95 protein-coding genes and 1 pseudogene are annotated in these 102,734 nt (G+C 44.8%); 34 read left to right on the plus strand and 62 right to left on the minus strand.

Annotation, left to right across the window (positions count from 1 at the left end; all coding sequences use genetic code 11):
* On the minus strand, positions 1–966 hold a 966-nt coding region (locus AC55NX_RS12085), incomplete at its 3' end, for a carbohydrate porin (protein ID WP_496995973.1).
* A gap of 1,120 nt (positions 967–2,086) precedes the next feature.
* A complete protein-coding gene (locus AC55NX_RS12090) occupies positions 2,087–3,133 on the minus strand; it encodes a GMP reductase (RefSeq protein WP_496995974.1) in 1,047 nt (348 codons plus the stop codon).
* A 508-nt stretch (positions 3,134–3,641) separates the two neighbouring features.
* Here AC55NX_RS12090 and AC55NX_RS12095 point away from each other — a divergent pair.
* Complete coding sequence (locus AC55NX_RS12095) at positions 3,642–4,205, plus strand: hypothetical protein (protein ID WP_496995975.1); 564 nt, start codon at positions 3,642–3,644, stop codon at positions 4,203–4,205.
* Positions 4,206–4,286: 81 nt separating this feature from the next.
* Here AC55NX_RS12095 and AC55NX_RS12100 read toward each other — a convergent pair whose 3' ends face one another.
* From AC55NX_RS12100 to AC55NX_RS12120, 5 genes are all read right to left on the minus strand, one after another.
* Positions 4,287–5,762 carry an NAD(P)H-hydrate dehydratase gene (locus AC55NX_RS12100; RefSeq protein WP_496995976.1) on the minus strand — a complete coding sequence of 492 codons (1,476 nt, stop codon included), beginning with the start codon at positions 5,760–5,762 and terminating at the stop codon, positions 4,287–4,289.
* Between the two features lie 31 nt (positions 5,763–5,793).
* Positions 5,794–6,234: a PAS domain-containing protein gene (locus AC55NX_RS12105; RefSeq protein WP_059121964.1), complete on the minus strand. Its 441-nt coding sequence runs from the start codon at positions 6,232–6,234 to the stop codon at positions 5,794–5,796.
* Between the two features lie 2 nt (positions 6,235–6,236).
* Positions 6,237–7,241, minus strand: coding sequence for a response regulator (locus AC55NX_RS12110; RefSeq protein WP_496995977.1), 1,005 nt, complete (start codon positions 7,239–7,241; stop codon positions 6,237–6,239).
* Between the two features lie 106 nt (positions 7,242–7,347).
* Complete coding sequence (locus AC55NX_RS12115) at positions 7,348–7,599, minus strand: hypothetical protein (RefSeq protein ID WP_059121966.1); 252 nt, start codon at positions 7,597–7,599, stop codon at positions 7,348–7,350.
* A gap of 183 nt (positions 7,600–7,782) precedes the next feature.
* Positions 7,783–7,935 carry an alternative ribosome-rescue factor A gene (locus AC55NX_RS12120; RefSeq protein WP_496996053.1) on the minus strand — a complete coding sequence of 51 codons (153 nt, stop codon included), beginning with the start codon at positions 7,933–7,935 and terminating at the stop codon, positions 7,783–7,785.
* Positions 7,936–8,359: 424 nt separating this feature from the next.
* Between AC55NX_RS12120 and AC55NX_RS12125 the strand changes: the two genes are divergently transcribed.
* Complete coding sequence (locus AC55NX_RS12125) at positions 8,360–8,569, plus strand: cold-shock protein (protein WP_027694422.1); 210 nt, start codon at positions 8,360–8,362, stop codon at positions 8,567–8,569.
* A gap of 236 nt (positions 8,570–8,805) precedes the next feature.
* Positions 8,806–10,404 carry a nitric oxide reductase transcriptional regulator NorR gene (gene norR / locus AC55NX_RS12130; protein WP_496995978.1) on the plus strand — a complete coding sequence of 533 codons (1,599 nt, stop codon included), beginning with the start codon at positions 8,806–8,808 and terminating at the stop codon, positions 10,402–10,404.
* A 2-nt stretch (positions 10,405–10,406) separates the two neighbouring features.
* Here the strand turns inward: norR and AC55NX_RS12135 are convergent, their stop codons facing one another.
* On the minus strand, positions 10,407–11,285 hold the full coding sequence (locus AC55NX_RS12135; protein ID WP_496995979.1) for a mechanosensitive ion channel family protein: 879 nt from the start codon (positions 11,283–11,285) through the stop codon (positions 10,407–10,409).
* Between the two features lie 289 nt (positions 11,286–11,574).
* Positions 11,575–12,807, minus strand: a complete 1,233-nt coding sequence (pepT, locus tag AC55NX_RS12140; protein ID WP_496995980.1) for a peptidase T — start codon at positions 12,805–12,807, stop codon at positions 11,575–11,577.
* Positions 12,808–13,386: 579 nt separating this feature from the next.
* On the opposite strand from pepT, the gene AC55NX_RS12145 reads away from it, so the two are divergent.
* Entirely contained in the window at positions 13,387–14,049 is a 663-nt protein-coding gene (locus tag AC55NX_RS12145; RefSeq protein WP_496995981.1) for a DsbA family oxidoreductase, read from the plus strand.
* Between the two features lie 29 nt (positions 14,050–14,078).
* On the opposite strand, the gene AC55NX_RS12150 is transcribed toward AC55NX_RS12145, so the two are convergent.
* The 3 genes from AC55NX_RS12150 to AC55NX_RS12160 all read right to left on the minus strand — a co-directional run bounded on the left by AC55NX_RS12150 (position 14,079) and on the right by AC55NX_RS12160 (position 17,768).
* Positions 14,079–15,290, minus strand: a complete 1,212-nt coding sequence (locus AC55NX_RS12150) for an amino acid aminotransferase (protein WP_496995982.1) — start codon at positions 15,288–15,290, stop codon at positions 14,079–14,081.
* Positions 15,291–15,427: 137 nt separating this feature from the next.
* Positions 15,428–15,628 (minus strand): hypothetical protein, encoded by a 201-nt coding sequence (locus tag AC55NX_RS12155; protein WP_059121972.1) that lies wholly within the window; start codon positions 15,626–15,628, stop codon positions 15,428–15,430.
* A gap of 226 nt (positions 15,629–15,854) precedes the next feature.
* Positions 15,855–17,768 (minus strand): methyl-accepting chemotaxis protein, encoded by a 1,914-nt coding sequence (locus tag AC55NX_RS12160; RefSeq protein WP_496995983.1) that lies wholly within the window; start codon positions 17,766–17,768, stop codon positions 15,855–15,857.
* A 431-nt stretch (positions 17,769–18,199) separates the two neighbouring features.
* Between AC55NX_RS12160 and AC55NX_RS12165 the strand changes: the two genes are divergently transcribed.
* From AC55NX_RS12165 to AC55NX_RS12195, 7 genes are all read left to right on the plus strand, one after another.
* On the plus strand, positions 18,200–19,159 hold the full coding sequence (locus AC55NX_RS12165; protein WP_496995984.1) for an AAA family ATPase: 960 nt from the start codon (positions 18,200–18,202) through the stop codon (positions 19,157–19,159).
* Between the two features lie 39 nt (positions 19,160–19,198).
* Positions 19,199–20,146, plus strand: coding sequence for a DUF58 domain-containing protein (locus AC55NX_RS12170; protein ID WP_496995985.1), 948 nt, complete (start codon positions 19,199–19,201; stop codon positions 20,144–20,146).
* Positions 20,147–20,623, plus strand: coding sequence for a DUF4381 domain-containing protein (locus AC55NX_RS12175; protein ID WP_496995986.1), 477 nt, complete (start codon positions 20,147–20,149; stop codon positions 20,621–20,623).
* Positions 20,624–20,626: 3 nt separating this feature from the next.
* Complete coding sequence (locus AC55NX_RS12180) at positions 20,627–21,595, plus strand: vWA domain-containing protein (protein WP_496995987.1); 969 nt, start codon at positions 20,627–20,629, stop codon at positions 21,593–21,595.
* Complete coding sequence (locus tag AC55NX_RS12185) at positions 21,588–23,471, plus strand: vWA domain-containing protein (RefSeq protein WP_496995988.1); 1,884 nt, start codon at positions 21,588–21,590, stop codon at positions 23,469–23,471. Before AC55NX_RS12180 ends, AC55NX_RS12185 begins: the two co-directional genes overlap by 8 nt.
* A complete protein-coding gene (locus AC55NX_RS12190; protein WP_496995989.1) occupies positions 23,465–25,114 on the plus strand; it encodes a BatD family protein in 1,650 nt (549 codons plus the stop codon). Before AC55NX_RS12185 ends, AC55NX_RS12190 begins: the two co-directional genes overlap by 7 nt.
* 251 nt (positions 25,115–25,365) lie before the next feature.
* A complete protein-coding gene (locus AC55NX_RS12195) occupies positions 25,366–25,857 on the plus strand; it encodes a L,D-transpeptidase family protein (RefSeq protein ID WP_496995990.1) in 492 nt (163 codons plus the stop codon).
* A gap of 139 nt (positions 25,858–25,996) precedes the next feature.
* On the opposite strand, the gene AC55NX_RS12200 is transcribed toward AC55NX_RS12195, so the two are convergent.
* The 3 genes from AC55NX_RS12200 to AC55NX_RS12210 all read right to left on the minus strand — a co-directional run bounded on the left by AC55NX_RS12200 (position 25,997) and on the right by AC55NX_RS12210 (position 31,383).
* The gene (locus AC55NX_RS12200) at positions 25,997–29,071 is read right to left on the minus strand and encodes a beta-galactosidase (protein ID WP_496995991.1); all 3,075 of its coding nucleotides are present in this window, start codon (positions 29,069–29,071) and stop codon (positions 25,997–25,999) included.
* A gap of 89 nt (positions 29,072–29,160) precedes the next feature.
* Positions 29,161–30,546 (minus strand): melibiose:sodium transporter MelB, encoded by a 1,386-nt coding sequence (melB, locus tag AC55NX_RS12205; protein WP_496995992.1) that lies wholly within the window; start codon positions 30,544–30,546, stop codon positions 29,161–29,163.
* A gap of 360 nt (positions 30,547–30,906) precedes the next feature.
* Positions 30,907–31,383: an Lrp/AsnC family transcriptional regulator gene (locus tag AC55NX_RS12210; RefSeq protein WP_496995993.1), complete on the minus strand. Its 477-nt coding sequence runs from the start codon at positions 31,381–31,383 to the stop codon at positions 30,907–30,909.
* A gap of 215 nt (positions 31,384–31,598) precedes the next feature.
* Here AC55NX_RS12210 and AC55NX_RS12215 point away from each other — a divergent pair, with 215 nt between their 5' ends.
* From AC55NX_RS12215 to AC55NX_RS12250, 8 genes are all read left to right on the plus strand, one after another.
* Positions 31,599–31,943 carry a Dabb family protein gene (locus AC55NX_RS12215; RefSeq protein ID WP_496995994.1) on the plus strand — a complete coding sequence of 115 codons (345 nt, stop codon included), beginning with the start codon at positions 31,599–31,601 and terminating at the stop codon, positions 31,941–31,943.
* A gap of 28 nt (positions 31,944–31,971) precedes the next feature.
* Positions 31,972–32,394, plus strand: coding sequence for a DUF2000 domain-containing protein (locus AC55NX_RS12220; protein ID WP_496995995.1), 423 nt, complete (start codon positions 31,972–31,974; stop codon positions 32,392–32,394).
* Between the two features lie 60 nt (positions 32,395–32,454).
* On the plus strand, positions 32,455–33,864 hold the full coding sequence (locus tag AC55NX_RS12225; protein WP_496995996.1) for a phenylacetate--CoA ligase family protein: 1,410 nt from the start codon (positions 32,455–32,457) through the stop codon (positions 33,862–33,864).
* A complete protein-coding gene (locus AC55NX_RS12230) occupies positions 33,864–34,838 on the plus strand; it encodes a branched-chain amino acid transaminase (RefSeq protein ID WP_496995997.1) in 975 nt (324 codons plus the stop codon). The genes AC55NX_RS12225 and AC55NX_RS12230 overlap by 1 nt, the downstream gene beginning before the upstream one ends.
* A 24-nt stretch (positions 34,839–34,862) precedes the next feature.
* The gene (locus AC55NX_RS12235) at positions 34,863–35,447 is read left to right on the plus strand and encodes a hypothetical protein (RefSeq protein ID WP_496995998.1); all 585 of its coding nucleotides are present in this window, start codon (positions 34,863–34,865) and stop codon (positions 35,445–35,447) included.
* 68 nt (positions 35,448–35,515) lie between these two features.
* Positions 35,516–36,061, plus strand: a complete 546-nt coding sequence (locus tag AC55NX_RS12240; RefSeq protein WP_059121986.1) for a carboxymuconolactone decarboxylase family protein — start codon at positions 35,516–35,518, stop codon at positions 36,059–36,061.
* 9 nt (positions 36,062–36,070) lie between these two features.
* Positions 36,071–37,009, plus strand: coding sequence for an ornithine cyclodeaminase family protein (locus AC55NX_RS12245; RefSeq protein WP_496995999.1), 939 nt, complete (start codon positions 36,071–36,073; stop codon positions 37,007–37,009).
* Between the two features lie 88 nt (positions 37,010–37,097).
* Positions 37,098–37,724, plus strand: coding sequence for a LysE family translocator (locus AC55NX_RS12250; RefSeq protein WP_496996000.1), 627 nt, complete (start codon positions 37,098–37,100; stop codon positions 37,722–37,724).
* 101 nt (positions 37,725–37,825) lie between these two features.
* Here the strand turns inward: AC55NX_RS12250 and AC55NX_RS12255 are convergent, their stop codons facing one another.
* From AC55NX_RS12255 to AC55NX_RS12295, 9 genes are all read right to left on the minus strand, one after another.
* Complete coding sequence (locus AC55NX_RS12255; protein ID WP_496996001.1) at positions 37,826–38,788, minus strand: GlxA family transcriptional regulator; 963 nt, start codon at positions 38,786–38,788, stop codon at positions 37,826–37,828.
* Between the two features lie 63 nt (positions 38,789–38,851).
* Complete coding sequence (hisP, locus tag AC55NX_RS12260) at positions 38,852–39,625, minus strand: histidine ABC transporter ATP-binding protein HisP (RefSeq protein ID WP_059121990.1); 774 nt, start codon at positions 39,623–39,625, stop codon at positions 38,852–38,854.
* Positions 39,626–39,709: 84 nt separating this feature from the next.
* Positions 39,710–40,429, minus strand: coding sequence for an ABC transporter permease (locus AC55NX_RS12265; protein WP_059121991.1), 720 nt, complete (start codon positions 40,427–40,429; stop codon positions 39,710–39,712).
* Complete coding sequence (locus tag AC55NX_RS12270; protein ID WP_496996002.1) at positions 40,426–41,112, minus strand: ABC transporter permease; 687 nt, start codon at positions 41,110–41,112, stop codon at positions 40,426–40,428. Before AC55NX_RS12270 ends, AC55NX_RS12265 begins: the two co-directional genes overlap by 4 nt.
* 73 nt (positions 41,113–41,185) lie before the next feature.
* Complete coding sequence (locus tag AC55NX_RS12275) at positions 41,186–41,965, minus strand: ABC transporter substrate-binding protein (RefSeq protein ID WP_496996003.1); 780 nt, start codon at positions 41,963–41,965, stop codon at positions 41,186–41,188.
* Between the two features lie 529 nt (positions 41,966–42,494).
* The gene (locus AC55NX_RS12280; protein WP_496996004.1) at positions 42,495–43,154 is read right to left on the minus strand and encodes a glutathione S-transferase family protein; all 660 of its coding nucleotides are present in this window, start codon (positions 43,152–43,154) and stop codon (positions 42,495–42,497) included.
* A gap of 99 nt (positions 43,155–43,253) precedes the next feature.
* Positions 43,254–44,999, minus strand: a complete 1,746-nt coding sequence (locus AC55NX_RS12285; RefSeq protein ID WP_496996005.1) for a methyl-accepting chemotaxis protein — start codon at positions 44,997–44,999, stop codon at positions 43,254–43,256.
* Between the two features lie 495 nt (positions 45,000–45,494).
* The gene (locus AC55NX_RS12290; protein ID WP_496996006.1) at positions 45,495–47,126 is read right to left on the minus strand and encodes a methyl-accepting chemotaxis protein; all 1,632 of its coding nucleotides are present in this window, start codon (positions 47,124–47,126) and stop codon (positions 45,495–45,497) included.
* A 296-nt stretch (positions 47,127–47,422) separates the two neighbouring features.
* A complete protein-coding gene (locus AC55NX_RS12295) occupies positions 47,423–47,803 on the minus strand; it encodes a SpoIIAA family protein (protein WP_496996007.1) in 381 nt (126 codons plus the stop codon).
* A 414-nt stretch (positions 47,804–48,217) separates the two neighbouring features.
* Between AC55NX_RS12295 and AC55NX_RS12300 the strand changes: the two genes are divergently transcribed.
* Entirely contained in the window at positions 48,218–48,457 is a 240-nt protein-coding gene (locus tag AC55NX_RS12300) for an AraC family ligand binding domain-containing protein (protein ID WP_496996008.1), read from the plus strand.
* Between the two features lie 44 nt (positions 48,458–48,501).
* Positions 48,502–49,041, plus strand: coding sequence for a helix-turn-helix domain-containing protein (locus AC55NX_RS12305; protein ID WP_496996054.1), 540 nt, complete (start codon positions 48,502–48,504; stop codon positions 49,039–49,041).
* Between the two features lie 25 nt (positions 49,042–49,066).
* Here the strand turns inward: AC55NX_RS12305 and AC55NX_RS12310 are convergent, their stop codons facing one another.
* The 3 genes from AC55NX_RS12310 to AC55NX_RS12320 form a co-directional block, all read right to left on the minus strand.
* Positions 49,067–49,399, minus strand: a complete 333-nt coding sequence (locus AC55NX_RS12310) for a branched-chain amino acid transporter permease (protein WP_496996009.1) — start codon at positions 49,397–49,399, stop codon at positions 49,067–49,069.
* Positions 49,392–50,093: an AzlC family ABC transporter permease gene (locus tag AC55NX_RS12315; protein ID WP_496996010.1), complete on the minus strand. Its 702-nt coding sequence runs from the start codon at positions 50,091–50,093 to the stop codon at positions 49,392–49,394. Before AC55NX_RS12315 ends, AC55NX_RS12310 begins: the two co-directional genes overlap by 8 nt.
* Positions 50,094–50,254: 161 nt before the next feature.
* A complete protein-coding gene (locus tag AC55NX_RS12320) occupies positions 50,255–50,788 on the minus strand; it encodes a 2OG-Fe dioxygenase family protein (protein WP_496996011.1) in 534 nt (177 codons plus the stop codon).
* Between the two features lie 485 nt (positions 50,789–51,273).
* Here AC55NX_RS12320 and trxC point away from each other — a divergent pair, with 485 nt between their 5' ends.
* Entirely contained in the window at positions 51,274–51,711 is a 438-nt protein-coding gene (trxC, locus tag AC55NX_RS12325) for a thioredoxin TrxC (RefSeq protein ID WP_496996012.1), read from the plus strand.
* Between the two features lie 59 nt (positions 51,712–51,770).
* Here the strand turns inward: trxC and AC55NX_RS12330 are convergent, their stop codons facing one another.
* The 4 genes from AC55NX_RS12330 to sbmA form a co-directional block, all read right to left on the minus strand.
* Positions 51,771–52,193, minus strand: a complete 423-nt coding sequence (locus AC55NX_RS12330) for an organic hydroperoxide resistance protein (protein ID WP_496996013.1) — start codon at positions 52,191–52,193, stop codon at positions 51,771–51,773.
* A 124-nt stretch (positions 52,194–52,317) separates the two neighbouring features.
* Entirely contained in the window at positions 52,318–52,764 is a 447-nt protein-coding gene (locus AC55NX_RS12335) for a MarR family winged helix-turn-helix transcriptional regulator (protein ID WP_496996014.1), read from the minus strand.
* Positions 52,765–53,006: 242 nt separating this feature from the next.
* Positions 53,007–53,174: an entericidin EcnAB gene (locus tag AC55NX_RS12340; protein ID WP_496996015.1), complete on the minus strand. Its 168-nt coding sequence runs from the start codon at positions 53,172–53,174 to the stop codon at positions 53,007–53,009.
* 327 nt (positions 53,175–53,501) lie between these two features.
* Entirely contained in the window at positions 53,502–54,776 is a 1,275-nt protein-coding gene (gene sbmA, locus AC55NX_RS12345; protein ID WP_496996016.1) for a peptide antibiotic transporter SbmA, read from the minus strand.
* 632 nt (positions 54,777–55,408) lie between these two features.
* On the opposite strand from sbmA, the gene AC55NX_RS12350 reads away from it, so the two are divergent.
* A complete protein-coding gene (locus AC55NX_RS12350; RefSeq protein WP_496996017.1) occupies positions 55,409–55,975 on the plus strand; it encodes a porin family protein in 567 nt (188 codons plus the stop codon).
* 240 nt (positions 55,976–56,215) lie between these two features.
* On the opposite strand, the gene AC55NX_RS12355 is transcribed toward AC55NX_RS12350, so the two are convergent.
* Together AC55NX_RS12355 and AC55NX_RS12360 are read right to left on the minus strand one after the other, a co-directional pair.
* Positions 56,216–56,377 (minus strand): hypothetical protein, encoded by a 162-nt coding sequence (locus AC55NX_RS12355; RefSeq protein ID WP_157371923.1) that lies wholly within the window; start codon positions 56,375–56,377, stop codon positions 56,216–56,218.
* Between the two features lie 286 nt (positions 56,378–56,663).
* Positions 56,664–57,878: a type III PLP-dependent enzyme gene (locus AC55NX_RS12360; protein WP_496996018.1), complete on the minus strand. Its 1,215-nt coding sequence runs from the start codon at positions 57,876–57,878 to the stop codon at positions 56,664–56,666.
* Positions 57,879–58,778: 900 nt separating this feature from the next.
* Between AC55NX_RS12360 and AC55NX_RS12365 the strand changes: the two genes are divergently transcribed.
* A complete protein-coding gene (locus AC55NX_RS12365; protein WP_496996019.1) occupies positions 58,779–59,855 on the plus strand; it encodes a M35 family metalloendopeptidase in 1,077 nt (358 codons plus the stop codon).
* Positions 59,856–59,988: 133 nt separating this feature from the next.
* On the opposite strand, the gene AC55NX_RS12370 is transcribed toward AC55NX_RS12365, so the two are convergent.
* Complete coding sequence (locus tag AC55NX_RS12370; protein WP_496996020.1) at positions 59,989–60,210, minus strand: DUF3820 family protein; 222 nt, start codon at positions 60,208–60,210, stop codon at positions 59,989–59,991.
* 339 nt (positions 60,211–60,549) lie between these two features.
* Between AC55NX_RS12370 and AC55NX_RS12375 the strand changes: the two genes are divergently transcribed.
* On the plus strand, positions 60,550–61,470 hold the full coding sequence (locus AC55NX_RS12375) for a LysR substrate-binding domain-containing protein (protein WP_496996021.1): 921 nt from the start codon (positions 60,550–60,552) through the stop codon (positions 61,468–61,470).
* 171 nt (positions 61,471–61,641) lie between these two features.
* On the opposite strand, the gene AC55NX_RS12380 is transcribed toward AC55NX_RS12375, so the two are convergent.
* Positions 61,642–63,765, minus strand: coding sequence for a TonB-dependent siderophore receptor (locus AC55NX_RS12380; protein WP_496996022.1), 2,124 nt, complete (start codon positions 63,763–63,765; stop codon positions 61,642–61,644).
* Positions 63,766–63,895: 130 nt separating this feature from the next.
* On the opposite strand from AC55NX_RS12380, the gene AC55NX_RS12385 reads away from it, so the two are divergent.
* Entirely contained in the window at positions 63,896–64,771 is an 876-nt protein-coding gene (locus tag AC55NX_RS12385; RefSeq protein ID WP_496996023.1) for a LysR family transcriptional regulator, read from the plus strand.
* Between the two features lie 50 nt (positions 64,772–64,821).
* Here the strand turns inward: AC55NX_RS12385 and AC55NX_RS12390 are convergent, their stop codons facing one another.
* Genes AC55NX_RS12390 through AC55NX_RS12405 form a run of 4 tightly spaced genes read right to left on the minus strand, consistent with a single transcriptional unit; the run spans position 64,822 to position 68,721 of the window.
* Positions 64,822–65,622: an ABC transporter ATP-binding protein gene (locus tag AC55NX_RS12390; protein WP_496996024.1), complete on the minus strand. Its 801-nt coding sequence runs from the start codon at positions 65,620–65,622 to the stop codon at positions 64,822–64,824.
* A complete protein-coding gene (locus tag AC55NX_RS12395; protein WP_496996025.1) occupies positions 65,619–66,659 on the minus strand; it encodes a FecCD family ABC transporter permease in 1,041 nt (346 codons plus the stop codon). The genes AC55NX_RS12390 and AC55NX_RS12395 overlap by 4 nt, the downstream gene beginning before the upstream one ends.
* Complete coding sequence (locus AC55NX_RS12400; protein ID WP_496996026.1) at positions 66,659–67,684, minus strand: FecCD family ABC transporter permease; 1,026 nt, start codon at positions 67,682–67,684, stop codon at positions 66,659–66,661. The genes AC55NX_RS12395 and AC55NX_RS12400 overlap by 1 nt, the downstream gene beginning before the upstream one ends.
* A gap of 8 nt (positions 67,685–67,692) precedes the next feature.
* Positions 67,693–68,721, minus strand: a complete 1,029-nt coding sequence (locus AC55NX_RS12405) for an iron-siderophore ABC transporter substrate-binding protein (protein ID WP_496996027.1) — start codon at positions 68,719–68,721, stop codon at positions 67,693–67,695.
* A 184-nt stretch (positions 68,722–68,905) separates the two neighbouring features.
* On the opposite strand from AC55NX_RS12405, the gene AC55NX_RS12410 reads away from it, so the two are divergent.
* The 3 genes from AC55NX_RS12410 (at position 68,906) to speG (ending at position 71,164) form a co-directional block, all read left to right on the plus strand.
* Positions 68,906–69,481, plus strand: a complete 576-nt coding sequence (locus AC55NX_RS12410) for an MSMEG_1061 family FMN-dependent PPOX-type flavoprotein (protein WP_496996028.1) — start codon at positions 68,906–68,908, stop codon at positions 69,479–69,481.
* A gap of 361 nt (positions 69,482–69,842) precedes the next feature.
* The gene (locus AC55NX_RS12415) at positions 69,843–70,328 is read left to right on the plus strand and encodes an acyl-CoA thioesterase (RefSeq protein WP_496996029.1); all 486 of its coding nucleotides are present in this window, start codon (positions 69,843–69,845) and stop codon (positions 70,326–70,328) included.
* 293 nt (positions 70,329–70,621) lie between these two features.
* Positions 70,622–71,164: a spermidine N1-acetyltransferase gene (gene speG / locus AC55NX_RS12420; RefSeq protein WP_496996030.1), complete on the plus strand. Its 543-nt coding sequence runs from the start codon at positions 70,622–70,624 to the stop codon at positions 71,162–71,164.
* Between the two features lie 137 nt (positions 71,165–71,301).
* On the opposite strand, the gene ppiC is transcribed toward speG, so the two are convergent.
* Both ppiC and AC55NX_RS12430 read right to left on the minus strand, forming a co-directional pair.
* On the minus strand, positions 71,302–71,580 hold the full coding sequence (ppiC, locus tag AC55NX_RS12425; RefSeq protein WP_496996055.1) for a peptidylprolyl isomerase PpiC: 279 nt from the start codon (positions 71,578–71,580) through the stop codon (positions 71,302–71,304).
* A gap of 103 nt (positions 71,581–71,683) precedes the next feature.
* Positions 71,684–72,997 (minus strand): methyl-accepting chemotaxis protein, encoded by a 1,314-nt coding sequence (locus tag AC55NX_RS12430; RefSeq protein ID WP_496996031.1) that lies wholly within the window; start codon positions 72,995–72,997, stop codon positions 71,684–71,686.
* A 375-nt stretch (positions 72,998–73,372) separates the two neighbouring features.
* Here AC55NX_RS12430 and AC55NX_RS12435 point away from each other — a divergent pair, with 375 nt between their 5' ends.
* Positions 73,373–74,290 (plus strand): chemotaxis protein, encoded by a 918-nt coding sequence (locus tag AC55NX_RS12435; protein ID WP_496996032.1) that lies wholly within the window; start codon positions 73,373–73,375, stop codon positions 74,288–74,290.
* A gap of 136 nt (positions 74,291–74,426) precedes the next feature.
* Here AC55NX_RS12435 and AC55NX_RS12440 read toward each other — a convergent pair whose 3' ends face one another.
* Positions 74,427–75,044 carry an aldolase/citrate lyase/malate synthase family protein gene (locus tag AC55NX_RS12440; RefSeq protein ID WP_496996056.1) on the minus strand — a complete coding sequence of 206 codons (618 nt, stop codon included), beginning with the start codon at positions 75,042–75,044 and terminating at the stop codon, positions 74,427–74,429.
* 180 nt (positions 75,045–75,224) lie between these two features.
* Between AC55NX_RS12440 and AC55NX_RS12445 the strand changes: the two genes are divergently transcribed.
* On the plus strand, positions 75,225–76,763 hold the full coding sequence (locus AC55NX_RS12445) for a DUF3612 domain-containing protein (protein ID WP_496996033.1): 1,539 nt from the start codon (positions 75,225–75,227) through the stop codon (positions 76,761–76,763).
* Between the two features lie 42 nt (positions 76,764–76,805).
* On the opposite strand, the gene AC55NX_RS12450 is transcribed toward AC55NX_RS12445, so the two are convergent.
* Positions 76,806–78,167: a diguanylate cyclase gene (locus tag AC55NX_RS12450; RefSeq protein WP_496996034.1), complete on the minus strand. Its 1,362-nt coding sequence runs from the start codon at positions 78,165–78,167 to the stop codon at positions 76,806–76,808.
* A 374-nt stretch (positions 78,168–78,541) separates the two neighbouring features.
* Between AC55NX_RS12450 and AC55NX_RS12455 the strand changes: the two are divergent.
* A pseudogene (locus tag AC55NX_RS12455) lies at positions 78,542–79,654 on the plus strand (DUF3541 domain-containing protein); the annotation flags it as partial.
* Between the two features lie 58 nt (positions 79,655–79,712).
* Here the strand turns inward: AC55NX_RS12455 and AC55NX_RS12460 are convergent.
* Positions 79,713–80,435, minus strand: coding sequence for an NUDIX hydrolase (locus tag AC55NX_RS12460; protein ID WP_496996035.1), 723 nt, complete (start codon positions 80,433–80,435; stop codon positions 79,713–79,715).
* Between the two features lie 273 nt (positions 80,436–80,708).
* Between AC55NX_RS12460 and pncB the strand changes: the two genes are divergently transcribed.
* On the plus strand, positions 80,709–82,016 hold the full coding sequence (pncB, locus tag AC55NX_RS12465; RefSeq protein WP_496996036.1) for a nicotinate phosphoribosyltransferase: 1,308 nt from the start codon (positions 80,709–80,711) through the stop codon (positions 82,014–82,016).
* Positions 82,017–82,043: 27 nt separating this feature from the next.
* Here the strand turns inward: pncB and AC55NX_RS12470 are convergent, their stop codons facing one another.
* The 11 genes from AC55NX_RS12470 to ectA all read right to left on the minus strand — a co-directional run bounded on the left by AC55NX_RS12470 (position 82,044) and on the right by ectA (position 93,623).
* On the minus strand, positions 82,044–82,304 hold the full coding sequence (locus AC55NX_RS12470; protein ID WP_496996037.1) for a transporter associated domain-containing protein: 261 nt from the start codon (positions 82,302–82,304) through the stop codon (positions 82,044–82,046).
* A gap of 281 nt (positions 82,305–82,585) precedes the next feature.
* Positions 82,586–83,686, minus strand: a complete 1,101-nt coding sequence (locus AC55NX_RS12475) for a mechanosensitive ion channel family protein (protein ID WP_496996038.1) — start codon at positions 83,684–83,686, stop codon at positions 82,586–82,588.
* Positions 83,687–83,810: 124 nt separating this feature from the next.
* Positions 83,811–84,239: a DUF2850 domain-containing protein gene (locus tag AC55NX_RS12480; RefSeq protein WP_496996039.1), complete on the minus strand. Its 429-nt coding sequence runs from the start codon at positions 84,237–84,239 to the stop codon at positions 83,811–83,813.
* 230 nt (positions 84,240–84,469) lie between these two features.
* Complete coding sequence (locus AC55NX_RS12485) at positions 84,470–85,321, minus strand: pirin family protein (RefSeq protein WP_496996040.1); 852 nt, start codon at positions 85,319–85,321, stop codon at positions 84,470–84,472.
* A 113-nt stretch (positions 85,322–85,434) separates the two neighbouring features.
* Positions 85,435–87,081 carry a methyl-accepting chemotaxis protein gene (locus AC55NX_RS12490; protein WP_496996041.1) on the minus strand — a complete coding sequence of 549 codons (1,647 nt, stop codon included), beginning with the start codon at positions 87,079–87,081 and terminating at the stop codon, positions 85,435–85,437.
* 138 nt (positions 87,082–87,219) lie between these two features.
* Positions 87,220–87,798 (minus strand): PDC sensor domain-containing protein, encoded by a 579-nt coding sequence (locus AC55NX_RS12495; protein ID WP_496996042.1) that lies wholly within the window; start codon positions 87,796–87,798, stop codon positions 87,220–87,222.
* 245 nt (positions 87,799–88,043) lie between these two features.
* A complete protein-coding gene (locus AC55NX_RS12500; RefSeq protein WP_496996043.1) occupies positions 88,044–89,084 on the minus strand; it encodes a type II asparaginase in 1,041 nt (346 codons plus the stop codon).
* 691 nt (positions 89,085–89,775) lie between these two features.
* On the minus strand, positions 89,776–91,203 hold the full coding sequence (locus AC55NX_RS12505; protein ID WP_496996044.1) for an aspartate kinase: 1,428 nt from the start codon (positions 91,201–91,203) through the stop codon (positions 89,776–89,778).
* 85 nt (positions 91,204–91,288) lie between these two features.
* Complete coding sequence (locus AC55NX_RS12510) at positions 91,289–91,672, minus strand: ectoine synthase (protein ID WP_059122025.1); 384 nt, start codon at positions 91,670–91,672, stop codon at positions 91,289–91,291.
* 12 nt (positions 91,673–91,684) lie between these two features.
* Positions 91,685–92,950: a diaminobutyrate--2-oxoglutarate transaminase gene (gene ectB, locus AC55NX_RS12515; RefSeq protein WP_496996045.1), complete on the minus strand. Its 1,266-nt coding sequence runs from the start codon at positions 92,948–92,950 to the stop codon at positions 91,685–91,687.
* Between the two features lie 121 nt (positions 92,951–93,071).
* Positions 93,072–93,623 (minus strand): diaminobutyrate acetyltransferase, encoded by a 552-nt coding sequence (gene ectA / locus AC55NX_RS12520; RefSeq protein ID WP_496996046.1) that lies wholly within the window; start codon positions 93,621–93,623, stop codon positions 93,072–93,074.
* A 697-nt stretch (positions 93,624–94,320) separates the two neighbouring features.
* On the opposite strand from ectA, the gene AC55NX_RS12525 reads away from it, so the two are divergent.
* Positions 94,321–95,847: an AMP-binding protein gene (locus tag AC55NX_RS12525; RefSeq protein ID WP_496996047.1), complete on the plus strand. Its 1,527-nt coding sequence runs from the start codon at positions 94,321–94,323 to the stop codon at positions 95,845–95,847.
* 303 nt (positions 95,848–96,150) lie between these two features.
* On the opposite strand, the gene AC55NX_RS12530 is transcribed toward AC55NX_RS12525, so the two are convergent.
* The 7 genes from AC55NX_RS12530 to AC55NX_RS12560 form a co-directional block, all read right to left on the minus strand.
* A complete protein-coding gene (locus AC55NX_RS12530) occupies positions 96,151–96,957 on the minus strand; it encodes an SDR family oxidoreductase (protein ID WP_496996048.1) in 807 nt (268 codons plus the stop codon).
* Between the two features lie 60 nt (positions 96,958–97,017).
* Positions 97,018–98,442 carry a sensor histidine kinase gene (locus tag AC55NX_RS12535; protein ID WP_496996049.1) on the minus strand — a complete coding sequence of 475 codons (1,425 nt, stop codon included), beginning with the start codon at positions 98,440–98,442 and terminating at the stop codon, positions 97,018–97,020.
* Positions 98,432–99,088 (minus strand): response regulator, encoded by a 657-nt coding sequence (locus AC55NX_RS12540; protein ID WP_059122031.1) that lies wholly within the window; start codon positions 99,086–99,088, stop codon positions 98,432–98,434. The genes AC55NX_RS12535 and AC55NX_RS12540 overlap by 11 nt, the downstream gene beginning before the upstream one ends.
* Complete coding sequence (locus tag AC55NX_RS12545; RefSeq protein WP_496996050.1) at positions 99,085–99,732, minus strand: tetratricopeptide repeat protein; 648 nt, start codon at positions 99,730–99,732, stop codon at positions 99,085–99,087. The genes AC55NX_RS12540 and AC55NX_RS12545 overlap by 4 nt, the downstream gene beginning before the upstream one ends.
* Positions 99,733–99,766: 34 nt before the next feature.
* Positions 99,767–100,429: an iron-containing redox enzyme family protein gene (locus tag AC55NX_RS12550; RefSeq protein WP_496996051.1), complete on the minus strand. Its 663-nt coding sequence runs from the start codon at positions 100,427–100,429 to the stop codon at positions 99,767–99,769.
* Between the two features lie 66 nt (positions 100,430–100,495).
* Positions 100,496–102,007, minus strand: coding sequence for an AMP-binding protein (locus AC55NX_RS12555; RefSeq protein ID WP_496996052.1), 1,512 nt, complete (start codon positions 102,005–102,007; stop codon positions 100,496–100,498).
* 10 nt (positions 102,008–102,017) lie between these two features.
* Positions 102,018–102,623 carry a thermostable hemolysin gene (locus AC55NX_RS12560; protein WP_496996057.1) on the minus strand — a complete coding sequence of 202 codons (606 nt, stop codon included), beginning with the start codon at positions 102,621–102,623 and terminating at the stop codon, positions 102,018–102,020.
* Positions 102,624–102,734: the final 111 nt, after the last annotated feature.

Below are 102,734 nucleotides of genomic sequence, written 5' to 3' on the forward strand. Positions count from 1 at the left end.
GATATCTTTACCGTAGGATGCAACAAACGCGTGAGCGATGATCACATTGTTATCAAACAGGTATTTCTCTCCTTGAGAAACAAAGCGCACGGCGTAACCATTAGTATGGTTACCTGCATAATTATTCATGCCAGTGGAGAAATCGGGGTTACCACTACTAATAGATGCCAGACTACTAGCAATTGAATTCGTGGTGTATTGAAGGGTATATTCGTTAAAACCATTGTTGTCTAAATTCTGATTTAGAATAGTTGAAAAACTCAACCCATCTTTAACATCAGAATATTGATTGGAGTTTTCTGCATTTTTTGCATCTGAACTTAAGTTCGGCAGTTGATATTTCACCGCTAAGCCAAGTTGCAAATCATCACTAAGTTGATAGCCCTGATAGCGAACATCTAATATATTACTGTTAATATCGATACCATTGTCATTACCGCTGCTATCGAGATAATTAAAATCTTCTCTCATCAGGGTCAGATTTAAGCTACCTTGCGGTAGGACGATATTTTCTAAACCAACACCAGCACCTGAGCTGGTACGGGTTGTTTTCCAATCCAGCATCTGGAGTTCAGAACCAGTAATTGCGTGACGGCCAACCCATAATTCGGCTTCATGCAGTGCTGGAATAAAACCTTTCGTACGGACGTATAGATCAAGGAGATGATGATAATTCTGTTCCTGACCTTCCATTTCGAACCCTTTGTTAAGCCCTGAGTTTCCATCTAAAGTAATTACAGCTTCAACTTTCTTACCTTGCTGCTCATACACACGTTGTTTGAACGTCAGATCGTACCAACCTGTCATTTCGTTACCAAAACGTCCCAGCGAACCAATCGAATACTCTTTTGGCGCACCATGTTGCCCAGTAAACCAACCAGCACGAAAATATCCGTTAAATTGAAAATCATCTATTATCGGAACTTGATCAGTAAAAGTTGGTAAAACAGAATCCGATTTGCTCACAGCATCATTCGAATTCACATCAGAGGTGACTGATTCCGATTGCGTAGATTTAAGTTATTGCGTAGATTTAAGTTGTTGAAGTGTTTGTTGAGCCGTAGCGATTTGAGTCTGCAAAGCTTTTACCTGTTGATTTACCGAATCATCAGCCATAGAGCTCGTGGCGTATCCACAACTAAGCAGCGCAAGACTAATTGGCGTAAACCTTTTCTTAAAACTTTTATACGTTGAATATTGTTGAATAGTCATATACTTATCTCAAAGTTATTGTATTGCGAAAAATAGTCACCGAGTCAGGAGTACCCGTCGACTAGGGGTCTCACCATGGTCATTGCGTTTAATAATTAAATATGTTGCATAATGTATTGCGCTAGCCACGTTACCAGCCTCACCGACGGTCTCGATGATATCGTTCGCAAGTTGTTCATATGCCATAACAATGTCCTATATGATTAATTGGGTATTCAGTGAATTTTGGGCATAAAAAAACTCAGAGCCCCTAGATACAACAACGCATCTAGATTCCCCGAGTTATGCCCTATCAGTGGTAACAATCCCGAAAAATAACGAAAAAACTCAAAATTTAGGTATAAAAAAACCTGACACTCGCCAAACCAAAAAACTTGGGCAAGTAGCCAGGTTATGCTCGCTTTCGCGATAACAATCCATTTACAGTAACTGTACTTATATTCTTGAAATACAGCGTACCGATGGAGGGCACAATAATTTCATAACATATTCTCAGTCAACGCGATCAAATATCGATTGTGATTGAGATCTACATTTAATCTTTGAATTGCCCCCAAATAGCGACGTAAATCGCATTTATATCGTATTATAAAAAACAGAAATAATATGTTTTACTACTTCGATAACTGTGATGAATCGTATCATTAGGATGCTATGGGAGCTGTAAATCTCCCTTGACTAATGGCACTCATAATTAGAGTTTTCAGCCTGTTCGTGTTTGGTTAAATATTTCCATGACGTCAGATTACTCAGTCATCATTTATATTCAATAATCCAAGAATGCAACGTAAACTTGCGAATCAAGACAGCAAGTTTACGTTTTGACTAAACTGTCTGTGAAAACGAGGTAGAACCCAGTTGTTGATGATTCCCTTCACGACTCCTTGCCAAACACGTTATTCTCTTGTTCCCGAACGCGGATAAATGTGGTGCGCTTGGTGAGTTCTTTCAGGTTGGCGGCTCCGACGTAGGTACAGGTTGAACGGACGCCACCGAGAATATCCTGAATGGTATCTTCAACACTGCCCCGGTAAGGGAGTAACACGGTTTTGCCTTCTGCGGCGCGATACTGCGCAACGCCTCCGGCATATTTGTCCATCGCACTTTTCGAGGACATCCCGTAAAATTTTACATAACTTTCCCCGTCTTTGACGACAATGTCGCCACCGGATTCTTTGTGTCCGGCCAGCATTCCGCCGAGCATCACGAAATCAGCACCGCCACCGAATGCTTTTGACACATCTCCCGGGCAGGTACAGCCACCGTCACCGATAATCTGACCGCCTAAACCATGAGCAGCATCAGCACATTCAATAATGGCCGACAATTGTGGATAACCGACACCGGTCTTCACCCGGGTGGTGCAGACTGAACCGGGGCCGATCCCAACTTTGACGATATCTGCACCGGCAAGAATCAGTTCTTCGGTCATATCACCGGTCACAACATTGCCGGCCACAATGACTTTGTCCGGTAAGGCGCTGCGGACTCGTGCCACAAACTCCACCAAATGCTCCGAATAGCCGTTGGCAATATCGATGCAAACAAACATCAAGTCGTCACTCAAAGCGAGTGTGGCCTGCATTTTGGTAAAATCAGCATCCGATGTACCAGTGGAGACCATCACATGCTTAAGCGTCTCAGCATCCGCTGACTGCACAAATTCTTGCCATTCTTGTAGCGAGTAGTGCTTGTGGATTGCGGTAATCACATCATATTTCGCCAAAGCCTGAGCCATGCCGAAACTACCGACGGAGTCCATATTGGCAGCAATGACAGGCACACCGGACCATTGACGCCCACTATGCTTGAAGGTAAACTCGCGGGTTAAATTAACTTGGGAACGACTTTTCAGGGTAGAACGTTTCGGCCGAAACAATACATCTTTAAAGCCCAATTTTAATTCTTGTTCGATACGCATTTATCTTTTCCTTAATTGATTCACCTTGTGCCTCAATTTCGCAGTGCAATGAACCTAACGTTGGCAGACGCCAGTTTCTTTGATTATCGGACACAAAAAAACCGGAGCGTTGGCAGACGCTCCGGTTTTCAACATTATAGGCACCACTTTATTTCCTGCAAGACTGATATTGTGCTTTTTTTTATGCTATCATCCGGTAGATTACATATCTGTAAAACTGCAAAATAAATTACTGTTTTATTTTTATAATCAATTACTTACCCTCGGATTCACTGACGTTTTTCATGTGTCATTTTTATTGCTATCAAACCATTACATCATTCACATTCACTTTTGTGCGCTCTGTGTAAAAAACATGCAAAACCTCATCATCAACGCAGCATATGGCATCCGAATTTGCTACAGTTAGAAAATGCTGGCAGGTTTTCTTCCTCTTTGGCTTTCTCACAACCGCCTCCCAAAAAATAAATACCGATAAAATCACCTCAGAGATCGCATGGAGTGCAGGATGGAATCGACCATTTCTCTGATCATCGCAGTGTTACTCAGTATGATACCTGTTCAGGCGGTTGCCGGATCGGATACAAACTATTTTTATCAAAGCGCCGGAATCACGAAATCTAGAACCACAAGCTCGGAAGATGCTTGGGTCACCCAATACAGCTATAACTATAATCTGACGTCAACCATTGGCTTTGATTTAGGTTATGCCAAAAATACTGATCATCCGGACCAAATGGCGTCACTCTCTTCACAGTTTCCCCATCAACCCACGTTGTATTATCAGGAAGTTTTTGGTGGTGCCGTCATTCAGCACACCGTATTCGATGTTGCTTGGATATACGCAAAAGGCGGGTTGAGTTTCACAAGAGCTGGCAATAATCCGGGGATTATGACATCACTACCGAACATCGAATCGAAAAATATTGCGCCTTATTTTACACTCGGGGCCACAATTCCATCGGGGATCACATCCGGATTAGAACTGAATTTTGAGATTTCTTATCAGGAGCAGGAACCAGATGTAGTCACAAGTCCGGTATTCCTGCTGGGAACCCATTACCGCTTTTGACCGTGATCGTCATCGTGGCTTACTGATATGGTTAGATGGTGACGATCTTCCATTTGATGAGACTGATGAGCGGTATATGATTCAGTGGTTCACTAACTGACGCAAGTGAGGGAGTAGATCACTGGCAAGCAGCCCTCGCTCACCATACGACTGTGAGTTTTGATCCGCAGCCATACTGTGAATAAGAACCCCCAGTTGGGTCGCTTCTACTAAAGGTAGCCCCTGTGCGATAAGTGAAGTGATCACCCCCGTGAGAACGTCCCCCATACCGGCGCTTGCCATACCTGGATTTCCCGCCATACAGACCGAGATCTGCTTGCCGTCATACACCAACGTTCCCGCACCTTTCAGTACCACGACGCCACCATACTGACGATGAAGCGCCTGCACACTGGCATACCGATCCGCTTCAATCTCTTCGACCGAGACTTGTAACAGTTGAGCGGCTTCTGCCGGATGTGGCGTAATCACCCGCAATGGATCTTGATTCGGTTGCTGCATCAAAAAATATAGACCATCGGCATCAATGACTTTCGGTTTTTCAACGCTCCGGACCGCCTGATAGATAGCAAAAGCGGTCTCATCTCGTCCCAGCCCCGGCCCTGCGGCCAAGACATCACACCATTGTAGCCGTCGTTCAAGTGCCTGCGCTTTATCCCAGCAAGCACTCATCACTTCCGGGGCACTCACCAATAGCGGCGTGACATTATGTGGATGACATAAAACCGCAGTCATCCCCGTTCCGCATCTGGCTGCCGCCATCGCTGCCAAGATAATTGCACCACCCATACCGTCATTACCACCAATGAGTAATGCTTTGCCATGCGTGCCTTTATGTGATGTGGCAAAACGTTTGGGTAACATCTGACCCGGCATTTTTGTGTGAATGGCCATGACCGTCGGATGATTCTGTTGATCAAAAGCATCTTCCACACCCAGACCGGCAAAATGAAGCTCTCCGACATACTCCCGCGCTTTCCCGGTCACTAACCCCTGTTTCAGACCAATGAAACTGACGGTATGTTTTGCCATGATCGCTCCGCCAAGGACACTACCGGTATCCCCACATAAACCGGAGGGAATATCAACGGCAATCACTGGCTTCATGCTTTGATTGAGCGTCTCAATCAATGAGAGCATTCCCGGCCGAACCATACCACTGAGCCCCGTGCCGAGTAGGGCATCAATCACCACATCAACACTATCAGGAACCCGATTTTGAGGCTCTGAGACATTTCCCCCATGGTTTTGCCAATGTTTGTAGGCCATCCGAGCATCACCGGTCAGCGTCTCGGGATCACCGACTTGCCAGACCGTCACATACAATCCGATCGATTTCGCCAAACTCGCAACAATATAGCCGTCACCACCATTGTTACCACCACCACAACAGATTAACCAGTGCTCAGAACTGGGATATTGGGCCATCCCAATCGCGAAAACCGCCTGTCCGGCACGTTCCATCAGACTGTACATTTCCAGTCCTTTGGCACTCGCCGCTTTCTGTTCACCAATACGGACCTGTTGGGTCGAATAAAAAACATTCGTCATCGTCATGGGAGAATTCTTTATCGTTTGAATTGAGAATCTAACACTCACACCGCTGGGCTATCAGTGCCTCTGCGGTTGCATCCTGAATCGATAGAAAAACCGAATTCACTGCACCAGTCGGTGTTCTCATTGGATTAAGAGTCACATTCTGATACATAAATTCGCACTGTTGCGTCACAGGACGAACATTACGACATTTAAATAAATAGGGCCGTTGTTGCCAAGTGATAAAACTACGACATCCGAGATGGTAAACAGGTTTCGTTTTTAGTTTGAACCAATCGGGTGGAATTTCAGGAAAAACCTCAAACAACGTCCGACCAATCACTTCGTGTGGTTGTTTACCGCTGTGGTGGGTCATAAAACCGTTCCAGACCTGAATTTTATAGTTTTTATCAATAACGATCAGTCCGAGATCAACGTTTTGAACCATATCCACCATCCAGTGGAACTGTTCAAATTCAGCAGGCAGACTCATGACTAAAAATCCTCCATCAGGTAGGCCAGTTTGTTGTCCAAGAGCGGTAGAGACTCATCGACAAACATAAAGAGCAGATCACAACGAATGGCGGTGCCTTCAATGTTGTAACTGACCTCAAAAGTCATCGTTTTCTGGAACGAACCCGCTGTCGATCGGATCACGGATTCAATCGGAATATGTTGCCCGAGTAATACGGGGGAGCTTTGGAAAAAACGAATCTCGGCCTGTTCACCAAGCCCATTCAAAAAAGAGCCTACCAAGATGTTGGACACATCCATCAAGAGTTCGATCTCTTCAAGATCATCACTTTCCGCCGGGATGTTCATCAGTCGCTTCAGTTCAGAGACACTGGAATCACTTAAAAGCACCAATGCTTCGCCGGCGATCCCTTCCCCACTGAATCCCTGACAAACCCCTGAGACCTGATCATTATCGACTAAATCTCGCAGTGCCATGTGGAGTTCACTGACTTCAAAGATATTGACATTGGGCAGCGGCAATTCGACGAAAACATCAAAATAACGCGCGAGGGCATCGGCAGCCCGCCCAATGGACACATTGGCGACTTCCATGTAAATATCGCGCCGTTTCAGGATCGGATATTCGATCCGACTGGGGGTCACAACCGTCGGCTGGGTGGGAGGCTCAATTAACTCACTGAGCACTTTTTTCAGTGCATCCGCTGCAATCGGTTTTTGGATAAACGCTTTGGCTCCCAGACCAAGCACACGTTCTTGCGCTTTGGGCTGAATATCACCGGAAACAACGATGACCGGTGTCTGGTAACCCGCTTCCTGCATCGCTTCCAAGGTGTCGAAACCATCCAGCTCTGGCATCGTTAAATCTAAAAACATCAACTGAAACGACTGTTGTTTAAGCTGCTCCAACGCATCTAAGCCGTGAACCGCAAAATGCACCTCGGCATTCAGGAAGGCTGGTAATGATCTCGCAATCTGCTTTCTTGCCAATGCTGAGTCATCACATATTAATACTGAAAACGCCATAATCGGCCTTACCTTTTTCTTTCATCATTAAAAGTGTATACGGGAATTCAACATCTACAGACACAAAGCGATAAAGAACGAACAAATCTTTATGCGTTTTGTGACCTTACGACGCGACTTGCACTGTCGGCCATAATGTCAGAGTGACAATCCGCAGTAGTACCGCTAACACAACCAATGCCACGCCAAAACGATAATGACGATACTCTTCAATCGTCATTGGAATACGTTTAAAGAACATTGTAGCAACGCCACGCCAATCCTGACTTCTTTTACCGTAACGAATCATACTCATCACAATCAGAATGATTCCCAGGGTCAGCAGTGATTTTTCCAGCCAAAAGAGTGTAACGACCATGTTGGATCCCTTGTCGGATGTGAAAGGTAGCGAAAACGAAATACGACAGAAATAGGGGCAATGTTTTGTATCCTTCACACTGCCCTTTTTTCAACTATAGCCTATTGAAATATAGTCTATTGAAAGAATTCACCATGCAGCTGTGTACCAACAGCGATGAAGAAGCCCTATTCAAAAGCAACATTATGCAGCTTTTGAATAGGGCTCCCGTACCTGATGTTTTGCTTTACGCTGGAAGCTTCCCTTCCCTTTTTTCGGCTTTTCGACTCGCATCTTAAATACCGGGCTGGTGACGAGCGCTTTCAGTGCATTATCCGTAATCGTGCCACGTTGAATCTCGACATCGTCCGACGGATTGGCATTCTTATTTCTCTTTTCATTTGAAACACTTCTCTTATAGTGGTGAATAAAAAAGCACCGTATTGTGCGCCATTGTATTGACATGTCAATTCGTTAAAAGTAAAAAAATGTTTTTTATGACTTCATTAAAAATAATGATGTAACAATGAAAATAAAATCTCAGTAAAATCTAGAATGATCAAAAATATCAGGCACATTTACCTTTAGCCGTAATATTTTATTGACAACCCCTAAGATTACTCTACACTCACATAAGGCTAGGAAGCAGTTCTTTGTTTACCATAACGTCTTGTTGGATTTTGTAACTCCCCGGTCGTTCTGTACGCAATAGCAATCTACTTTTCCACGCTAGAATGGCCGTTATCGGCTTAGTTTTACTTTGATTTACCAGGAATATATTATGTCTAACACAGTGACTGGCACTGTAAAGTGGTTCAACGAAACTAAAGGTTTTGGTTTCATCCAACAAGAAAATGGTCCCGATGTTTTTGCTCACTTCAGCGCGATTCAAGGCGACGGTTTCCGTACCCTAGCTGAAGGTCAAACTGTTGAGTTTGTGATTTCGCAAGGACAGAAAGGCCCTCAAGCTGAAAACATCAAAGTCCTATAATTAAATATATAGGCAAGAATCTTTAAAAATAGCCAGCGTTGTATGCTGGCTAATTTTTTGTCTCAAGTATTTTAGTTTCGACAACAGTTCAGTATATCTCGCGATGAGATTGTCATTCAGTTCCGCCTCAGTCAACATCTTAACTTAACACAACCCATACTTTTACAGTTCACGGGGCTCGTACTTCTCATCCTCTCATTTAGCGATTAGAATGGATAAAAAACTGCCTTCATCTTATGCAAAATTTTTCGATCACAACTCTGTCAACACTCGCAGAAATGACCATAGATCTTGCCAGTGGTCTCAATGATGAAAATCGATTTAACCGCCTGCTGGAAACGATCCGCAAAATCATTCCCTGTGATTGTGTCGCCCTGATGTCCCGCCAAGGGGATACACTCATTCCTTTGGCGATGCAAGGCTTGACCAAAGACACGCTCGGACGGCGCTTTATTATTGAAGAACATCCTCGTTTTCAGAAAATTTGCAGTGCCCGTCAGGCAGTCCGATTTGATGCTGACTGTACACTACCCGATCCATTTGATGGATTGCTGCTGCACCACGACGGTGATGTCCCGATTCATTCCTGTATGGGGTTACCGCTGATTTTTGATGAAAAATTACTCGGTGTACTCACTTTAGACAGTTTGGAAACCGGTGTATTTACGCATATCCCGGCACGCCATCTGAAAGTGCTTTCAGCGATTGCCGCATCAACGCTGAAAATGGCACTGACCTTTTCTCAGTTAGAAACACAAGCCCGTCAGACACAACAGCGTCTGCAAGAACTCAATGAAGAAGGTTGGGAAAGAGACCGCAGTGATATCATCGGCACCAGTCGTGTGATGCAATCGATGCATGATGAGATAGACGTCGTCGCTTCATCCGATTTTAATATCCTGATTTTCGGTGAAACCGGTGTCGGCAAAGAACTGGTTGCCAGACGAATACACCATCTCTCCGCCAGAAAGCGACAACCGCTGGTTTATGTCAACTGTGCGGCAATCCCGGAAAATCTCATTGAAAGCGAATTGTTCGGCCACATTAAAGGCGCATTTACCGGCGCAGACAGAAACCGACTCGGTAAATTTGCACTGGCCCATGAAGGTACTCTTTTTCTGGATGAAATCGGAGAACTTCCGCTTGCCGCTCAAAGCAAACTACTTAGAGCACTACAAAATAATGAGATTCAGCCCGTCGGTCAGGATCGTGTTCAACATATTGATGTCCGGGTACTTGCTGCGACGAACCGCGATTTAAAACAAGAAGTTGAAGCGGGTCGCTTTCGGGCAGATTTATATCACCGTCTCAGCGTTTATCCGATTCATGTCCCACCGCTGCGGGAACGCAAGGGTGATGTCAGCCTGCTGGCGGGTTACTTTCTTGAACAAGCCAGAAGAAAGCTTGGCATGACCCATCTAAAACTGGCACAAGATGTCCTCGATTATCTGATTCAATACAACTGGCCGGGGAATGTCCGAGAAATGGAACATGTGATCAATCGGGCGGCGCTAAAAGCCAGAGCCAGTCAACCTCAGCAAGCACTGACTACGATTACATTAACTGATGTGGGCGTTTTAGAAAGCTTGCCCATCTGTACGCCAGAGACACCGGACAGTCCTGAAGCGACAACATCATCACATATCTCTATAAGTGATGGTCTGCGGCAGGCAACCGATGACTTTCAGCGACAACTGGTAAAAGAGGCATTAATTCAGTCAGATTATAACTGGGCTCAAGCCGGAAGATTACTCCAAACAGACCGGGCCAATCTGACGCGGTTAGCGAAGCGGTTAGGGATTCAGGTCAAAAAAACGCACAAACTGGAGATGTGATATCAGGTGATATCAGTCACATCATGTGGCTGTTTTCGTTCACCGCTATTGGAGAAGTGTTCATCGTAGACGGCCATAAAGTCAGCCCGAATCAACTGCTCCAGTTCGTGAGCCCGCTCTGTCGGGCAGAAAATCATTACATGAACTTTCTGTTCACCAGTTCCGGTACTGCTAATGTGAATCACCGGATCGGCACCCGGCAAATCCACCCCGGCATGTTTCTCAATCATCAGGTTATAACGACGTGCGACTTCAATAAAATGCTCAAAATGGACTTCGATTCGCTTCCGGAATTGAGGAAGTACGGTATATAGGTTCACAAAGTCACGCACTACGATTTCAAAATTATGAAAGACATAGCGCTTCATAAAGTTCAGGTTTTTCACCGGATAGGTAAAAAACATACTATTGGGGAGTGTTGCAGTTTTGCCGGTGTAGTGGTAAAGCCCCCCACTCAAGTCGATCTCTTGAATGACGGTTGCCATCATATTGTGTTCGATGACTTCACCACATAACGAACCGACTTCAATCCAGTCGCCAATACGAAAAGAGCGAGAACTCGCCCGTTGTATCGAACCGGTAAAACATAAAATGATCTCTTTTGATGCCACAACAATCGCAACCGCAATAGCAGTCACCGACAAGGCAAATTCATTGATCTCTTCTTTCCACAAGAAAAAACCGATAATCAACAGCGTGGCAAACGTACCGTTTTTGGTTTGAGACATCCACTTGCGCTGTTTTTCGGTAATAAATGCACCATCGCCCCGAATCAGCGCAAGTGCACTGCGGCGAATCAGTAAAATAAAACCGACAATAATGACGCTAAACAGTAGCTTATGGGACAACAGATAATCCAGCACGTTGTTTACATAGTCCATGCATCTCTCTCACAACCAAATATCACAAAAACAGAATTGATCTTTTTAAAGACTCTGTATGCGTATCTCCAATTATCGATAATAAACAAGGCTTTAGTTTGGAGCAATCCATACAACCGATGCGGATTGCTCAATCTTATCGATAACTTGGGTATATATAATGACTGCAAGTTTATCTGAGTTTTTTCATAATGTAGAGTAATAAACCTGAAACAACTGACACACTTCAAAAGACGAAGGCATCTCAAAGGGTCAATAAATCATAATGATACTGTACGTTGATGCCCACTTATCCGCGATAAGCCATCGCGGTTTTCTCTGCTATTTTTACAATGACTTTTACCGCCTGTTCCATCCCTTCAATGGTGACAAATTCATGGATTCCGTGAAAATTATAACCACCGGTAAATAAATTCGGACAAGGTAAACCTTTGAAAGAAAGCTGCGCACCATCCGTACCACCACGAATCGGTTTGATTTGCGGCTTAATACCCAAATCGATCATTGCGTCTTTGGCGATCTCAATAATATGAGGATTGGACGCAATAACTTGCTTCATATTGGCATAACCATCCGTAATCTCGAGTTCGACCCGGCCCCGATGTAATTGATGGTTGAGTGTCTCCACCCGATCTTTCATCTGCACTTTTCTACGCTCTAACCCTTGTTGGTCAAAGTCTCGCAGCAGATAAGTCAACTCACTACGGGCAATTCCCATATTTGCTGAGGATAAATGGTAAAAACCTTCATACCCTTCGGTATTCTCCGGTGCCTCATCGGTAGGCATCATCATCTGAAATTGAGCCGCAATGTTCATGGCATTGACCAACTTACCTTTTGCGGTACCGGTATGAACCGACACGCCATAACAGGTGACATGTGCCGTTGCCGCATTAAAGTTCTCATATTCGAGATCACCAACCGGCCCGCCATCAACCGTATAAGCCCACTGAGCCCCGAATTTTTCGACATCAAACAGGTCGGCTCCCCGGCCAATTTCTTCATCGGGAGTAAAAGCAATACAAATTTCACCATGAGGAATGTCCGGATGCTCCAGCAACACTTTCATGGCGGTAACGATCTCGGCAACGCCGGCCTTATCATCAGCACCTAAGAGCGTATTCCCATCAGTGGTGATTAAATTGTACCCATGCAATTGGTGTAATTCTTGATATTGAATCGGAGACAGCACTTCATCGCCCCGCCCCAATGCAATGTCTCCCCCCTGATAGTTTTCAACAATCTGAGGCACGACCTTTTTACCTGAAGCATCCGGAGACGTATCTAAATGCGCAATAAATCCGATCGATGGTATCTCACCGTCAACATTTGCCGGCAATTTAGCCATGACATAACCATGAGCATCCAGTGTGACATCGCTGAGCCCAAGTGTTTGCAATTCCTCATATATTGCCTGTGCCAATTTTTTCTGTCCGGACGTGCTTGGACAGCAGTTCCGGTATGGGTTGGATTGTGTATCAAATGACACATAATGCAGAAAGCGATCTATCAGACTTTCCATAACATAACTCTCACTGGTTAAAGAATGAACACCCCACAGTGTTGCCATCAAATATGGCGACTTTCATACTAGGGCGCTCCGTCCGGCAAGATGTTGTTGTAAATCAGTTTTTACGCATTCAATCTCATCAATATCGTGAATACCCGGCCTGACTCAAACTATCTATTCAATTTGGCATCATGATCTCAGCCAAACCATGATTAAAAATCATTGATGAATAACAGTAAGTTAAATGAAAAAATACAAATATCCGACAAATAAATTTGCCGGATTAGTAATCGTCAACTAGATTTAAAGTAACTCAAAGTTCCCTTCGCTTAACACATATAAACGCGCCATTTATGCCTCTCGTTGCTTATCGCCCGAGAGGTATTTTTCTTTAGCCTTCTCGCTCACATTTTCTGACAACGAAACACCATTATCTGTGCTGAAACACTTGTGAATTACATTGTGATCACTTTTTTGCATCATTTTCATATCATCTTGTTAAGTCGATAACTCGATTTGAATACAGAACCATCGGTATACTAAAGATTATTCCGGCAAGAAAGGCCATCGATAGGATTCTGGAGAGTCTCAATGAAGAAGTTACGTATCGATATTTTATCGGATCTTGTCTGTCCTTGGTGCTTCATTGGTTATACACGACTGGAGAAAGTTCTCGAACAACTCAGTGTGGATAAACATCTTCAGCCTGAGATCCACTGGCACCCTTTCGAACTTAACCCGACCCTGCCTGAGGGCGGTGAAATACTCAATCAGCATCTACAAACAAAATATCAAATGACCGCAAAACAGCGGCAACTAAGCCAGCAAAAAATTACTGAGCTTGGCAATGAGGTAGGCATTGATTTTCAGTTTACGGCAGACATGCGCATTTATAATACACGTAAAGCCCATCAGTTAATGATGTGGGCGGCTCGTAGTCACCAGCAAACTTCGTTTCAGAAAGCCCTCTTTCTGGCCTATTTTCAGGAAGGGAAAGTGATGGATGATACCGACATCCTACTCGATATCGCCGTCGCTCAGGGATTAGATCGCAGGGATTGTCGGCGGGTACTCACTGACCCGGGATGGTCCTCTGCGGTTGTGCAAACAGAAAAACAGTGGCTGGAAGCCGGTATACAGGCCGTCCCGGCCATGATTATTGAACAGCATATCTTGCTGTGTGGCGCTCAGCCGATCACTGAGCTCCACGAAACACTCGACGGATTGGTGGATACGCTCCCGTCACTCCATTAAACGCTGACCGCGCTGATGGTGAGGCTATCTTAGCTTCCGTTGTTCGCCGCTACAGCAGCAAATGCCTGTGCGACTTGCTCAAGGTTATGTTCGTTCAATCCAGCCAGACACATCCGCCCGCTATCAATCAGGTAGATACCATGCTGTTGCCGTAATGTGTGCACACTCTCGACAGAGAAACCGGTATAACTGAACATCCCTTTTTGCTGAATCAGAAAATCAAAATCCCGCTCCGGACACAATGTCAGTAAACGCTGGTGTAGCTGCTGGCGCATTGCGGCGATCCGTTCACGCATGGTGCTCACTTCTGCGTGCCACCGGGCATTTAACTCAGGATCGTTGAGCACCCGAGAGACCAGTACCGCACCATGTTTCGCCGGGCTGGAATAGTTACGTCGAACCGTTGCTTTCAATTGTCCCAGTACATTCACCGTTTCTTGCGCGTCATGACAAACAACAGACAGGCCACCGACTCGCTCACCGTACAGCGAAAAGATCTTTGAAAACGAGTTACTGACAAAAAATGAAACCGATGTCCGCTCAGCCAAAGCTCTCATGACATAAGCATCCTGATCGCTATCTTCGCCATACCCCTGATAAGCCATATCGAAAAACGGAATCAACTGACGAGATTCAAGGATATCGATCACTTGATCCCACTGTTGTGGTGTTAAATCAACGCCCGTCGGGTTATGACAACAGGGATGCAGCAGCACGATATCTTTGGCCGGCAATTGCGATAGAGCCTGAATCATACCGCTGAAATCCAGCATCCGCGTTTCAGGATCAAAATACGGGTAACTACCGACAGTAAAACCTGCTCCTTCAAAAATTGCATTATGGTTTTCCCATGTCGGATTACTCACCCACACTTTTGACTCAGGGAAATAACGATGTAAGAAGTCAGCGCCAATCATCAGTGCTCCGGAACCACCTAATGTCTGAATGGTGGCCACTCTCTTTTCATTGATAACTGGGTGTTCCGCACCAAACACCAAGGTTTGGACAGCCTGACGATAATCGGCAAGCCCTTCCATCGACAAATAGATACAAGGTTCTTTGTCGGCTGAGAACCACGCTTGTTCTGCCAGACGAACACTCGGTAACGTAGGAATCAGACCTGCTTCATCATAATAAAGGCCAATACTTAAGTTCACTTTGTCAGGACGGCTATCCGCCATGAACGCTTCCATAAGGGACAAAATCGGGTCCCCGGCATAAGGGGTAATATGATGAAACACGTAACTTCTCCTGTATTGGCAATAAAACTGACAGTCAGACTTTATTGATTATCTGTTCTGTCAGTGATTTTTAATTATGTTTGTTGACTTCATCATTGAACAGATTGAGCAATCTGTTCAATCGAAGGGCAGCCCATCTAATGAACCGGAACACCGGCATCTGCGGCATACTGACCGAAATACGCTTCTAACACTTCCGGCGTCAGCTCCCCTTTTGCTTCTAACTCTTTCAGCTTGGCCACAATCGCTTTCTGTTCATCCAAAGAAGGAAGTTTGGCTTCTTCCTGACCGCCATCCTGTTCCGCCAATGCAGCGAGCTCTTGTTCAAAATCGTTCATACATCACCTCTGTTTATTGTCTGTAACAGGCTAACTTTTGCGAGTGTACACTGCTCTCGATAAATGCTCCAGCCGCGGACCGATATGATTCACACCACGCGATGTGACGCTTTCAGTAACACACTGACTGTACGATCTCAGCAGTGACACTGCTCTCACGGTTGCTCCGGTCTCACCGAACTATCCATTTTCATGCACAACCGAAACCTGTCTGTCCCTTCAATGATCAAAGTCTGAAACCACCGACCAAATGATCCAAGCGTTCAGAAAGGGTTTTCAGTTCGCGGCTGGCTTCTGCCAATTCCTCTGCGGTCGTTGTCGTCAGTTCATTAATCGCATTAATTTCTTCAATGTTCTCATTGATACTCTGTACCGCGACAGATTGTTCTTCAGTAGCTGTCGCCACTTGCGTATTTCTATCGGTGATTTCGTAGATTCGCTCTGAAATCTGGTGTAGTTGTTCCACCGTACTTTCAGCCGCTGCAACCCCTTCTTGCGTTCTCTCTTGTCCGGCATTCATTGCCTGCACAGCATTACTCGAATCATTTTTCAACTGGGTCATCATCACTTGAATCTGCTCCGTTGAAGCAGCCGTCCGGCCCGCCAGATTACGCACCTCTTCAGCCACGACGGCAAAACCTCGTCCCTGTTCTCCTGCACGTGCAGCCTCAATCGCAGCATTCAGCGCCAGTAAGTTAGTCTGATCGGAAATCTCATGAATCACCGCCAGAATCGACCCAATTTCCTGCGTTGTTGCAGCCAGTTTTTCAACCACTTGGGTCGATTTCTGCATATCTTCAGCCAATCGGTGAATCGCATCTTTGGCCTGACCGACCACAACCTGACCCGCATCACTACTTACCGATGCATCATTGGCGGTTGAAGCGGCAACAGCGGCATTCGATGCAATTTCACTGATGGTCGCCCCCATCTCATTCATCGCGGTCACCACCTGGATAGTCTGATCACGCTGGCTCTGACTGTTATCATGTGTCAGATGAGCTTTCTCTGCGACCACTTGCGACTCATGTGACAAACTCCGGCTCGTCGATGCCACTTCCTGCATCGATTGATGAATTTTCTCGATAAAATCATTAAAGCCCAGAGAGAGCTGAGTAATCTCATCATTGCCGACAATCTCAATACGCTGAGAGAGATCACCATCGCCTTTACCAAGCGCAGAAAAACGTGCCGCAATCTGCCGAATCGGTTTGGTGATACTGTTTGCCAGTAACACACTCATAAAAATAAACAGCGCAGCAATCACCGCTGTGCCCAACATCATATTTTGCGCGGCACGATTCATTTCCGCATAAATCTCTCGCTTCGGTACAGAAGCGACAACGTACCAATGCATCGATGGAATGTATTCGCTCGCCACAAAGACGTCTTCATCTTGGTACCGTGCGTCAATCAGATGAAAACCATGATTACCGAGTAATGCCGTAGCCTTGGAACCATAAAGGTCTGATAATGTTTTAGCCGACTGAGACTTGTCCGGATGAATTTTTACGTTCCCTTGCGCATCCGTCAGAAACACAAAACCAGAGTCTTCGATTCGGAACCCGTTAAGCAGGCGCACCATGTCATCCATCGACTTTGACATCCCGGATAAAGTGCCGCTCTCGGCCGATTGATAATTGGCAAACATTTTCACATCACCGTTCGGCTCTTGAAAAATACTCACCATCGTCGGCTTTCCGGACGCAATAAACTGATAAAACCATTGATCTTGTTGATGGTTGAGTTGGCGTAAGAACCCCTTTTGGTTCCAATAATATGCCGTGTTTCGATTCGCAACGGAGGCATCATTAAGATGATATTGCTGTTTGAGATTGTTCAATTGCTGAATCAATACTTTTTCTGACTTTGGGTCAATGTTGGTTGTATCAATCGTTGCTTTGACAAATTCATTATTCGCAAGCTGCTCAGCAGCCAGCAATAACTCTGACACATCCCGGTCAATTTGATGGCGGATGCCATCCAAAAACGATGGCAATTCAATATCCACCAAACGATGTTCCAGCACTTCTCTGGACTGGTACTGAGCAATCCCGCCCACAATTACAGTCGATGCGAGTACGGCAAATGCCATACTCCATATCACTTTCTTCTTAATACTCACTGCATTGAAAAACATAGCTACTGCCTTAATTATTGTCACGGCTCCCGCTGTCACTTAGGATGCATGTGTCAAACACACTCCACAAGGTGATGCTATGATTGCAAATCGGACTGCGGGTCTATTCATCATTCAGACTTTGAGGTTGAAATTATCCGCAACATACGGTGCAATACGACCTCAAAACATATAGATTCTGGCTGAAATTTTGTGGTGCGGGGTTCGCCCCGACAAATATCAGCCGTGTAGTATACTTCATCGCCTGAGCAATAGTGAATGGCATACGTAATACTTTTATCATTTGCTTTCAGCAGGTATTTAAGAACAACGGAACTGAAGCCATCAATCGGTAAAAATGAACTTTTCTGACTTTTGTTAAACTAATCGAGAAATCGTTGAACCATCACAACAAATTTTTATCAATCCCAATCATTGGAGCAATACGGGTCATGCAATCAGCAACCGCTTTTCAACAGCTACAACACTACTTAAACAGTCAGGTTATTGGTCAGGAAGCACTGGTGAGACAGGTGTTGGTCGCTTTGCTGGCCGATGGACATATTTTGGTTGAAGGCCCGCCCGGGCTGGCAAAAACAAGAGCGATCAAATCACTGGCCGACAGTATTGAAGGGTCTTTTCATCGGGTTCAGTTCACACCGGATCTGCTGCCGGCCGACTTAACCGGAACAGATATCTTTCGCCCGGAAACGGGAGAGTTTCAGTTTCAGCCCGGTCCCGTGTTCCATTCACTGCTGTTAGCCGATGAAATTAACCGTGCTCCGGCCAAGGTGCAAGCCGCCATGCTCGAAGCGATGGCTGAACGTCAGGTGACTGCCGGGCGAAAAACCTACGCGCTCCCCAAACTTTTTTTGGTGATGGCCACCCAGAACCCGATTGAACAGGAGGGGACCTATCCGCTGCCTGAAGCGCAACTGGACCGTTTTTTACTCCACCTCCACGTCGATTATCCCGATGCAGAAAGTGAACTGGCGATTCTGCGACTCAACCGCGGTGAAGCACAAGGCGTAAAACCTCAACAACCGAACAAATTGTCTCAGGAAGATATTTTCAGTGCCCGCCAAGCGGTGCTGGACATTCATATGGCAGAAAGCATCGAGCAATATATCGTGCGGCTGGTGATGGCAACCCGCCAGCCGGAGAAATATGACGAAAAACTCAAACAGTGGCTTGAAATGGGCGTCAGCCCCCGGGCAACGATCGCACTGGATCGCTGCGCGCGCGCGAGTGCGTGGCTTGCCGGACGCGACTTCGTCAGCCCTGAAGATGTCCAAAGTATGGCTTTCCCGGTACTGCGTCACCGTCTGCTGCTGAGCTATCAGGCGCAAGCCGAAGGCATTCATCCGAATCAGATTATCAACCATATTCTGTCTCTGGTCGGCAGTGCCTGATGACACCAAAACATTATGATTCAGCAGAAACGATGAGGGATGAGGATGGAACTGCCTGCTTATAGTAATGGCGTCACTTTATGCCTGGAAGAGTTGCTGGTTTATAAACAGCACTGTGCTGCTTGGCTGCCACCGGCTAAAAGTCTGTGGTCAACCATGTCGGGACAATATCAGAGTCACCAGTTGGGCCGCGGGATGGATTTTTCTGAAGTGCGCCGCTATCAGCCCGGTGACGATATCCGCACCATTGACTGGCGGGTGACCGCCCGAACCGGAAAGACGCACACCAAACTTTTCAGTGAAGAACGAGAAAAACCGGTAATTCTCTATATTGATTTAAGCGCGACCATGCATATGGGGTCACGTTTACTCCTGAAGTCGGTTCAAGCTGCACATATGGCAGCTTTACTGGCATGGATGTCTCTCGCCCAGAAAGATCGTTGTGGTGCCTTGATTGATTTGGGACATCGATTAATCGATATTAAACCCAAAAGTCACCAACCCAGTGTACTGGCGCTCCTGCAGAAAATTATCGACAGTCACAGAGAACAATTACAGTTCAGCCAAACTCAGCCCCCACTCAACGATTCCGGTTCAGCGGTTTCTTCGATGTCAGAGAGTCTGACCGCCTTAAATCGCTTATCACCTAAAGGCAGTGAAGTGATTATGATCAGCGATTACACCCGTTATGACGATAATCTCAAACCGCAATTTAGTCAGCTGCGCCGGCATAATCAGGTACGGCTGGTCCATATTTATGATCCACTCGAACGGGGCGATACTGATTTTCGTGGCATTGAATTCGTCGCTGACCAACAACAAAGCCGGTGGCTTAATTTTTCAGCAAAGCATACTCGGGCAGGAATCAGAAAAGCCTTTGAATCTCAGAAAGATAGGCTAGAATTACTCAGTCGGTCTTTAGGGATTCCCTATACTCGGCTTTCAAGTGATTCACCTTTGCTGAAACAACTATCCGGAAGTTATTAAATGGCACAATCGATCTCAGATTTACTTGACCTTCAGCCCCTGCACCTGCCGGACGCCCCTTCATGGTGGCCGCTTGCCTGGGGTTGGCTGAGCCTCATCGGATGCGTGATCGTGATAATACTGCTGATCACTTGGCTCATTCTTTGGAGACGCAAACGGATTGCTCCGAAAAAAGTCGCGTTACGGTTACTGCAACCCTCACACGGTTCTGTAACGCCATCCGATGCAATGGAGTTGGTCAGACAAGCATGTCTGAGTTATTTCCCACGTCAGGAAATTGCCCATTTAACCGGACATGACTGGTATGCCTTTTTAGACAGGCAAATCAGTAATCCCCTGTTTATTCCCAATGAATCCCTGTGGCAAAAGGTGCTGTATCAAAAATCAAAATCAGAACCATCCCAACAACATCTGATTGATGACTGCCTGACTTGGGTACAGGAAGCCTTGCCGCCAAAGAGAAGAAGAAGGAGATAATCTTTGGCACATATTGAATTCATTTGGTGGTGGATGTTATTCCTTTTACCACTACCATTGTTGGTAACCAAATTACTGCCACCGCATCGACAGCCGGCTGCGATTCAACTCACTTATCTCCCGACAGAAGGCAGCCTGACTAAACCCAGTCATTGGTTGAGCCAATTGATGGCTGGTGCGATTTGGGTCGCGTTGATTGTTGCCTGTGCCCGCCCGGCTTGGTTTGGTGACCCGATCACCGTTCAACCGAAGCATCGGGACCTGATGCTGGTGGTCGATTTATCCTATTCGATGAGCCAGAAAGATATGCAAAACGGAGACGACTTTATTGATCGTCTCACCGCAGTGAAACAAGTTCTCGACCAATTTATTGAAAAGCGACAGGGAGATCGGCTGGGGCTGGTGCTGTTTGCTGATCACGCCTATCTGCAAACCCCGCTGACCTTTGACCGGGAAACTGTCCGCAGACAGTTAAATCAGACGGTTTTAAAACTCATCGGTACGGAAACTGCGATTGGAGAAGGTATCGGACTGGCGACAAAAACATTCGTCGACGGACAGGCACCACAAAGAGTGATGATTTTGCTCAGTGACGGCACCAATACTGCAGGAGTACTGGACCCGATTCAGGCGGCTGAAATTGCGAAAAAGTATCACGCGGTCATTTATACCGTCGGGATTGGCGCCGGAGAAATGGTGGTGAAAGATTTTGTGTTCACACGTAAAGTCAATACGGCCCGTGATTTGGACGAGAAAACCCTCAAACAGATTGCCCACATCACCGGAGGCAAATATTTCCGTGCCCGCAACAGTCAGGATCTGGAAAATATCTATGCAACCATTAATCAATTAGAGCCGGTTCAACAAGCCAGTCAGACTTGGCGTCCACAAAGTGAATGGTTCATTTATCCGCTGGCACTGGCCTTAGTCCTTTCATTTATTTTGGTGATCGTCAGGAGAAATCATGTCTGATTTTGTATTTCTCAATCCGGTCTGGTTGATCGGACTCCTTCCTGTCGCCCTGCTGCTCGCATGGCTGGCCTTGCGTAAAAAACAGCAATCCTTAATTGCGCCGCATATTGCTCAGGCGCTCGGTCTGTATCATGAAGCGACGTCGACATATAAACTGATCCTGCTGGCGCTGTGTTGGACCATAGCCATCGTGGCACTTTCCGGCCCGAGTTTCGAACGCCAGCTCCGCCCGACCTATAGCAATACCGCAGCCCGGGTACTGGTGATGGACATGTCCCGCTCGATGTATGCCACAGATAATCAGCCCAGCCGACTCATCCAAGCGCGCTATAAAGCAGTTGACCTGCTGAAACGCTGGAAAGAAGGGGTCACCGGATTGGTGGCTTATGCGGGAGATGCCTACACGATAAGTCCCATGACGACCGATACTGCAACCATCCTTAATCTGCTCCCCAACCTGACCCCTAAAATTATGCCGTATCAAGGCGCAGATGCAGCCCGCGGTGTCAAACAAGCGATTCAAATGATGAAAGATGCCGGGCTCCATCAGGGGGCGATCATTTTAATCACCGACGAATTAGACGCCAGTGAGCGCCAAGAGATTACCGACTTACTTTCCGGTACGCGCTGGCAATTGGCAATATTAGGGATGGGGTCACGCTCCGGAGCACCCATTCCGACCGAAAATGGCGCGCTGCTCAAAACAGCGCAGGGACAAACCGTCATTGCCAAAGCCAATTTCAGTGACATGAAATCATTGGCTCAATCACTACACGGCACCTTTATTTCAGTTCAGCTCAACAATCAGGACGTGGACACACTGGTTGATGCGACGCAAATCAATACCGCCGAACATCAAATCTCTGGCAAACAGCAAGTAACAGACCGGATAAATCAAGGTTACTGGCTTATTCCGCTTTTGCTAATTCCGGCTTTAATGATGTTCCGTAAAGGATTGATTTTTGGTTGGATGGCCTTGGTGATTTCAACGGGAATCGTGCCCCGGGCACAAGCTTCACCGTGGCTCAATCACGATCAGGAAGCCAAACGTCTCTTCGATGCCAAGGATTATCAACAATCAGCGCAGCAGTTTTCCGACCCGGACTGGAAAGCAGCGGCCTATTATCGTTCCGGAGATTATCGGCAAGCGATTGAAGCACTCTCATCCATCGAGTCTCCGACACCGCGTCAGCAGTATAACCTGGCAAATGCATATGCCAAACACGGCGATTTACAACAGGCTATCGACCTGTATCAGCAGGTGCTGGCGCAGGAACCTGATAATCAGGATGCACGTCATAACCTTGATGTGGTGAAAAAAGCACAACAGCAACAGCAACAGCAACAGCAACAGCAACAGCAACAGCAACAGCAACAGCAACAGCAACAGCAACAGCAACAGCAACAAAAAAATAGCAACACCGCTGCGCAAAACCAATCTTCATCCTCGCGCCAACAACAGAGCAAATCTCAGCAGGGGCAGTCGTTAAAAGAGCCGTCAAAAGGACAGTCACAGACAGCCAAATCGCAGCAAGCTCAAGATCATCAGTCACAGCAGAAGAGCCAAAGCCAAAGCCAAAGCCAAAGCCAGCAATCAGAGCAAAATCGCTCCCAGCGTCAAGACAAAGATACGCAGCCCAAGGATGAACAAACGCAAAAAAATGCGTCAGCCAAGCAATTTCAGCAGCAACAGGCATCAACCCATCAAGCGGATCAGGCGTCACCATCGCCAACACAGAACCAACCCTCTGATCCTGAGTTCCGTAAATTGGAACAGGTTGAAAATGCCAGAGATCCCAGCCGTCTGCTGCGGGCAGAGCTGATGCTTCAGGCTGAACAGAAAGAACCACCAGAGGACAATCACAAATCATGGTAAACAGACCCCGGCACTCGCTTAAAAGTATATTCTGGATCCTGTTCATCGGTCTGATGGTCAGCCTGAGCACTCAGGCCGCTACTTATGCGACTGTCAGCAAGAATAAGGTGACCCGGAATGAATTGTTTCAACTTCAGATCATCACCGATCAAAAAGCGTCCGGCGACGATGTGAACTTTGAAAAACTCACCCCCGATTTTTTCGTCAACCGGCCGAGTTTTGGCACATCCACCAACATTATCAACGGTGAACGCAGTGTCCGGAGTGAGTGGGATGTCTCGATTGCTGCAACCCGTACCGGGGTCGTCACAATTCCCAGTTTTGAAGTTAACGGTGAAAAGACCCAACCGATTGCTATTCAGGTCGTCCAAGACTCGACGTTACCGAATGATAATGATCTGATCGAAATTCATTCAACCCTTGATAAAAAGACGCTCTACCCAGATGAAAGCACGTTATTGCATGTCAAAATGATGGTGAAGGTCAATCCTCGTCGCCTTCAGGACACCAAGATCACGCCTCCGTCTGTGAAAGGCATGAATTTAGAAGCTGCCAGCGACTCAGAACAACACCGCGAGATTATCAATGGCTTGTCGGTCACCGTCGTGCAGCAGACATTCCGGGTTACCGCCCAACAGCCGGGGCGTTTCATCGTAACTGAACCTCAGTTTCGCAGTACCTTGCTCTATAGTGGTATGAATGGTGAAACCAAGGTGCTGACACTCAGTACCACCGCCAAGCAATTCCCGATTCAGGTCATGGCAAAGCCGAAAGATTATCAAGGTGTCTGGCTCCCGACCGCCAGCCTATCCCTCACGCAACGCTGGACAGATAGCCAAGGGAAGCCAATCTCCGGTAGCAGTGCCGCGCTCAAAGTGGGGGATTCAATCACTCGGACGCTGGAACTGAAGATCAAAGGCGTGAGTCAGGATAAAATCCCCGACCTGCAAATCAACTACCCGGGCAGTGTGCGCGTCTATCAGGAAAAACCGCAATATAAAACGCTGGATAACGATGAGGTGGTGATGACGCTGAAGCAAGTGTTGATCCCCAATCAATCCGGCCAAATCAAGTTACCGGGCGTGTCGCTCAACTGGTGGAATACGCAAAAACACCGACAACGTCGGGCGATACTCACTGGCTTAACACTCAATGTCGCCAAAGGTGCACCGGTCGATACGGTTATGTCTCTGCCACAATCACCCGCAGAAGTATCCGTACCGCCTCAGGAGATTCAGGTTAAGGATCCCGGCATCTGGCCTTATCTCACTGCGCTTTTCGCTTTCCTCTGGATTTTGACCGCCGGTTGCTGGCTTTATCGTATTTGGCATACCAAACGCTCGGAGCATATAGAAAAACCGGATTTACCGATAGAAACCGAGCATCTGTCTCTGCAAGAAGCATTAAAGCAGCAAGATGGAATTCGAATTCAGCATCTGGTGCAGGTACAAATCGCTGAGCTGGGATTGTCTGCGCAAGAAAGAGAGCCAATCGAAAATGAAGTGAGCAAACTACAGGCTGCGATCTACTCATCCCGGCAAGAGACCTACGATCCGAAACCCCTGCTGCGTTTGTTAGCCGAAGCGGAAAAACAGCACAAGAAAAACAGTAAAAAGCAGAAGAGAACCTTACCGGACCTTTAAACCCGTCGGTTCAATCCGTTCAGAGGCATCTCCGTGCTCAGCATAACGCGGAGATGCCCTGTCAATCTCACCCAATCGATACCCATCCGCAATCAACCTGTACGTGCCCAATCAACCTATGACCAACACGATCAATAACATGGTGTGACTTCCGCCAGATAGCTTTCCGGTGTATAACTTGCCTTATGTTACGTCACTTGGTTCAGCCGATGACTTTCCACTTCACGAACAATAAGGGACTCAGACTATCCATGCGGACAAAATTCTCCCCTCTTGTACTGATGATGTTCATCGTCTCTCTGAGTTTTTCCGTTGCTGCACAAGTTGACCTCGTGACCGTCGATAAGTCCAAACGGCGTATTTATCTGCTTGAGCAGGGACAGACGATCAGAACGTATCGCATTGCCCTCGGCAAGTTTCCGCAAGGCCCGAAACATCAGGAAGGTGATCAGCGGACACCGGAAGGTGACTATGTGCTCGATGCGATTAATCTCAATTCTAATTTCTATAAAGCGTTTCACATCAGCTATCCGTCTGCCAAAGACATTACCTATGCGCAACAACACGGCTTGAACCCCGGAGGCGACATCCATATTCATGGTTTGAAGAACGGCTATCAACGTCATCCGGAATTTATTCAAAGTTTTGACTGGACCAATGGCTGTATTGCCTTAACCAATGAAGAGATGGATGAGTTTATCCGCTTGGTGCCGGTTGGCACCCCGATTCATATTGCGTGGTAATAAGAGAAGTCGTGATCGTTCTGATTGGATTGACCTCCGACATACTTTTCCCGCAGATCAATCCCCCGACCGCTGTGGTTTCATCGGCTTTCTGAACGCCGTAGCGCCAATCAGAAAGCCGATGCATGAACCAGTATTATTAACGCGCTGATGTCAACACAACATGGTAATGGTAGTGCGGTGCATCCAACAGGAATTCCGGATGAACGCTCGGCGTCCAGGAATCATCGCCACCGATCCCCATATGGAAGCCATCCACATGCAGGTAAACCACGTCATCAGCGACCAGCTCATGGGTATGCTTGGCGGTTTCAAGCATTGCCTGTGAGTAGCGGCTGACACTGAAATGAAACGCCCCTTGTACCGTGATATCCCCTAAGGTCAGTTTGCGGGTATCACAACGCAATCCGTTATCCGTCGGGAAAATATAAGGGGTATGCATCTCGCTCACCGTCGCATCGTAACATCCGAACCGCGCGGACAGGCAACGATCAGGATAGTTTTCGTGCGGCCCGCGGCCAGACCATGTCACACGCTCAGTTAACGGCAGTGCACAAGAGAATCCGACTCGCGGCAGAGACGGTAATGCTGCGCATCGATACACATCAACATCAATCCGCATTTCGCCTTGCTGACTGACCGTGTAACACCATTGCGTCCGCAACACCTGTTCGGTTGTCGAGGTATAGTCAAATTGCGTTCTGATCGTTACTGAATGATGGCCCGGCTCAACGATCATACTGACGCACCGTCCTGCCAGACGATCAAGGCCGGCCTGTTTCCAGCGCGCCATCCAACTGTTCGGGTCAGGCCGATCCACTTCACTGGTACCGATATCATTATCGAGCGGTGCACGATAAAAATTGTCTTTCAGCGGTGCCGCTAATAACTGCTCTCCCTGTTGCTCCCAATGGGTGAGATAACCGCTGCCTCGGTGGAACGTCCACTGTTGGTCTGCGACCATGACGATCACCTGCTCATCTGATTCAGAGACACGAATGTCGGTCGATGGTGTTACCTTGTCCATGTGTAACCGGGGATATGCCGCCTTCAGTTCAAACTGCGCCTGCGCCACCGGATGACGAGCCGGAGCCCAGAACGTCTGTTCAGCCAACAACAAGTCAATATTCAGATGATAAGTTTTCTCCGACTGATACAGACACTGATCAAGTGGCAATTCTATGGCGTGCTCCGATTCAGGTGCCATCACAACCGTGTGCTCCCCTGCCGAGATTGCGACGCCGTCTTCCAGTACTGTCCAGCAACACATTAAGGCTTCTGCGGCAAACAGATGTTCACTGGTTAACGTCAACTGATGTTGGCCATCAAATTCAATCCTGTAGAACTGCTGAGCCTGCTTCGCTTCCAGTAGTGTCGGATGGACCGTGCGATCCGGCCAGATTAAGCCATTAATACAAAACTGACGATCATTGATTTCATCGCCGAAATCCCCGCCATACGCCCAGTAATGCTGCCCGTGCTCATCCCACTTTGAAAGCCCCTGATCAACCCAGTCCCAGATAAAGCCGCCCTGAAGCCGTGGATACTGGCGAAACACCTGCCAGTATTTATCAAAACTTCCGAGACTGTTCCCCATCGCATGGGCATATTCACACAGAATTAGCGGACGCTGTTCACCGGGCCGGCCAATCCAGTCTTTAATTGCATACTTTGGATTCGTACCGCCCTGATGCTGATCAACCCGGGCATACATCGGACAGATAATATCCGTGGCAGCCGTATCGGCACCGCCCCCTTCATACTGAATCGGGCGCGACGGATCGCGCAGCTTGGTCCACTGATACATAGCATGATGGTTCAGACCAATACCGGACTCATTTCCCAACGACCAGATAATTACCGACGGATGGTTTTTATCCCGTTCAACCAAACCAATCATGCGCTGCATGTAAGCATGATTCCATTGCGGATCCTCAGACAAACGACACATCGGGAACTGACCATGCGTCTCGATGTTCGCTTCATCCACCACATACAAGCCATACTGATCACAGAGTTCATACCAGCGGGGATGATTCGGATAATGCGAGGTGCGCACCGCATTAAAGTTGTGCTGCTTCATCAACAGAATATCTTTGACCATCGTTGCTTCATCGACATGATGTCCCGTTTCCGGATGATGTTCATGACGATTCACGCCGCGGATCAACAGGGCTTTGCCATTCACTTTGAGTAAACCATCTTCAATGGCAACCGTGCGGAATCCGACCGAGAACGCTTCACACTCAATCACCTGTGACTGTTCATCCAACAGCACGACGACACAACGGTACAAATAAGGGGTTTGCTCATTCCAGTGACGGGGACGAGAGATCGTCAAGTGATGTTCGACCTGATCCGCCCAGCCGCCTTTCTCATCAACCGCATTCTGGTTGGTCGCACAACATGTCTCCCCCTGCATCTCAACAGACTGTCCTGCTGCATCAAACAGCATCACCTCAACCCGGTGGTTGGCTGTCTGCTGACTGAGTTTAGTCGTCACACACAGTGCCCCGTCCTGATAGAGCGCATCCAGTTCCGGGCGTATAAAGACGTCATTTATTGCGATTGCAGGCTTGTGATAAATGTATACATCGCGAAAAATACCACTCAGCCACCACATATCCTGATCTTCCAGATAAGAACCGTCAGACCAGCGCATCACCATCACGACAAGGCGATTATGGCCGACATGGATATGATCCGTTAAGTCAAATTCTGCCGGCAACCGGCTGTCCTGCGCATAGCCAACCCATTGACCATTACACCACAGATGAAACGCCGAATTTACCCCTTCAAACAGGATGCGAGTCTGTTCATCTATGCCCGGTTTCACAACAAAATCACGAGCATAACACCCAGTCGGATTCTGTGCGGGCACCGTTGGTGCACGGTCAGGAAACGGATACTTCACATTGGTGTAGATCGGATGATCAAACCCTTGCAGCTGCCAGTTACCGGGAACCTCAATCTGTTCCCATGCCGATAAGTCACTTTCCGGCTCAATGACCGATACATCAACCATTTCAGGGGCAGAATAGAATTTGAATGCCCATTGTCCGTTCAGATAATAGCGACTACTCGCAACACTCTGACGGGCATCTTCGATTTGACGATAGCTGTGTAGCGGGACGTGAGCTGACAGAGTATGCATCCGGACAGCACCCGGATTTTGCCAGTCTCGACTGGCGATAATATCTTGAAAAGTTCGCATGAATACCTCGTTATAAGGCAGGAGGGAAATATCCATCCTGCCTGTTTTTTTCTCATCAATGCAGCTGTTTTTTGAGCCGGCGGAGCTGATTATGCGGTTGTTTCTTTAGTCATATTTAAAGAATAGGTCTCAAATTCCTCCGGCTGAAATCCTTCATGCAGACGGTAGTAACGTCGATAAATCAGTGCACTCACAACCATCAGTAAAACAGGGATGCCAATCATTAAGACCTGTAATCCGAGAATCGTCCCTTCAGATTGTTGGACATTCGGGACATATCCGACTGCCGACAAACCAACCCCGACAATAAACGCACCAGCGGCACTGGCAAATTTAACCAGCATGGTTTGGACAGAAAAAATCACGCTTTCGCTGCGTCGGCCGGTAATATACTCGCCATAATCGACCACGTCGGCCAACATCACCGTTTGCAGACCGTTGGTGATCCCGACACCGAATTTGATCGCCGCACCAGAGAGACCTATTAAATAGACATTGCCCGGATCAACCACACCCATGACCACCAATAACAGACATGACAAAATCGGGAACATGCAAGCGATGACCCACAGATGTTTACGTGGCAATAAAGCCGCCAGCCGCGGAAAGAGGAAAATCCCGGCAACTTCAGCCGCACCGGCAACCATCATATAAACCGGGAACAGTTCTTTATCGCCGACAGCGTAGGTAAAGTAGTAAATGGCGAAACCACCAACCAGCATATTGCCGATCTGGAACGCCAACACAGTCGCAATTAATACTTTCAACTGATCGTTGCCGCCAATGATGCGGATGGCATCTTTCAGGCCGAACTTCTCGACCATCTGTCCGGTAGCAACCACCTTTTCTTTAACATTCTTAAACGTAATCAGTGCACTGAAGATAAATAAAACCGCAATGATGATCGACAGTTCAAAGAACCCTTGGCCCTGATCGTCACCGCCCAGTTTTGTCACCATCCATAAACCGTAACTACCGATCACGAACCAGGCAAAGCTGGCAAATAGCCGCGGCCAGACTACGAGTTTTTCCCGTTCCCGGCGCGATCCTGAAATGGCAGGAATCATTGACCAGAACGGAATATCCATCACGGTATAGGTCAAACCCCATAAAATATAAATGACTGCGGCATAAACATAAGCAGCAGTGCCTTCAAACATGTGCGAACAAAATAGTCCAACCAGTACAAACGCATTGATCGCTGAACCAATCAGAATCCACGGGCGAAACTTGCCATAACGAGAACGCGTGTTATCGACCACAATCCCCATCATCGGATCGGTGATCGCATCGATGACCCGCGCTGCGAGAAAAACCATTCCGACATACGCGGCAGAGAGCTCAACAACGTCAGTAAAATAGAACATCAAAAATATATAGATAGGCGCACAGGCAAAATCTTTACCTAATGCGCCCAGACCGTAGGATAGTTTGGTTTTCAGCTCAATATGAGTCTCGTTATATTTTTCATTCATAGGGACGCTTTATCGTTATTTTGTTGAACATGTTGCGTACTATATTGAGCGTATTGTGATAAAACTGTGATCATCACACCCGTTTAGTGAGAACGTTTCCACTAATATAAAACTATCAGAAAGAGATCACATTATCCCTCTGGAATACCCAAGGAAAGTGGATAAAACAGTCTTAATCACAGGTTGGATAATGTGCTGTCAGCCAGACATATCGGATGATTTCATCAGAAAGAAGAGATAAAAAGCAGACGCTTACTTAGTCCCCATCGGGAATTGTGATATGGACAATCATTGAAGTAAAACGATGGACATTACACCCTGAATGTAAACGATATCATCAACAGTCAGGGATTGGATGTGCTACGCTCCGGATACCGTTCCGACTGGCAAAGATGCAAAAGGTTTGATTTCCTTTAACACAAACATACTCTGCATCTCTTTAATCCCCGGCAAACGCCGAATCACTGACATCGCAAATTCCGCATAGGAATCGAGATCATGAGAGACAACCTGAATCAAAAAGTCAGCATCACCACCGATACTGTAGCAGGCAACGACATTCTCAAGCGCTGTCACTTCTTGCTCAAACTTACGCGCTTCGGCTTCACTATGGCTATCAATCGTCACCCGAACGAAAACCATCACACCCAAGCCTATTTTTTTCCGATCCAGAACCGCACGATATCCTTGGATGATTTCATCTTCTTCCAGCTTACGGACTTTACGCCAGCAAGGCGATGATGACATGCCAATTTGGTCCGCCAGTTCCTGATTGGTCATTCGTGCATCTTGTTGCAAAAATGTTAAAATTTGAGTATCTGTCTTTGTCAGTGCCACTAAGGTTAAATCCTTTCATTTTTTTGTTATTTATCGGGTAATTTTGCCCCACAACCATTTTTCCTAATGTGATATAGGTAACAAATTTCTATCGTTCTGATGCATAATGCACAGCAACAACAACGTCAAAACATAGTTGGTAAAACAGTTGGTAAAACAATAGTTACAGTTTATTACAACTCACCAAGGACAAGATTCACCAAGGATAGAATTCAATGATTCTACATGTTGTGCTATTTACCTTTAAAAAGAACTGGAGTTGGTCTTCCACAAATGCAATCGAGGCAGAACAAGCAACACGTAATCACCCTCGCCATATTGAGGAAATAAAAGGATGGATATGTGGACGAAATATATCTCGCCGGGAAATTGCTGCTGACTTTATCGTGATTGGAATATTTAATAACACCGATGATTTGGAAAAATATATTGTCCATCCAAATCATAAAGAAGGTGTTGAAAAATGGAAAGCGATTGCTGAATGGAATATTGTCGATATCGATTTATCCACCGATTTTTCTCTAGCTACTGGATATCTGGATTTATTATCCGCCATATAAATACGATTTTAAAATGAGTGAGGAATTCATGGAATTTGATGCAAGCAAGCACAAATGCACCATTATTGTTGATCAGGATTTACATCCGGGTTTAGCAATTAATGCTGCAAGTGTGATTGGAATCAGTTTTGGTAAAACAGTCAATAATCTCGTCGGCCCTGATATGCAAAGCATGGATAACGTTAATTACCCCGGCGTCATATATGCACCGCTCCCGGTTCTACTGTCGACCGGAGAACATCTCCACAACCTGCTCGCCACCGCTGAACAAGATGATCAGATTTATACCATGCCTTTTAGTGCGTTGGCTCAGTCATGTAAAACGTATGATGAATATGGTGAAAGAATATCATCGGTAACCAGTCAACATATTGAACTCGTCGCCATTGGTATGATTGGTCCGAAAAAAACCATCAATAAATTAACGGGTAACCTGCCGTTATTTAAATAAACAATCAGACATTCAATAACCTCCAATCAAACATATAGAGCATTTATTAAGGATGATCTCATGTATGCGATTTTTAAAGATGAATTGGTAAAACAAGCAAAAGATATTTTCCAACAACATAAAAAATTTGAAAATGGTGAATATTCTCAACAACAACTGATTCGTCACCAAGAAAAAAATCTTAAAGAAATTCTAAAATATGTTATCGATGGTTCTGGTTTTTATAAAGAACACTTATCAGGCGTAACGGCATCAGATATCGATAATTTTTCTCTTGCTACGTTGAGCACTTTACCATTTACGACCAAGAACGATCTTCGTGAAAATAGAAATTGCCTTGCCTCTGCACCACTCGATAAGAGCTGGATATACTATGAGACAACTGGCACGACAGGCGCCCCCACACCATGCCCCCGGAGTGAAATTGATTCGATTTATAATAATACGCCACTGATTCTGCGCTACGGGCAAATTTTTCAACAGCATGGTGACAAACATATTGTTGGCGTTATGGGGCCGACCGAGTTGCATTCAACAGGGGATACCTTTGAAGACGTATTCCGCAGTTTAGGCCATAGTGTGGTCAAAATGTGGCCCCGCTCTCCGGTCGTCGGCATGAACCGCGCAATGGCTCTCATCAATGAGTTACAAATTACGGCGCTCGTGTGTACTCCCGCGGTGGCGATCAATCTCGCCCGATACCTCAAAAAACACCATGTGTCCCCGGCAGAAAGCAGCGTGCGGGTCATTCTGACATTAGGAGAATTAACCACACCGGCCTTGCTGCGCAATATCGGCGAAACATGGGGAGCACAAGTATACAATTGTATGTACGCCTCTCAGGAATCTTCTATTTTGGCGGTCTGTGACAGTGACCAATCACTCTACACCGTCCCAATGAATAACTACTATGAGTTAGTTGAGCCGAACAGTGGTGAAGTGATCCCAGCTTCTGCAACGGAAACCAGTGGTGAGTTGGTGATTACTCATTTGTATCAGGGACAGAAGCCACTGATTCGCTACCGCACCGGTGATATGGTCAGAGCAACTCTCATGTCTGACGGTCGGCTGAAGATTGTTCCGATTGGTCGGGTCCGGGATACATTGACTTTAGGTGGCTGCAACTACTGTGCATGGGATATCGAGGCCGCCCTGCTAGAAAAGCTGACCGGTTGTTTAGACTATGCCATTCAGATTGATGAAAAAAATGGTATCGATCACTTAAATATTATCGTTGAGTTAATCGAAGACGTCCCGCAACAAGCCGTGATGCTCGCGCAAACCAAAGCTTATATGGCAGATAAAATCAAACATGTTGAGATCGATATTCAGGTTGGTGAAACCACCAATATTACCAGCACATCTGCCATGGTCAGTTGGAAAGCAGCCAGACTGCATGATTTAAGAGCGCAAGGTGATAACGCTGATCGTGACGCCGCCATTGCACTGTTAGGACGGGGATTTCAATAATGACCAATACCATGGCCGAAATGGCTCCCCAGAAACATCACTCAGGTGTCCACCACCCTTTCATTTATCTGGATAATGAATATCGGCCTGCCGTGGAGGCTTCAATTCCAATTACAACGCAGGCATTTAATTATGGGACAGGCGTTTTTGAAGGGATCCGAGCTTATCTCACCGCAGATAAACGCACCTTAAATGTTTTTCAATTAGATGCGCATATTGAACGCTTTATCAATTCTTCCAAGCTCCTGCTGATTGATCATTTACCGTCTCATCAGGAGATGAAAGCAATTATTCTTGAGCTGCTGAGAAAAAATCAGGCCAATACGGACTGCTATATCCGGCCGATTGCTTTTAAAAAGAGCCTCCTTCCCGGGCAAGGATTCGGCGTAAAACTCTCCGGCGTCAGTTCAGGACTTGCGATTAATAGTTTAAACATGCCTTCGGTATCAGCACAGAAGAGTCTTCGCTGTACCATTTCAAACTGGAGAAGGGTTGCCGATAATTCGATTCCGGCACGCGCAAAAATCACCGGCAGCTATGTCAACTCAGCACTCGCAATGGAGTCGGCGCATCGCGCTGGATATGACGATGCCATCATGCTCAATGTTCATGGCAATATTGCAGAAGCCACCACGTCGAATGTCTTCTTAGTCAAGAAGAATAAACTCATTACACCGGCGATTAATTCTCACATTCTCGAGGGGATTACAAGAAGTACGGTGATTACTTTGGCAACAGAAGAGTTAGGCCTTGAAGTTGAAGAGAGAGATATTTCCCCCTCCGAACTCTTTGCCGCAAATGAGTGTTTTCTGACCGGGACAGGGATGGAAGTTTCCCCTGTACAGCAGATTGATCACTGCGACTTCAATAGTGCAGAGCCACACAGTATTACCTCAGAAATTCAACGTTTGTATATCGAGTCGGTTCGAGGACAACTGAGTCATTGTCAACACTGGTTAACGAGTGTGAATTGATGATTATCATCGGGAGATAGACAAATGAACACGCATTTTATGGACATGGGGCTTGTTCATGCAACATGTCACCCTGTTTATACGTTAGGTCCATCAGGGACAAGCAGTGAATCCGCTTCAAAATATTTTTGTAAGCGGATGAAAGAATTCTATTCTGACAGTTTGAATCCCATTAATCTGAACGCAACTTATGAGCAGGCGCGCGATAATACCAAACAAGACAACGGATTACTGATTGTTGCCAATGCCTATCAAAAAATTAATGATTTCTACATGGATTCTCACTTGAATCTGTTAGCAACATTTGTTTTTGATACCCCTTTATACGGGATTGCGACCAATCGTTCATTACCGCGCCGGCCACTGAGAATTGCATCTCATCCTGCACCGATACCATTAATTCATGAATTGCTTCCTCAAGGTTTGCAGATAGAAACCATTATTGAAAAGAATTCTACCAGTGAAGCAGCCAATGCCGTTACTCAACATGAGGCCGACGTTGCTTTAACGACTGAAATTGCAGCAGATCTGCACAATCTATCGTTTATATCCAATGTCCGTCCCATTCATATGTTGTGGTCTGTATTTGGGTGCAATCCGTTGAAATAAAGTGCTGCTCATTCACATGTTTCGCCATCAATAGATTCATAAAGAAGAACCAAGAAAGGAAGAGAGAAATGATAGAGATGAAATTACACACGATTGACAGTGCACCGGATGGCAGTCGCAAACTTTTGCAAAGTTCGATTGATAATTTCGGTTGGATCCCCAACCAAAGTGCATACATGGCTGAATCTCCCGATCTGCTGGCTTCTTATCAGTTTGCGCATGACCGATTTTCACAATGTTCCCTGAATGAAGCAGAGAAAGCGGTCGTCTGGCTCACAACCGGTGTGATTAACCAATGCCCTTATACGATTAAAGCCCATCGCTGGATTGCAATTCACAAAGGGGTCGCAAGTGAGATTGTTGATAAAATAATTCATCATCCGGAGCAACTCCCGACACGATTAGCTGCGCTTCAGCAATTTACACAAGCAGTGATTCTTTCGCAGGGCACCATTCAAAAAGACAAAGCAAGTCATTTTCTAGCAGCGGGCTTCACACAACAAAATATGCTTGATGTGATTTTAGGCATCTCCCAGAAAACCATGTCTACCTTACTCAATAGCTTGGCAGACACACCGGTTGAGACGCAGTTTATGGATACGGTCGAGGCATAAGGTGGTTGTATGCATTACTTTAATCGAGAACATGTTGAGCAAACCCTCTCCATCCCCCTTGCCATTGAGTTGAGTCAGATTGCGTTTGCTTTGCAAAGTCAGGGCAAAGTGGTGCAATCGGTCCGAAGTATTATTCCGGCGCCAGATGGACGATTGATGGGGACAATGCCGGCTTATATCTCCGAGGGTAAATATTCAGGCTTCGGCCTGAAATCGGTCTTGGTCGATTTTAATCCACACCAAGGTTCGGCATCTCATGAAGGATGTATTCTGCTATTTGATGAACAGGCAAACGGACATATGGTGGCAGTTGACGCGGGAGCCATCACCGCACTAAGAACTGCGGCCGCTTCCGCTTGGGCAACACATTTACTTGCACCACAACACGCAACCAAACTTGCCATTCTGGGTACGGGCCTGCAAGCACGTCAACACTTACTCACCATGCTTGCCGTCCGCCCGATTCAGAGTGTTACCGTCTGGGGCAGAAATCGGGCAAACGTAGATCAGTTTGCAACATGGTGTGCCGAGCATACCGCACTCAACATAACTGGCGCAGAAACACCGGCCGAAGCAGTCTCTGACGCAGATATTATCTGTACGGTAACGGCAGCCCGGAGCCCATTACTGCAACTTTGTGATTTACCACAAAGCTGCCATATCAATGCGATCGGTGCATCAGCGATTGGATTTCAGGAACTGGATCCGGCAATCTATGGTGCGGTTGAGCATTATGTCGATTCACGAGAGTCATGCTGGAATGCCTCCCAGTGTCTCCAGCAAGCCAAAGAAAAAGGATACTTATCAACCGATCATTGCAGTCAAGAAATTGGTGAATTAGGAGAGCATAGCCTAGAAAAGCGTCCCGAACGCACGTTGTTTAAATCTGTGGGACTGGCGGTTCAAGATCTTGTTTTTGCCAGAGAAGTGCTCTATCAGAATCAATAGCAGCCAACCACAAGGAGTCTGTTGCACCGTGACTATTTTCAAGCACGGCTCAGATAAAATCCGTTCAATATAAGTAGGATAAATAACCATGCTAGAATCAACACAAATATTAGCCTATATTGCAGCCCTAGGCATCGCAGCTGCAATTCCGGGCCCCGGAATGACCGCATTAGTGGCCCGGAGCGTGAGTGGCGGCGCAATCACCGGGTTTACAATGCTGGCCGGGTTGATTCTGGGAGACTTGGTCTACCTGTCATTTGCGGTATTCGGTCTCGCGGTGATCGCACATCACTTCAGCACCTTATTCACATTGATCAGCTGGGCATCGTCTCTTTATCTGGCTTGGCTGGCGTGGCAATTTATTACCTGTAAGCCGGAAAGTATCCAGATCGATCAAAAGGCTTCCAGACGAGAGCTGACTTCAGCATGGTTTTCCGGTTTTACTATTACTTTGGGCAACCCCAAAACGATCGCATTCTATCTGGCGATCTTACCGCTGGTCATTACCTTGGACACCGTGTCGATACAAACATGGGGATTACTGCTGGTGCCGCTCACCATTGCAGTATTAATCGCAGTCGGTTCTATCTTTATTTTGGGAGCACTGAAAGTCAGACGCTTCTTGGCCAGCCAAAATGCTCAGATGCTACTCTTTCGCAGTGCGGGCATTATGATGCTCGCCGCTGCCGGAAGTATGATTGCCAAGACATTGTAGCCAGATTTTGGGTAATAACGAGATACCACACGAAACAACGTCAGTCATGATGGCAACCGGCAGAGAGCCATCATAAAAAGCGCCGCCGTCAGCCATGACATCTATTTCGCTTGTAACATTTTCGAGCGTTCCTCGCGAGGTGTCATGTGATAATAAGCTTTATAGGCACTGGAAAAATGCGGACCGCTGGAAAAACCACACAATAGCCCAATTTGGACAATCGAGGTATGGGTCGTCAGCAACAGCTGACGCGCCCGTTTCAAACGAAGTTGCAGGTAGTAGCGAGCAGGCATAGTGTCGAGGTAACGCTTGAACAGCCGCTCGAGCTGGCGACGAGAGATATGCACTAATTCGGCAATTTCATCCGTTGACAACGGCTCTTCCAGATTGTTTTCCATCAGTTCAACCGCCATCGTTAAACGCGGTTGGATATCCCCGCCAAACTGCTTAAATGGTAATCGCTGGCGCTCTTGTGCCGGCCGAATACGATCCATACAAAGCTGATCAGAAACAGCATAGGCCAGCTCTTTACCTTCGGTCTCTTCCAGAAAATCCACCAAACAGTCGAGCGTTGCAGCTAACCCAGCCGTCGTAATAAGCCGCTCACATCGTTCATACAGATGGTCAGACAGCTCAATCGAATCATAACGCTCGCTAAAACTATCCATGAAAGACCAATGGACAGCGGCACGTTGATGATGCAGCAACCCACTGTCAGCAAGCCAGAACACACCGGCATAGCTGGCAAGGATGGTTTTCCCCTGTTGATAAAAATGTTGCAGTTTTTTCTTTTCCAGCGGTGATATCGCCTCATCCGGCAGCGACTCACAGACAACAGCCAGTAAGTCACAATCAAAGGCATCAGACCATACAATCGAATTGGGTAAACAAGCGGATTCGGAGGACTCCCCTACCGGAGTGACATACATACATCGAAATTTCTCTGCACCGAGAATATCATTGGCAACGCGAAAAGGGGCTTCTAACGATCCAATCGCATACCAAGAGTAATGACCGGGCAGATAGATCGCGACTTGGTAAATCGATGAGGCAGCATTTATCATTCAGAGTACTTATGGTGTCAATACAAATATAAAAATGCAGCATCATGATGCTGCATTTTCGCGTTATTTTAAAGCACCGGAAAGAAACTGCTGCAAACGTTCACTTTTCGGCTGACCGAAAACGGTTTCCGGATGCCCTTCTTCTTCAATTTTTCCCTGATGAAGAAAAATGACATGGTTTGAGACATGTCGGGCGAATCCCATCTCGTGCGTCACCACGATCATGGTTTTTCCTTCTTCAGCGAGTTGCTGCATAATCTTCAGCACTTCACCGACCAGCTCAGGATCCAGTGCAGATGTCGGCTCATCGAACAGCAACACTTCCGGTTCCATTGCCAAAGCCCGGGCAATCGACACACGCTGTTGCTGCCCCCCGGATAGATGGGTCGGATAGCTTTGTTGTGCCCGTTCATCGATGCCAACTTTATTGAGATAAGCAATTGCTCTTTCACGCGCTTCCTGCTTACTGATGCCCAGTACCTGAATCGGTGCCACCATCACATTTTCCAGCACCGTCATATGACTCCACAAGTTAAAATGCTGGAATACCATCGTCAGCTTGGTGCGCAGGAGCTGCAACTGTTTATGGTCACTCACTTTGAGTTGTCCGTCCGAATCACGCTTCATCTGGATTTCCTGACCATTGATATAGATTGCGCCCGTCGAAGGTTTCTCAAGAAAGTTCAAACAGCGTAAGAGTGTACTTTTCCCCGACCCGGACGATCCGATAATACTGATGACGTCACCGGCATTCGCCTGTAAAGACACGCCTTTAATGACCTCATGCTGACCGTACTTTTTATGGAGATCACTGACGGCCAGTTTTGTGTTTTGCATAATGCTTGTTCCTTAACAATCGGTTCCCTGAATCCTCAAGCCCGTCAAATGCGAGCCGCCACCGGAAACCTAAAAATCGATGTTCTAATGTTTGACTGGTATCGGATGCAAGTGACGCAACCATTTCTTTTCTGCTCGCCGGAACAGCGCCACCAGCAAAAATGAAATCACTAAATAAAGTATGGCAGCAATCCCAAAGGCATGAAATGATTTATATGTCGCCGCATTCACATCTCGGGCGATTTTAAGAATATCAGGCACCGTGGCCGTGAATGCTAAAGAGGTTGAATGAAGCATGATAATCACTTCATTACTATAGGCAGGAATCGCGCGGCGCAATGCTGAAGGAAGCACAATACACCGGTAGCGCTTCCAGCGAGAGAAACCATATGCTTTCGCTGCTTCAATTTCTCCCTGATTGGTTTCGCGGATTGCACCGGCAAAAATCTCGAGGGTATAGGCACAAGTATTGAGAAACAGCGCAAAAATCGTGCAGTTATAGCCGCTACGGAAAAACCAGTTGAGAAACTCCGTCGAGCGGACAAATCCCAGTGTGTATACACCTGTATAGAAAATCAGCAACTGAACATACAGCGGTGTGCCACGGAAAAGATATGAAAATAGCCAGACGGGTAACGACAGCCAACGATTTTTAGACACCCGAGCCAGTGACAATGGGATGGAGACAATGAATCCCAGTGATACGGAAATGACCAGTAACCAAAGCGTCACGGCAACACCGGTAAAGTGGTAACCATCCGACCATAAAAACGCTTTTCCGTAGCGTTCAAGTATTTCAATCATGACAAACGACCTCTATGGCTGTATGCGTAGCGACGCTCCAGCCAATAAAATGCCAGATTTGATAATGTGGTAAAAATCAGATAAACCGCAGCAGCAACAATCGTAAAGTAGAAAAACTGATAGGTTCCTTTGCCGGCCATTTGTGTTGCCTTGACAACATCGGCAAGGCCGATAATGGAAACCAGTGCGGTTGATTTGAGGATCACCAGCCAGTTATTGGACAAGCCCGGCAGGGCATGACGCATCATCTGAGGAAAAAGAATCACCCGAAACACTTGCCATGGTGTAAAACCATAGGAAGTCCCGGCTTCAATCTGCCCTTTGGGAACCGCCAGAAAAGCCCCGCGAAAAGTTTCCGTCAAATAGGCACCATAGATAAAACCAATGGTCAAAACACCGGCTGCGAATGGGTCAATGTTAATTTGTTGCCACCCCAGAAATTCGGTGAACTGATTGAGGCCCAACTGCAAGCCGTAAAAAATCAGCATCATCAGCACCAAATCAGGAATGCCACGAATCAGTGTGGTATAAACATGGGCGAGTGCGATCACCGGACGGCTGCCAAATAGTTTGGCACAAGCCCCGAGCAATCCCAGAATAATTGAGAAAATTACCGAAAGAACTGCCAGTTCAATCGTCATGATTGCACCATCAAAGATAATGCCACCATATCCATAAAGCATAATGCCTTCCTAAATAATGCCTTCCTAAATAAATAACGCTCCCTCGAACGAAGGAGCGGAAAGGAGTGACGGCTTATTTACCGTAAATATCAAAATCAAAGTATTGCTTAGCAATCGCATCATAGGAGCCATCTTTCAGCATGTCTCTCAGAGCCGCATTGATTTTATTTTTGAGTGCCTGATCAGTTTTACGCACCCCGATCCCGGCACCGACACCAAAGTATTTTTCATCATTGACTTCCGGACCGCTGAAGGCAAACCCTTTGCCAACCGGACGGTTCAAGAAGCCATCGCTCGCAGCAACGGCATCCTGAAATGCAGTATCAAGACGGCCGTTCACTAAGTCAGCATAGACCTGATCCTGATTCTGATAAGTCACGACATCCACACCTTTAGGGGCCCATTGCTCTTTTGCATAAGTTTCAGCCGTGGTTCCCTGAAAAACACCCACACGTTTACCACCCAATGATGCAGCTGTCGGTTGCAGAGTCACCCCTTTTGGAGCGATTAAACGAGCGGGCGTGCCATACAGCTTATCTGTAAAGTCAATTTCCTGCTGACGCTGTGGCGTGATCGACATAGAAGAGAGAATTGCATCAATTTTTTTCGCTTTCAGCGAAGGAATCAAGCCATCGAAGTCACTTTCAACCCAGACACAGTGCGCATCAATTCGCTTACAAATTTCTTTGCCTAAATCGATATCAAATCCGGTCAGAGTGCCGTCTGGTTTCTTCATCTCAAAAGGTGCATATCCAGGCTCAACACCCAGCCGAACCAGCGGCTGATCCGCGGCCTGGACAAAAGGAGCAGCGAGAGTCAGCAGAAGCAGGCTCAAATTCGTTATTCTTTTCATAGTGATATCTCATTCATATATAATAAACGTTGAAAACAGCACAATTCATGCCATAGGTGACTACTCTTTCCAACTACAGGGGGAAGAGAATATATTTAAACACCTAAAATGCATGAATACTTAAATAGATGCCTCAAAACGGGGATTCTACTGCATATAAATATAAAGTGCTTCTGATATTTTTAATTTTATCGATATTTTATATATGCACAATTGAGACACATTTATTGCACTATATTAATGCATAACAACAATTTTTTCACCATTAACACACAATTTAACAACAAATATAGAATAAAATAAAAAATGCCGCACCAGTTTCATTCATACAGAATATGATGAATACAAACAAATATGCGGCATATTGCACCGATTAGTAGTGGAATCTGTTGATCGTTTTCAATTGGCATCACAGCCCGTTAAAAGGTATGTCGATTTAGCATCGGTGCTGACTCAAAATCGACGTCCGTGAGGCGAAACAGATGCATCAAAACTGCAAATAGTTCAGTCATGATGCTCTTCTTATGGCTCACTTATTGACCGGCTCTCCAGCTTCATCTGCTGCAACAATTTCAGTTTCCTCAAGCGCTGCATCAATCCATTGCTGCAACGCCGGACACGACAAGACATGATTCACATATTTCTGCGCCGTTTCCCCAAGGCTCAACTGATACGTTTTTAAACGCATCACAACAGGCGCAAACATCGCATCAGCAATTGAATACTGACCGAACAGCCATCCCCCCTGCTCGGCAAAACGCGCCATCTGCCCGGCAAAAATTGCTTCAATCCGTTTGAGATCCTGCTGCGCTGCTTCAGACAAGTTCAGTGAACGAGTTGCGCGGATATTCATCGGTGCTTCACTACGCAGGGCCGGAAAGCCTGAATGCATTTCCGCTGCCAGTGAACGCGCATTGGCCTTATCTTTGGGATCGGCTGGCCATGCTTTTCCCGCAAGATAGGTATCATTGATATATTCACAGATCGCGAGTGAATCCCATACGGTGACGTCACCATCGATCAGGCAAGGGACTTTCAGCGTTGGTGTCACTGATGACAAAGCAGCATAAAACTGTGGCGTATCAAGCAGTAACTGAACTTCATCGAATGCAATGTTTGATTTTGCCAATAAAATCCATGGCCTGAGTGACCACGTTGAATAATTTTTATTCCCGATATATAGCTTCATGGGTGGACTCCAAGATTGACGAAATGAGGAATGGAATGCGGGTGAGAAAATCACCAGCCTGAGCGCGATGCCCAGGCTGAGTGGTTGTCATGAAATAAATTATTCAATTTTAAACTTATTTACAATCGCTAATAATTGCTGATTGATGGTAATCAAGCGGCGTGTTGTCTCTGCGGTATTGTCACTATTATCGTTGATGGTATGCATCACCTCACGAATTGCAACCATACTCCGGTTAATATCTTCGGTTACACTGCTTTGTTCTTCGGCTGACGTTGCAATCTGAATCGACAAGTCATTAATTTCATTGACCGCCGACGTCACTTTATCCAATGAAGACACCACCACGGTTGTCGATTCTTCGGTTACCCGACAACTGTTACGAGTCGATTCCATACTGGAAACCACGGTTGCTGTTCCGGCTTTCAAGCGATCTAACATCTGGACAATGTCCTCGGTACTCCGATGGGTTCGTGACGCTAGCGCCCGCACCTCATCAGCAACGACCGCAAAACCACGCCCTTGATCTCCGGCTCTCGCTGCCTCAATCGCAGCATTCAAAGCCAGTAGGTTAGTCTGTTCGGCAATACCACCGATTTCACCCAGTAATTTACCGATTTCTTCTGTATGCATGTTCATATCAGCAATGAATCGAGCCGTTTCTTCCACTTCTTCTGCCAATGCACCGACTTGTGAAACGGCTCGTTGTACCACTTCTTTAGAATGCTCAGCTTCACTATTTGTCGCTTCTGTCTGGCTTGCTGTGTTGGCCGCATTTTCTGCAACGACAGATGCTGTCGAACTCATTTCATTCACAGCGGTCACCGTCAATTCAATTTCCTGACTATGTGACTGAAGCAATTTACTATTCGAATCGGTTTGCTGTTCAAGTTGGGCGATTTCCCGGCTAATCGTATCCGTCGATTCCCTCACCTGTCGCATCATCTTCTGCAAATTCTCGATAAACTGATTGATGCCATCCGCGATCATGCCCAGTTCATCTTTTGAATCCACGGCCAGACGATGTGTCAGGTCACCAGTGCCGTTCGCCAGATCGGCAATCAAATTCTTCAACAAAAGAATCGGCTTGAACACCCAGTTAATCAGAAGAATGGCAATCGGAATCAAAATAATAGCGGCAATGATCAACGCAATGGTAATGCTGCCATTTAATGCGTCTGTATCATTTTGGATATAGTCGTTATCGATGTATCCGGTGAGCGTCCACTCTTTTCCGGCAACATTGAACTTTGCGGTCAGCGGTGTCAGATCATGCCCTTCAACTTTATTGGAAAAGATCTGGGTTTGCTTGTCATCTATCAGCTCAAGATAGCTGCCATCCGTAGACATTGAGCTCAGCAGATCACCAAGATAAGAGAGGTCGATGTAGAAAATATTTCCGGAATCTTTGTTCTCAGGCACAGTAATCGTGATCGTTGGTTTTCCATTATCCATGAAGACATTGCTCACGGTCAGCTCACCACCAGCCTGTTTAAAGATATCCATATATGGCTGAGCTTCCTGCGGATCTTTAATTGCGCCATCTCGATTGATGGTCATTCCGAAGGCAACTTTAATCGCATCTTTGAAGCCCGTTTTTTCTATTGCCTGTTTGACTTCGTAAAAACTGAACTTAGTTGACTGAGCCAGCACGATATTGTCTTTAAGCTTCCCTTCCACCACAGAACGGATCGTGTCAATCTGTGTCCGGATCACTTGGCTATCACTTTGATGTATATAGCGACTGATATAAAAATTAGCACTAACGTAGGCAGTGAATATCGTCACACAGATAATCGCAACAACAATGGCAAGCAATTTAGTCTTAAATGATACCTTTTTCATACTATATCCATGATCCTTTTTCAATTTGTAGCCAGCAATGACCACTATATTCCATAATGTGGTATACAAACAAAAAGTGTTCCATTTAGATTATAACAAAGAGACATATCGAAAAAATGTTATATCCGACACTTTTAAACATCATATAACGTATATCGACAGTTGGAACAGATTCTGTAATTGAATGGTGGCTATTCGCAAAAACTAACAATCGTACTATCAAAGAAACTGACCATCATTTATCAGATTTTAGCTCAAAACACCATTTTAAAAATTTTGATCACATTTTTGGCAATTTGTAGCTAAAAGTGAATATAAATCAATTTAAAGTCCCTGTATTTGGGATCCTCCTCATTCTTTTCAGATCGCTGTTGCTGTAAGGAAAGCTGTTGATATGCAATCAAATACAATAAATTAGGGAGAATCCAAGACCCTCCCCTAAACAAAATATCTCATATTCCATGGGTCGTATTACGGTCAATACGCCCCTGAATATTACACTTTAAACTGACTCACTAAGTCAGAAAGCCGCTGCGAAATATCGGCAACTACATTACCGGTATCGGCCACGCGCTGATGAACACTGGTGGCTTTATCAGACAGTTCTTTCAGCTCTCGAATGCCTTGATTCACATCGACAATTACCGAACTCTGTTCTTCCGTCGCCGCAGCAATCTGAATATTCATTTCTTGAACCGTGGAAATCAATTCGCGGATATCCTGAAATGCATGTCTCATCTCATCAGCCATTCCCACGGATTCAGTAACAGCATCTTCTCCGCCTTGAATGGCCGCCTGAGTTTCATTCACACCTTTAATCAGGCCGGATATCATGTCCTGAATATCTTCTGTTGAAGACTGTGTCCGTTGTGCCAACGTTCTCACTTCATCAGCCACAACCGCAAAGCCGCGCCCTTGCTCACCGGCTCGTGCCGCCTCAATTGCCGCGTTCAATGCCAGTAGATTGGTTTGGTCAGCGATACCACGGATCACATCCAAAACTGAAGTAATATTGTCAGAATCTGCGGCAAGTGATGACATCTTCTGGCTGGCTTCTTGAAAACTCACCGATAATTTATCGTTCAGCGCGACATTTTTATCCACCAACGTCATACCACTACTCGCAGCACGATTCGCTTCATCACTTTTAGAAGAAGTATGTTGGGCATTGGTGGTAATTTCTTGAATGGCAAGGTTGATTTGTTCAAACGCTTGAAATAGCAGTTCCAGACGCTGCTGCTGATTGTGACCAATCACTTCCGTTTTACTCACGACATCCTGAAGATGACTTGTATCCGCCCCCAGTTTCTCAACCCCATCAATCACATTTTTTACCAGTTGTTGGAGCTGTTCCAGCAAGTTATTCACGCTTGAAGACAAATCACCCAATTCGGTTTTTTTCTTCACGGTCAAACGGCTCACTAAATCACCATCTCCCTGAGTCAAATCATCGATTTTATCTTTTACAGAGTAAATCGCAGACGTAATCGCTTTGGGAATGAAAAATACCAATATCAGCCCTATCACCACCGAGATAAGGGAAATCATCATATTCCATAAAATTCGCTGTCCGACAACTTCACGCGATTGTGCATGGAGTTCATTCCCGAGCTTATCGACCAGTTCACCGGCTTTATCATACTCACTACGTAATATCTCAAAATGTTTCTCAGACTCAGTGAATTGTGTGTTGGCTTGTATCTTGTCACCGTTTTCTATCAGCGCAAACACCCGATCCGCCAGATCCTTCCAGTCTTTAAAAATACTATCGAAATTATTGAATTGTGCGATGATCTGAGGATAATCAGCCATATAATTCAAATAGTTTTGCATTCGATCATAGGCTTGCTGGACATTTTCCTGATAGTCATCTTTTGAAGCCTTTAGTACTTTCTCGTCATTGGTCAGGAGCCCGTCTTGCTGTCCTTTGAGCGCCTGATACAAATCTCGATCAGCATTGAGGATATCTCGTTGTGCTTTTCTTAATGGTTCAGCAAAGAGTCGGATATTATGATCGAGTAGGTTAAGGGAGCTCCGGTTCTGTAATCCGGAGAAAACAATAATGGCAGTTAAAAAGGCCAAAGACAGGCCAAGCTGCATACGGATGGTAAAATTACTAAACATCATGGCATCCTAAACAATATGCATTAGCTTCTGTGAAACTTCTTATTATATGAATTCCAAAACAGACCTAACGCAATAAAATGAATATGACCAACGTGACGTTTAATATTTCATTTGATGATGGATATACATCTAAAGTCTAGCAACAGAATCCTCAATGAGAGAGCATATGTAATAAAAAATCATTCAATGTAAAGATGACGTTAAGCAAATCAATAAAGTTCATGTAACATAAAGATAGGACAAAGCATAACTCTGACCCATATCACAGTAATCGTTTTAGCACCCCACCTTTGTAGCTAATCCTGCAACCATCGAATCGCTTCATCATGATCATCGAAATAGCGGATATCTCCCGAGATGAACCAACTCCCGACTTTTGCTGCAAGCGCTTGCCATTCCTGATGACCATAGAGCGCCACTTTATTAAAATCCGCACCATGTTGCAGACCCAGTTTGAAATCATCCCATGCGGCCCGAAGCTCCCATCCCTCCAACTCAGAGGCATCAAAGAACACATCGACTTTCGGTGTGTTCACCTTCACCAGTGCGGCATCCAGCAGGGGTGTGATCATCTCGTAGTCCTGATGAGTTAATGTTCCAACAGCTTTAATCGATACAAAAAATTCGTGATCGACCCGCTCCAGTCCAATGGTGAGGCCATGTTTTTTATACGCCATCCTAACCTCCATCAAGTATCTTGAGACATATAACTACAGCATAAAACTACAGCATAACGATCCAACCATATTATCATTTAAGCATATGCCATCCGGTAAATAGGCTCTTGGATCCATCCCACAAATTCAACATAAACGGGCAATCAAACCATCACGTGACAAAGAAGGGCTCACTTTTCTTGATAAAAGGACAGACACCGTAAAAGACGATACAAGGACAGACACCATCAAGGGGCAGAAACATCAACAAACTTTACCGAACAGAATATATCCAACACAGAACCCTGAGACCTGTAACAACATGAAAACTAATTTAAATCTTGTATAAGTATAGGTCATCATGAGAGTATGCTTGCATAAGTTAGATTTACGACATTAAAGATTGAAAGTAACGCATTTGGGGAAAGAATAACTATGAGTACCTTGAAATATTCAGATTTTAATATAAACCCTATCTTTCCTGATGTGATTACTTCTCAAGCTAAAAATCTTTCTCAAGAGTGCTCACCACACTTCCATTTAGATTATGAAATTACTTTGGTCACTTCTGGTGTACTTGGGCTGAATGTCGGAAACGTGAAGCGTTACTATAGTAAAAACCAATTATGTATTATCAATCCAGAAATGGTTCATTATGGTGGGGGGGCGAATTAATATCGACCAAAAGCATGCGTATAAAGCCAGAATTCATCTTGAAAGTGGCGAAAATGAGAAGCCCTGAGCACCCAAACGTGTTGTATTTCGATACGACTGCTGTTTTCGATCCAAGAATTACAGATTTGTTTCTAAAGTACTTTGATCTTTCTAGGAGTGAAAATAGTTCACCTCAAAGTGTGTCAGATACGGGATGGGATTTCTTTTCTACTCTACTGGACTATTCTAGTGACGCAATCCCCAGAGAATTTGGTAAACCAGTACACGGTATTAATGAAATTGACTTAATGCGCGAAAAAGTTCGTGAGAAAATCAACATTCCTGATTTGGCATCTCGAATGAATTTGTCTGAATTCTACTTTATCAAGAAGTTCAAAAAACAATATGGATTAACGCCATATAACTTCTTTATGCAGATGAAATTAGAAAGCGCATTTAATGAATTGATTAAAGGTAAGCGAATAAAAGAAGTAGCTCACGATTTTGGCTATTCCGACCAAGCACATTTAAATCGATTACTCAAAAAACACTATGGCTACACGCCGGTAGAAGTCAGAAAAATAAAGCAAGAAGTAAAAATGTAATCACCTCTTGCTGACTCGTAACGACTTATAAAAATAGAGCGTAGTTAACGATGGAGAGATGAATACCCAAACCAATTCCTATCGCAACCAGTGCATTTCTTGTAAACCAATACGCTACGAAAACCACTAAAGAAGAAACAAGTTGTGGGATACCGTAAGGGGCCGTTGAGAAGTCAATGTGCAAAAAAGTGTATGCAACCAGCAATAGCATGATTCCAACCGGCATCTTAGTCCCGATATATTCCAGATATTGATTTGATGATAGCTTATCCATGACGATAAAAGGAATGACCCGTAATAATACCGTCACTACAGAAACGGTTGAGATAATCAGAAATATTTCCAAGCTGCTACTCATGAATAGGAACCTCCATTTTAGCCTGTTTATAGTCTTTACTTATGAGCAATAAATAACAGATTATCCCTGATCCTAAAAAAGAAGACTTTAATACGTAGAACTCCATTAATACACCAAATACGCAGGATATTGCAGCATAGATTAATAAAGACGTATCTGAGTCATTACTGACAGCATCTGCTGAAAGTGCTATGAACATTGCTGTCAAGGCGAATTCAAAACCTGTAACTTCTGCCGGTAATAATGAACCTAATACGGCACCTAAAAAGGTAGCACCAACCCACCATGCATGACTAATCACTTGCAATAAACTAATGTCTTTACCGCTCAATGGTCTTCCTTTGGAAGCACAAACAATGGCATATGTCTCGTCAGTTAAGGCAAAAACACCGTAAGCCTTTTGCAAGCATGATTTCATACTTTTTAGTGGAAAGGACAAACCATAAAAAATATGCCTAAAATTCACGATCAATGCAGTCCATGCCACCGCAATTAAAGGTTGTCCAGAAAGAATAAAAGTGACAACCAAAAATTCGATTGAGCCAGCAAAAATCACTAGCGCAGAAATGGGGGCCCAATACCAATCAATACCACTCGATACCATGAAGACCCCAAGCGCTAAACCTAAAGGGACATATGCTGTCGCAACGGGTAGTGTTAATTTAAATACTCTGAGTAAACTAGATAAATCCAATGTCATTCCCTCGCATTAATAAAGCAGGATGGAAAACGAAAGCCTGAGCTTAGGCTCTCCACAGGTTCCCCTTGGTTAAATTCTTTGATCGACATTCAATGTTTCAAGTATCATGTTTAGACATTGCTTTAGAAAAACTTCTTCTCTGGCATAAGTTATTCTTACTCCATTTTTAGATCCAAACACTTCAGCCAGCATAACAAGCAATTTATTTCCCCTGGCAGTAAATTATGTTCATAAATACTGCTCTCGTCTTCGAGAGGGGAAATCAATGAAGTCGCTCCATTGACATTGTTGAGTGAAACACAATAAATCGCTAAATAATCAAAACCATCTTGGTGAAAACCTTCTGGGGCTGGGTATCCAATCACACCTTCTTCGGTCACGACTCTTATTTGGTGACAACCTATAGAGTAATTTCCTGGCGGAATCTTTTTATTATCCACAACAGTATTAATTATTCTATTTATGTGCGATTTGGATTCATCCTGTAAAGGATTAAACTCTCTTTCTTGTCCACCCATATAACTATTTAGTTCTTTTTCCTGAAAGAAATTACCTGCTTTATACCAAGTTAATCTTCTATTTTCATACTCTCCAACTCCGTATGCTCTATATCGATAAATATAATTACCTTTCAGATATTCATCTGCTTTTAAATGATTAAACGTTTCATAAAGAAATGAATTAGGCACTTGAGGAGCATTTATAATACTTAGTATTTCCCTTTATCTCATTGTTAGATGTTGTCTCATAATACAAGCTTATAAAAGCAATGGATTGAACGTTAATGTTCTATTTTTTGAATAATATTGCTATACGTATTTTCCTTGTGGATTTAGTTGTCTCGCGTATACATTGAAATATAGTATTTAGCTTAATTATTTTTGTTTTATTTGTGATTTTTATCTGATTAATCAACAAATAACTTAAATATAAAACATTCATTTCAAGCTATTTATACTTGAATTAGTGTAAATAACGTCCCTCGGAAGACTTATTTTAAATACCTAACAAGGACAGACACCACAAACAGGCAGAAGCATCAACACGCTCCTAGCAGATAACATCCCTACAGCGGTATCGATCCGCTTGTCCGTGCTTGACTCATGGTTGTTATCTACTTTCATTTGGTGATAATTATGGTTCCCCACTCACCCAGTTATCAAGTCAGGACCCTATGACCAGTATTAAAACCCGTTGCCCGTCATGCCATGCGATGAATCGCGTTCCCACCGAGCGTATTTCTGAATCGTCGGTCTGCGGCAAGTGTAAACAGTTCCTCCTTGACGGCTTACCTGTTGAGGGAACCGTCGATAATTTTCAGTCCATTTTGAATAGTGATATCCCCGTCGTTGTTGACTTCTGGGCACCGTGGTGTAACCCGTGTGTCGGATTTGCGCCAGTTTTTGAGCAAACGGCACAAGAACGCGTGCAGCGGGTTCGGTTTATCAAGGTCAATACTGAGGCTCAACAAGCATTAGCCGCGCAATTTCAGATTCGCAGTATTCCAACGCTGATGGTTTTTCATCGAGGGCAACGGCTTAATATGATCAACGGTGCACTACCTTATTCGCAGTTTAATGCATGGCTGGATGAGTCGTTGAAAGGCGTGTAAAAGGCTGGTGTTACAGGCACACGAAGCGTGCCTGTCCTCGTTAGACATCATTCAAGACGTTATACAAGCACTAACTCGACTCGAATATTGCCGCGAGTTGCATTTGAGTATGGACAGACTTGATGCGCTTTTTCGATCAGCGTTTGTGCGACGCTACGATCAAGTTCCGGTAGAGAAATATGCAACTCGACATCAATCGCAAAACCAACACCGGCCGTATTTTGACCAATGCCGACTTTTGCCGTCACACTGAGATCTTGAGATAATTTAATCTTATCTTGCATGGCGACAAACTTCAGCGCACCGATAAAACATGCTGAATAACCTGCAGCGAAAAGCTGTTCTGGGTTTGTCCCTTCACCACCGGCACCGCCCAATGCTTTTGGGGTACTCAGATTCACTTGTAATTTGTTATCGTCAGAAGCGGATTTTCCGTCACGTCCGCCAGTCGTTGTTACTTGTGCTGTATATAAAAGATCCATGAGCAACTCCTATTAGTTATTGCGATAATTATTTTGATTGAAAAAGTCCCGCAACTTTTCCTCTCTAATGATGTTATGTTATTGCAATAATAATTATCGTACAAGATATTTTTTAACAGGCAACTTACTCTGGCTGATTCTTAAGTAAGTTTTTTCTCAATGTCATGATTTTATCTTTCATCTCAATCAGCTCTTGACTGGGTATACCACAGGCCTCAATCAAGCACTGATTAATTTTCACCGCTTCAGCTTTGAGCTGCTGTCCCTTTGGTGTCAGGCGGACACTCAATGAACGTTCGTCATGTAGCTGTCGCGTACGATTCACCAGCCCCTCTTGTTCCATTCGTTTAATCACAGGCGTGAGAGCACCGGATTTCTGTCCTAATCGCTCACCAATATCTTTAAGACCGATACCATCTTGCTCCCAAAGAATCAGTAATACGAGATATTGCGGATACGTTAGCCCCAAAGGTTCAAGTAGAGGTTTATACATCTGCGTCATCGCCAGAGAGGTTGAATAAAGGGCAAAACATAGCTGGTTATCCAGCAATAAAGCGTTATTATCAGACATTCTTTCTACTTCTTTTTTCTCAGGTCTACTTCTATCAGCCGTTGACGGCATGACGACCCGTTTAAACGACTGAGGTTCGATGTTCAGTGGGTCACACTATGTTCAGTGGATCACACATTGTGAGGCGCGCTGTTGTTGAGGATCTTCATTTATCAATATTCAATCCTTTCAAAATAATGTCGATGACAACAGCGTCCGACACACAGGTCAATCAAAATCCAACGATAACGAGAAGCAAATGACTATTCAGCGGTTGCCTCATGAATCGCTTCTTTCGTTGAATGATACACTTCACTCGATTTCTCTTTGGTTGTATCCCATATTTCAGAAGAGTCTTCTTTCACACCGTTCCAAGTTGAGGAACAAGCACTCAAAAACAAAGCGAATACAGCAATCAGTCCATATTTCATTGATACTCTCCTATTTACTGAACGACTCAAGCAAAAGCATAGCACGACCTCGTACTCGTCTTCTGCCCATTTTCCTGTCTGTGCTAAGGAACCTTCTGTTACAAAGAAACCTTCTTTTACAAAAGACACGGAAAATATGATGTAATAACATAATGTCGTTTGTGTAATGCAAATGTCAAAATCATCATCAAGTGCGGAAGGAACCTCTCATAATTGAGTATAACGATAACATCATCCGATGATTTCAGGGCTCACATCCACAAGTTTTGGTGAAAAGGGACCGCGGATAAAATGAAGGCTTCCGGTCAATGGAAGCCCTAGATGGTACTAATTTTCGGCTGGGTTTTCGATAAGCGGGATGTTTTGTAAACCATCCGCTTCATCTTCAAATGCTTTGAGGCGTTTATAAATAGACAATAGCTCGACAATCGTCGTCCATGAGTTGACCAGATATTGAAAAGAACTCTCAACCTGCCCGAATGCATTGATAATTCGCTGCATCACACCCAGCGTGAAAGCACCTGCAACAATTGAAGGCGCCAATGCAATGATCGGAATAAATGTGCCGACCTGTAAGTAACCGTAACGGACGATATTAAAGTACACATAATGCTTATAAAGACGAAAGTAGTTATGCCGGACATCACTGAATAACTCTTTTAAGGTTTGCGGGGCAGCACGGCTTTCATGATCCTCACCATAAACTAATTCTTTTCTGTAAGCGGCTTCGACACGTTGATTCTTAAATTCTAATCCCGGTAATTTAACCCCGGCAGCCGCCAGTAATACAGTACCGATGATCGACCAAATAATGGCAACAAAGACCAACCCCTGAGACACTTCACCAATCAATGGTAATGTTTTCACATAACCGGAGAGTCCCCACAAAATTGGCAAAAAAGCAATCAGTGTCATTACCGCATTCAATAAGCTGACACCTAAACTTTCCATGATCGAAGCGAAACGCATCGTATCTTCCTGAATCCGCTGTGATGCCCCCTCGATATGGCGAACCTGTTGCCAGCGGGCGGTATAATAATCCGTCATTGCGGTACGCCATCGGAACACATAATGACTGACAAAAAAGTGATTACAAACCGCGACCATAATGGCAATAAGCAAAATCACGGCAACGGTTGTCAGTTCACCATAAAACTCATTGAGGGTAATGCTGTTGGGATTTGTTAATGCCTTCTGGATCAGGTTATAAAAATTACCATACCATTCATTGATCATGACACTGACTTCGACCTGAAACCAAGTAATGAATACGATCACACCGGAACCAGCGACCGACCAGCGAGCCCATTTCTGGTCACCGAATTTTAACCAGACGCCAATAAACAAGGCATAACAAACAAACATATACTGATATAACCAAGCATTAGTCGCACTCTCTAGTGCTTGTTGAAAAGCGGCCTGCACCGCAGGTGCAGCATCCACCAACAACGGCTGTGGGAACCCCATCCCGACCAGATAGCCGAGGCTAAGATCAGCACCTAACTCACGAACACCGGTGTACCAACAAATCACACAAAGCAGTGCCCAAATAACAAAACTGAGGAAAAATAATTTTGGTCTCGGAAAGAAAGAATCAAACACTATATCAATCTCTTATTAATTTTTTACTGACAGTTATCGTGCCGATGTACAACATCGTGAAGCACGGTATAAATGAATCACAGCGTTAATATTCACGATTCCGCGGTGACATGCAATCCTTCTCACTTACAGCAGATCATTGTCAGAGAGTCAGACATACATCCGATATCAAACAAACCACCGCAGCTTTTCTTCGTGTGGACAATCAGTTCTATTCAGCAATCACCATGAAGCCGATAGCACTGTTCGTTAAGACCAACAGAACGAATGAAAATTCCCTGTGCGTGACGATTGAGTGGGGAGATTCCTATTTAAAATGTGCCGCTACTGTTTAAAAACCATGAAAATAATTCAGTGATTATGAATAAATGACCGCACCGACTATGCTCTCTGAATATTCAAGTCCAACTTTAACTTACTCATGACAAAGTAATAACATGACATAATTTTTTTCGGTTAAATTAAAAGTATGTTTTAGTAAAGGCCAGAAAAATATAGCCATTATGAGCATGATATTTTAGTAAAAATTATTATGTTGGCATGGTTGCTATTATTTAAAACATGTAGTTTTCGCTAAACAACAATTGTACATCAACGATGATGACTTATTCAAAATCACTAGGAGTAAAAAGATGAAAAAGATCCTTCCAATTCTAGCGAGTACCATGGCTTTAACAACGTTCAGTACAATTTCATACGCAGCAGTTTTAGACGATGAAAGCGGGATTTACGTTGGTGGTAACTACGGTTACGTGAAGATTGATGGCCAAGACGATTTTGATGATGACAATGATGTGATGCAAGGATTAATTGGTTTTAAATTAAACCGTTACATCGGTATCGAAGGTAGTTATATCGACTTCGGCTCGTATGGTGGTAACGCTGCAAGAGCTGAGACAGACGGTTATACGGCTGCTCTAAAATTGACCGCGCCGATTGGTGATCGCGTAGAAATTTACGCTAAAGGCGGCCAGCTTTGGTACACCACAGACTATAACATCTTAGGTGTAAGTGGCGACGAAGATGACGAAGCTGTATTTGCTGGTGCCGGTGTTGGATTTAAAATTACGGACAACTTTTTAGTCAATGCAGAATATACTTGGTATGACGTTGACTTAAATGCCAATGATATTAATAACGGAGCAGATACCAACACTGATTTAAAACAAGCAACCATTGGTGCCGAATATCGCTTCTAAATAATTTGTTAGAACAGCCATCAATAAAATCAATTTTAAATGAATCTATAAAAGCACTCTTCAGGAGTGTTTTTTTTAATGTCTGGATTGAGAGTGATTATGGGATTGAGAGTGGAAACCAGAGAGCTGGTTAACAAGGAATGGAGGGGACATTCATTCGGTGGCACATCCGACATCACCGGAACAACACCACCGAATTCCAAAAAACAAAAGAGATTGGAATGGATTCTATCGTAATGATCAGAAATTAACCCAAGTTAAAGCAAGCATAAACGTTATCACAGCTGTCACACCAAACATTGCGAAAACACCGGCAAGTTCTTTAACAGTATTGACGACAGACGTACTCATTTTTGTTTTAGGAACAGTAATAGTAATTTGTGAAGAAAGCGTTGAACTCATGACTCGGCTCCTACCGTTATTTTATTTCACAACCAAGTGTTGTTTAGTTCAAATTATCATCAATTTTGTGACTCAAGTCAACATTTATAGTAATTGAATTACAAAAAAATGTAATTCTCAAGATGTATTCATAAAAAGTTGATGGATTTCAAATAAATAAATCATACCCACCACGGAGTGACGGTACTGCTATCGATAGAAGGAAATGATAAGCCACAGGCACGTAGGCTGTGGCTCTTTCGACATGAGGTTGTAGAACAAACAAAATCAAGTGGTTAAGATGACCTTAACCGATGAGGCGTTCCCGACTCACTGCGCGTTCATTAAACGCATCTTCATTCAACACAATCGTTTGAGCGCGCTTGAAGAAATTAAAATCCGTCGCGGTAGCACTGGTGTAAGCCCCCATCATACAACCGACCACGAGGTCACCATTCTCCAGACGAGGCAACATTATATCTTCAGCAATCACATCAATACTGTCACAAGTCGGTCCGGCCAAAACACTCGGCAACAGTTCACCACCTTGTTTCAAAGTCACCAACGGATACTGTGCATCATCGAACATCAGCCCACTGAAAGAGCCGTAGATGCCGTCGTCAAGGTAGTACCACATTTGGCCTTCCCTTTCAGCCTGCCCCATCACGGAAGCAACACTCATCACAGCTTGTGCGACGATAAAGCGTCCGGGTTCAGCCAAAACCTGTACGGTTTCCGGTAACTCGTCCAACGCTTTGTTAATTGGTATACAAAATTGCTCAATCGGCATCACCTGTTTTGTATAACTGACAGGGAAACCGCCGCCAATATCCAGTGTACTCAGTGCAGGCAATCCACGCGCGACAACCTCTTCCATCACGGTTTTACAAGTTTGGATCGCATCAACATATTTCTGTGGATAAATCGTTTGAGAACCGACATGAAAAGAGAGCCCTTTGATACGAATATTCCATGCCTGAGCCGTTTCAATAATGGTCAGAGCCTGTTCGGGAGAACAACCGAATTTCTTCGATAGATCCGCAAACGCTTCTGCATTACGAAAACTCAAACGTACCAGTAACTCTACCTCATCCTTGTAAGGCTTGAATTTTGCCAGTTCGTTCAGGTTATCCACCACAAAGACAGAACAGCCATATGCTAACGCATCGCGAATGTCTGCATCACGTTTGATCGGGTGAGTATGGATCGTACGTTCAGCCGGTACGCCTTCTTGGGAAGCCAGTTCAACTTCACCACTGGTCGCCAGATCAAAGCTTGCGCCTTCGTCAAGCAGAGTTCTGACCACCACCGGATGCGGCAGCGGTTTCAGCGCGAAATGAAGGGTAACATTCGGTAAAGCATTATTCAGTGCGCGATATTGCTGACGAATGCTCTCGCAATCGAGCATCAGTAGTGGTGCACCGAATTGTGATACGGATGATTCAACTAAACGAACATCATCAGCAGAAAGAGTTCGAGCAGCAAAAGATTGAAAATTTAATACTGAATGGGCGTGAGCCATCGCAAACCTCCGGGGGCAAACACTTTTCATCGGACTGTTTTATGAAAAGTGGAGCGTCAATAAAAGCGTCAATACGCTGTCAAAGTCACTCTTGGATAGTTGCTCTATCGCCTTGCCACATAGGTGTGATGTACTCGGATTGGCTATCATCAAGAAGCAGGCTGATAGTAAGTTCATGTGGGGACAGACGCAATAAAAAATAGCCCGACAAAAGTCAAAAATTTTTTATGGTTAAGATAGCGTTTATTAATAGTTTCCTCTTCATGATTGCGCTGACGCGGATCAGGATTGAATATCTGTTTGAGTCACAGAGCAGGGAAGCATTATTATTTTGACGATGTCTGTCCGGCACATGGTTACCCAGTGTGAATAGCCTGACAGCACATGCAGTCAGGTTAAAGAACGCAATTTCATATTTTTCAAATATTTATTATTCAATCTCAACTAAATCGATAATTTTGTTATTTAACCCTATTATTAATCCAATAAAATTAAATTTATAAATAAAATAATTCACTGTTAATCACCCATAAATAACATTTAAAAAAACAAACAAACCCAATTAAAAATGTTGCACAAATTTAAAATATAAAAACTTAAAAATCAAATAGTTAAAATATTATAATTAAGCATAAAAATCTAAATATATTGATAATTAAATAAATATTTAATTTACAAACCTGTCATTAATAACAAAGTTGATCACTCCTGTTTATATTTCAGACTTTACACGTTTACATAAATAAAACATAATTAAAAAAATAATAACAGATGTAATTAAAAATAATATTTGAAGTAGGAAATAGTGCTACTTCAAACATTATACGATGAATGATTGATATCCACTCAGTCGTAACAATATCGATGATTCATAAACGATGAAAAAATGGAGTTTATCAAATGAATAAGGCAACAAATTTATTATTGAGTGTCATCGTCGGAAGTATGTCATCTCTGGCTTATGCTCACTCTCTGGATGTCACCGTTACCCCTTTAAACCAGTCTTATGGTGAAGGCAGTGATGTAAAAGTCGAACTGAGCATTACGAATAATGGTCAGGAGGCTGTCGATGTGCTCGATTGGTATCTCATCAATCACAACAAACTGCAGAAGAATGCTTTCACCGTTACAGTGGATGGAGAAACCGTCACATATACGGGCCCGATGATCAAACGGCCAGCGCCAACGGCTAAAGATTATATGACTCTGCCTGCCGGCCAGACGATTACTCAAACGATCGATCTGTCTGCTTTCTATGACATGACTCGGAAAGGCACATATAGCGTTCAGTTTAATGTCACCGCAATGGATTTAATTAAATCCGAAGAAAAATCAGCACTTCAAGCCGAAGATAAAGTCCAGACCCTCAGCTCAAATGGTGTGAGTTTCTGGGTTGAGGGTGTGCACCCAAAGGTCGCAACCATCAATGAATCGGTACTCGACGTGGCTGAACTGGCAGGTGGAATCAGCTATGTCGGTAACTGCTCAAATAGTCAGAAAAGTCAGATCAGTACCGCTGTTAGCGCGGCACGAAGCATGTCCAGTTCGGCTTACAGCTACTACAGCGCAGGATCAGTAACCTCTCGCTATACGACTTGGTTCGGCTCATACTCAAGCGGTCGTTACAACACCGTCAAAGGGCATTTCCAGAAAATATCCGATGCACTGCAAAACAAGACTGTCACCGCAGATTGTTACTGTGAGGGCAGTCTGTCCAATGCATATGCTTACGTTTATCCGAATCAACCCTATCGTATCCACTTATGCAACGCCTTCTGGTCTGCACCGACTACAGGTACCGACTCAAAAGCCGGAACACTGATTCATGAAATGAGTCATTTCACGGTTAATGGCGGCACGGATGATATTGCTTACGGACAATATAATGCACGTCGTCTGGCACAATCATCACCGAATCAGGCAGTCAACAACGCAGATTCTCATGAATACTTCGCGGAGAATAATCCTCCTTTATAAGGCATAAAGCGTGTCTTGTACGAACCGAAAGCACCACGAGCCGGTGCTTTCGGTTCATTCTCAAATACTGAATACAGATCGCTCAACCATCATTTCCCGGTTTCACTGCTTCGCGAGTGGTATACAACAGGCTTCAAGATGACCTTTTTAACGGTTTGACGAGACGATCCAATCCTTCAATTTTTAATGTCAGACAGAGTTGCATCAACTCCCCGAGTTCTCCCTGAGGAAATTCCCCTTTATTCTGAAACCACAATAAGTACTCTTCCGGTAAATCAATTAACACGCGTCCGGCATAACGGCCAAACGGCATTTTTATCGTTGCCAGTTTTAGCAAACTCTCTTTTTGTAGCATAGCGAGTGTCTTTCTTGTTCCGTTGAAGTTATGTGTATTCTAATCGATTCAACGTCTCCTTTGCTCTTCATTATTCACATGAATGATTGAGAACCGAATCCTGTTCAAACATCCAACGAAACTGAATATCTTTTAATAGGTCTTTAGGACAATCAAACGGTGAGAGGTTTAACGGAATGAGCCGCCACCGATCACGACAACTTTTAATTTCTTACTCATTTTGCAATACTCTCTCGTGTGTCCTTCTTGTGTTCATTGCACCTGACAAACCCAACAACGACAAACAAAATCGTGATATTTATGAATTAATATTTCTGATACATAGGATGGTTCATACACATGGCAGATAAGCAAAATATCTTGGCAAACCTTTATACTTTCAGCGTTGCAGCAAAGTTTTTAAGTTTCACATTAGCGGCTGAAGAATTGTGCCTGACTCAGGGAGCGGTTAGCCAACGAATTAAAAAGCTTGAAGCAGATCTCGGTTTCACGCTTTTCGTCCGTCTGACAAGAAAACTTGAACTGACGGAAGACGGCCACAGAATGCTCAGAACACTAACCCAATCCCTGTCAAATATCTTCACTGAAGTTGATGACATTCGCTTCAACGAATTAAGAGGAGAATTGTATATCGGGATTGCACCGACATTTGCCCATTTGTGGTTAGTCCCTAAAATGGCTGAGTTTCAACGTTTGTATCCTTACCTAGACGTAAAGATGCGTGTCAAAGCAAGTAAACTGGACTTTCATAATCAACCGGTTGATATCGCGATTTACTATGGTAATGAGACACATCCCAATTTTTATCACATCAGGTTATTTGATGAATACTTGGTTCCTGTATGTACACCTGAATATGCACAACGCTTCAATTTATATGAAAGTGAATCACGTCTGAAAGAAGCCACTTTTCTGCATTGCACAGAATCGCTAGAATTTTTATCGCCATTGAGTGAATGGCAGCATTGGTTAAACGCGACAGGTAGAAGCACCAGTCTTTTAAAACATAAATATGTATTTAATCATGAAGAACTAACGATGGTTGCAGCCCGAAATTCAATGGGAATCGCCTTAGGTCGCTACCACACGATTCAATCGTATCTCGCAAGTGGTGCATTGATTCCCCTCTTCGAACAGGTCCCATCAGGATACGGCTACGATTTAATTTGCCCTAAAGGTCATGAAACACGACCAAAATTACAGGCATTTTTAAATTGGATAGGAAAATACATTGAGTGTTATCACACTGATAATATTTGATATTTCTAATTATACACCAAGAATATTACTCGCCCGTTGTTTATCCTCATTCCGATAATCATCATTGAATCGCTAACAGTATCGAATTCAAACGCCGTTTCAAGGTATGGTTGTATCCACAGTTAATGTGGATACAACCATAAATTGATATTTTTTAATATAAGCGACTCGTTACCAAGAATAATTTAAAGAGGCATTAACCGAACGGCTTGGGTTGTAGTAGTTCGCTGTACCTGAACCCACTACATACTGCTTATCAGTTAAGTTATGTACATGAAGTGACAATTGCGCTGATTTTGAAATGCGATAAGCGAATGCAGCATCAAACAATGTTGCAGCTTCGCTTTTAGCGGTATTCGCTGCATCAAAATAATAAGTGCCCACATAACGTGCACCCAGACCAAAATCGATCGTTTCGATTGGCAGAGTGTAGAAGCCCCATAAAGAAGCACTGTGGTTTGGTGCAGTCACAAATTCATTGCCGTCTAGAATATCACCGTTTTGAGTGCTGCCACGTACAACTTTAGACTTCATGTATGAGTATCCACCCGTGACATTAAAGTTATCTGTTATTTCGGCTTTCACTTCTAAATCAAGACCACGAACACGCGTCTCACCTATCGTTTCTTTTTGAATCTTGCCATCATCCTGAACGATAGACATCGTGACATCATTCTTTTCAAGATCGTAAATCGCAGCAGAGAACAAAGCATTCATACTCAGTGGAGCAAACTTCACGCCCACTTCTAGCTGTTCTCCTCGCTCCGGTTTTACACCAATACTTGGTGAAGCGACAGATTCAACCTGACTGATATAAGTTGACCACTCGTCACTCACTTTAAATGTAAAGGCAGCTCGCAAAGATGTTTCAGAGAAGTCATCACTAGAGTTGACACTGGTTTTTATGTCACGACTGGAGAGATCCATATAGTCATGGCGAATGCCCAACGCAAGTATGTAACGATCATCAAGCGCTAAGTTTTGCTGTAAAAATATAGATTTGGTTGTATCGTCTCGATCTGTTTGGCTATCGACTTCGCCTGTCATTGATAGGCCCGTATACACAGGGTTATTTAGATCGATAGAACTGACTGAGACCTTATCACTGCTATAAAGCGATGTTTCTTGGGTCGAAGCATCACGATATTCCAAACCGATTAATGTACTGCTATCAATACGCTCAAAACTCGCATCGTATTGCAGAATCATATTACCAATGAGTTGTTCCGACTGGGTATCGGTTCCGAAATAGTAACGAGAGATATTACTTCCCGTTCTTCCTTCATAATCATACAAATACACATAACCAAAATCGTCTTCGAGTTTGCTGTAGCGCAAGTTACCACTCAGCGAGATACCATTTTCAAAATGATGCGCAGCTTGAGCGGTAATGTTGGTGCGTTCAACATCGTGTTTGTTGTAGTCAGGTTCACCATAGAATTCGCTGCGATCGTACTCTCTATCCAATGGGTAACCGCCGCTGTTAGGCGTGGCATCTCTGCCCAGATAGTCCACAATCAACGTTGCTGTTGTTTGCACTGATGGCTGCCATGTCATCCCCCCCATTACAAACTGTGAATTATCTTTTGAATAATCGTATTCAAGATCGCTGTCTTTGATTTTGGTGGTAAAACGGTAAGCAACCGTTTCTGACTCATTGATCGTGTCACCAAAGTCCAGCCCAATCTCTTTATTATCAAATGAACCGTACGATACATAAGTATTGCCAAAACTTTTAAACTTAGGTCTTTTACTGACAAAATTAACTGAGCCCCCCGGATCAGCAGGACCGAACAGCGTTGAATTCGCACCGCGCATCACTTCAACTCGCTCATACGCATATGGATCTTCACGAACACTGCGCATCGAGCCCAGCGTCATGCCATCGCGATACGTTGTTGCCTGATAGCCCCGAATCATGAAGTAATCATTACGGTCATCCGAACCGTAATAATCCGTCACCAAACCCGGTGAATACTGCAAAATCTCTTCTGTCGTCGTTGCGTTACGCTGGTTAATTTCTTTTTCCGTAATCACCGAAACCAGAGCCGGGGTATCAAGCACACTGGTCGCAACCTTGCCGCCAACCCATAGTTCTTCAGCCACAGTGGTATCGGCATCCCCTGCGATGGGCTGCCCATAAACCGTAATGGTGTTTACACGATACGCTTGGTCTTGTTGAACACTATCTTGAACTTCTGAATAAACAGCGCCTGAATAAGAAAGCGTTGGAACAAAACAGAGAAATAAGTGCATCGCACTATAACGTTCCTTACCACTTCTAATATTTTCCATTGTTAATCATCCCATACTGCTAATTTTTATTGTTATTTCTTACTATTGATAATGCAAACGATAATGCTTATTATTTGTAATAAATGAAATTGATATATAGTTATCAACTGATGCCGAGAGAGACCCCCTCATGGAGCTACGTCACCTTAAATACTTTTTAGCGGTCGCTGAAACACAAAACATTCGCCTGGCAGCTCAAAAGGTCCACGTTACTCAACCGGCGATATCAAGAAAAATCAAAGAATTGGAAACAGAACTTGGTGTACTTTTATTCGACCGTTTACCGAAAGGTTTGCGACTAAACCGAGCAGGGAAGATCTATCAGAAACAACTGGGATCAATCATGAGGCAGATTGACGATGCTAACGAGCATGTTCGTCAATTTACTCATACCGAATATGGCTCTCTTGCTTTAGGTGCGCCAGACTTCGTCCTCTGGGAAGGGCAAATAAATCAGAGCATCAATCAGTTTCGTCACGACAACCATGACGTTGAACTGGAAGTGTATTCAGATACACCAATGGTGCTACTGAAACGATTAGAGCTAGACCAAATTGATGGTGCCTTTCTTTATCATTTCTCTGAGTTGCCTTCGGAATACTCTATACAACCTATCGCTCAAGACAAGTTGGTACTGGCTTATCCTGCCAGTTGGGGGAAAACCCTATCACCATCGACCTCAATTGAAGCGCTCAATCTATTGCCTTCTATTCGCTTACCAAGAAGCGTTGATCCTTACTACTACGACTGGCAGGAAGTCCTGTTCAACACAATAGGCTGGTTACCAGAAGTGACCCAATGGGCGCACGGAGAAAGCACCATGCTTGGTTTAGTGGCAGCGGGCAATGGCGTTGCAATTGTCAATGAGCGCCACTTTACCCGGCCATCGAATATGCTGCGCTATACACCGTTGGACGTTTTACCTCACACATCACCTTTGAGTTTTGTGTATAAAAAAACCTCTGATAATCCTGCGCTGATGGCGTTTTTGCAGTTGCTATCCTAACTAAGACTGACCGCCACAGACACGACATGGAAGTCGCGCTGATTCGGCGGTTATTTCAGCTTGTGTCGCCCAATCGGAATCATCATCGGAATGTTCGAAACCGGATCGATGATAATATGGTTGTTCAAACCAAATACCGCTTGAATAGTGTCATTCGTCAGCACTTTTTCCGGTACACCGTGGGTGTGAATCTGCCCGTTGATCATCGCCAGCAAGTAGTCTGAATAGCGGGCAGCTAAATTGAGATCATGCAAAACCATAACGATGGTAATCCCATGCTGAAGATTCAGATCCACCAGCAAATCCAACACTTCGACTTGATGGGCCACATCTAAAAACGTCGTCGGTTCATCGAGCAACAGAATATCCGTTTCCTGCGCAAGCGCCATTGCTATCCAGACGCGCTGACGCTGCCCGCCAGACAACTCATCAACGTCTCTGTCTATCAGGTCAGTGAGCTTTGTCACTGCCAACGCATTAGCGACCGCTGCGTCATCTTTGTGATTCCAGCGAGACATGAAACCGTGATGCGGGTGACGCCCACGGCTGACGAGATCACCAACCGTAATACCTTCCGGTGCAGTCGGAGATTGAGGCAACAAGCCCAATGTACGCGCCAAAGTTCGCGTTGGGCTTTGATGGACAGACTTTCCATCAAGCAACACTTGTCCGTGAGAAGGCGTCAGTAAACGAGACATTGCTCTTAACAGTGTTGATTTACCACAGGCGTTAGCACCGACAATCGAAGTAATTTTTCCCGGAGTCACCTTGAGCGAGAGATCTTTAACTATCGTTTTTTCGCCATAACCGGCAGACAACTGCTCTACCACAAGTTCATGAGCTTTTGTCACAAAGCTCCCCCTTTACGATTCACGCGAATAATTAGATAAATAAGATAAGGCGCACCTAACGCACCCGTTATAACACCGACAGGGTAACGACTTGGAAGAAGAAACTGTCCGATGTAATCCCCTGCCAACACTAATACGGCACCCACTAACGCAGCAGGAATGAGCAATGGGCCGTTCGAGCCGACCATGCGGGCAGCGATGGGGCCGGATAGAAATGCCACAAAAGCGATAGGACCTGTCACAGCGGTAGCAACCGCAATTAAACCGACCGCACACACCATAACGATGAGACGAGTCAATGTGATATTGACACCCAGAGCGGCAGCGGTGTCGTCCCCCATCCGTAACGCTTCTAATGACTTGGTTTGACTCAGCAGCAGACCGCCGAAAAAAACCAATGAAATCGACAGTGGCACACTTTGATAAATCTGTACGGAATTGACGCTGCCCGTTAACCAACGCATCGCTTCTTGCAGATCCCATGATGAGGCTTGCGAGAGGATATAGGCGATATAGCTGTCAATCATTGCGGAAACGCCAATGCCGACCAAGATCAACCGGGTTCCTGCAACACCGTTTTTATAAGAGAGACCGTAGACAGTGAGCGCAACTGCCAAGCCAGCCAGAATGGAAAAAATAGCGACAACAGAGCCACCCATATGAAGCACAATAATCGCAAACACAGCCGCAGCACTGGCTCCCGAACTGACACCGACAATATCTGGGCTGGCTAAGGGGTTACGCAACATCGTTTGGAATGCGATACCGGCTAAGCCAAAACTCATTCCGACAAGGCATGAAATTATCGCCCGGGGTAATCGCAAATGCCCGACAGTAAAACTGGCTCCGGGAATACTTTCTCCTTGTAGCACCTTCCAGACTATTGACGGAGGGGTATAAGACTGCCCCAACACCAGCGTTAAACACCAAGCAGAAAGCGCTAAAATCCCTAAGCCAATCATGATCAACGACCAGCGCCGTATCCGTTGCTGACGAGCCGTTCTTACTCGTTGTAAAAGCAGTAATTCAGCGGACATTATAATTCCCTAACTCGCTGGCGGCGCACAATCCAGATAAAAAATGGCGCGCCAATAAAGGCCGTAACCACACCTACAGATAACTCACTTGGACGAGCAAGGATTCGCCCTACGATGTCTGCCAGCAGAAGTAGACTTGCACCGCACACCGCAGAGAAAGGCAGTAACCAGCGATGATCCACACCGACTAACAGGCGGCAAAAATGTGGCACAACCAAGCCCACAAAACCGATAGGTCCGCAAATCGCGGTTGTCGCGCCACATAGCAAAATAGCCCCGAGTCCTGCAACACTGCGAGCCAGCACCACATTCTCACCCAAGCCTGTTGCGAGATCGTCTCCCAACGCTAAGCTGTTTAGTTTCCTTGCGGTTAAGGCTGTGATAACTAAACCAGCCAATAAGAATGGCAAAACGAGTATGATGGTCTCAAATGTGGCCCCGCCTACTCCGCCGATTTGCCAGGATCGGGCGCCACCCGCGATATCATTGCGTGGTAATACAACCGCAATCGTGAAACACGATAAAGCCGCGGAAGTTGCAGCGCCTGCTAATGCGAGCTTAAGCGGTGTTGCGCCGCCTCGCCCCATTGAGCCGATGGTATAAACAAATGCCGCTGTGAGTGCAGCGCCTAAAATTGCCATCCAGACATAGGTCTGGATTTGATTCATCCCAAACCAAGCCAGTCCGACGACGACAAAGAATGACGCGCCAATGTTGACACCGAGAATACCGGGATCAGCGAGCGGATTGCGAGTCACACCCTGCATGACAGCGCCGGCCAATCCTAAAGAGCCGCCTGCAATCACCGCTAATACGGTGCGAGGAATACGCATAGCTACTGCAGCTTCGCCCACTGTATTTAGGTTGCCTTGAATTGCGCTGAAAATTTCAGTCCAGGCCACTTCTCTTGTCCCTAACGCGACAGAAAACAGGCATAAAAGAAACAAAATAATCAGTAAACCGACAAGCGTCACCAAGCGAGAAACGGCAAAACCTCTGATTGAAAACGGATTACTTTTGGCCACAGAGGTACTCATTGTGTTTTGCGTGCAGCCGCTGCCAACGCCTCAAGATAATCGTCCAGCACCCATGGAATCGATAACGGGGTCGGATTCGCTGCGGTGGCTAACGGTCCACTCCCCAGCATCACAATTGAGCCATGTTTAACCGCATTCATTTTTAACATCAGCGGGTTACTTGAAAGAGGCTTCAGCAGTGCTTCACCACCGTAAGTGATGAAGATATCAACATCATTAAATGCGTCAATTTGTTCAATACTTGCTTCACCGGAAAACTGCCCGGAACTGCTGAATTTACGAATACTTTGAGGAGAGACAAGGCTCAGATCGTTGAAGAATTTTACTCGCGTATCATGAGCGGTGTAAAAGTGCACCACACTCAAATCAGTCGGGTCTAAATGGGTCATAAACATGGCAGATTTACCCTTGAGTTCCGGATACTTTGCCGCTCGCGACGCGATGTCTTGTTCAATACTCGCAATCAGTTCCTCACCTTGCTTCGCCATCCCCATACCAGCGCTGTTTATGCGGATCATACTTCTCCAGTCAGTCGACCAAGGCGCATGAGGATATGCCACCACCGGTGCAATCATACTGAGCGTTTCGTAATCAGAACGGCTCAAACCAGAATACGCTGCCAGAATGACATCCGGCTGCGTCGCGGCAACGGCTTCGAAATCGATACCATCCCCTTCATCAAACAGTGGCGGCGTTGGTGCGCCCAGCGCATCTAATCGGGCTTTCACCCAAGGCAAAACCCCATCGCCATCATCATCCCCAAATTTTGCGGCCGCAAAACCGACAGGCACGACGCCAAGCGCCAGCGGTACCTCATGGTTCGCCCAAGCGACCGTCGCAATTCGCACCGGTTTTTGCTTAATGATCGTGGTGCCAAAGGCATGCTGAATTTTGATGGGATAGGTCACGCGGTCATCCGTCATACCATCCGTCAAACGATCGTCCGTCGCATGATCATCGGCCCAACTAGACGCAGTGATGAAAGAAAAAAGAAAAACGCTAAAAACGGCTTTGAGATTCAACATACGATTGGCTTCAATTTATGGCTGCAAATTTATAAGAACGGTATCTCGTCGAGATGGCATTTGACTCTGTCCTATGAGTTAGAACATGATAATGCAAACCAATTTCAAATAATACTAAGTATCATTTACAAATAGTTTATGACTGATAACCAAAGATAAAGTATAGGTACAGAGAAAGTATAAAATGACTCAAATAACCACACTGGAACAATTAAGAGAACGCTATAGCACACCGCACCCGTTAGCTGTGGCTAAAGACATCAAACATATTGATCAGCACACCCGAACTTTTATTGAAAACAGCAGGCTGTTTTTTCTTGCTTCAACCGGTCAAGATAACTTTCTAGACGTCTCTCCACGCGGTGGAGAAGCGGGATTCGTCAAAGTACTGGATGATCAAACGCTGGCTTTCCCGGACAGCCCGGGCAATAACCGTTTGGATACCTTAACCAACCTCATCACCGACCCAAAAGTTGGCATGCTATTTATAGTTCCGGGAGTTGAAGACGTAGTAAGAGTGAAGGGAACAGCTTCCATTCATGTTAATGACGAAATTCGCGAGCTTTGCCTTGATGGAAAAACAAAGCCGAAATTGGTCATCAAGGTGACCGTAGATTCACTACTTTTCCATTGTCCTAAAGCAGTAATGAAGTCCAAAATATGGAACAATGAATCGTTTGTAGACAGAGCGTTTCTGCCTTCCCTGCTGAAGATTATTCAAGATCAACAAGTCGAAAAAGAGCAGCGCGGAGACCACTAACTCACAGTAATCGTAGTCAGACTACGTTCCGGCTAAGACGCCAACCTTAGTAAAGCGGCTCGTAGTGCTACGGTTCTTATGCCATCCAGCATTTTGCTATCGGCTAATCGCGAATCTCTGAGCCAGAAAATAAAAGACCCCGCCGTTGTGGAACGTACGGTGGCTGGTCTGAAAGCCAGAGCCTATGTTAGGCTGACTTGCCACTCCAGCGGCTTCTGTTCAAAACATAAATCGCATGGTCAACAACGTGACTGTTGAAAAAAATTACCTTTTTATGAACTTATCGTAAACTTGCATAAGTTTAGATAATGAATAGTAATATCAATTTATGGTTGTCTCCACAATTGATGAGGACGTCGATATGACAAATAAAAAAAGAGAGCTCACACTACGTTTTCTGGCTGAGCCCAGCGATGTAAATTTCGGCGGTAAAGTTCACGGTGGTGCCGTGATGAAGTGGATCGACTTAGCCGCCTATGCCTGTTCTGCAGCCTGGAGTGGAAAATACTGCATTACAGCATATGCAGGCGGTATTCGGTTTGTCGCCCCGATTTTGGTCGGTCATCTCGTTGAAGTGACCGCTAAAATCGTCTACACAGGACGCACCTCAATGCATGTCGCGATCGACGTTCAGGCGAGTGACCCTAAATTGCAAGAAAATCGGCTGACAACACACTGTATTGTGATCATGGTTGCTGTCGATGAACATGGAAAACCAAGCGCTGTACCGGAGTGGGTACCATCCGCACCGGAAGATATTGCGCTTAGAAAATCTGCCATCCGTTTAATGAATATGCGCCAAGAAATTGGTGAAGAAATGGAAGCTCATGTTCAATACCTGAAATAATGTTAAACCACTACCGACCAGAGATATTTTGGTCGGTCTCTTCGCTTGCATTGCAACAATCCCACCGGAGCACCGGATTCACCCTTCCTTGGCAGCGCCCCTTTGAATACCGATTCAGGTGTCTGTCCTTGCAACTCTCCCTTTAAGTGTCTGTCCTTGGAATGTTTTTCCGCTGCTTACAAGCTATCTGGTGCCTGTCCTTGCAACGTGCTATGTTATACGGGACATCTGATTCACATCGGCAGATTGATGCCATGAAAAACCTTAATGCAAGATTAACTTCGGATCATCCCATGAAAAGTGAACTTTACCTGCGGGCATTAGAACGTCAGGATCTACGTTTTATTCACAATCTTAATAATAATAGAAATATCATGTCGTACTGGTTTGAAGAACCATATGAATCTTTTGATGAGCTTGAGGAGTTATATAACAAACATATTCACGACAATGCAGAAAGACGCTTTGTTGTAGAAAATGAAAATAAACAGCTGATTGGTCTCGTTGAGTTAATTGAGATCAACTACATTCACAGAAGTGCCGAGTTTCAGATTATTATCACCCCTGAATATCAGGGAAGAGGCTATGCCTTAGATCTCATCAACAAAGCATTAGATTATTCATTTACGATTCTCAATCTACACAAGATTTATCTGCATGTTGCTATCGATAATGAAGTCGCGCTCTATTTATATCGTAAAGCCGGTTTTGTTGAAGAAGGGCATCTGATTGAAGAGTTCTTTATTAATGGACGCTATCAGGATGTCAAACGCATGTATATTTTGCAACATGACTATTTGAAAAAGACCAAAGCACTCTCAGATGGATCAAAATAAGAAATAACCAACCAATTCAGTGAAGACGCCATATGTTTGGAATCGTGTTCGAGTGGTACGTGCCAAGCGAAAAAATGGACGAATTTTAAAATGTATGGCGTTCAGTGACCGAGGATCAAAAGAGCGAAAACGCCCACTTATGTCCGATACAACACTTTAATCACGTGCCAACCAAACTTGGTTTTGACAATCTGAGGTTTGAGTACCTCCCCACGGAAACAAGCTTTGTCAAACGCAGGTACCATTTGCCCCTGACGAAACTCACCCAGATCACCGCCTTTCTTGCCGGAAGGACACAAAGAATATTTTCGGGCCAGCGTTTGAAATTTAGCACCCTTCTTGATCTGCTGTAGAATGTCTTCAGCCTGATTCTGATGTTTTACTAAAATATGCAACGCTGCTGCTGTTTTTGCCATTAGATCGCCTCCCCCACCTTTAAAGGCGCGAAGTTTAACGAACTTCATCAATGAAGTCATTATCAATCCTCAGCGCGACTGTCCCTATAATTTCTGACAGGCCTTACAATTTCTGATGGAACTCTTCTATCGCACTCACGACTTTTTTCGCGCCATCCTGAATATCAGCCATCACAACACCGGCATCATTTGAAAGGTTCAAACCATCGTTCGCTCTCTGCTGCCCATTTTCAATCAGCCCGACAGCGCGTTCCGTCAGTTTTTGGTTCTTCGACACCACATCCACAATTTCAGCGGTGGTTTTACTGGTCCGTAAGGCAAGTTCTCTGACTTCATCAGCGACGACGGCAAAACCACGTCCCTGATCACCTGCCCGGGCCGCCTCAATGGCTGCATTCAAGGCAAGCAAGTTCGTTTGATCGGCGATTCCACTGATGTTACCCACCAGATCACTGACCCTCTTGGAAAGCTCATCCAAATCCTTAATCCCTTGACAGGCATGAATCATCTGCTGTTCAAGCTCTTCCATGGTCCGAATCGTATCCTGAATGACATTCTGTGCTTTTGCAGCCTGTGTATCGGTCAACCGTGACGTTTCGTAGGCAATGTTGGCAGCTTCAGAGATGGCCTGTTCCCGATTCATCTGCTCTGTGATCACTGAGGCAAATTTCACCACTTTATATAAATCACCATGGTTGTTGTGAATCGGATTATAAGATGCTTCCAACCATACGGTATTCCCATGTTTATCCACACGCTTAAATCGATCCGAGATAAAATTACCTCTTCTCAGCTCACGCCAAAAACTCTCATATTCAGGAGAATTATAGAGCCCAGGTTCGCAGAACATACGGTGATGTTTACCGATAATTTGTTCTTTTTTATAACCCATCGTGCGAAGAAAGTTATCATTTGCCGTCAGGACATGCCCATTAAGATCAAACTCAATTACAGCCGTCGAACGCAGCAATGCTGCAATCATATCTTCATGTTCTCTTGAAGCACGAATAGTTTGTGTTAGTTCCGAAGCATAAAGTAAAAAATATTGCAGTTGCCTATCAATATCGTAGATTGGCTGCAAAATGGCCCGCAACCACGATTCTTCACCGTTCCCTTTCAGCAGTTGCAGCGCGCCATTCCAATGTCTGCCTTCCTTCAGTGCACTATTCAAACGTTGGTAGTGTCCGGTCGAACGCTCTTTCGGTGGCACCATCTCGGTGAGTTTATATCCTTCAATATTTTGTGACTCGTATTTCATCTCTTTACAAAAAAGCGAATTCACCGAACTAACCAATCCAGATGAATTCAGTTTTATCGTTAACATTTCTTTGCCAAGACTGTCATGCATCTGCTTGATCATGTGAAGTTCTTTTTTCAAAGCTTCATTTTCTTTGACAAGGGAACGATTAAAAAACATGAAGGACACCTCTTTCTCAGCACCAATAGACAAGACTCCTTCTATCATAGTAGACATTTTTCATATCGGCACAGTAATGTAGATGTTACAGAGTGTTAAAGTAGAAAAGGCAAAAAAGTGACGACCAATGACGATAGGTTGATCACTGTCTACTCTCACAAAGAAATCGGGTATAAAACAGCCGGAACAATCGATAAACTGGCGTTTTGCAGTATGCTTATGAGTAAGCGTATGATATTCACAATTACGTCTGAATGTAATGTGAGTTCCGAGATCAAGTCCGAAAGACAACTCAACGTACCAGTCGATTGGAACTCGCATCTTCGCGCATTTTAAGTATATTATTGGCGTAAGTATTTTTTAAGGTAACTCGTCATGGCGAAAACCGTTAGTAAAGCCAATCAATCGCAAGGGATGTTGATGTTTACACTCAATCTTAAACGTCAATTGTTTGCTATTGGCACCTTAAAGATTCGAGAAATTGTGTCCTATCAGCCAATGACACAGATCCCGTATTCTCACCGTAATGTTGTTGGCACTGTCACGATTCGTAATATGACAATTCCCGTCATTGATATGGCCGCAGCCATTGGTTTTCGGCCAATTCCGCCGGAGGAATATCAGAATTGTTATTTGATCGTCACAGACTGCCTGCGTACTGTCGTTGCATTCATGGTCCGCACGATTGAAAAAATCATTGAATGTGATTGGCGTTCAATTGAGTCGGCACCGTCAACCGCAGGACATCATATCTTTGTTACCGGTATCACCCGTTACCAAGACAGTATCGTCCAAATGCTGGATGTCGAACTACTCCTGTCGAAGATATATCCACAATACGAAGCGACCAAGATTCCGATTCTGACAGATGTGGAACGAGAAAAACTCAAATCCTTTAACATTCTGCTCGTGGATGATTCCAGTTTGGCCCGAAAACAGTTAGCCGACGCTCTGGACGGTATCAATATTCCCTACGAAATTTGCAAAAATGGGGCAGAGGGTCTGCAATTGATGCGTAAACGGGCAGAACAAGGCTCTCCGATCGATATTCTGGTCAGCGATATCGAAATGCCGGGTCTTGACGGTTATGAACTAGCATTCGAAATCCAGAATGATGATGCGCTGAACCATGCCTACATTATCCTTCATACTTCACTTTCCAGTGAAATCTGTGTTGATCGTGCCCGTCAGGTCGGGGCTCATCAGGCACTGGAAAAATTCCACGCGACGGAGCTAGTCGAAGCCATGCTGCGCGGGGCTACAAAATTGCAGGAACGGGCTTTTAGCAGCTAACAGTTTTATGCTGTTCATTCGTTGATAAAAAAGCTGTCGGTAAATACACCAACCGCGTATGGATTGCCAGGCAACCGATACGCGGTGATGGATGTGTACTGAATGAACGAATGTAAAATAGCGGAGCGAAATCGCCTCAAGCACTGAATGAGTCAAGATTGAAACTGATACCCAGCTGATAATCGGCTTCATCTTTAGACTGATATTCTTTATTCTCGCTGCAAACCTGAGGATGCCCCTGCCCATCGGCTTTCACCAAGCTGACCCAATGACGAAGGCCTAACGTTGCATGACTTTCTGAAGCGACGGAGTTCAGGTGGGTATAAGTTTCCAATTGAATATCGTCAACCAAAACCAGCTCCGGCATTCCCGTTCCTTTGCCATTCCCCAATGTCACTTCAACGTGGCATCCATCGCCATTACGAAACAGAATGGCTTCAGGGCCATTGCGATCCCCGAGATAAGCCACGAAATGTTGCGGATAACGCAGCCCGGTATGGCGTCCGTCCTGAAAATAAGCCATCAAGTGATGGTAATCGATCACATATCCAGTGACATCACTATGTGATCCTTCATGCAACGGGAAAAGCTGGTCAAGCAACTGCTTCGCCTGAAGTTGTTTCTCTTGGGTCTGTCCTGCCCCCAAAGACTCTACGGACATCACCATCTCGGTAATAAACTGACCTGACTGTTGCTCATATGACGAATCATGTGATTTTAACGAACAATCAGTCTTTAACAAACTCTGTAACATTGGCATATTCATTCATGCATCCTCTTTGCGGCAAACTATCTCCGTTTCACACTCTCTGTTTCACACAATCACGCTATGCAATATTCTTTTTTGGCTGCATCGTGATTTTGCTTACTTTTTAGACTAATCTATTTTTATACATAATTTCACAACAAAAATTTTACAGTGTGAATTTTACAAATGACCGCATCTAAAAGCTTAATTCGACAGTCTCACTTTCTTGGCACCAAAGTCAGAAATTTGAGGAAACGAAATCATCTGACCATGGAAGATTTATCATCTCGTTGTATTCGCCTGAATCCTGAATATGCCCCTTCTGTTTCTTATCTCTCGATGATTGAAAGGGGAAAACGGGTTCCTAGCCTCGAAATGCTAGCCGTGATCGCTGAAGTCTTTCAAAAAAGTCCACAATGGTTTCTCGACGATCAACCGGAACAGATCGATATTACCCCGGATAAAGGCAGTCGAGGGGGCATCAGCGGGATGGCATTAGAACCCAGTTTCCTGTTTTCACAAGATATTCTCCAGATTGCAATCCCTGAAATGTTGTCTCAAACCGGCATTACCGGCCGTCAGTTCGCCCAGCTCCTCATTCGGGCGCATCAAGAGAGCCTGCAAAATCATTTTCCGGATCTGGAGCGTGCCGCAGAAAACATCGGGCTCAAGAAGCTGAATCTGACTGTTGAGGATCTGACGGATATTGCCAGACATTTAGGGCTCGGGATTCACTGGTTTTCACAAGCCCCTCAAGAAGTTCAAGACGAGTTGGGTCTATCCGCCAAACAGTTAATCACATCTTATTTCGAACCACCGAACGGGATTTATCTTAATGAGGTGATGAAACATCATCCGACTCGCCTAAAGTATGATCTCGCGGTATACATCGGTCACAATATTCTGCACAGCAAAGATGGCTGTAAAACCGTTCTCTCAATCGGCCATACCAGCAGTTGGGAAGATGTGGCAAATCCACAAATCAGTTATGAACTCAACTCGAAAGATATCTTACAAGCCTGGCGAGATTTCGAATCGAGCTTTTTTGCCGGTGCACTGCTCTGCCCGAAAGTACCATTCCGGCAACTGCTGGATCGCAATGGCTATGAGATCAGCGTCCATCAAAAAGTCGGTGTGTCCCCATCCGTCGCCATGCGCAGAATGACGGTGGTCTCTCCTTATCCATATTGGCATTACTTTGATGCCTATGGAGAAGGCAAACTCAAAGCAGTCTACCGTGGCAACGGTATTCCACTTCCCTGGGGCAATATGAGGACAGTCAACGATCCCTGCCAACACTGGGCCGTATTTCGGCAACTGAAGCACCCGCAGTCATCCAGCTCCGCTCAAATTTCACTGCTCAATGTCGGGGATGAACCCAGAATCTACTGTTGTGAATCACTGAATCTCGTCGATCCTGCGGGTAACAAGCGGGTGTTATGTGCCGGAATTGATCTGAATCCAGCGATCAATGCTCAAGGGGGAGATGCACTGCAAATGGCGATGGAACTGAAAGAATCCTGTGTCAGAAACGGTGGGATGTCAGCCATACCGTCAGCGATTCAGAATGAACTGACGACACTTGCCAAAATACTCAATATCAAGTGGATAGAACGCGGTATCATCAACGATGCACGGTTAATCTGCCCCAGAGGGAGTGTCTGTCCCCGTAAGCCGAGCTGTTACAACACATCACCCGACAATATTATCGTGACTGACCGATGATATTGTCGGGTGTACGCAGATTGTTCCGATACTCAAAAAGGATCAGGACGCATATTTTTCATCGTACATTTCATTATCAGCATGATGAATCATTTCGTTAACACTCTGCATTTCCGGTCGGTAGCATGTATAACCGACACTGATGCCAACCGGAATTGCAAGCTCACCACAAATCACGGGGGTCACACCAACCGCATGACGCACCCGATCCATAATTTTCCGCAAGTCTTCCCCTTTTTCTCCGCCTTTTAACAAGACTAAGAACTCGTCACCGCCAATACGTGCAGCACAATCGTTGTCCCGAATCGCATTTTCAATCCGTCGGGCACACTCCACCAGCACCTGATCCCCGACATTATGGCCATAGGTATCATTGATTGTTTTGAATTTATTTACATCAATACACAATAGGGCAAAGCCGGTCGGTTGTCTGGCTCGCTTTTCTCGCTCGAAATACCGATTCAATTCATTCATAAAATAACGGCGATTCGGTAGATGAGTCAGTTCATCATAAAGAGAAAGACGATTTGATTTATCGTAAAGACGATAAATCACCAGAAAAGAAGCAATAAGGAATACCAGTAACAGATAGCCAATCACGCGCACAATATTGGTCTGAAACCAAGGGACTTGATCAAGAATATTCACGTTGTCCTGTTCTGCAATTGCAATACTCCAGGAGCCATGCGGAAAATAGATCATCTCCTTAGCAAAGGCATGTTTAAAGACATCAGGTTGTCCCCAGAACACAACGCCCTGTTCTCCCGAGCTGTCTTTCCCTCGAATCGCAATGTCATAACCGGGCAGAACTTCATCAACCGCAAGGGATTGAAGTAAACTATCGATATCAATATCGACGCTGATCACCCCCCAGTAAAACTGATTGTATGGCGGATCAAGAAAGACCGGGCAACGCGCAATAATGACCTGTTCGCCCTCTCCTCTCTCAATCGGACCGGCAATAAAAATCTCTTTCAACTCATGAGCTTGCTTAACGGTTGCCCACTGCTCAGGTATCGTCCGAAAATCCAGCCCGACGACTTTGTTATTTTCTTCCAGCGGATAGACGTACTCAATAATATCATTGGGGGCAAGACTCAATGAACGAATATATTTTCCTTGTTCTATAATGCGCTGGGAGACTTTTTCCCAACTTTCTGCAACAGTACTGGCATTCACAGTCGTCAACGTTGACAAACTTTTCGCCACATAGATATCGGCCAGAATCGTTGCTTCCAGCTTAAATCGAATAATAGAAAGTTCCTCTGTTGTCCGGCTCTGAATTTCTTGGCGCATCACCTCTTGATGACGCTGGAAAATAAATTCAACCAACACAATCAAAATACAGGCAAGTAAAACCAGAAAACCAATCACTGTCCATTTTTTGAACAGAATGTCGCGCATAATGCTCCTCTCCCGTGAGGGACTGGTGTGAATATGTCGTATTCCTCCAGCCATGAAATGGTCATTGACCCGATCAATAGACAAAAAGAGCACTCTGACATTAGAAAATTATTAAAATCAAACAGTTCATATCAGAATAGCCACTTTCAACCAATAAGAACGCCCCACTAGTGATTTAGTTATCAATAAACACAATATAAAACAAAACCAAACCTGATTTATTTTTTCACTTAAATTATCAAGAATCACGCTGTAGAAGTACCGCAACGGTCAGTCAATGGGATAATTTCACAGACTTATTGCACTGCGCTAACATAACTGACTCTACAATTGCATATGTTTTATAAATCATCCTCTGTAGACTGGGTCGACGTATGTTAAATAAATGTGGCATAGCTTCAATTTTATTCATCATATTAACCTGTCAGAGTATTGCGGCGCCCAATACGCAACTTGGGACACCGGCTGTAAATGAAGCGGCGACATTTCCCCCCAGTTATCAGGATTCCGCAGATCAAATCGCTGAGTATTATGAACAGCGCCTCTACACCCTACCGGCTTTCAAAGCCGGACATTACGCACTACGGATGTACCGACAAACCTTAGATAACAAATATGCTGCCGGCATTTGGCAGGATATGGCCAGAGTTGCCAGTACACTGAACCATTTCGCCAGTGATGTCACCACACCTGAAGCCATTTATCTCTACTCTCAACAGCGTCTGTCCTCGTATGAAGGGAGTCAAGGTGAGCGCTCTCGGCTGCGGTACTCGGTAACCAAACATCATCCGGAATACCTTTACTTAGGTGTCGATTTGCTCAGTGCAATGGCTCGGGCAGATGAATATGGACTGAAGCACAAACATGACAAACGCCTGCGTCAGGTGTTACGGAAATATGACTTCAGTTTGTACGCCACCGATCCTCAGATGATCAAGGCATGGGCAGCCCAATTAGCCAATCAAGTTTTCTGGCTCAAACAGCTGGGCGAACAGGACGTCGTGCAAGCGTTTATTGAAACATTTCGGAAAACGTATCCAGATGATCAGGACAAAGCACTGTCTAAGCAGCAGTATGAAAATAAGATTTATGGCATGACGCATATTATCATCGCGGCTTCAGGTTATTATCAGTATTCCGTCTCAGCCGCAGATTATCAATGGATTTACCACTATTTCCGGAACAATATAGAAACCATCATAGCGCGGACAAAACCAGATGTGATTGCAGAAGTCGGACTTAGTTTTTTACTTGCCGGACTCGATAAGGATCCGGTTGTCACCCAAACCAGACTAGCGATTCAAGAAGCAATTCCGCCATTAAAACAGATGATCCCGTCGGGAAAAGATGATTTCAATCTGGCACAGGGTGAACATCGTAATCTACTCGCGATCATGCTATTGGGGTGGCAGAAACCTCACGCAGCGCCGAAATATGACCAAAACCGGGCAATATTCAGCAATCTTCCATATGGGCTTGAGCCAAAACAGGCCACGCAAGATCAAAATCAGTCACTCAACACAGCCGATGACAGTTACCCCAAACTTAGCCTCTCAGACAAGTCTGAAAGTAGCTGACTTCATTATTTGCAAGCCGGTAGACAGTTGCGGGTTTTCCGCCTCGCCCACGACCTTTATTCGGGGCAGCAATTTTATTGGTACTCACGATCACTTCTGAGTTAATCAACCGCCGTTTAATTGTCATTCGATTCACTTCAACCCCGAACTTCGCATAAGCATCGATGATTTCTGCGACCAGAAACTCTTTCTCCAGAAAAAAGAGTACGACTGACGTATATTCGACGGCAGCACGTAATTTGGTCCATGCGTGTTGAATCTGAGCCGCATGGTCAAAAGCCAGCGTCATCTGTCCCTTTAAAACGAGGTTTAAATCAAACCAATCGAGACGATTACGATCCATGCCGGCAGCTTCAATTTGCCGGATATTCGACGCATTCAGCAAAGCATAATGGGAAATACTGACACTCCAGCCATCCGGGTTGCGTTTCGGATTACCGTCAACCAGCGGATCACTGATGAAATTAGGGTAGGTATGTACTTTTTGCCGACAAATCCGGCGGCGTGCTGCTTCGAAATCTTCATCGGCCGGCTCACCACCGCGAGCGGTAAAATCTTCGTCATACACCCAGCCTCCGGGAATTGCCCACATCCCAAAATCCGGACGCTCAGGATTATTCCGTTTCACCAGTAAAACTTGAATGCCGTCATCAGATAAACGAAGGCAGATCATATCGATAGTTACAATCATAAAGCAGTTTTCCCATACAACTCTCCGCTCATTCTATGAAATGACATCATCATAGGTCAAACTTAATCACAGAATGTTACGAACTTAATCGGTGATTTTAATGACAAAACAATCTGAGAATAAATAAATTTTTATATCCAAGAGGTATCATTCATAAGCTTTTCCTATCAATAATACCACAGACTAGTCATTGACAAACGCCTGCGTCTCATTTAATGTCCGACCTAGGTTAGAAACATAATGTTACTAACATAAATAGTGAGGATGGCCCCCATGAACAATCATCTTTTTTCTAAACATATCATCCAAAGTCTGTTGGATTTAGATGCATATAAAATCAATATGATGCAGGCCATTCATACTTTCTACCCTAATATCGAGGTTCGTTACGAACTAACCGTCCGCTCAGAAGAAGATATCAGCGGATTACTCCCTGAAATTCGTGGAGAAGTGGAACAACTGTCGAAGTTACGCTTTTCTCAAGCAGAAATCGACTATCTGAAAAAGAGTTCTCCTCATCTAAAACCAGCTTTCCTGCATGCGTTGCGTTATTTTCAATTTCAACCCGCACAGCAGGTTGAATTCGGCATCATCCAGCAAGGTTCACAACGTCAGCTGCGAATCGGGATTCGCGGAACATGGCGTGACACAATTCTGTATGAGACCATGATTATGGCGATCATTTCAGAAGTCAGAAGCCGATATAACTGGCAAGATGTTCCCGCTGACTTGCCTCGTCAGGTTCTGCACAATAAACTCGTGGCGCTGAAGCGTGAGCTGGCCGAGCGCGGTATTGATAACTTTAGACTCACAGAAATGGGCACGCGTCGCCGCTTCTCAGCACAAATACAAGAACAAGTCATGGCCGAGTTGAAGCAAGAGATCCCTGAGCTGTTACTCGGTACGAGCAACTATCATTTCGCCCGAAAATTTGACCTGAAACCAATTGGCACAATTGCGCACGAATGGTTTATGGGTCATCAGGCACTGGTAAATCCGGGAGATTCACAACGCGTCGCGCTGGAACAATGGCTGACAGCATTTGATGGTCAACTGTCTATCGCACCTACCGATACCCTCAATATCGATGCTTTTCTCAATGATTTTAATATGCATTTGGCGAAAGCCTACGACGGTGTCCGGCATGATTCCGGCTGTCCCTTCACTTGGGGCGAGAAGATGATTGCGCACTACAAAAAACTGGGCATCGACCCTCGGACGAAACTCTTTATTTTCTCTGATAGCCTCGACTTCAGTCAGGCGCTGGAACTGTGTGAGTATTTTGCCGGACGTGCTCAGATTTCTTTCGGGATTGGGACATTCTTAACCAACGATCTCGGTGGCTGGAAAAACCAATATGGTCAAACCTATGCACCGCTATCGATTGTGATCAAACTCGCTGAATGTCATGGCCGCCCTGTGGCGAAGATCAGTGACGAGCCAGAAAAAGCCATGTGTGAAGATGCCGTCTTTCTTGCTAATCTAAAGCAACAATTCAACATCGATTTCGATATTGATCAGCTTATCGCTACCCTCAAAGCCATGAAACATAACCAACGCAAATATATTGCAGCTGCCTGAATCACGTTTTGTGGTTCAGGTCATCATTCACTTCATCGGTAATTTTAATCCGACGAGTTGCACCCGCCACTCACGAACTCGGGCCACCACCCAAGTCAATCCCTGCCAGTGAAAGGAATCACCTTGTTGAGGTTTTTCTCCAAGATTTTGATAAACAAGCATTTCTAATGTCATATCTTCTGGGTAACCGCTAACATCCAGTCCGTAATACAAACCGATATCAGCGATCGCCACTTTCGCTTCCAGAAAAAAATCGCCCAAAAGCCGACCAACGATATCAACACGCATCTTTCCTCCTTGATTCATGTCCTGGTATGTGGACTTGATCTGATTATCCGGTTCGAATCACATCACTTTGTCATGAAGTTTTCATCTCTAACAAAATTTAATATTATGCAATCAATTTCATTTCATCAAATTCAAACAGATCATCTACCCTGTTAATGACAAAAATTGCCACCGCGATACAAGAATGAGGGCTTCATATCAACAAACAAAGTAATATATACCCTGAGCAGATGAGGATCTGCTCGGGTAATTTGCTGGGGTTACCAGAGAGATTTCAGCGCTCAACTCCGGTTTAGACACGCTTCAAGTGGTTCTGTTCCTGCACTTTCAGGCTCTAATTTGAGGGTTTGGGTCGGATAAGCAATATCAGCACCGTGATGGTGGATAATTTCCATGACTTTTAACAGTACATCCTGTTTCACTTCATGATAACGCATCCAGTTGACGGTTTTCGTGAAGGTGTAGATGAAGAAGTCTAACGATGATGCGCCAAAAGAATCAAAATTAACAATCAGCGTCTGGTTAACATCAATATCAGGATGCTCCTCTAACATCTGTCTCACATCAGTGACAACCGCAGCAACCTTCTCAGAGTCCCCATATCGTAAGCCAATGACCTCATAGATACGTCGATTGAGCATCCGAGATGGGTTTTCAACCACAATACTACTGAACACCGAATTCGGTACATAAAGCGGACGTTTATCAAACGTACGAATCACTGTCATCCGCCAACCAATCCGTTCCACCGTCCCTTCAATGGCACGATCCGGAGAGCGAATCCAGTCCCCCACTTTAAAAGGACGGTCAAAATAGATCATCATGCCACCGAAAAAGTTCGACAGCAGATCTTTCGCTGCAAAACCGACCACTAAGCCACCGACACCACCAAATGTCAGTAATCCGGACAGGCTGAGACCAAATGTTTGCATAATCGACAACAGACCGACCACAAACACCAGCAACTTAACGACCTTAGAAATGGCCTGAACGGTTGTTCTATCCTTGTCTTTCGTCTGTAATACATAACCTTCTATATTGTTGACCAACCGTATCAGCGTCCAGACAAAACAGCAGACCAACAGGACCAATTTAAGCGTTTCAAGCCAGTTTAATCGGCTATTGCTCAGATCTTCGAGCACTAAACCGAGGGAAATAGTCGCCGGCCAGAGCCAGATCAATACACTGATCGGTGAACGTAATGCATGGAGTAACAGGTCATCCCAACGAACTTTGGTTTTTTCAGTAAGTTGACTTATATGACGATAGAGGAAGCGCCATAACATCCAGGCGACGAAACTGGCAAGCGTAATCAAAAGCACACTCGTGTCTTCTCTTTGCCAGATAGGAGATGAAAGAATATCGGTAATCCATGAATTCATAGGTTGTGGTAAGTTCTCAATATCAGTGAGTTGAACGCTAGCAAAAAATATCGCATATCACCAGCCCCAATCCACATCATCGACACGATTTTGACCAAACATGATCACATCGTTTAAGAACAGGTTAATCGCTGCTGGTAAACCCTTCGGCGAAAGAACTTCTGGTGTTCACCCGACGCCAAGCGTTGTCGGGCTTTTCCAGAGTGTGTTCGTAACCTTTTTTGATCAAAATTTGAACCGGTTGACTCGGCTCAACTCGTTTTAACTGAGGAGAGGCAGCAGTACCACTAATCTGATAGATATTTTCCTGACTACCACTTTTAAACTGAACCTGCTTCCCATCAAAATCAAATTTCGTGGTAATCAGGTGATTATTTCGATAAACCCCGCGCTCACTGAATGTGATCACTTCCCGCCGGTCTTGCATGACTTGCGTTTCCAACCAAGCCCCATAAATTTTTTTCGGGCTGGTATATTCTTGGTAACTCATATAAATCAACACTGCGCTACAGCCAATTAGCAATAGTCCCAGCACTGCCAATAAAGATTTCAATGGTGTGCTCCTTCTAGCAACTTCAGGGACGACTGATCATCAAGGATAATCATAGTCAGGCTCACATCCATTGGAACAAATTATGAGCATGGACACAATCCGGAACGATGACATATCCTCTAAAAATTGACCTCTACCAAACGAATCTCGCAGTATTCATTCAACAGTCAGGCAGATAAGCGCTGCTCATTTTTACTCAAAGCCTCGGAAGCATCACCGTCTAACCTAAATTAATAGGTCTCGAACTGACCACTGTTGTAATCATTGATCGCTTGTTCAATTTCAGCATACGAGTTCATCACAAACGGACCATAATGTACCACAGGTTCGTGAATCGGTTCACCGGCAAGAATCAACATACCGCTATCGGGTGTGTCGGACTGCGCGATTAAGCAATCTCCTTGCGTCAGCAATGCAAACTCTTCGGCTTTGATAATACGAGAGCTCAGTTGAACTTCACCCCGGTAAACGTAGATCATGGCCTGATGCTGTTGCGGTATTTTGAGATGAAGCGACTGTCCTAAGTTCGCCCGCCAGTCTGCGACAAGCAATGGCACGCCCGTTTGCATTAAAGGACCACGCAATATCTGGTCTGCAACTTCAGTCTGACCAGCAAGCACTCTCAGCAGCCCCGTCTCATCATGCGTATATTCGGTGATGACTTCAGGCTGAAAATCATGATACTGCGCCGGCTGCATCTTATTTTTCGCAGGCTGGTTAATCCAAATCTGAAATCCATGTAACGAACCATCTTCCATCATTGGCATTTCACTGTGAATAACACCACGACCTGCGGCCATCCATTGTGCGCCACCGGAACGAAGTTCTCCGACATTACCCATATGATCCCGATGTTGAAAATGGCCTTGCATCATGTAAGTCAGAGTCTCGATACCACGGTGCGGATGTGGTGGAAAGCCACCGACATAATCAGCCCGTTCATCAGATTTAAGCTCATCGAGCATCAGAAACGGTGAGAACTGTTTGTGGTTGAAACCGGCGACACGACGAATTTTAACACCATCTCCATCAGAAGTCGGCTGAGCTGGGATAATTTGGTGAATCTGTCGTTCGTTTGACATAGCTACTCTCCGGTTATTATTCAAATGACAAACAGATTGTAAAAAACTCAACCGCCAATGATGAGGAGTTGCATTCGAGCCTCTTAATCAAAAAATTTGAAGCTGATTGAATTTTATACGGTGAATTTCCCGAGCACTTGAGACAGATGCTGATGAAGCTCATCGAGCTTACGGCATGCCTGATCAACCTCTGAGGATTCTTCAACACTCTCCTGAGACTGTGCTTCAATGACACTAATTTCTTCCTGAATATGTTTTGCCATCTTACTCTGTTCCACTATCACAGCAGCGATCTGGTTTGTTCTTTCGGTGACATGATCCATCGACATCATCATATCATCAATCGCACGCTGGGTTTCCTCACTGGCTTGTTTCGTCACGGATGCTCTCTCGGTCGCCTGATTCATAATCTGAACCGCATCTCGGACACTCTTTTCCAGATTAGTGATCATTTCATTAACATCTTCAGTACAGTTTTGAGTTTTGTTCGCCAATCCCCGAACTTCATCGGCAACAACAGCAAAGCCACGTCCGGATTCTCCGGCCCTTGCGGCTTCAATTGCAGCATTAAGTGCTAACAAGTTTGTCTGTTCAGCAATCCCACTAATGATGGTTAAGATTGAACTGATCTTGTTGGTGAATTCATCAATGCGAGAAATGGCTGTCACCGCCTGCTCCACACTCTCGTTCAGTAACCCAATACTCTGTTGCGTTGTCCCGACCTGATGACGCCCCTCATTGGCAGACTGACTGGCCTTTTCTGTGGAACCCGCCACCTCGGAAGTCCGCAGGGAAACATCCTGAATAGCGACACTCATTTCCTGACTGGAAGCTGACACATCTCGCATGGATGTCACCTGTGTTTCAGCAGTCTGACAAGCTTTGCGCGACATTTCCCCTAAAGATGACACATGGATATTGTTCTGCTCGGCATTGCTGATAATCTGTTTCACCAGCTCATGAAGTTCACTCATGAATTTATCGAGATAAGAGGCAAGCTCACCCAATTCATCACGACGATCTAATTTCAGCCGCTGTGTTAAATCCCCGCCCCCTTTTGCCAAAGCTTGGATTTGTCGGGTAATATTTTTCAAATCACCAGTAATTAGTAATGGGAAAAACCAGATAATCCCCAGACAAACCAGCAAAGAGAAACCGACTAACCATAGCTGACCTGTCCGGTAATTCTGATGCATGGCTTCCAATTGCTCGGTCCGCTCATCAGCATTGAAGACGACAATGTCGGTAATTAATTGCAGGTAATGTTGGGTTTTCTGAAATAAATCAAACCCCTCATTAAACGATAAACCGACGGCTGTACTACGCCCAGCCCGGGTATTCGAACTCCGTTCCTGTTCGATTCTCCTCGTGAGTTTCACCCAATCGGGATAAGTGGCCCAAAATTGCTCAACCAGCTGCTTCATCTCTGCATTCAACTGAAATGATTTGAGTTTTTCCATGTTCTGACTGGCGTTCATGATGCTATCTTCATGCATTTTCTGCATGAGCTGATACTGATCACTTTTAACCGGTAAGGTCAAAATACTCCGCTCAGCGACCCAAGCCTGATAGAGATCTCGATTCGCTGACTGCACCAAACTCAATGCTGGTATTTCATGACGGGTTACGATGGTGATCGCTTCAGCCTGTAATCCTTCTGAATATAAACTCCTGCCCGATAGGGTTAATACCAGTAGCATGACAAGAATCAATGGAATACATAACTTCCAGCGAATTCCCAAATTTTTAAAATAATTCATCAATCCCTCCCAAACAGCACACCTCACCTGTCATTTGATAACGAACAGGAGGGGTGCTACAACTGTTTCTTGTCTGATGATTATGATGATTCTTGGTAAGAGCAGATGAACTGCTTAATAAAAATATAAGATGATCATTTACTGATCTTCATACTCATCAAGATTAACCCCGATGGTGAGCGCACCTATCGTTTTTCCCTGATCATCAATCACTGGAACGGAGACCTGAACAAGATAACTCAGAACACTGTCATCGTACTCTACTTCGCCAATATAGACTTTACCTTGACCACCGTTGAACGACTGAATGAACTTCGCTTCATCTCCCTGCCAATAGTCGGATGTCTTGTTGGTCATCGCAACATTAGCGCCTTGGTTGTCCATGAGAAACAGTTCCACAAGAAACGACATACTATTTTCAAGTTCCAACAACCTTTTCGCTGCTTTATTGCTCATGAGAGAGGACATGAAATCATCAACATCCGATGTATTTCTCCATGTCTCATCCATTTTTTTTATCTCATCCAGAGAGACGGCTTGGGCATTCTGTGCTTTGACGGCTTCAATCAGAACAGGATCTTTTCCCCAACTTTCCAACTGAGGAATCAGCTCTTTCAGACTGTCCGGTGCACCTTCAGCGTGGACAGACGTCAGTGGTAATAGTGAAGTGAATGATAGCAGTACGGTAAAAATCATCGATGGCAGATGACGAATCATAGTCGGAGTCCTTATCACATTTATTACTTAGATACAGGACAATATAGCCAACGATAAAGAAATCAGACAAATTACCTGCAGAAAAAAAACCAATTCGTGAGATCCATTACTGAATGGTTAAGATGACTGTCCTGTCAAGGTGGTTTAGGTGACAGGTTAAAGTGACTGTCCCGTTAAGACAGCAGTGAGGGGCACACAATAAAAAAGGGTCCGCAGACCCTTTAGCAGATATGTATCAGTAGAGATTAGTTTTCGAAGTAATTTCTGATTGTCTCAAGATTGTCACCGTGAGCCAGTGCCAGAGACAGAAGCACTTTTGCTTTCTGAGGATTATAAACTCCGGAGCCGATCCCTTCCTGTTTTGGCGTTACGAATCCATTACCGGTACGGGTTGAGCGAACAACCGGAATACCTTTATCCATTATTTCTTGTACTGCTTCAAGCATAACATCTGATAAAGAGCCGTTGCCGGTTCCTGCAATTACAATCCCTTTTGCACCGGCTTTAACTGCCGCATGGAGCAACGCAGGATCCTGATCCTGATAGCTATACAGGATTTTCACTTTTGGTAATTGTTTGACATGACTGATATCGAAATAAGGCTTATCAACCGGTTTTGTTGGCTCATAGTAGAAATGCGGTTCACCACTTAAGAATGCACCCAAATATCCCTGCTCCGTTGCTTTAAATGTATCCAGCATCGTTGAATTGGTTTTGGTGGTATAAAATGCAGAACCGATCCGGTCATTCAGCACAACCATTGCACCACGGTGTTTCGCATCATCATCTGACGCCAGTCTGACAGCTTCCAGCAAGTTCATGCCACCATCGGCACTAATCGCAGTTGCCGGACGCATTGCACCGACAATGACCACAGGTTTGTCACTTTTCACTGTCAAATCAAGGAAAAACGCGGTTTCCTCAAGTGTGTCAGTACCATGAGTCACCACAACACCACTGGTTTTGGCATCAGCCAGTTGCAGATTGATCGCTTTGCTAAGCTTTAACAAAATATTCTGATTAATATTATTACTGTCTGTGTTTGCGATTTGCTCACCAATCACATGGGCAAAATCTTTTAACTCAGGTACAGCAGAGATCAGCAGATCAACACCGATTTTTCCGGCTTTATAATCTGTTGTATCCATATTTGATTCAGAACTTCCCGCAATGGTTCCTCCAGTTGCGTAAATTTTGACAGTAGGTTTATCCGCGTTTGCAAAAGAAGCAAAAGAGGTACAGAGCATCAACGCAGCCATCGTTTTGGATAGATATTTTTTACTCATTTCATTTACCTTTTAATTCATTTCTATAATCTTTATCGCAATTAGTTTCGTACTTAAACGAAAAGTATGTAGAATATAGATAAAGGTAATGTCCTTATTTTCATCATTGTCCGTAAATATATGCCAAACATATGCATCAGCCGATATAATCAAATACATCGGACTCTATCATGATGTCCCAAGACCAATTGCACTCAAATTGTGCAATATTTTCTGCAAAAAAAACCTGACAAACATCAAAATTAAAATATTTTTATTAATTTTATAAACTGACCTGTCAGTTTTAAATTTTATCTTACTAATACTCAATTTTGTTGGATTTTTTCTATTTTAATTCCGAGACTTTGATTAATTTTATTTGATAAAAACCGTTAAATATGGAATGAATACTATCACGGCTATAAAAAATAAATTTCACCTAACATAATCATTTCATAAACTCAATTTAAATAATTGTAATAAATTTTATCAGATTATCGATCATCAGCTTTCCCTATAAATTCATATGAAACATCAGGATGAACATATATTATTCAGCTTATGTTCACATTCCATAAAATAATAATTAATGTTTAATTCACATTTATTTTATTGTTTCTCTACAAAATATCAGAACCCACACACTATAAAAAACCGGATGACAGAGGTTGTCATCCGGTTTCGGTGTTTTTATGCACATATTGACGCTAAATTAGGCGGCATAACTACTTGCATTTCTTTTAGGGCAATTCTCTTCGATCAACATTTCATGGAGCAAACAAATCGCCTGATGATAATGTTTATCTTCTATACAAAACTGCACATTGACGTTTCTATGTGACGAATGCACGGCCATCGGCTGAATGTTGCCCTGTCCCAATGCGGCCATCCCGTTTGCCAACACTTCACATGTATCCATAGAAGCACCGATCGCCGAGATCAACGCAACCATTTTGCCCGAAACAGATGCCGCCGGATAACGCTGTTCTACGCCCGCCAGCAAACGGTTCAAACTATCACTTTGCCCATGTAAATAATAAGTCATCGAGTTGGCATTCATCTCTTTTCCGATCAGATCAACTTTCGCTTCTGCGATCATCTCTGCCATCTCATAACTCACGGTATCGACCAATCCAACCATTGATTGATCGAATAAATGCAGCGCAAAAACTTTATCGCGTCCGGCAATAATTTCGACACGATGATTATCCGGATCATGTTCACCTGAAATCCGTGTCCCGGTGTGTTCCGGTTCAAAGGTGTTTTTCACGATCAAAGGGATGTTCTGCTGACGTAGTCCAGTTGCAGCATTGGGGTGAATGGCTTCCATGCCGAGATTCGCCAGTTGGTCTGCAACATCAAAGTTCGTCTCTCCCATCGGACGCACAACATCCGCACCGACAATACCCGGATCAGCCGTACTGAGATGGTACTCTTTATGAATGATCGCCTGTTCAGCACCCGTTAAGGCAGCTATCCGACTAAACGTCATTTCGCTGTAGCCTCGATCATACGTTTTCATCAAACCTTCATTACAATACGCATAACCAGTCACAATCGGCAGTTCACATGTCACATCAACGCTCTCAAATGCCTGACGAATGACATCATCCAAACTACCGTGGTGATCTTCATTCCAGCCTGATAAATCGATAAATCGAGAGTTGATACCGGAATGCTTCAGTTTCAAGACTGTATTATAAGCACTGTGTGCTTCTCCCAATGAGGACAGAAACTCTCGAATCTGCGGCAGATAACGATTCAGTGAAAACTGGCCATGCTGGCAGGTATCCATAATATTACGGATACAATTCTTCGCTTCAGACAAACGGGAGCGGATAAATTTATCGGCTCGCAGACGAGACATTGGGTCAGCAAAAATATTCTGGTTGATGAGCATCATCCGCTGCTCTAACTCTTCCATTTTTTCCTGCCACATCTCACTTCGTTGGGCAATTAACTGATAAATACCGGGCTGACCGGTTTTTTTACATTCCAATAACGCATCAGTAATTCCTGAATAAGCAGAAACCACAAAAACACGTTGATAGGGGTTTTCCGGCCGTAGCAGGATATTTTCCATAACTGCATCAAATGCAGTCATTGATGTACCGCCGATTTTCTCTACGGTGAATGACATGTTTTCTCCTTGTTATGACCGGACAGTCTTCTGACTATCCGGATAGATACATTCCTCCAACATCACAATAAACTTTGATGATGACTTAACTCAGCGGATAAACGCCGGATGCATCATGGACTTCTTGCCCATTCAAAGGCGGGTTGAAGACACAAGCCATCACCATATTCTGTCCGGGATAAGCCCGTAGGTAGTGCTCATCATGCTGATCCAAGATGTATAGCGTTCCCGGTTCAATCGGGAAAGTCTCCCCACCGACAACTTCAATTTCGCCACTACCGGAGACGCAGTACACGGATTCAAGATGATTCTTATAATGAATGTGTGTTTCGGTATCCTGATAAATCGTCGTAATATGAAATGAGAATCCCATATTGTCATCTTTCAATAACATACGGACACTTTCCCAGTTTTCCGATACCACACGTCGCTCACTCTGAATACATTCCTTTAATGTTCTGACAATCATAACAATAATCCCTTAAGATGCTTTTTTAATGTATTGTGGTGCGATGGTCTCTGTCGCACGCTGAAAGATATCCAGCCCTTCTTTGAGCTCGTCAGAGCTGATCGTCAATGGACAGAAGAACTTCAGAACTTCACCGTCAGGACCGGCTGTTTCGATGATCATGCTCTGATTGAAACATTCCCGGGCAATTTTTTCGGCAACCTCACCGGAAATACATTCCACGCCCTGCATCAATCCACGCCCTTTGCGTCGTGAAAGTAACTCTGGATATCGACGGATCATTTTCTCGATAACGTCTGTGACCTCTTGGGCACACTCACCAATATGATGCTCAAGATCATGGTTGGTCCAATAGGTTTCAATGGCTTTGGTTGCGGTCACGAACGCATGGTTGTTACCACGGAATGTTCCGTTATGCTCACCGGACTCCCAAACATCCAGCTCTGGTTTCATCAGTACCAGTGACATCGGCAGACCGTAACCACCGATTGATTTCGATAACGTCACAATATCCGGTGTGATGCCGGCAGGTTCAAAACTAAAGAAAGTCCCGGTACGGCCACACCCGGCTTGAATATCATCGACAATCAACAAAATTTCGTGGCGTTTACAAAGTGTATTCAAACGTTGCAACCAACTCTCGGAAGCCACATTGAGTCCACCTTCACCCTGTACGGTCTCAACCAGTACGGCCGCTGGTTGATCCATTCCTGAAGAGCCATCGTTTAACATGGTTTCAAATAATTTCAAGCCATCTTGTCCCGCATATCCGTCATACGGCAAACGCTGAATGCCATGTAAATGTAGTCCTGCTGCTCCCCGGTGATGCTGATTACCGGTCGCGGCAAGCGCGCCATACGAGCAACCATGGAAACCATTGGTAAAAGCAATAACATTACTGCGGCCAGTCACTTTTCGGGCCAGCTTTAATGCAGCTTCAACCGCATTAGTCCCGGTTGGTCCGGTAAACTGAATTTTATAATCCAGCATACGTGGACGAAGAATATGGTGCTCAAATGCCTGTAAAAATTCAGCCTTAGCCTGCGAATACATATCCAGACCATGCGTGACACCATCGCGGTCAATATAATCCAGCAATGCCTGTTTCAAAATGGCATTGTTATGACCGTAATTTAATGCACCGGCACCGGATAAAAAATCAAGATAGCGGTCACCACGTTCGGAATACAGACAGCTCCCTTTTGCCGTCGCAAACACGACAGGGAAGTGATTGGCATACGATTGTACGTTTGACTCTTTCTCGTTGAAAATATTCATAATTGAATACATTTCCTTTGTTTGAATTTTCTATGTATGGATTGGGTAAATTGGGCGAACAGACGACAGTAGTCGCTGGAGTGTACTTGTCACTTCAGGGATTACTTACGTTTAGTCGTCACTACGTCTGTGGTATTGACTCAAGCGGAATACGATACAGATATTCCGTCTCATGCTGTCCATCGAAATGTCGCGTCTCATCAAGAAACGTTGAAACCTGCCCCTGTTGACCATTAGCACGGTCGAACTTCTTAAATAGATTCCAAGAGCCCTGATTATTTCTGGTAATCGTGGTCTCAATCGCTTCGATATCCTGTAAATTCTCCTGAGAAATCAGCTGCTTTAACATACCAAATGCTAAACCTTTTCCTCGAGCAGACGGATGAACGGCAACCTGCCAGATAAACAGCTCTGAAGGTTTGTCCGGTTTACGATAAGCAGAAATGAATCCCAAAATATCATCTTGCTGTTCAGCAAGAATGCAGGTTTTTTGGAAATGAATTGACTGTAAAAAATTACAATATGCAGAATTTTCATCCAATGGTGGACACAAACTCACTAATTCGTGAATCCGCTGACCATCTGAACGAACGGGGGTTCTAAAAATCCACTGCGAATGATTTCGCTCTAGTGTAGCTCTAGCCATTTCTGACCATGGTATGTTGGTGATCATGATAATGCCTAATTATTTTGAACTCTAATTAATTTCCTAAAACACTAACACATGATTTGTGCTTATTTCAAGCTCAAATTTAGGAAAAAACATTGGATTAAAAGTTAATATATTGATATTAATAAATAAAAATTGGAAGACCACAACATAACTTAAGACATCGAATATTTAGATGTATAATAAAAATATTGAATTAATATGACTTTTCTCTGTCATTAATATGACAATGGTATCACTAGCATTTTGTTTGCGTTTTGCATTTTGCATTTTCAATATGCAAAAAACAAAACGCATATGACTTGTTTTGCCTACAAAACGCACAAAATTATGGTATTTTGTAGTTGGCATGCTTCATGCATTATTTAAAGTGACCCTTCTTAAGCCGAGGGTCACCTAGCCAACTGACGTTGTTAGTGAATGAATACTTGTTCACAATAAATTACGGCCAGTCACTGATATTGTGGCTGGCCATTTTTTTTGTCTAAATTTTGTCAGACACCTCACTTTATTCGCTATTCTGCCCGTTCAATAACACTTTCTTATTTGACGTTTTCACCAAATCTTACAAGACTTTAGATATGTATCTTCAGATGATGTCTCTGGGTATGAATCCGCCCATCAGAAAGATTCCGTTGATCCAGCAATAGGAATGGTAAGTACCGCCAATTAACTCTGTATACGACAACGAGATATAGCTATGGCAAACGATGCTCAATTATGGACACCGAGTCCAGAATCTATTCGTTCATCAAACCTTTACCAATTCATTCAGCACATCAACATGCAGGGCGAAGCACTCGAAGGTTTTGAACAACTTCATCAGTGGTCGGTAACCAACAGTAAACAATTCTGGCTGGAAATATGGCAATACTGTGACGTTATCGGATTTCAGGGAGATTGTGTCTTCGGTGAAGCAATGCCTAAATGGGAGAAATTCACTGCGGCTCGAGATACGATCTGGTTTCCTCAGGCGCAGCTCAATTATGCTGAAAATTTACTCTCCTATGCATTTCAGGAGCCTGATGCCATTGCACTCTGGTTTAAAAATGAAAACGGCCAGACGAAAACGCTGACTTGGCAACAACTGTGTGATCAAGTGTCACTTGTCCAGCAATGGCTGATTCAAAACGGTGTCGAGCGGGGTGATGTGGTTGTTGCTTATCTCCCCCATATACCTGAAACCATCGTTTCTCTGCTGGCTGTCACCAGCCTGGGGGCAATCTGGTCTTCTCTCGCTCCGGAGGATACGGATATTCAAACTGCTATGGTGTGCTTTCAGCCACTGCAACCCAAAGTATTATTCTGTAGCAATGGATATAACCGAGCCGGTGCGACCATCAATACTGAAGAGAATAATCGAAAGCTGGTCGATCACCTGACAAGTTTGACAAATACATGTCAGATCGAATACCTGCAAACCCCCCAGTTTTCATCCAACTATGTTGATACATTTTCAGACTGGCAGGCAATTCTGGCCAGTTATCTTCCCAGAGGGATCAAGTATGAACGGATCGGATTTAATGATCCGCTCTTCATTCATCACCAATTGCGACCTTCAGGGAAGAACGAGCGCATCGTCCATCGTATCGGAGGGATCATTCTCAATCATTTAAAAGAGCATCAACTCCATTGTAATGTTCAGCCAGGCTCTCGCCTACTCAGTCATTACTCATGCAGTAGTACGGCCCTGATCTGGCATACGTCAGCACTTGCCAGTGGTGCAACCCTCGTATTTTACGATGGCGCCCCCTTCTTTCCCAATATGAATGCACTCTGGTCTCTGGCAGAAGAATCCAAAAGTAATATCGTACATATTTCCTCCGCCTATCTGGAGCATCTGCGGGAAACAGCATTTTCTCCGGGGCATTTCTATACCATGAAGTATTTACAAACACTGATCGTCAGTGGTTCTATCAACTATCCGCACCTGTTCGAATATATTTATTCCTATATTCAAACCGATATAAGTGTGATCCCTGCATCCCAAGAAGAAGATATCGCAGGTTCTTTTTTGATCGGCCACCCCATGGCTTACGTGGACAGGCAATACATCATGACACCGGCATTAGGGTGTCATGTCCTGATTGAGGAACAAAATCTACGATGTACAAACAGTTTCCCTAACCAACCACTCGGTTTTTGGCACGATTCAGGAGAAGATTATTACCATACCTACTGGCATCAGAATCAGGGGATGTGGTCACAGCCAGAATACGATAAATAATCCGTTAGATTTATCTGAGGTAAAATAAACAAGGGCCTGTCTCAGACAGGCCCTTGTTTGTGCTTTATTATATTTTTTTCGTTTCAGCCAGCGTTGTTAGTCACCGCGCTTGTTACTGATACTTGCAACTGACGTTATCAGCTTTAATCTTTCTCAAGCAGTTCGGCTATTAGACGTGACTTCTTACAAAAAATATGTGAATTACATCAAAAAAATGTCACCAAACAAAAAACAATTGTGACATTGTATGCAATTCACCTCAATTCATTAATTTAAGAATTTCTTGCATTGCTTTCATCATTTTTATGAATGAATAAGACGAATGAAATGATGAATTCTCGCTTGCTGACGGCGAATAGACTGAGCGACGACCGTGGGGAAAATCTGGTTCACCCGTACAAACAGTTTTTCCGGCCAGCCAATCCAACGAGATGTTGTTTCATGTTTTAAGGATTCGATGACCAGTTTTGCAACCACCTGCGGCGAGTCACTACGATTTCCGAGTTCCTGATTCATCTGTTTTACCAATGGTGAATTCAAATCAGTATCCGTTGCCCGGGGCGCAACATACAGTACTCGGATTCCGGAACCATCCAATTCCCGATCCAGCGCTTCACTGAAGCGGTACATCCCCGCTTTGGCACCACAGTAAACGGTATAACCCGGATAACCGATGCCTCCGAATGCCGAACCGATATTCAAAATAATACCCGGACGATTCAACCAATTCAGTGCCATTTGGCTCACTAACATCGGTGCTAACAGATTCACGTTCAGTTCCTGCTGTACAGATGCAACAGTGCGATTGGCAAGCAGGTTAAATTCATTCACACCCGCATTATTGATCACGATGTCGATTCCCTCACCAGACTGATTCAACTGATTGCCTGCATGATTTAATCGTTCCAGATCCGCTTCGCAAGTAAGATCGGCAGAAAACACAACATGCTTTTCCGGCTCAGAAAGGGTGGCTCTGACTGCTTCTAATTTCTCATGATTTCGTCCGACCAAAAACAGATGCGCGCCCGCAGATGCCAGCTCAGTCGCCATTGCCTGACCGATACCGCCCGAAGCTCCTGTCAACAAAACACGTTTACGCTGCAAATCCATACCCAATGTTCCTTATATTATCCCGTCTATTTCTACTTCTTTTTCTTTCGACAAAGAAGGCTAAAGTTCATGCTGATTTTTCATCAATGACACCAAAAATGTATTTGCCTGATCCTTGCGGGGGAGGAGTTCAACCGTCCCATAATGTAGCTTGACGATATCTCTGGTGATCGACAGCCCCAACCCTGCACCATCACCTCTTTCCCGATTTGAACGATAAAAACTTTCAAACAATTTTTCACGCGCTTCAGCGGTAAGATCTTCACCGGTATCAGAGACATAAACCTGCACCCTATCCGGTAAATCTTTCAGTGTGACCGTAATCTGTTGCCCCTCACCAGCATAGCGAATGGCATTATCAATCAGGTTACTCAGTAGAATCCCCAGTAATGATTCATCTCCGGGAATCCAACAATCATCCCCGATCAGTGACATTTCCTGCTTATTTCGCAACGCCAGCGGGGCGAGTTCTCCCATGACATATTGAACTAAGCGTTTTAAATTGATTTCAACCCGTTCCATACTGTGAATATTTTCAATCCGGGCTAAAGTGAGCAACTGTTGAATTAGACGATCAGAACGTTCAATGCCTCGCAAAATATTGTGTAAGTCAGTATGTAAATCTTCTTCCCGCTCACTGTTTAATGCGTTTTCAGCATTCAATCGCAACACGGCTAACGGTGTTTTTAACTCGTGAGCCGCCATACCGGTAAAACGTTTTTCTCGTTTCCACGCACTATCCAGTTCAGCAAGCAATCGGTTTAAGGTTGTCACAAGCGATGACAACTCGATGGTGTCGAGCCCGACAGTCACAGAATCGAGCTTACTCACACTCCGCCTGGAAATGGCCTGTTGCAATTCGGTAATCGGGGCAAAGTGGCGATCAATTAAAAAGTACAGCACCAACGCTAAACAGGGGATCAGCACCAACTGTGGCACCAGCGTGGAAAATGCCAGTTCAGTGATCATTTCATTGCGAACGGCTTGCTGCTCCGCAACAATAATGTACTCAGAATGCTGAGAGTTGTTGCGTTTTAAGGGAAGCTGGAAATACCGCCACTCCTTGCCTGCTATCTCAACATAGCCAAATCCGGAATAAGTAGGATCATGCACGATCACATGATTACGCAGGTGCGAACCCCAGACGACTTTTCCATCCCGATATAACTGAATCAGTAATTTCTGTTCATATGGATGCCCATAAGCGGTTGCTTCATCATCACTATGTGCATCTCGGATATTTTGCATCCAGCTATCTAGCTGCCTGACATTTTCAGAACTCACCCGTAGTGAGCCGGAATCCGGCAGACTTAATAAAAAGAGTTTGGCCGTCTGTCCTAATCGTGCATCATAAACTTCCAGAATTTCATGATGTGACGAGCTATAGCTGAAAAACAAGGAAATAAGAATAAACACCGAAGAAAGCGCAATCATCGACAACGTAATACGCTTTTTTATAGAATACATTTTTTTATTACTTTTCAATGATATATCCTACGCCACGAATATTTTTGATCACATTCCCCGGGACTTTCTTGCGCAAATTATGGATGTGAACTTCAATCGCATTATCACTGCTGCCTTCATCCCAACCGTGTAACGACTGCTGAAGCTGCTCTTTACTCATCACCCGTCCGGCCTGATTCATCAGTGATGCTAATAACTTAAATTCATTGTTAGTCAACTTCAGTGCCTGTCCTTGGTACAACACAACCTGTCTGTCCAGAGATAACACTAAATCACCGACTTCCACCTGACTATCGGTAGCACCTGAGAGTCGCCGAATCATCACACGTAAACGGGCCAACAACTCCTCTAGCGCAAATGGCTTCACCAGATAATCGTCAGCCCCACCATCTAATCCTTTCACCCGATCTTGAATTTCATCACGGGCAGTTAAAATCATAATCGGTAATGAATATCCGGCACGCCGCACAGCTTTCAAAACCTCAAATCCGCCAATATCGGGCAGCATGAGGTCAAGAATAATCGCGGTAAACTGCTCTGTTTTCAGAGCAGTCACAACACCGGCACCTCGTTCAAGCCAGTCAACCGTGTAACCCTGACGACTCAATGCCGTCACCATCGACTGTCCTAATAACACATCATCTTCGACCAGCAATAGTCTCATTGAGCACCTAACTCTTTCAAACGTCGCTGAACTTCTGCCATCCGCCCCTGATCAGCGAGCGGTCTCGTTTCTCTTGGTGGCGCCACCGCCGCACGTCTCAGGTATTCAATCGCTTCAGCTTTGCGCCCGTCTTCTGCCAGAAAATCACCATAAAAATAGTTGGGATCAATCCCATCCGGATTATATTTCAAAGCCTTTTTGAGCATTTCCTCAGCTTTGTCATCATCGCCAAACCCAACTGGCCATCCCGGCACTTTATAGTACAGTGTCCCTAATGTGACATATGCTGAGCCATCTAATGTTTCCGGTGCTGTTTTTACTACGTCTTCCAGTAAAGCTTTGGCTTGTTTCGCCAAAGAGAGCCCACCTAATCCACCGTCTGCACCGGCCAGTGAACTCTTACTAATTGCCAGCCAGATTTTTAAATCATTGCGATCCGGGGCCTTTTGAAGCGAGCTCTCACTCAATTTAACCAGATTCTCCAGACAATAAACCTGCTGATCCTCATCCTTTGATTGATACTGACACTCAGCCCACTTTTTTTGAATCGTGATCAGCGGGTCAACTCCACTTGCCCATACGGATGATGACCCGATCAAAAGACAGCACGCTGTCATTATTCGGTTTTTTATACTTGCTCTCATAACCTGTTGCTCCTTGGCGACAATTGGTTGCCGTTTATTGGGTGAGTGTCTGTAGCATTTGTCCGTACAATTGAAATACCATATTGGCAGAACGGATAATAACTTGCTGTTCATCCGGATCGGAGATCTGCTCCATCAAGCGAGCAAAAAACTGAATATGCTCCTGATCAAGTTCACTATGAGAAGTCAGATAAGTCAATGCATCGTCCTGCAAATTGAGCGTCTGCTTGACCTGCTGAGCAACCTGTCCGCCAATACCGACACTCGTCCCTTCCAATACCCAAACCATGCCGAATAAAGCGAGGGGGTTACCGCGATCAATCTGGTGATATAAATAAGCGACCATCAATTCAATCGCAGGACAAACCGCACCATCATTCTGATTGTGGCGCACATCATCGGCAGAACCACCGCAAGCGCGAATATCATTCAAAATCCACTCATGGTGACCGATTTCTTCCTCAATATATTCTGCAATCGCACTCCGTAACCATTCTTTATCTTCTCCAAGGCGAGCACCACATGCCATTAGCAACGGCACCGTATGTTTTACATGATGGTATGCCTGTGTCAGAAATGCTTGGTACTGAGGCAGATTAATATTGCCCTGACTACATGCAGCAATAATCGGTGCAGATAGCATCGCCTCACGAGCAGGTCGAGTTGCTTCTTGCAATTGATTAAAAAAATCACTCATCTGTTCCACTCCACAATCAATGTTAGATTCAATACCCAAGGTAATCTTAAATACCCAAGGTTAAGATTAAATATCAATTCGCTTTATCATGTTTTGAAAAGACACAATATCGTCGCACCACAAGTTAACCTGTTCTTCAACCAGATGTCGTTTAGGACGCCCGTTTGCTGTAAGTAAAGTCCGGTATTCTTGCGGTGACGAAACTAAAATCACCTGACAAATATGGGCATAATCAGGAAGCTGACGATTCAACGCGACAATCGCAGCCATTACTTTTTCCACATCCTGAGACAAAATAACGCCCATGAGCCGATTCTTTGCTTCACCGACCACAATTAAACTTCGCAAGGCATCCCATTGCTGCCCTTCAGATTCAATCCATTCCGGAGAAATATTGCGGCCAAATCCAGTAATGATCTGATTTTTCTTTCTCCCCTGAACCGATAAAAACCCCTGCTCATCCACATAACCCAGATCACCGGTCGCCACCCATTCCGAGGCCAAAGGCTGATTGATATACCCGAGAGCGACAGCACCTCTGACGAGAATCTCGCCATCATCAGTAATCCGCACGTCAGCATGGGGCAGAATTTTTCCTGCGGTTCCGGGACAGTTCGCTTTCGGTGTATTCAGACTAACCACCGAACCACATTCAGATAATCCGTATCCTTCATACACCGGCAGCCCTAAGCGATGGGCTTCAACCAATGTTTGCGGTGTAACTCTGGCACCACCGACAGCGACAAACCGAAGCGATGCAGCAAGTTGCGGAAGATTGCGAGTCACAGCGATCAACGCGTGTAGCAACGCCGGTGTCAGTACCAGCGAATTGGGTTGATATTGCATCAATGCACCGGCAAATTGCTCCGGAGAAAACTGACTCGAGCCCTGAAGCCCGACCAATGCCCCATCCACCACCACCGATGTCAAACCAAGCACTAGGGGGACATACACACCTGTAATATTTTCCAGCAATGTGGACAAGGGCAACATCACCAGATGTTTTTCCAGACCACTTTGTTTTGCCATCTCCTGTGCCAGACTTGATGTCACCTGATCAAGATTCTGCTGACTCAAACACACCCCTTTGGGCTGCCCGGTTGAACCCGAGGTAAACGTAATTTTGACTGTCCCCGGTAGAATTCCCTCGTTAACACAACGAGATCGTTCAGACTCATGGGAGAATTCAGAGCGCCGCCCAATGGTGCACTCTTTCAGTTCACCACAGGGCTCAAATCCCGGCAGAGGCTGATCATAGATAAGAGTGTCTGTCCCCGTATGAGAGAGGACGTGTTCAATTTGAGCGGGACTAAAGAATTTAGGCAGCGGCACACAAGGAATCTGTGCATACATTGCGGCTAAATCAGCAATCAGCCAAGACAAACTGTTCTCTGCATAGATGGCGATGCAATGTGACTGTAATGCGCTGAACACATCAGCATAATGATGAACTTGTTCAGATAGTTGTTGAAATGTCAGTGTCTCAGGTTCACCGAGCACATTCTGGCCGATAAATGCAATGGCATCTGGACGCTGACTCGCGTGGGAAAATAACGCAGATAATATGGTTTCACTCATTGACAGTGTCTCACTCTATACCGATACCTTTGGTCAGCCAATAACGCTTCAAATGGGCCAGACTTTGTTGAAGATCGCCAGCAACAATGCGGGGACGAAGCTGGTAATAACGTCCCCATTGAGCGGCATTATTGACACGTTGAGCGTCAGCTTGAGCAATCACAACTGGGTTGAGCCCTAAGCGCTTCATTAACGCATAGAGCGGATCAGTGACTGTACAGATACACCACTGATATCCCATCTCAACCAAACGTTGTGCAATCAGATAAAAATGAAATGGTGAGATACCTTTGGAGAATGAAGCAAGTTGCCCGAATTCAATCAGCGTCTTGCGCCCGATAGTCTGAGCAAAAGCCTCTGAGACAGCCTTTTCAGCCGTACAGTCCAGATATTGTTCCAGAAATAACGGGGCTTCAGAGGCGGCTCGATAACCACAAATTGACTGAATTTCCTCTCCCTGTAGCAAAGCTAAGAACAGTGGCATGAATTGCTCAATATTGGCATCAAATGCATATGAATATCTGTCGGCTATATACCGTTCAACCTGATGACGCATGGGATGCGCCTCACCTATCATTTCTAATGTCATTGAAGAATCGCACAGAGCTGCTTGCATCATTCAACCCTCTTGAAGACCTAAAAGCAGCATACGAGAGAAAACTTAAGAAAAACTTAAGAGAGAAAACTTAAGAAAAATCAGGTATAAAAAAACAGCGCCATTGATGCG

It is taken from the genome of Vibrio rubrogenes (assembly GCF_059641415.1).

Coding starts and splice junctions, on each gene's coding strand:
- AC55NX_RS12310 (WP_496996009.1), bottom strand. CDS start 49,399: ATGAGTAGCAGCTTGGAAATATTTCTGATTATCTCAACCGTTTCTGTA.
- AC55NX_RS12215 (WP_496995994.1), top strand. CDS start 31,599: ATGATTCTACATGTTGTGCTATTTACCTTTAAAAAGAACTGGAGTTGG.
- AC55NX_RS12430 (WP_496996031.1), bottom strand. CDS start 72,997: ATGTTTTTTAATCGTTCCCTTGTCAAAGAAAATGAAGCTTTGAAAAAA.
- AC55NX_RS12195 (WP_496995990.1), top strand. CDS start 25,366: ATGCGGACAAAATTCTCCCCTCTTGTACTGATGATGTTCATCGTCTCT.
- AC55NX_RS12440 (WP_496996056.1), bottom strand. CDS start 75,044: ATGTTACAGAGTTTGTTAAAGACTGATTGTTCGTTAAAATCACATGAT.
- AC55NX_RS12365 (WP_496996019.1), top strand. CDS start 58,779: ATGAATAAGGCAACAAATTTATTATTGAGTGTCATCGTCGGAAGTATG.
- AC55NX_RS12560 (WP_496996057.1), bottom strand. CDS start 102,623: ATGCAAGCAGCTCTGTGCGATTCTTCAATGACATTAGAAATGATAGGT.
- AC55NX_RS12380 (WP_496996022.1), bottom strand. CDS start 63,765: ATGGAAAATATTAGAAGTGGTAAGGAACGTTATAGTGCGATGCACTTA.
- pncB (WP_496996036.1), top strand. CDS start 80,709: ATGAACAATCATCTTTTTTCTAAACATATCATCCAAAGTCTGTTGGAT.
- ppiC (WP_496996055.1), bottom strand. CDS start 71,580: ATGGCAAAAACAGCAGCAGCGTTGCATATTTTAGTAAAACATCAGAAT.
- AC55NX_RS12355 (WP_157371923.1), bottom strand. CDS start 56,377: ATGAGTTCAACGCTTTCTTCACAAATTACTATTACTGTTCCTAAAACA.
- AC55NX_RS12250 (WP_496996000.1), top strand. CDS start 37,098: ATGCTAGAATCAACACAAATATTAGCCTATATTGCAGCCCTAGGCATC.
- AC55NX_RS12100 (WP_496995976.1), bottom strand. CDS start 5,762: ATGACGATGACGAATGTTTTTTATTCGACCCAACAGGTCCGTATTGGT.
- AC55NX_RS12470 (WP_496996037.1), bottom strand. CDS start 82,304: ATGCGTGTTGATATCGTTGGTCGGCTTTTGGGCGATTTTTTTCTGGAA.
- melB (WP_496995992.1), bottom strand. CDS start 30,546: ATGAATGAAAAATATAACGAGACTCATATTGAGCTGAAAACCAAACTA.
- AC55NX_RS12165 (WP_496995984.1), top strand. CDS start 18,200: ATGCAATCAGCAACCGCTTTTCAACAGCTACAACACTACTTAAACAGT.
- AC55NX_RS12235 (WP_496995998.1), top strand. CDS start 34,863: ATGAACACGCATTTTATGGACATGGGGCTTGTTCATGCAACATGTCAC.
- AC55NX_RS12405 (WP_496996027.1), bottom strand. CDS start 68,721: ATGTTGAATCTCAAAGCCGTTTTTAGCGTTTTTCTTTTTTCTTTCATC.
- AC55NX_RS12190 (WP_496995989.1), top strand. CDS start 23,465: ATGGTAAACAGACCCCGGCACTCGCTTAAAAGTATATTCTGGATCCTG.
- AC55NX_RS12175 (WP_496995986.1), top strand. CDS start 20,147: ATGGCACAATCGATCTCAGATTTACTTGACCTTCAGCCCCTGCACCTG.
- AC55NX_RS12125 (WP_027694422.1), top strand. CDS start 8,360: ATGTCTAACACAGTGACTGGCACTGTAAAGTGGTTCAACGAAACTAAA.
- AC55NX_RS12340 (WP_496996015.1), bottom strand. CDS start 53,174: ATGAAATATGGACTGATTGCTGTATTCGCTTTGTTTTTGAGTGCTTGT.
- AC55NX_RS12485 (WP_496996040.1), bottom strand. CDS start 85,321: ATGTCAAACGAACGACAGATTCACCAAATTATCCCAGCTCAGCCGACT.
- AC55NX_RS12095 (WP_496995975.1), top strand. CDS start 3,642: ATGGAATCGACCATTTCTCTGATCATCGCAGTGTTACTCAGTATGATA.
- AC55NX_RS12275 (WP_496996003.1), bottom strand. CDS start 41,965: ATGAAAAGAATAACGAATTTGAGCCTGCTTCTGCTGACTCTCGCTGCT.
- ectB (WP_496996045.1), bottom strand. CDS start 92,950: ATGAATATTTTCAACGAGAAAGAGTCAAACGTACAATCGTATGCCAAT.
- AC55NX_RS12295 (WP_496996007.1), bottom strand. CDS start 47,803: ATGGCGTATAAAAAACATGGCCTCACCATTGGACTGGAGCGGGTCGAT.
- AC55NX_RS12105 (WP_059121964.1), bottom strand. CDS start 6,234: ATGAGTCTGCCTGCTGAATTTGAACAGTTCCACTGGATGGTGGATATG.
- AC55NX_RS12090 (WP_496995974.1), bottom strand. CDS start 3,133: ATGCGTATCGAACAAGAATTAAAATTGGGCTTTAAAGATGTATTGTTT.
- AC55NX_RS12545 (WP_496996050.1), bottom strand. CDS start 99,732: ATGAGAGCAAGTATAAAAAACCGAATAATGACAGCGTGCTGTCTTTTG.
- AC55NX_RS12220 (WP_496995995.1), top strand. CDS start 31,972: ATGGAATTTGATGCAAGCAAGCACAAATGCACCATTATTGTTGATCAG.
- AC55NX_RS12460 (WP_496996035.1), bottom strand. CDS start 80,435: ATGATTGTAACTATCGATATGATCTGCCTTCGTTTATCTGATGACGGC.
- AC55NX_RS12170 (WP_496995985.1), top strand. CDS start 19,199: ATGAGGATGGAACTGCCTGCTTATAGTAATGGCGTCACTTTATGCCTG.
- AC55NX_RS12115 (WP_059121966.1), bottom strand. CDS start 7,599: ATGGTCGTTACACTCTTTTGGCTGGAAAAATCACTGCTGACCCTGGGA.
- AC55NX_RS12555 (WP_496996052.1), bottom strand. CDS start 102,007: ATGAGTGAAACCATATTATCTGCGTTATTTTCCCACGCGAGTCAGCGT.
- ectA (WP_496996046.1), bottom strand. CDS start 93,623: ATGATCACCAACATACCATGGTCAGAAATGGCTAGAGCTACACTAGAG.
- AC55NX_RS12135 (WP_496995979.1), bottom strand. CDS start 11,285: ATGGACTATGTAAACAACGTGCTGGATTATCTGTTGTCCCATAAGCTA.
- AC55NX_RS12435 (WP_496996032.1), top strand. CDS start 73,373: ATGGCGAAAACCGTTAGTAAAGCCAATCAATCGCAAGGGATGTTGATG.
- AC55NX_RS12410 (WP_496996028.1), top strand. CDS start 68,906: ATGACTCAAATAACCACACTGGAACAATTAAGAGAACGCTATAGCACA.
- AC55NX_RS12350 (WP_496996017.1), top strand. CDS start 55,409: ATGAAAAAGATCCTTCCAATTCTAGCGAGTACCATGGCTTTAACAACG.
- AC55NX_RS12255 (WP_496996001.1), bottom strand. CDS start 38,788: ATGATAAATGCTGCCTCATCGATTTACCAAGTCGCGATCTATCTGCCC.
- AC55NX_RS12300 (WP_496996008.1), top strand. CDS start 48,218: ATGAGTACCTTGAAATATTCAGATTTTAATATAAACCCTATCTTTCCT.
- AC55NX_RS12230 (WP_496995997.1), top strand. CDS start 33,864: ATGACCAATACCATGGCCGAAATGGCTCCCCAGAAACATCACTCAGGT.
- AC55NX_RS12240 (WP_059121986.1), top strand. CDS start 35,516: ATGATAGAGATGAAATTACACACGATTGACAGTGCACCGGATGGCAGT.
- AC55NX_RS12280 (WP_496996004.1), bottom strand. CDS start 43,154: ATGAAGCTATATATCGGGAATAAAAATTATTCAACGTGGTCACTCAGG.
- AC55NX_RS12285 (WP_496996005.1), bottom strand. CDS start 44,999: ATGAAAAAGGTATCATTTAAGACTAAATTGCTTGCCATTGTTGTTGCG.
- trxC (WP_496996012.1), top strand. CDS start 51,274: ATGACCAGTATTAAAACCCGTTGCCCGTCATGCCATGCGATGAATCGC.
- AC55NX_RS12370 (WP_496996020.1), bottom strand. CDS start 60,210: ATGCTACAAAAAGAGAGTTTGCTAAAACTGGCAACGATAAAAATGCCG.
- AC55NX_RS12525 (WP_496996047.1), top strand. CDS start 94,321: ATGGCAAACGATGCTCAATTATGGACACCGAGTCCAGAATCTATTCGT.
- norR (WP_496995978.1), top strand. CDS start 8,806: ATGCAAAATTTTTCGATCACAACTCTGTCAACACTCGCAGAAATGACC.
- AC55NX_RS12375 (WP_496996021.1), top strand. CDS start 60,550: ATGGCAGATAAGCAAAATATCTTGGCAAACCTTTATACTTTCAGCGTT.
- AC55NX_RS12475 (WP_496996038.1), bottom strand. CDS start 83,686: ATGAATTCATGGATTACCGATATTCTTTCATCTCCTATCTGGCAAAGA.
- AC55NX_RS12110 (WP_496995977.1), bottom strand. CDS start 7,241: ATGGCGTTTTCAGTATTAATATGTGATGACTCAGCATTGGCAAGAAAG.
- AC55NX_RS12360 (WP_496996018.1), bottom strand. CDS start 57,878: ATGGCTCACGCCCATTCAGTATTAAATTTTCAATCTTTTGCTGCTCGA.
- AC55NX_RS12510 (WP_059122025.1), bottom strand. CDS start 91,672: ATGATTGTCAGAACATTAAAGGAATGTATTCAGAGTGAGCGACGTGTG.
- AC55NX_RS12155 (WP_059121972.1), bottom strand. CDS start 15,628: ATGAACGATTTTGAACAAGAGCTCGCTGCATTGGCGGAACAGGATGGC.
- AC55NX_RS12495 (WP_496996042.1), bottom strand. CDS start 87,798: ATGATTCGTCATCTGCCATCGATGATTTTTACCGTACTGCTATCATTC.
- AC55NX_RS12185 (WP_496995988.1), top strand. CDS start 21,588: ATGTCTGATTTTGTATTTCTCAATCCGGTCTGGTTGATCGGACTCCTT.
- AC55NX_RS12160 (WP_496995983.1), bottom strand. CDS start 17,768: ATGTTTTTCAATGCAGTGAGTATTAAGAAGAAAGTGATATGGAGTATG.
- AC55NX_RS12550 (WP_496996051.1), bottom strand. CDS start 100,429: ATGAGTGATTTTTTTAATCAATTGCAAGAAGCAACTCGACCTGCTCGT.
- AC55NX_RS12415 (WP_496996029.1), top strand. CDS start 69,843: ATGACAAATAAAAAAAGAGAGCTCACACTACGTTTTCTGGCTGAGCCC.
- AC55NX_RS12145 (WP_496995981.1), top strand. CDS start 13,387: ATGAAGAAGTTACGTATCGATATTTTATCGGATCTTGTCTGTCCTTGG.
- AC55NX_RS12530 (WP_496996048.1), bottom strand. CDS start 96,957: ATGGATTTGCAGCGTAAACGTGTTTTGTTGACAGGAGCTTCGGGCGGT.
- AC55NX_RS12265 (WP_059121991.1), bottom strand. CDS start 40,429: ATGATTGAAATACTTGAACGCTACGGAAAAGCGTTTTTATGGTCGGAT.
- speG (WP_496996030.1), top strand. CDS start 70,622: ATGAAAAGTGAACTTTACCTGCGGGCATTAGAACGTCAGGATCTACGT.
- pepT (WP_496995980.1), bottom strand. CDS start 12,807: ATGGAAAGTCTGATAGATCGCTTTCTGCATTATGTGTCATTTGATACA.
- AC55NX_RS12270 (WP_496996002.1), bottom strand. CDS start 41,112: ATGCTTTATGGATATGGTGGCATTATCTTTGATGGTGCAATCATGACG.
- AC55NX_RS12540 (WP_059122031.1), bottom strand. CDS start 99,088: ATGAGACTATTGCTGGTCGAAGATGATGTGTTATTAGGACAGTCGATG.
- hisP (WP_059121990.1), bottom strand. CDS start 39,625: ATGCAAAACACAAAACTGGCCGTCAGTGATCTCCATAAAAAGTACGGT.
- AC55NX_RS12200 (WP_496995991.1), bottom strand. CDS start 29,071: ATGCGAACTTTTCAAGATATTATCGCCAGTCGAGACTGGCAAAATCCG.
- AC55NX_RS12225 (WP_496995996.1), top strand. CDS start 32,455: ATGTATGCGATTTTTAAAGATGAATTGGTAAAACAAGCAAAAGATATT.
- AC55NX_RS12290 (WP_496996006.1), bottom strand. CDS start 47,126: ATGATGTTTAGTAATTTTACCATCCGTATGCAGCTTGGCCTGTCTTTG.
- AC55NX_RS12385 (WP_496996023.1), top strand. CDS start 63,896: ATGGAGCTACGTCACCTTAAATACTTTTTAGCGGTCGCTGAAACACAA.
- AC55NX_RS12505 (WP_496996044.1), bottom strand. CDS start 91,203: ATGTCATTCACCGTAGAGAAAATCGGCGGTACATCAATGACTGCATTT.
- AC55NX_RS12395 (WP_496996025.1), bottom strand. CDS start 66,659: ATGTCCGCTGAATTACTGCTTTTACAACGAGTAAGAACGGCTCGTCAG.
- AC55NX_RS12445 (WP_496996033.1), top strand. CDS start 75,225: ATGACCGCATCTAAAAGCTTAATTCGACAGTCTCACTTTCTTGGCACC.
- AC55NX_RS12500 (WP_496996043.1), bottom strand. CDS start 89,084: ATGAGTAAAAAATATCTATCCAAAACGATGGCTGCGTTGATGCTCTGT.
- AC55NX_RS12450 (WP_496996034.1), bottom strand. CDS start 78,167: ATGCGCGACATTCTGTTCAAAAAATGGACAGTGATTGGTTTTCTGGTT.
- AC55NX_RS12245 (WP_496995999.1), top strand. CDS start 36,071: ATGCATTACTTTAATCGAGAACATGTTGAGCAAACCCTCTCCATCCCC.
- AC55NX_RS12330 (WP_496996013.1), bottom strand. CDS start 52,193: ATGGATCTTTTATATACAGCACAAGTAACAACGACTGGCGGACGTGAC.
- AC55NX_RS12335 (WP_496996014.1), bottom strand. CDS start 52,764: ATGTCTGATAATAACGCTTTATTGCTGGATAACCAGCTATGTTTTGCC.
- AC55NX_RS12490 (WP_496996041.1), bottom strand. CDS start 87,081: ATGAATTATTTTAAAAATTTGGGAATTCGCTGGAAGTTATGTATTCCA.